This is a genomic window from Sporosarcina sp. ACRSL, from assembly GCF_022346605.1.
GTDB lineage: Bacteria > Bacillota > Bacilli > Bacillales_A > Planococcaceae > Sporosarcina.
In genome coordinates, this window is record NZ_JAKRNT010000003.1 from 1 (window position 1) to 115,343 (window position 115,343).

A 115,343-nucleotide genomic window follows, 5' to 3' on the forward strand; every position below is an offset into this window, starting at 1 on the left:
ATTAGAAAACAGATTATCGATTATACTAGACATAGATAGTGCATCCTCCTTGGTTTTTGTAGTGATTAACCTTGAGGATGCCCTATCTTTTTTGTGCTTACACAGACTATTGTACGTCACCCACTTTGAGCGCGGATGGCTTCACTTTGAGCGTGGGCGACTTCACTTTGAGCGCGGAAGGCATCGCTTTGAGCGCGGGTGGCCCAACTTCAGGCGCGGATGGCCTCACTTCAGGCGCGGGATGCCTCACTTCAGGCGCGGATGGCCTCACTTCAGGCGCGGATGGCCTCACTTCAGGCGCGGATGGCCTCACTTCGGGCGCGGGATGGCCTCACTTCAGGCGCGGATGGCCTCGCTTCGAGCGCGGACGACCTCACTTTGAACGCGGGACGAACAGCTTTAGACACACCACCTCCCATGACGCGATTCCCACAAAAAAACCCCCTCGTTTAAAGGGGATTTCATAACTTATGCAACGCCTGAACACGTTTGCAGTTCGGCGATGAAGTCAAATGCGTCTTGCATTTCGTCTTCGGTGAAATTCAGTTTGTTTTTCACGATATGCACCTTCGCAATTTGCTCGTCCTTCGGCAAATGGTCGAAATAGAGCAAAGTGGAGACGAGTTCCAAAAATCGGGAGCTTTTCCCATTTAGCCTCTCAATGCAGTCTGCCAGTTTTTCATGTGGCGCATTCGCCGTTTCGAGGAACTGGTCTCCCTCTTCCGTCACATTGTAACTATATTGAACGTACGATCCTTTGTCCATGCAGCTTTCCGATAGGAAGCCCATTTCACAAAGCTCTTCGACCCGGAGTGTCAATTCCTCCGAATACGGTCCGTACATATGCAATTCGTATTTTTCAGCGAAAGGAAACTCCATCTTTTTCGCGATATAGATCATCTTCTGCAATTTCTTCCGCCCGCTCACTTCCCCCGCCAAGGCAATGAATTGCACAATTCTTGCATGTTCTTGCAGCAAGTTATTCACCTCTCAACATTCGTAAAATCGTTTTAGATAACGGATCATCTTTTGACTTCAAAAGATCTTCCGGAAAATAAATTTTATGGTCTGTCCGTCGCTTGCCTGAAATGGCGTCGACGATTTCCGATGAACGGGACAGTTCACGCAGCTCGCCGTTCGGCATTTGCAAATAGATCGGCACGCGTTCGTTCTCTTCACCAGGTCGGTAGAAATCATACGGCAAGTCGGAGGAGGAATCCGTAACAAGATAGTATTCCGGATCGATACCCACTTCCCTGAACAACCTTTCCAACTCACCGATTTTCCGGTATTCCGTCGCCGGTTCGAACTCGGCATATTGGAACAGTCTTCGGTTTAAGAAACGGTCGCAAAGGTCCGCCAAAATGGCATCGTCTTCTTTCCGCCACCATTGGAAATACGTCATGAGCACGCCTTCATCCAACGATATGTACTCTTCAAGCCCGAATGTCCGATCGAAGAACGATTTGAAATGGACTGGTTCGTGCTTGAACGGGTAGCCACTTGTATGTAGATGTCTAGCACGATGCAAAATTTTCATGAGAATGACTTCCGCGCTCCGCGAAACGGGGTGGAAGTAGACCTGCCAATACATTTGATAGCGGCTCATTATATAATCTTCCACTGCGTGCATTCCGCTAAACTTGATAACTACTTGCTCCTCCGCCGGCCGCATGACTCGCAAAATACGCTCCATATCGAAATGCCCGTACGAAACGCCAGTGTAATAGGCGTCACGCTGCAAATAATCCATTCGGTCCGCATCGATCTGGCTCGAGATAAGACTGACGACAAGCTTGTCCGGATACGTCTTCCCGATGACGTCCGCCACCTGTTGCGGGAATTCAGGCGATACGCGGCGAAGCACTTCATTCACTTCTGTATCCCCAGTCAGGATCTCCTGCGTGAACTTTTCGTGGTCGAGTGCAAACACCTTTTCAAATGCATGCGAAAACGGTCCGTGGCCGAGGTCATGCAGCAAAGCGGCACACAGCGTCAACAATCGTTCTTCGTCATTCCATTCCGCCCGTCCGCTGAAGCCGTCGTCAATGATCCGCCTCACAATTTCATAGACGCCGAGTGAATGCTGGAAACGGCTATGTTCCGCGCCATGGAAAACGAGATACGTTGTTCCGAGCTGCCGGATTCTACGAAGTCGCTGGAATTCCCGTGTCCCGATGACGTCCCAAATGACTTTGTCGCGCACATGGATATACCGGTGGACCGGATCCTTGAATACTTTCTCTTCAAAAAGCTTTTCATATTTATAGTCCACTTACTCATCCACCTCCGTCGACGCATTTTCTTAAGTATATCAAAAACCAAGCAAGTGAAAAGTACGGTTTTCATTGAAATAAAATAAAGTTTTTCGTTTGCCTTACAGTTTGGATGAATAAAAGGCTTGAACACTGTACACACTGACCGTAAGAAAGAGACTATGAACATGGCAGGAGGCAAGGAGATGGTGAAAGTTAGACAGGATGCTTGGCTTGAGGAAAATGATATTTTATTAGCCGAGACGGTGCTACGGCACGTCCGGGAAGGCAGTACACAGCTAAGCGCTTTTGAAGAGGTAGGGGATAAACTCAACAGGACCGCGGCTGCGTGTGGATTTAGGTGGAACGCAGTCGTTCGCCGCGATTACGAAAAAGAACTCGCAGAGGCGAAAAAAGAACGAAAACAGGCAATGCGCGTCTTAGGAGCAGACTTCAAACGACGCAGCCAACAGTTGTACAGCCCTTCACAAGGGGTAGATCAAGATGAAAAGACGGCTGTCCCTTTATCCGCCTTATCGCTTGATACAGTCATTGCCTATTTAATTCGTTTGCACCATACAGGAGGCGGAGACTCTGAATCACTCAGATGGAAGCATACTGCAAAAATGGCAAACGAAAAAGTCGAGACTCTCCAAAAAGAGATTGACAAATTGCAGCAAGAGAATAAAACTCTACGAAACGACTACGAAGCTTTCGTGCAAATCATGAACCGGGCTCGCCGCCTCGTCACATTAGAGGACGAATCCGAGCGCACAGCTCCCGTCTTTACGATGGAGCGAAACGGAAATCTCGTGTCGAAAGAACCGCCGACCAATCATTGATCGGCGGTTTTTTCTTTTATCCGCGAGCAAGCATCTTTTGATTCCGCTCGACGACCCGGTTCAAATAAAACAAATAATGCTCCATCTCCTCCGGTGTAAAGCCGCCGATTTGGACTTCCTCTGTTGAGAGCGCACGCAATAGCAGCTGGACGCGGATGCCGACGTCACCTACTGTCAGCGGCTCGTTCATTAGTTCCGACAGCGACGCCATCACTTCCGGGCGGATGTCCGGGTAGCTGAACTTCGTCTGCTTTCCTTGTAAACCGATTTCGTATAAATCGCGGATGAGGCGAGCGCGCTCGGAGCCGCTGCCTTCCACGCACAAGTACACTTGGACCGCGACGCCTTGGCGCAGCCGTCTTTGCGAAATCCCCGCGAACTTTCGGCCGCCGATGCTCAAGTCGTACGTCCCCGGACAATAGGAGCCAACGATTTCATATGCTTCGATCTGATCCGCGACTTCCGGGAACAGCATGCGGACGAATTCAACCATCGCCTCATACCCTTCCGGAATATCGATGGACCCTTCCTGTTCGGACAGAACGATGGAAATATTAAGCACACCTTCATCTAATACGACCGCGAGACCGCCCGAATTCCGGACGATCGTCTTAAAGCCTGCTTCTTGCAGGACCGGCAATGCCTCGTCGATATGCGGCAGCCGGTGATCCTGAATGCCGAGGACGATTGTTTCGTCATGCACCCATGTACGGACGGTCGGGATGGACATTTTCTGGCCAACAAGATGGCAGAGCGTGTCGTCCATCGCAAATGATTCCAAGGCGGATCGGTTTTTTGCGGTCATCGACTCGTCGATGAAGCGCCATTTCGGGAGTTGTAAATTGGACATTGCGTATTCTCCTGATGATCTTTTTGCTTTCGTTTTTCTGCTATAAGCATACACTAGTTCCACCCGTGGAGACAGTCAATCATTCTTGTCGATTGTATGACTTCTACACGTAGGCACGGTGTTTTACATTCGTTTATGCTACACTAAGAGTATACGTAATTCACTGAAAAAGGAGTTTGAATTCATATGAACGAAGCAGCGATTACACTCGATGGTTGGTATGTTCTACATGATTTGCGCTCGATGGATTGGGCATCTTGGAAGTTAATTTCAAAAGAGGAGCGTAAAGCGGCGATCGACGAATTCATGGCGTATTTGGACAAGCTTCAACAAGCGGATGATGCGAAGACGGGAAGCCATGCGTTTTATACGGTCATTGGGCAGAAAGCTGATTTCATGCTGATGACATTGCGTCCAACAATTGATGAGTTGCAGGAACTTGAAGCGGAGTTCAATAAATTGACGATTGCGGATTATACGATTCCGGCCTATTCGTATGTGTCCGTCGTCGAACTGTCGAACTATCTTGCAGGCGAGTCGGATGAAGATCCGTACCAAAATCCATATGTACGTGGACGCCTCTATCCGGAGCTGCCTCGCAATCAATACATCTGTTTCTACCCGATGGACAAGAAGCGCGATGGCGAAGACAACTGGTATATGCTCAGCATGGAAAAGCGTAAAGAATTGATGCGCAGCCACGGCATGATTGGTCGCGGATACGCTGGCAAAGTGAAGCAGATCATTTCGGGCTCTGTTGGTTTCGATGATTTCGAATGGGGCGTTACATTGTTCTCGGATGATGTACTCCAGTTCAAAAAGCTCGTCTACGAAATGCGCTTCGATGAAGTGAGCGCACGCTACGGCGTATTCGGCTCGTTCTTCATCGGCACATTGCTTGACGGAGAGAAGAAGTCGGCATTTTTCACAGTTTAATGGAAGGAGCCTCTTTTAAGGGGCTCTTTTTTATGTGCGTTTAGAGCGATTTATGAGCATTCGGCAAGATTTATGCGCGAGTATTCGAATTTATGCGCAGTTATGCGAAGTTATGCTCATCTGGCAGCATTTATGCGTATCTGTAGCTAGTTATGCGTCCTTAAGCAGATTTATGCATGTTAAGCGCGATTTATGCGCGATTCGTGGATTTACGCTCCATTTACGCATTAATGTCGCGAAAAACGCATAACGTGAATTATTTGCGCATAAAACGTTGCAACTACGCATAAAGTCAAATTCCTACGCATAAATCGTTACAATCGCGCATAATCTCCAATTTCCACGCATAAAAAAAAAAAAAAGAGCCATCCAAGACGGCCCCTCCCATTCATTTCCCTAACCACTCAATAATATCCGCCTTTACGTCATTCCCATTCCAAAACGTCAGTGCAGCATCCTCACCTAGCCGCTCGACGAGGTGTTCGACGTAGTCCGTACCGAGAAGATAACCGATCCGGTTATAGCCGAAATAGCTCCCACCAGATAGACGGAACCATTCTTTTTCCTTCGCCATGTCCCATTCCCCTAAAGCGTCTTCTAAAAAACGCCGTTTCACTTCGGCTTTATTCTCCTCAAAGCACTTCACCCACGGCTCACCTTCGTCATCGTATGTAAAATAGACCGGCTCCTCAAGCCCCGGGACCGTCCGTTTGGATAAATACGTTGCCGCGCCTTCCGTGAATAGTGTTGTCAGCCCATGTCCCCAATCGACTTCAGACCAGTCCATCCCGCCTTTGGTCGCCATCGAAAAGTGAGCAACGTGTCCGATTTCATGAGCAGTGATGACCCGCAAATGCTCTGGCTCCGCCGATAGCTTTTCAACAGCAAAATAAATTTCGCGTTTATTGTCCCGCGTGACAAATGCGTTGGAGCCGAACGTGCCGACAATCAGTTTGAACGTGAGCTCAACATCAAAGTCAAATGTCTGCCGATACGTCTCATTCACTTCTTCGATAATGGACGGCAAGTTGGCCGAAATGGAACGAATATCGTCCACCTTTCCCGCATATTTCTGAAGTGCTGCTGACAAGCGCTCTTCCGTCCTCGGGCAATGAATGGGAAAATACTTCTCATAAACGTCATCGTTGTCAGCCAAATACGATTCCAAGTCTAGCAGCGTCGGCTTTTTCACGGATTCCCAAAAGTCTAGGAAAGCCGGGATATAATTTTCAATCTTCATTGGAACTCCCCCTTTCCATCAGTATACATATTTTTCAGTCATTAATAAAAGCCGAAAAGCATATGGTGGAACCGAGGGGGTTATACTGCGGCAGTTATAAATGCCACAATGGAACACCGGAGTGTACAAATCGCATTGCTTCTTTTCCCCTACGGAAGAAAAGATTGTCCGCAAGTTTAAAAATGAAAGGATGGAAAATTTGGTTCAGTATTACTATTATCCAGGTTATCAACATCAGCAAATGCAACAAATGCCTGCAACGCCGCCACAGATTCCCGCTGGCGGAAGACCGCCTTCAGGCCGGGAGCAGTCGTTTATCGAAAATATCCTTCGTCTCAACCGCGGCAAGCCCGGTGTATTCCATTTCTCTTTCGAACATGCCATCGAACCAGGAAAGAATACGCTAGCAATCCCGGGCATGGTCGAAGCGGCCGGTCGTGATCACGTCATCTTGAGCTCTACTGCCGGCAAACGTTATTTGATACCGATGATTTATTTCGACTACGCGGAGTTTAACGAGGAACTGAGTTATTTCGATCAAACACCAATGTGAACCTGGTTGTAAAAAAACGTCTTCCAATGCCTATTTTGGCAAAGGAAGACGTTTTTTTGTTTCAAGCATTTCCCGGAACTCTTTTGGATCATCCACCCGGATAGCCGCCATATGAAACTCCTTTTCGAGCCCGAGGAACAAAGTCGCCTGCAACGGCCGGCTGAAATGGAGAATGCACTGCGGCTTCACCTCTTCAAAGTCGCGGGCAATGAACTCGATCAAGCCTTCGGACTTCAAATTATATTGCTCTGCCCCATTTCCCCATTCGATTTTTCCAATCGCGTCATAAGGAATTTCCATGCGTTTTCCGAGCCCAAGGGAAATTTGCATTCGATCATCGTTCATTGTCAAAGGAGTCAATCGCACGATTTGTATATCCGCAAGCACGTAAATGATGGAATAAACATTCAAAATCAGCAGAACGATGGACAAGATCATCGATTTGCCATGTAGCCACCAATGGATGCCGATTGTCTCAATGACAATCGCATGAATCAGCATGACGTTGAACGCAATCATGCTCGTTTTTTTATGCAAGGTAAACTGATTTTCGCCCACGGGCGGCTTCCGTTTCCACGAAGCAAAGGCGTAGTAAAACATGAGCGATTCAGCGGCGATGATCGAAACAATCGGGTGGGTTGACACCTTTTCTTTCACGAGTGCGGGGAAAGCGAAAAGTGTTCCGATATTCTTTTCTCTTCTCACTTCTCTCAGAATTCCTGGTAGATGCTTTGCAAGCAAAAACAAAAGACTGATTTCCGCGAACAGCAGAATCGCTTCGAACCCGATAGCGACATAAGGTATGAATCGAAAAGGTTCAAAATACTGAGCAGGAATGACAAACCGAGCAGCAACGAGACCGATTACCATGAAGGTGAAAAACCGTTTCAACGTAAAACCTTTTTTACGCGTCATTGCCAAAATGAGAAGTGGCGCAATGATTGCAAAATCCAGCAAAGATCCAATGACAACTCCACGCGAATCAGCGGGCAGCGGAATCGCAGGAAGCCGGTAAGCCAAATAATTACTCACAAGCACAAGGATCAACAATGAAGCAAACAAGCCTTGCTTTGAACGTACGCGAGTCAACACCATGGAAACTCCCCCTTTTTTCCAGTTTATCAAAGAAAGTGGTCAGCATCGAGGGAACATTTTGACGATTTTATGGAAATGTTTGGACGGGCCGAGGATTACTTTGGACGCGGGGAGGCTGGCTTCGAGCGCGGGATCGCTCGATTCGGGCGCGGGATGGCTCGCTTCGGGCGCGGGATGGCTTGCTTCGGGCGCGTGATGGCTTGCTTCGGGCGCGGGACGGCTCACTTCGGGCGCGAGACGGCTTGCTTCGGGCGCGTGATGGCTTGCTTCGGGCGCGAGACGGCTTGTTTCGAGCGTGGGACGGCTCGCTTCGGGCGCGGGATGACTCACTTTGGACGCGGTCCAGCTCCATGACGCGATTCAAAAAAAACGGTCTGAAGAACTTTGGCTCTTCAAACCGTTTTAATCATTTACCGAACTTTGCTGCTGCGATAATGAGCATGATCCATCCTACGATGAATGCGACGCCGCCGATTGGGGTGATGGCGCCCAATATGCCGATACCGGATAGGCTGAGGACGTAGAGGCTGCCGGAGAAAATGATAATGCCGGCGAGCAGCAAGTAGCCTGCCCATGTCAAGGCGGTTGACGGGCCGAGGAGTGATGAGCTCATGAGAATGCCGATTGCAATCAGTCCGACTGCATGGAACATTTGGTATTGGACGGCGGTTTCCCATATGGCGAGGTATCGTTCGGATAAGCGTTCTTTCAGCGCATGCGCGCCAAATGCGCCGAGTGCGACGGCAAGTGCCGCGTTGACTGCACCGGCAATAATGAAAAATGGCATGTGAATTTCCTACTTTCTCTATCTACATTTTTGCGTTACGAAGATTAAAAATCAAAAATAGATCCGCCGTTTGCATCTTCTTCGTCCAATGGCCTTCCTTCCAATGAAGAAATTTGCGGCTTATGGGAAATCGCCATCGTTCTCGGCGTTATGATCGGCTCGTCTTTCATTTCATTCCCCGCGAGCACAACTTGACAGAGCGCCCTGACGGCTGTCAGCGCCTCGCGGATCGCTTGGTCGTCGTCCGTGGCTTTTGCATAATTCAGCTGGCGTTGCATTTCCTCAATAATTCGTTCCTTTGGAATCATTGTCTTGCTACCCCTTTCTTCGGTTCATATTTCATACACTCCATGCCGGATGATCGCCTCACGACGATGGACGGCAGTTCGCGTGTTTTAAAACCGTATGCCTTGCAGCCACGCGGACTTTTCGGATCCCATGTTACGAAAAAGTATTGACATTGAAAACAATTTACAGCCATATGAACACCTATCCCCCCTACAATCCGTCTGTTTTGCACCAGTCGATCGGCATTTGACCCCACTTTATCAAAATTCCATTCGCCTTGGAATAGGGCTGACTGCCGAAAAAGCCACGGCTTGCACTTAGCGGGCTTGGATGGACCGCTTCGATAATCGCATTGTTCATCAAATCGATCAGCTTCTTCTTCTCCTGCGCAGGACGTCCCCACAGGATGAAGACGACCGGCTCATCGCGCTCGGACAAGCGGCGGATTACTTCGTCGGTAAACTGCTCCCATCCTTGTTTTTTATGAGAATGCGCCTCCCCTGCCCTCACCGTCAGGACGGTGTTCAGCATGAGTACTCCTTGCTTCGCCCAGCCCGTGAGCGTTCCGGTTTCCGGAATGGCGCACCCGATATCGGACTGCAATTCCTTGAACATATTCCGCAAGCTCGGTGGAATCTTGACGCCAGGCTTCACCGAAAAGCTGAGGCCATGCGCTTGTCCAGACCCGTGATAAGGATCTTGTCCTAGAATAACCACCTTTACATCCTGAAACGGAGTCAACCGGAAAGCTGTCCACATATCTTCCATAGGCGGATAGACTATTTGGCTTTCATATTCTTTTTTAAGGTAATCGCGAAGCCGCAAGTAGTACGGTTTTTCGAATTCCCCCGCAAGCACGGCGTCCCAGTCGTTGCCAAATCTCTTTTTCTGCAAGCAACTCACTCCTTGAATTCAATCGTGACGTCATACCCCGCAAATGAGAACATTTCCTTCAACGTCTTTTCAGCATTGTATTGCGCTGTCTTCAGGACGCCTTGGCCAGTCGCTTCCTCGAGAATGAGTTTCTTTGCTTCGGCAGCGAGTTCGTAAGCCTCTTCGATGTCTGCCTTTTGACGGAATACACCCTCATAGGAATACACTTCGACTTGGTCAAAATAAATCTCCGCTCCCCCGAGGAAGGTTGCTGGTGGCAATGTAAGCTTCGCTGTCTTTTTCTCTTCATCGATGATGACATCTTTCTCGGTGAGTTTCGATAAATCGACACCCGCCTTCACCGATCCCGGAATGACGACGAGCAGCTGCCGCTTCGTCCCCGGTACGTTCAAACCAATGCTTTGTCCAAATATTTGATTGTCCTGCCGTTCGATGATGACTTTTGTATAGGCTTCCGCGGTAGCCATTTCGTTCAATTCAAGAACCTGTTCGATGAACATCCCTTTCTGCTCCGTGAACGTGCTCCCTTGCTTCAATAAATAAAAGGCGATGAAAGGAAGGGACAAGACGATAAGCAAGAGAAGCACCGCTAAGAGCAGCGTCCACCGTTTCCACTTCGAAATGAACGTGAATCGTAAACGTGGCCTCCATGATTTCCTTTTCCTACCGATCAACTCTTCCACGGTGACGGCACTCTCGGAATCGGAATCCTTCATTTCCTTCAATAGTCTTTCAATCTCCTGTAATTTCTTTTTATCATCCATACCCTTTTTCACCATCCTTCGACACTCGTAATCGTACAATTTTACATATAGTTGTACGTTTAGCCTATCGAAAAGTTCCGATATGGACAACAGATACGCATAGACTCCTTTATTCATATTGTGAAATACGCATAAATTCGCCAAAAGACGCACAAACTCTAGCAAATGCGCATAAAAGCAGAAATGTACGCATAAAACATCGGAAACGCGCATAAATACGAGAATTCACGCATAAATCGCCGCAACAGCGCATAAACTTCCCCGAATATCCAATACTTTTGTATTTTTCCCTCAATTTTATTACTATTGTATATGAATGCAATCCAACACGAAGGAGAATGCAACGATGACTTTGAAAAAGACATTGACGATCGCAGGATCAGATACATCAGGCGGTGCGGGAATCCAAGCCGACTTGAAAACGTTCCAAGAACATGGAACTTACGGCATAACAGCATTGACAGTCGTCGCGACGATGGATCCCGATAACAATTGGAGCCATAGCGTCTACTCCCTTCCGATTGATGTCGTGAAAGCACAACTGAAAACGGCACTTTCGACAGGCATCGACGCCATTAAGACAGGCATGCTTAGCACGGAAGAAGCGATCCAAACCGCGGGCGAGGCAATCGAAGAATCTAGGCTCGACCATGTCGTCATCGACCCGGTAATGGTATGTAAAGGCGAAGATGAAGTCCTCAATCCCGGAACTGTCGATGCCATGGTGAAATACTTACTTCCAAAAGCAGAAATTGTGACACCGAACTTGTTCGAAGCAGGTCAATTGGCGGGAATGAAAACCCCTACGACAATTGAGCAAATGAAATCGGTTGCCGAAAAGCTCCATTCCCTGGGCGCACGCAACGTCGTCATTAAAGGCGGAAAGCAGCTCCAACATGACAAAGCAGCAGACCTATTCTACGATGGCAAGACGTTCACGTTACTCGAGGCGGAAAAAACGGACACGCACTACAACCATGGAGCAGGCTGTACGTTCGCCGCTGCGATGACAGCAAACCTTGCGAACGGGCTTAGCGTGAAAGAAGCAGTCCTTGAAGCGAAAAAATTCGTTTCCGCTGCTATCGCGAACGGCTGGAAGTTGAATGAATACGTCGGTCCCGTCCTGCACGGTGCTAAAAACAAAGTAGGCGCACCTGACGTAACGGCTACGGAGATTTAATAGGATAAAGGCGAGAAGAGAACCGCCTCTTCCCGCCTTTTTATTTTTATCGATCATTTCCCAAGAGTTATCGGTCATTTCCCAAAGGTTATCGATCAATTCAACTGAGTTATCGTTCATTTCCCGGAACTTATCGATCATTTCCTATAGTTTATTGTCATTTTGTGACCTTTAGCCTACACGAATCGAATGCTTCAGGCATGCTAATCGCTTTCATTTACACTTTTCTATATACTTGTTTTATCTGCAGTTTGTAAGAAGGAGGATTTTTCATGGAGATCGTGAAACCGGACCGGTTGCAGGAATTGCTTGATTCCTATGCGAATAAAGACGTTTACATCCATCTTGAAACGACGAACGGTGCGTATGCCGCCCACTTTAAGGAAGGGTTTTTCAATGCCGGGGCATTCATCCGGAATGTCGTCGTCAAATATGAACTCGGCAAAGTGGCGGGCGAATCGCCGCATCGAGTCGGACTGAAGCTTCCGTCAGGTTGGATTTACGCACAAGGAATTACCCACTACACTGTCGACGAACATGACCGGCTGCTCATGGCAGGACTTGATCCTGACGGTAAACTCGCAGTCGCGCTCGAAATAAGCGAAACACCATTTACATATTAAGCTGTTGGATTGTGAAGGAGGCTTTTCGATGATAAAAAAAGAACGCCACGTACTCGTCATTTTTCCACACCCGGACGATGAAGCTTTCGGCGTGTCGGGTACGATTTCCACATATATTGAAATGGGGGTTCCCGTTACATATGCTTGTCTAACGCTCGGCGAAATGGGACGGAACCTCGGCAATCCCCCATTTGCGAACCGTGAAACGTTGCCCCAAATCCGTAAACAGGAATTGCTAAACGCCGCAGCAGCGATGGGACTTACGGACCTCCGAATGATGGGCTTACGCGATAAGACAATCGAATTTGAGGATGACGAAAAAATGATCAAACTCGTAACCGATTTGATTGAAGATACGAATCCGTCCCTCATTATTACGTTCTACCCGGGACTCTCCGTACATCCCGACCACGACGCAACAGGGCGCGCCGTCGTCCGTGCCGTCAGAAGGATGAAAGAATCCGAACGCCCGACACTGTATACGATAGCATTCGCGAACAATACATCCGAAACGATCGGTGCACCTGACATCTTCCATAATGTTGAAGGAGCTGCTCAAAAAAAGCTCAATACGTTAAACGCGCACGCTTCCCAAACGGTTTGGATGATGCGCGATATGGAAAAAAGATTGGCAGAGAAAGACCCCGATGCATTAAAATGGCTACACGAAGAAAAGTTTTACACATACCGATGGGATAGAGATTTTGAATAACTTAAAGAAATAGCCATACCCCGTTTGCCTTGCAAACGGGGTTTCTTTATTAGTAAAATAAAAGACTGAAAACTAAAACATTCTTCCATTGTATTTACAATAGGAGGAAAACACTATAGTATGTATAAATATGCAATACCTATGATAAATTATACATGAAGGAGAAAATAGAGATGAAACAACAACATACATTATCTACATGGTTTTTCTTTCTCGTTCCCTCTATACTCGGCATAATCCTTTTCATGATCCCTCTGAAGTTCGGAGAAGAATGGAAAGTTCCTATCGCAAAATTTGCGGATATTTTGTCAGGCTGGCTGGAACCTATCATGCCAATGACAGCAATGATCTTTATTGTAATCGCGGCGCTTGGATCGTTACTATTTTCTTTCATCCCGCGTTCAAGTTCAAAACCTTCTCTTCTGGAAAGTTTGTTCAAAGTGACGCCTTTCTGGGTCGTTACTCGAATTGTCGGGGCGATTTTCGCCATCATGGTTACATTCAAAATCGGGCCTGAGTTCATTTGGAGTGAAAATACAGGTGGCTTGTTGCTCTCGCCTGATGGTCTCGTTTCATTTTTATTCACGATTTTCTTATTTGCCGGCTTACTATTGCCGCTTCTATTGAACTTTGGTCTATTGGAATTCTTCGGTACGATGATGGTGAAAGTGATGCGTCCATTGTTCCATCTGCCTGGACGCTCTTCCATCGATGCACTGACGTCATGGATCGGTGACGGTACGATTGGCGTACTGTTAACGAGCAGACAATATGAAGATGGCTTTTATACACAAAAGGAAGCGGCAAACATCGCGACAACGTTTTCAGTTGTGTCCATTACGTTTTCACTCGTCATTATCGACACAGTCGGCATGTCCAACTATTTCCTTCCGTATTACGGAACTGTCGTTTTGACAGGCTTAATATTGGCGTTCATCATGCCACGCATTTATCCACTGAGGGGCAAGAAGTCTGAGTATATCGACGGACGTAAGTTCACCGGGGATGAGGAAAAGCTGCCTGAAGGCTATAATGTTATCAGTCATGGCTTGGAAAATGCATTGGAGACTGCTTCCAAAAACCGATCTATCATCAGAAATATTGCCGATGGCATGCGCAATGTACTCGATATGTGGGTTGGCGTTACGCCAGTCGTCATGGCATTCGGTACAATCGCTCTTATTTTGGCGGAATACACAGGCGTTTTCACATTCCTTGGGAAGCCGTTCGAGCCAATCCTCACTGTGCTAGGCATTCCAGAAGCTGCAGAAGCCGCGCAAATGATGGTCGTCGGTTTCGCGGACATGTTCCTGCCAGTTATTTTGGCAGATGGTGTCATCACTTCTCAAATTACGTTGTTTACGATTGCTACGATTTCGGTCGTTCAACTCATTTACATGTCTGAAGTCGGCGGATTGATTCTCGGAACGAAGATTCCTATCAACTTCCTTGATTTGATCGTAATTTTCCTACTGCGTACACTTATCGCGCTTCCGATCGTTGCGGGCGTTGCACATTTATTGTTTTAATTGATGTTATACGTCATTTTTGAGATTTATGCGCGTTTCTGGCGATTTATGCGTTTTTCCAACCGTTTATGCACATATAAATCGATTTATGCGTGACTCGCCAATTTTATGCGTATTTCAACAGTTTTATGCGTGTTTAGCAATCAAACTAAAAGGCCGCTAATCCATCTTCAGGATTAGCGGCCTTTTTTTCATGCTTTCAATTTAATTCTTAATTTCTCCAACATATCTGCTGTCATCGCATCCAAGTCATAGGTCGTCCGGAAACCCCATTCCTCCACAGCTGCGGAAGGGTCGATATAATCGGGCCAGCTGTCGGCAATCGCTTGTCGGACCGGATCGACGTTATACGACATTTCAAAATCTGGGATATGCTTGCGAATGGATGCTGCAATCTCCTCCGGTTCGAAGCTCATCGCAGTCACGTTGAAGGCATTACGATGGATCAATTTTGCTGGATCTGCTTCCATCAAGTCGACGATCGCCTGCAAAGCATCAGGCATATACATCATATCCATATACGTACCCGTTGCGATGAACGACTCATATTTTCCTTCTGTAATCGCTTTATAATAAATATCCACTGCATAATCGGTCGTACCACCGCCTGGTTGCGCCACATACGATATTAATCCCGGGAAGCGCACGCCGCGGGTGTCAACGCCGAATCGGTGGTAATAATAGTCGCATAGCAACTCGCCCGAAACTTTATTGACGCCATACATCGTCGTCGGTCGTTGCAGTGTATCTTGTGGCGTGTTCATCTTCGGAGTCGAAGGGCCGAATGCCCCGATTGAGCTAGGAGTGAAAAAATGCATGTTCAGTTCACGCGCCACTTCAAGCGCATTCATGAGGCCCCCCATGTTGAGGTTCCACGCAAATAACGGGTTTTCTTCGGCTTTGGCAGATAAAAGCGCCGCCATATGCATGATCGTGTCTGCACCAAAATCCTTCGCTACATCATGCATCTTCTTGCCATCCGTCACATCGAGGACAGCAAATGGCCCCGCAACTGGTTCTTGCGGTTGACGGATATCTGTCGATAATACATTCTCTTCGCCGTATTCCTGTTGCAGTTTGCCAATCAATTCAGAACCGATCTGGCCAAGTGCACCAGTCACCATGATTTTTTTCAATCCTGACTCCTCCTAAAGGTCATATGTATTTATGGGAAGGACAATATTTTTAACAAAATAAACAAACTCGTTTATATCAATACAAAACGATTATATTATGTCTTTCTGTAAAACACAACAGCTATTATTCCCTTATCATAATTTTCTCCTTATTTTTCTGTTATACTATAGAAAAAACGTTGAGGTGTATGATGTTCAGTAAATATACTAATTTTATTTTTATCGTTTTGCTAAGTGCCTTGCTGGCGACCGTTTTATTCAGGGCCGGTGTGTCGACTTGGCTCGTTTTTACGATTATTTTGGCATTTACTTTCATTTTGACGATGGGCTACCCATTTTATATCATTTACAAATCGAAAAGTTTGAAACTGATTGACCGATATTTGGCCAATCATAAAAAGAAACCGATTTTCAGCTATGCTTATGCACTCGCTCATGGAACGGATCAAGAAATTATTGATTCATTGAAAAAAATATTGAGGTCCTACCCTCACGCGGAAGTACAAGATACATATAATGCCAATCTGCTAGTGTTCCAAAAGGATTGGAGAAAGTTAATTGAAGCATCTCAAACGATGACGACCACTATCTACCGTGATTATTATGCGGGAATCGGGTATACAATGAATAACAATAAAGAGAAAGCTTCCGAGTATTTATCAAAATTGCGGACGCCGTGGATGGTTCATTCAATGAAAGCGATCATGGCCTTGAAGCAAGGACAGGAAGACGTATTCCAAACTGAATCCGCATTGGCGACAAAGAATGCGGTCGGTATGCAGCGCTATGTCTTGTATCATATGTTGAAGAGAATGGCGAAAGGAGTTTTTTGAAGAAGGAGGTGTGGAAATTGGACTTTATGGAAGAGGCTTTCGTTGAATTGAAGGATGGAAGACGCGGTTTAATCGTCGAAATACGGCCGAATGAACGGACACAATACGACATTGAACTTCCGAACGGAGAACTGACGACCGTCTTCCACGATGAAGTTGCCAAACAAATACACTTGCCGACGAAATAAAATAAAAACTAGATCGCACGAAGAAAACCCATCTCAAAAAGAAGATGGGTTTTCGATTTCAAACTGGTCAGCTTGCAACCTTTACGAATAATTGGCCGTTGTGCATCGGGCATTCCAACTGGCCTCTCGCTTCAAGATCCGTCACAATTGCTTCCATATACCACGAGTTATTCCCATCGAACGGCGTCAATCTTCTCAATGTCCTGTTCGACAGTTCCTCGAATGAAATGATGCCTGCTTCACGAATGATCATAAGCATCACTTTTTTGATTTTTTCATATCTGAACTTTACAATCGTTGCTCCGGCTTTCCCGTTCGATTGTAAAAGTTGGACGCTATCGTTATATCGCATACGCTCCACCTTTTCATCGTGTATTACCATTTATCTATTACCCTTTGTAACTCGTTTTAATCCTCTTATACTAAAAAAACTGCCGCACCGGCGATTTTTCTCGCTGGTTCGACAGTTTTCCTTTACTTTTATCCCGCATTAACTGGCTGTAGGACCCCCACTTCAAGAATTACCGTAGATTCAATAATCATTTGTGGGGGATCAACAGCCAGTAAATGCCCGATTGGTTCGGGCCTGCAGGATGCAGGTCACGAAGGCGTTGCAACAGGACGTTGCGAACTTAGCCTTTGTTCAGCTAATCAGTGGAAAACCCTACTGATTGAAGCTTCACCTTATGAAATAACGCCAAGCTCTTTTCCAACTTTTTCATAGATTGCGAGCGCTTCGTCGAGCATTTCCTTCGTATGGGAAGCGATCGGCATATTCCGTACGCGCCCTTTGCCCTTCGGAACTGTCGGGAAGACGATTGATTTGGCATAGACGCCTTCTTCGATCAGCCGTTTCGAGAATTGCTGCGTCAACTTCTCGTCACCGATAATGCATGGCGTAATCGGCGTTTCGGACACACCTATGTTAAAGCCCAATTGTTTCAAGCCTTTTTTCAAGTAGTTTCCATTCTCCCATAACTTATCATACAGCTCGGTGGACTCCATGATTTTGTCGAGCGCGCCCATGATTGCAGCGACATCCCCTGCAGGCAATGCTGTTGAGAATAAAAACGGACGGGATCGCACTTTTAACCAGTCGATCAATTCCTGCTTCCCTGCAACATAACCGCCGACGACACCAATCGCTTTCGATAGCGTTCCGATTTGGAAGTCGATCTCTTTTTCAAGGCCGAAATGCTTCACAGTCCCTTTCCCTTTTCCGGTTACGCCGGATCCGTGCGCATCATCGACATAGGTAATCAAGTCGAATTCTTTGGCAATCTCCACAATTTCAGGGAGCTTCGCAATATTGCCATCCATTGAAAAGACGCCATCCGTAATATACATAAGTTTGCCATATTGTCCGGATTCTTTCGCCTCTTTCGCTTTCGCACGCAAATCGTCCATGTCCTGGTGCTTCACTCGGATGATTTTCGCACCAGAGAGACGGCAGCCGTCGATGATCGAAGCGTGGTTCAATTCATCCGAAAGTATAGCGTCCTGTTTATTCATGACCGCAGAAATCGCCGCCATATTGCAGTTAAAGCCGGATTGGTAAGAAATTGCCGCTTCCGTCCCTTTGAACTCAGCAAGTTTCTTCTCCAGCTCAATATGGATGTCGAGCGTTCCGTTGATTGTCCGGACAGCTCCTGCTCCGACACCGTATTTTTCCGTCGCTGCAATCGCGAGTTTTTTCAAATCTTCGTCCGTTGCAAGACCTAAATAGTTATTTGAGGATAGATTGATCAATTCTTTTCCGTTGATTTTAATTTTTGGACCGTTCGGACCTTCTACAGGCTCAATTACATTGTAGAGGCCTTGGTCGCGCAGTTCCTGTAAATTTTCTTGTAAAAAAGCGTCGAGAACTTTTGACAAATCGATCTTCCTTTCAAACAGGTGATGCCCCCATTTTAGCATATAGGGCGCGGAAGTTCCCTATCACAGGTCGATCCATTTCGAAAGTTGTCGCGTCTTTTCCTCAAATGTCTTCCTAACAATTGCTTGATCCATGACTTCACGAAGCCAGTTCTCACTCTGCGCATATGCATGCATATATCCTGTTGCATCCATGATTTTTTCTTTGTACATACTACTGATTTCGCCAATCTTCTCTTCCGCCTCCGCGTCTTCCATACAGAGCGAAACGAGATCGAGAATTTCATCCAACGGGCTTTCCGGATCGTATTCATGCGGCTGTGTCGCATCGAACAGGCATACCGACAATTCAGGCAATAACAAAAGATCGACGCTCGTCGGATCGAGGCCGCACCACCCGTACAGCACATCAATCCCCCGTCGTTCCGCTTCTTTACCAAGCTTTTTTAACATCGTCGATTTCCCTGTTCCGGATAATCCTTTCATGAGGATTCTCCTTTTCATACGGCTCGTAATCGAAGGAAGGAAATCGCGGGATCCGCCTGGACTTAACGACCCCGCGATCCGATGCGATACGGTTGATTTCTTATGCAAGTTCATACTGCCGAAAAGTTCCTTCTTCAATGATTCGATGAGCTGCTCATGTTCCATCCACATCATTCTGGCAATGTTCACTTGCTCCCAATCATCATGAATGCGCAAGGCATCCGACATGGCGTTCATCATTTTTAATAGCACTTTGTTTGATTCTTCCACAAAAGCTGTCATTTCGGTCGAACGGGCTTGCAGTTTTCCTTCGTCAAACGCATCATAGAAGCTGATGACGTGATGGCGGCCGCCAAGTTCGGCCGGCTCGAGCGAAACAGGGTGGGACGCTTGGAGGATGAATAAATCGAGGTCCCTTACAAAGATAGCGTCCGTATTGTCAGGATCGACAGGATTGTTGAAGCGATCCACATCGAATCCCCTTTTGATAAAGTGAGCTGCCGCATCATTCAATACATCGGATAATGCATTTGAAGGCGGCGCTTTTAGAAAAACTGTCTTTTGAGCGGTGGCAATCAAAGTATCGTATTTGTGCGCAATTCCTCGCCCCGTATAGGCTGTCCCCATGTATTCCGTTATTGTCCCGTATATGATGACCATCCTTTCCTTTTTAGACTACTTGCTTATTTACCATATGCCCAGCCCATAAAAAAAAGCACGGCTTGTCTGCCTGTGCTTTCAATTTTTTAAATATTAATTGTGCGATAATAGATATTATTATTTTGATGAATAGGTCGGAAGGAGTTGTAAAATGAAACAAAATAAATATGATGATCTCAATTTCTTTTCAGCGTATGAAAAGATGCCACGTTCAATTAACGGACTTGATAGTGCGGGAGAATGGCATATTTTAAGAGAAATGATACCTAACCTGCAACATAAAGATGTACTCGATTTAGGCTGTGGCTTCGGCTGGCATTGCCGTTATGCTCGTGAACAGCAAGCCAGTTCTGTCATCGGGGTAGATCTTTCAAAGAAAATGCTTCAAAAAGCTCGTGAAATGGCGGATGACTCTGCAATTACGTACATTAACATGGCAATTGAAGACATATCTTTTTCAGAATCGCAATTTGATGTTGTCATTAGTTCGTTAGCTTTTCACTATATAGAGTCCTTTGAAGCAATCTGTAAAAAAGTTTATCATTGTTTAAAACCTGGGGGATCTTTCGTATTTTCAGTTGAACATCCAATTTTCACTTCCCGGAACGAACAAGATTGGCATTACGATGATGAAGGGAACCGCCTACATTGGGCAGTTGATCATTACCAGTCAGAAGGTTTGCGGGAAACAACATTCCTAACGGAGAATGTTGTTAAATATCATAAGACATTTTCGACCTATATGAATGACCTTATTAATGCAGGGTTTATTATTAAGGAAGTCAAGGAACCGATCCCTTCTGAAGAAATGTTAAAGGGTATCCCCAATATGAAAGATGAACTCCGAAGACCAATGTTCTTACTCATTTCTTCTGAAAAATAAACAACAAAGGGAAACCCTGATAATTGGAGTTTCCCTACTTTACGTAGTCATTTATTTAAGATATAAAACCTGGTCGTCTTCCTCACCGATAATTCTCAATAGTAGTTTACGACATTGCGGCAATGCATAGTGGACGAATTGGCCGATGAGCAACGCGATGATGACTGTGCCGATTCCGACGGGACCGCCTAATAACCATCCTGTAAAGGCAACAATCACCTCAATCGTCGTCCGCACGACTTTCACACTGATGCCGAATTTTTCAACGAAGATAAGCATGAGGCTATCGCGGGGACCTGCACCGATATTCGGTGCGACGTAAATACCGACGCCGTAAGCCATGACAGCGACACCAAGCGTGAAGATGATCACTTGTCCCGTCATCGAACTGAATTCAGGCAGCAACCAGTTGAACAAATCGATAAAGAGACCGGTCAGGATCATGTTCAACCAAGTGCCTACCTTTGGCCATTGCTTCAGCACGACGGCAGTCGCTGTGATGATAATAAAACCGGTGATGATGCCCCATGTCCCGATCGTCAGCCCGAAGTTCCGGTACAGTCCGATATGTAGGACGTCCCACGGCCCGACGCCGAGGCGTTGGCCTTTAATCGTCATTGAAATTCCGAGCGATAAAATCATGACGCCAACAAGGAAGAAAATCCATCTCCATACTACAATCTTTTTCATTTATACTCTTCTCTCCATACTACTCCAGTGAATAGCTAGTTCTATGATTGTCCTATTGTAGCAGGTAGCCTTGAAATAAGCGATTAGTCTTTGATGATGTCGATGAAAGACGCTTCGGCGACACGGGCAAGATCAACCGGAGACAACTTCATTTGCAAACCAGGCTTTCCTGCACTGACGATAATGCGCTCCAGCTGTTCGGCTGAAGCGTCTATGACTGTCGGATATTTCTTCTTCATGCCAATTGCAGAGCAGCCGCCACGGACGTACCCTGTCATTGCTGTCAGATCTTTTAACGGCAGCATATCTATTTTTTTCACACCCGCTGCCTTCGCAGCTTTCTTCAGATCGAGCTCCTGTGCGACCGGGATAATGAAGACAAATAACTCCCGCGGTCCCGCAATCGTCACGAGCGTCTTATATACGGATTCCGCCGCCTGCCCCGTCTTTTCAGCGACCGATACGCCGTCCAATTGTCCATCCTGGATATCATATTCCATCAACTCATATGGCACTTGCTCATTTTCCAATAGCCGCACTGCGTTTGTCTTTACCGATTTCCTCTTCGCCAAATCTACTCACATCCACTTCCCAAAGATTACTCTTATTACATATAAATTAAACTTGCTTTGCAAAACCTGTACTTTTCTCCCGATATCCCATCGCCTTATAGAAAGCATGCGCCGCCATACGTTCTGGACGATTTCCGCTATTCACCACAATCCCAACTGCCCCTTTACTCCTTGCCCACTCTTCAGATGCCGCCAATAAAAGCTTGCCAATACCTTTATTGCGATACGTATCATCTACCACAAAGGCAACAATTCGAACATATATCCCATCTGACTCGTAAAAAATGCCTGTACATAAACCAGACATGCCTACCACATTTCCTTCATCTTCAATGACCAATGTATGATAAGAGGGTTCCGCACTTATTTTTTCAAATCGGGTTGTCATCTGTTCAATTGAAGTTGGATAGCCCAGTTGGCTCATTAATATGGCCATTTGAGGGATGTCGCTCGAGCATGCACTTCTTACTTTCATAGTCCTCTACCCCTTTTATGAATTAAAAAGGCCGCCATCAACTGGCGACCTCCCAAAACAATTACCCTCCGCATAATTACGCCCATTTAAAATGGACGACATTCACCGGATACTTGTAAAGCATATTAAGCAGTTTTATTATAATTCGGCCATTCTGCAATAAACCCAATCCGTTTTGCTTCTATTTGGATCGAATATGCGGAAATTGCTTTTGCAAATCGTTTCTGTTCTAACAATATTTCCCGTTCTACATCGTTTGGGAGATCCATGGATGCCACTTTGAACGCTTCCATCGTTTCACGATTCGCTGCAGCTTCCAATTGGGATTGCTCACGCTTTTGGAGGGCGAGCCTCGCTTCCGTTTCCATAATTTTGGCAGAAGCGGTTGCCGCTAGCTGATGATCCGCGGTCGTCGGCTCCGGTTCCGAGATCGCTTCCCTTCGGACATCCCGCCACGCGTCAATCGTTTCTTCCAGCGTCTTCCCGAGAGGAAGGGCGATCTGCTTCACTTGACCGGCGTCCAGTTTCTTGAACTCCCGGGTTTCCTGTCCCGCGTCCGGCTCCTTTTTCCCGGTCAGCAACGCTTCCAGATCTTCGAGCATTTTTTGATTCCGCCCATTATAATCTGCCTGGCGATGATAAGCTTGTTCTGCATTTCGGCGTCTCACTGCGTCATACCGTTGCATTTGGTCGGCAGCGGATGCGACCGTCATGATGGCATTCATGTCACTCACCTCCCGATACATGTCCACTTTCAATTATGTGTATTATATCCAGTATTTGCTTACGGAAACATCCTGCGAAAGGTTCAAAGTCTGATTATTCAAAAGGTATTTTTGACTGGGTATTTTTACCCATTTCCGTACACCGATCACTTATCGAACAGTTTTTTCAACGCATCCGCCATTGCCGTGTTCACCGGCTCTTCCTGCTTCTTCATATACTTCTGAACGTCACGTTTGTCCGCCTTTTTACCGCCGGATTGCGCGCGTCGCTTTTCAAAGGCAGATAGCTTTTCGCGGTGGCCACATTTACAGACGAAGATTCTTCCGTCCCCTTCTCCGCGCAATTCAAGCTTCTTCTTACAGTTCGGGCATCGCGCATTCGTCAATTGGGAGACGTTGCGACGATGACCGCATTCCCGGTCTTGGCAGACGAGCATTTTACCGCGCTTTCCATTCACTTCAAGCAATGGCTTTCCGCAATCCGGGCACATTTTTCCTGTCACATTATCGTGTTTGAACTTCTTCTCGTCAGTCTTAATTTCCTTAACGGTCTTCTTCGAGAAGTCGATCATCTCTTTCATGAAAGCCTCTTTTTTCATTTTGCCGTTGGCGATTTTCGTCAAGCTTTGCTCCCATTCAGCGGTTAAAGCAGGAGATTTCAAATCTTCCGGTACAAGTTCAAGCAGCTGCCTGCCTTTTGAAGTCGTGAAGATGTCATTCCCTCTCTTCTCGATGACGAATGAACTAAACAACTTTTCGATGATGTCAGCGCGTGTCGCAACAGTTCCAAGGCCGCCTGTATCGCCAAGCGTTTTAATCAGGTCTTTTGATTCCCCCGCCATGAACTGTGCAGGGTTTTCCATTGCCGCAAGCAATGTTCCTTCATTGAAACGCGCCGGCGGTTTTGTTTGCCCTTCCGTCATGACGATGGCGCGGATTTTCACTTCAGCACCTTTCGTGAAAGCCGGCAACCTGTCCGTATCTTCCTCTTCCTCCTCTGTGGAATAAACAGCCTTCCACCCTTCGTCGGTGACCGTTCTTCCTTTCGCCTTGAACATCTCCCCGCCAACGTCAAGTTCTGCAGTCACTTGCTCATAGCGGAACGGTCCGAAGAAGACAGCAAGGAAACGTTTGACAATCAAATCATATAAACGTTGCTCCTTGTCGGAAAGGTTTTGATAGATCGGTGTCTCCTCCGTCGGGATGATTGCGTGGTGATCGGATACGCGCTTATCATCAATGACGCCCTTCTGCGGCTTGACTGAATTCGAGCGCAATAATACATTGACCGACTTCCGATATGGTCCGATATCGACCGCTTTGATACGCTCTTTCAAAGTACCCGCCATATCAGACGTCAAATGCTTCGAATCAGTCCGCGGATACGTCACCGCTTTATGTCGTTCATATAGATTTTGCAGTGTCGACAATGTCTCTTTCGCAGACCACGACCAACGTCGATGCGCTTCCTTCTGCAGTTCCGTCAAATCGAATAGATGGGGAGCCGGCTGTTGCTTCGGTGTCGTTTTCACATCGATTACCTTTCCGGAATGAACCCCGTCAAGCTTCGTCAACAGTTTTTCGATCGCATCTTTATTGAATGACTGTGTCTGGCCCGCCTTATCGGACCATGTGAACCTTGCCGTTTCCGTCAACGCCTGCAATCCGTAATACGATTTCGGCTTGAATTCACGGATTTGCCGTTCGCGCTCTGCAATCATCGCAAGTGTCGGGGTCTGGACACGCCCCGTCGATAATTGGGCGTTATATTTCACCGTCAGCGCACGTGTCGCGTTAATGCCGACTACCCAGTCCGCTTCCGCACGGGCAACCGCTGCCTCGTACAAGTTTTCATATTGGCGGCCGTCCTTTAAGTTGTTGAATCCATCTTTGATCGCTTTATCGGTAACTGATGAAATCCAAAGCCTTTTTACGGGCTTACGGTTCTTCGCCATTTCTAAGATCCAGCGGGCGACGAGTTCACCTTCACGTCCAGCATCCGTCGCGATGATGACATCTTTCACATCATTCCGTCGAAGCTGTGCCTTCACCGCGTTGTATTGTTTCGTCGTCTGACGGATCGGCGTCAATTTGAACGGATCCGGAATGATCGGCAAATGTTCCAGTTTCCATTCCTTATATTCATTGCCGTACCCTTCCGGATCGGCGTGTGTCACAAGATGGCCGAGCGCCCACGTGACGATATATTTTTGGCCTTCCAAAAAGCCATTACCTTTTTTATTACAGCCGAGCACCCGCGCAATATCTCTTGCAACGGAAGGCTTTTCGGCCAACACTACTGATTTGGACATAACAAAATCCCCTTTCTACCTACTTTGATTATAAAGGAGAACGACCTCCGATGCATTCTTGGTGAAAATTACTAATGGGAGGGATGGCTTTGGACTTGGAAGGTCTTGCTTTGAGCGCAGGGCGGCTCGCTTTGAGCGCGGAATGGCTGACTTTGAGCGCGGGGCAGCTCGCTTTGAGCGCGGAGCGACTTGCTTTGAGCGTGAGACGGCTCACTTTGAGCGCAGGGCGACTTGCTTTGAGCGCGAGACGGCTCACTTTGAGCGCGGGGCAGCTTGCTTCGGGCGCGGGGCGGATCGCTTCGGGCGCGGGATGGCTTGCTTCGGGCGCGGGGCGGCTGGCTTCAGGCGCGAAGCGGATCGCTTCGGGCGCGGGACAGCTTGCTTCAGGCGTGGGGCGGCTTACTTCGGGCGCGGGGCGGATCGCTTCGGGCGCGGGATGGCTTGCTTCAGGCGTGGGGCGGCTTACTTCGGGCGCGGGGCGGATCGCTTCGGGCGCGGGATGGCTTGCTTCAGGCGTGGGGTGGCTTACTTCGGGCGCGGAGCGGCTGGCTTCGGGCGTGGGACCCCTTACTTTGGACGCGCGACCCCTCGCTTTGGACGCGGCACCCCTCACTTTGGACGCGGCACCTCTCACTTTGGACGCCCGCCCCCTCACTTTGGACGCGATACATCATCCACAAAAAAAAGCTGCCACAGAAAGTCATTTTCGACTTTCTGGACAGCCCCTACTATCTATCAATGCGAGTCTAATGCATCCTTGCAGAGATCTTTGCTCATTTCTGTATATTTCGTAAACACTCTCGCCAATTCACGTAACCGGTTATGTACATCTTCATCGATGATGCGGTTATCTTGGTCGAAATGGCCTGAATGGGTATAAACGAAATTCGGTGTAACAAGACAGCGGAAATAATCCAAAATCGGCTTCAGCTGAAATTCGGCGACGAGATGATGCTGATATGTGCCCCCATTTGCTACCATTGAAACCGGTTTGTAACGCATCGCATGGGGATGCAGCATATCAAATGCATTTTTCAGCACACCTGGAATGGAGCCTTGAAAGATAGGCGTTGCAATGATGTAGGCATCTGCCGCTTCAAATTTCCGCACCATTTCCTGCATGTCTGCGTTATATTGTTCTGACGGACGTCCGTCCACAAATTGGTGATCATAGTCCGCTAAATTCATTCGTGCAATTTGGAAATCCGCACTTGCCTCTTTTAAGTATTCCTCTACCGTATCAAGTACGGCGCCCGTTTTGCTGCCGATAATGGTCCCGTCCACAAACAAAACTTTCACTGGTCATCCTCCTCAAAAGCTGTTTCTACAAAGACCATCGTACCATAACAGATGTCCCCATTACCTTAAAACGAGCTTATCCGGAAGTAGAGTCCCCGTTAGACATCGGAGCAGATCCTGGAATGTTCCGCTTGCCTTGGGAGGAATCTTCTGTGAACATCTCTTCCAGTTTTTCATAAGGAATTTCCGTATCCCCATTTTCCTCTTCCAAACGTTCCTTGACTCGCTCAATCGTCTTTGCTGGAGATGTCAGCGTAACGATTGTATCCCCTGCACTCGCCTGTAATTCAACAGTCGGTGTGAAAAACTCAATACTCCCATCAGCACGCAGAATATAAAGCAAAATGGATTTATCATCACGCTCACGCAAATATTGTGTGTAGCTATATTGCTTCGTAATAAGCGTCTTACGGATGACGTGGCCGGCAAGCATCCGTTCCTCCAAGCTATAAATCGAAATGGAAGGTGAGAATAGCGTCTTCCCGCCTGTAAAAGTCAATACTTCCACATCTTTTCCGACGTGGTAAGCGGTTTGGAATAAATGATCCCGTCCAAGATCCGGCGTAAAATCCGCGCAAACATGCGCATTGTACATATCCATCTTTGTCATCGCCAGCATATACCGATATGGCGTCAAATCGATATGGTAATCGACCTGCTCCGATAAAATATCCCCTACATAGGTATCCAGCCCGCGTCTTCTTGCATCCGCTAGCGCTGCCCATGACTGATCGATCAATAGAACTGCATTTCCTGTAGCCTTGATCGATTGCGCCAATTCTGCAGCAAAGCGGGTTCCCCCGATAATGGCGACACCCGATTCATCGGCGGTCGTTAAATTCAGCTTTCTCGCAATGAAACCGATTGAAAATCCATGGAGCACAACCGTCGCAAGGACGAGTGCAAACGTTAAAGCGGTGAGCAGTTCCGCATCTTTATAGCCGTTTTCGAGCAAGATCGTGGCAAAATAACCCGATACCGTAAGCGCCACAATCCCTCTCGGTGCAATCCAGCCAATCAACAGTTTCTCTCGTATATTCAAATCTGTCCCGATCGTAGCTATCCAAATGGACAATGGCCTGACGCCAAAGAGCATAGCTGCTACATACGCCATGATTGTAGGGTTGAAGATTTCTAGTAGAATTTTCGGATCGAGCGACGCTGTGAGCATGACGAAAATGCCCGAGATGAGCAGCACGGAAATGTTCTCCTTGAAATGGCGCACATCATTCAACGTCGTCAATCGCATATTCGCCATTTTCATCCCCATCGCAGTGACGGCCAATAAACCCGTCTCATGCATAATTTCATCCGCCAAAACAAAGGCGAACAGGACAACGACAAATAGAATCGGCGCCTTCAAAAACTCAGGGATGCTCCCTCGCTCGAATGCGTTCCCAATGATAACTGCAGCAGCCCATCCGAGAAGGACAGCAAAGGCGGATGCAGCAAAGAAGAGCAATAGCGCCTTTAACGTGGCTTCACTATTGATGAATTTAATAAATTCAAATGCAAATACGGCGAGCAGCGCACCGAATGGGTCGACGACAATCCCTTCCCATTTCAAAATGGCGGCAGTACGCGGTTTCAGTCTCGCCTGTCGCAATAACGGCAAAATCACTGTCGGGCCGGTGACTATGAACAGCCCTCCGATAATAAATGCGACCTCCCATGACAAGCCCGCCAGATAATGCGCTGCAAGAGACCCGGCAATCCAGGCAATGAATGCTCCTATCGTAACAATCCTTCCGACCGGCTTGCCAAACCCTTTGATTTCCCTGACGTCCAAGTTCAAGCTTCCTTCAAAAAGGATGATGGCGACTGCAAACGATATGATCGGCCCGAACAGGTCCCCCAAGCTTTCCTGTGGGTTGATCAAGCCGAATACCGGTCCTACGAGCAATCCCGCCAACGCCATGACGACGATGGCAGGCATTCGATATTTCCATGCAATCCATTGTGAAAGCATTCCGATGACAATGACAAGCATTAAGTCGAACAATAAAGAATCGAACAATGGAAGCACCCCGTTTCCTTAAGAATAAGTGCTAGTTTATCACATTTCTTTTTTCAATCCACCCATTTATACATAACTTAATTTTTCCAATCATAGGGTGAAAAGGAGAGTCGTTATATACAGGAATAGAAAGGGTGATTCCAATAGAAAAATCAAAGAAGAAAACTGTTGCATTCTACATTGCGAGGTCTGATGGAAAAGGGTCCTATCCTGCTCGGAGGGCCGCCGTGCTCGCACGGGACATCGCGAAAGAAGTGAACGTCCTATTCATCGTCGGTGAAAACTCCCCTTCACCTCCGGAAGGCTTTAAATCAATCACGATCGGCAAAAAGGCCAATCTGATACAAACACTTACACTCATCCGTCCCGATCTCCTCATCCGCGATACAGGCTCGACGATTTCTGAGGAAGTAGAGAAAATCAGCGATATCGTCCCGTCTCTATTGCATTTTGACGATTTCGGGGATGGTAGAAAACAGGCGGATTTCGTCTTCCAGACACTCCAAGAGGAAGCGATTGACGAGCAGGAAGAGCATGTGATCGTAGATCGCCAGCTGTTCATTACAGATCCATCCATGCGGCCGTTTGAAAAATACGGTTTACGAAAAAAAGCCCCCGGGCCCCTTCCCCATCTTGTGATTTCGTTCGGAGAAGAGGACGAAGGAAACTTGACGTACCGTGCTTTACGGCATGTATCCCAACTTCAAATTCCGCTGAAGGTAACTGTCCTTGTCGGGGAGTGTTACCCGCATGATGTCAGCACGCTTCGAATGATGGCACTTGGCAGGCGCAACACACTTGTCCAACAGCCGCCTTACAATGTGCCGGAAATTTACGCAACGGCGGATGTCATTTTATGCGCATCGGGCTATATGCCTTATGAAGTCGCTGTCATGGGGATTCCATGCGTCGTCCTCTCCCAAAATGATTTCGAGCTCGGACTTGCATTTCCGAAAGAACAGCACGGCTTCGTTCATCTTGGACTTGGACGGAAAGTGAAACAGTCGAACTTGCTAAATGCGATCATGGAACCGTTGTTGCATGAATCATTGCGGAAACGTTCGATTGATCGCCAACTTTCACTCGACCTCGGGGACGGGAAGGACAAAGTCGTCGAGACCATCTATTATTTATTGGAACACCCGAAACGCGGAGCGGGCGGAAAAGCGATGTCGGATATGCTACACTAAAGGAAAACGATTGGGGTTTTCCACATGAACAAACGACAAATCGAATCAGCAATCGCTGAACTGAAAATGGATTACATCAGCTTACAAGGCGATGTAGAGAAGCTGGAGTCAACCGGACATGCAGATTCCGTACAGAAAGCCGAGCAACGGCTCGCTGCTATGGAAGAAAAGCTAGCCGAGTTGAACAAACAGCTTGCAGAGCTGAATGAATGAACGAATGAAAGGCTGCCGACGAACAGTGAATCTGTTCATGGACAGCCTTTTTAGCCGGAGGCATTAACTTGCTTCAGCAAGTTAATACGTTGTCAATTTCAATAATTCCTGGAGACGGTAAATGCCGCGCTGGAAGAATGTGAAGCCGTCCTGGTACTCCTCGAAATCGAGTGTATAGAGAGCGTCTTCGTTATTCCATAAACGATTGAAATAACGGTCGATCTCTTGAGACAGCTCGCTATCATTCGGTGCGATGACTCTCAAGTTCGCTTCGAGATTGTAATTGTTCAATGTACGGCCGGTCAGATTCGCGGACCCGTTTGTAATATACGTTTCATGCTCCGTTTGAACGACAACCAGCTTTGTATGATATTGGCCGACGACTGTATGATTCCAGCGGACATCCAGTTTACCTTCTGTTTCATCCATCATCTTCTGGACGACGGGACGATTCGGTATACCCGTCTTCTCATTGCCGAACGAGTTTTCATTCGGATCCAAAATCATTTGGACATGGACACCCCGATTCGATGCATCGACGATCGCTTGCACGACTTCGGGCATTGCAATGAAAAACATACCAATTCGAATTCTATCCCCTTCTTGAGCCGCTGCGATGTCCCCAAGAAGCGCATCAAGGATTTTCTTTTCCGTCAAATATTGGACTGCGTACTCCCCATCCCCTTGCGCATCAACTTCCACTCGCGGCAAGGAACCACCATTCGTATAGCGGACGACAGCCTCTTCCGCCTCTAAAATGTCATTCAATATCGTTCCTTTCACTTCCAAGGCGACGTTTCCATGAAGGCCACTCGCATTATGCGGATTTGCCGATGACACTATCGCCGATTTGTCCGTCACGATTGTCTTTCGGTGATTGGCTTTTATGTTTAAAAGGATTAAATAGGATCTCAATGTCATTTTCGGCGCATTGCTCGCCATTGCATTTTCAATCCATCCCTCCTTTTCGAAATTCACCCAACGAAAAATAGTCCGGTAGAGACCAGAATAGATAGGTGTCGAATCCCTCAATTTATCGAGGTCTGTATAGACAACTTCAATACCCGCTTCTTCCAACTGATTGAACCATTTTGATTCATATGATCCATACCCTTTGTTGAGGGGATCGGTAATAAAAATGATATCCATTTTCGGATTCTCTTTTTTCTTTTCAATCAATTTTCCTGTCAACGTTTCCGCAATTTTTGGAAAGTCGATATTTTCATCCGTATAATGGTCCATGAGGAAGAAATCGAGGACGATGAACTGTTCCGCTTCGTCTATCATCTTGTAAATCTCCTCAAAGATCTCTAGCTCATGCACCATACCATCCCCTTCTTTGGTTTGGGCATAGGTCAGATCACTGAGCATTTCAACATCGTCCGTCCAGTGGATATCGCCTTCGTAATTAAGACCTGCAGGGAGCGGTTTATATGTATGCCAAGTGATTACTCCGACGTACAGGAATAAAAATAGCAGGATGGCCATGAGAATGATCCATTTTGGCCTCACCCATCTTTTCATTTTCTCCATCATATCAACCCCGAATTCAACTTCCTCTACTAATTCCCCTAACTGAATACATGCAAACAAAAAAACAGATGAAGAAAAACTCTTCATCTGTTTTCTTTACTTATTGGAATACCGGTGCAACGTATGGCATTGTTTTCGCTAAAATCCATACTAAGAATAGGACAGCTGGCACGTGGAAGATCAATTGCAAAATGGAATAGCCTGCAAGATCTTTCGCCTTGATTCCTAAGACTCCCAACAAAGGAAGCATGAAGAAAGGGTTGACCATATTCGGAAGTGCTTCAGACGCATTGTATACTTGTACAATCCAAGCCATGCTTACATTCAATTCTTTCGCAGCTTCCAGCAAATACGGTGCTTCAACGATCCATTTTCCACCACCCGATGGTAGAAATAGGCCTAAAACTGCCGAGTAGATTCCGGCAATAAGCGGGAACGTGTTTTCAGTCGATATGGACAGGAAGAATTCCACTAATACATCGTTCAATCCCGAGTTCATTAAGATACCAAAGATACCCGCGTAAAGAGGAAATTGAATAAGTACACCAGCGATTGCAGGCACTGAATTCGAAACCGAATTCAAGAAGTTTCTAGGTGTCCAGTGCAATAGTAACCCGATCGTCAGCAACATGAAGTTATAGTTGTTCAGATTCAGGGCAGCGATTGCTCCGTTTGCCGCAATGGCTTTGACGATATATAGAATCATGATTGCTACAAGCAGAAGCGTTAGAATCGGGCTATATTCTAGCCACTCTCCCGGTCTTCCAGCTTTTTTCTTAACAGTAGATTCTTTATTACTCCAGTCAATTCCAGCCATTTTAGCTGTCTTCGCCTTGTCTTTATTCGGTGCAGACACGAATGCAAGCCAAACGGACAATGCAATAAGAACGACAATCATCACAAGGTTTTGCCACGTGAAAATCGTTTCAGACATTGAAATCGTTCCACTGATTTCATATAACTCAGCAGGGATTGAAGCTTTCGTCGCCATCAATAATGCTGCAGAAGAGGAAAGACCCAGTGCCCAGACGGAGCCCAAGCCAAGGAACCCAGCCGCTCCCATTGCGCGATAATCGACACCCTCCATACGATTGCTGATCTCCTTGATCAGTATTCCACTGAATACCAAGCTAAATCCCCAGCTAATAAGGGAAGTAACCATCGCAAAGAATGCTATAAACGCGACTGCCCCCTTCGGTGATTTAGGAATTCCAGCAAGCTTTGAAATGAGTCTATGTACAGGCTTTGCTGAAGCCACTACGTATCCAGTAATAATGATAAATGCCATTTGCATCGTGAACGGTATCAAATCCCAATAATGCGTTCCGAAGTCTACACCGATTTCGACTGGGGTCCGTCCCATGAATAAAGCGATAATTGCAATGATAATAACTGCGACTGCAGCAAAGATATACGCATCCGGGAACCATCTTTCACTCCAATTCGCAAGCGAAATTCCGAGCCGTTCCAACCGTCCTTCTTGTTCTTCATTTACCTTTTTTTGTTCCAACATTTCCACACCCTTTATAGAAACTTATTGTAAACAGGGGGTGGCTCTTGAACCCACCCCTGTTTAAAGTGAACACCAATCCAGTTATCCAATTTACGGTTTACTTCGTCGTAGTGAGATCCGGCGCTACGGTGAAGCTCGCTTCCGTCTTTTCTTTCACTTCGTCCACCGTAACACCTTCCATCGTTTCAATTAAGACCATTCCGTTTTCTGTAAAGTCGAACACTGCCAAATCTGTAATGAGCCGATGGACAACCCCTTGTCCTGTCAGTGGCAATGTACATTCTTTCTTCACTTTTGATTCACCGTGTTTATTGACATGCTCCATCACGACAATGACCCGTTTCGCCCCATTTACAAGATCCATTGCGCCGCCCATGCCTTTGACCATTTTCCCCGGAATCATCCAATTGGCCAAGTCTCCATTTTCTGAAACTTCCATACCTCCAAGTATCGCGAGGTCAATATGGCCCCCACGAATCATCGCGAAGGATTCGGCACTGTCAAAAAATGAGGATCCAGGTTTTGTTGTAATCGTCTCTTTCCCGGCATTAATCAAATCCGGATCTTCTTGACCTTCCACGGGATACGGTCCGATGCCTAGCAACCCATTTTCCGATTGCAATAAAACGTTGAACTCAGCTGGAATTTCATTGGCGACCAAAGTCGGCATACCGATCCCTAAGTTGACGTTCATGCCATCTTCAATTTCCTGAACCGCGCGTTTAATAATTGTCACACGTACATCTTTCATCCTTTTCAACCCCTTTTCAAGTCTGTTTGCAAAGAGAAGTACTTTCACTCTCTTACTTAAGCCTTAATAACCGTCCGACGTTCGATTCGTTTTTCATAATTCGTTCCAAGTAACAACCGTTGTACATAGATGCCCGGTGTATGAATTTCATCTGGATCCAATTCGCCTGGCTCCACGATTTCCTCCACTTCCGCAATTGTGATTTTGCCTGCCATTGCTGCAAGCGGATTAAAATTGCGGGCTGTTTTCCGGTAAACAAGATTACCGAGTGTATCGGCCTTCCACGCTTTTACAAGAGCAAAATCACCGACGATTCCTTCCTCTAGCAAATACGTTTTTCCGTTGAATTCCTTTGTTTCTTTCCCTTCAGCGATCGGAGTGCCTACGCCAGTTGCGGTATAGAAACCAGGAATCCCCGCTCCTCCCGCTCTCATTCGCTCAGCTAGCGTACCTTGTGGCGTCAACTCCACTTCCAGTTCACCACTTAAAAATTGCTGTTCGAAAATCTTATTTTCACCTACATAAGAAGCTACCATTTTTTTAATCTGCTTATTCGCCAATAGAAGGCCAAGACCCCAATCATCGACACCGCAGTTGTTGCTGTAAACTGTCAAATCCTTCGTCCCTTGATCACGGAGTGCCTCAATCGCTTTCTCGGGAATGCCAGATAGTCCAAATCCGCCTACAATAATTGATGCACCATCTTGAATATCTGAAACCGCTTCCAAAAACGAATCCATTACTTTGCTCATCGTGACTCCTCCTTTTTCTCCACTTTCCTTGTAGTTTACAATTCAATTTCTTATAAGTAAAATACATAAATAGAATGACATTTATTCCTATTTAGAATAATCAGGAGGGGTCTCGTGGAATTTCGTGATATTAGAGCTTTCGTGGAAGTTGCAAATCACCAAGGTTTCACAAAAGCCGCAGAGCACTCGCATCAATCACAACCGTCTTTGAGTAAAGCAGTTAAAAAGCTGGAAGACGAATTAGGCGTCACACTTTTCGACCGCTCTACGCGGCATCTCTTATTGACCGATGCCGGTAAAATCGTCTATACACAAGGACAGCAAGCACTTGCAGCCTTGCAAGCTTTGCCGAACCTTTTGGAGGAATTGAGTGAAGGGGCTACAGGGGAGATTAAAATCGGGATTCCGCCACTCATCGGGACACTTTTCTTCCCGGAAATTGCCCGTACTTTCCATATGCATTATCCGAATGTGAAACTCGAACTTTATGAACATGGAGCCATGATAATTGAGCAGCTCTTGGAAGAAGACAAGATTGACGTTGGCATTACTGTTCTACCGACCGATAATACGATCTTCCATACATATCCGTTTATCAATGATGAATTTATACTCTATCTTCATCATGATCATCAGCTTGCCGAACGGGAATCTGTTGAACTGATCGAATTAAAAGGAGAACAATTCATTCTGTTTTCGAAAGGCTTCGCTTTACATGAACATATTATTAATGCATGCAAAGATGCTGGATTTATCCCTTCCATTTCCTATGAAAGCTCACAATGGGATTTGATATTGGAATTGGTCGCTTCTAAACTAGGCATTACGCTGTTGCCCAAGTCAATTTTTGAAAAACAAAACAACCCCCTGATCAAGACGATCCCGCTTCAATCGTCTTCCCTTCGTTGGAAATTAGGGGTGATCACGAAGAAAAATGCCTATCATTCGTTTGCGCTAAAAAAATTCATTCAACTGTTTACGGAGAAGCAACTTATTTCTTTCGAATAAAAATAGGTGAAGAAAAAATTGTATCCTGCCATAAATACCATTGATTTACGTTCCGATTGGACGCTTTCCGCGGGCACGGCTTCAGCCAATCGAACAGCGAAGGGTTCGATTTGCCTTAATTTCTGCGTCTTTTGCAGAAATTAAGGCATCCTGCTTCAAACATGTTCGTACTAAGATGTGCTCGTAACGCTGCGCTTTTACTCGCAAACGCCGTTCTTCGTAACAGGCAAGTGCTAGGATGTGCTCGCAACGCTATGCTTTTGCTCGCAAACGCCGTTCTTCGTAACAGGCAAGTGCTAGGATGTGCTCGCAACGCTATGCTTTTGCTCGCAAACGCCGTTCTTCGTAACGGCGTTCGCTGGAGTCGCCAATCTCCACTCCAATCAATTGGAAGATTTTTAGATATTGCTGCAAGCACTCATAAGTTCTTCCAAATACATAAAAAAATGCCCCTATCTAACTAGGGGCATTCCATTTATATAGCTGATGATTACGCAGTGACGTATTCTCTTACTGTCGTGTCGTCCATCATTAATTCTTTCAAATATTTTTTTGCACGGAACAGACGGGATTTCACTGTGCCGATCGACACTTTCATCAATTCCGCGATTTCAATCAATGAATACTGATAGACGTAGAAGTATTCGATTGTCGTCCGGTAAATGGCATCTAATTCGCCGATTTTTTGCTGTACCATGACTTGGATATCGTTCTGTTCAATCATTTCGACAGGTGTCGGGTGATCGCTTGGAACCAAATCCAATATCGGAACGTCCAATGTATCAGGTTGGTGCATTACGTGTTTACTTCTTCTAACATCCTTACGGTAACGATCGCGGAATGTGTTCATGCAAATCGTCGTCAGCCAAGCCTTCATCCGGTCAACGCTGTCCATTTTCCCGCTATAGCGGACAACCTTCACCCATACGTCTTGCATAAGGTCTTCGGCTTCCTCTTTATTGCGTGTTAATTTCAAGCATAGATGGTATATGTATCTGCCGTATTCGTCATATAGCTCAGTCAAATCGATTTTCATAGATAATTCCTCCGTTTTGTAACTGTTACCTTTATTATCAATGAATCTCCCATTACAAACTATCGACTTGTCTTTCACTAAACTTACAAAGTTGTAAGCTTCAAAAGTAAAAAAAGTGAAATTTAAAAACCATACCACATACTGAAAATGAGTACATGGCATGGTTTATGAATTCCATTAGTCTATTTCATAGTAACTGCAAACCACTTGTCCCACGGCTTTTGCGGCTACTAGGAGTGCGTCTTCATCAATGTCAAATTTTGGATGGTGGTTGAAGTATGGTTTCTCCACCCCTTTTGGTGTACAGGCAATGTAGAAAAAGCATGCCGGGAATTTTTCTGCATAATACGCAAAGTCTTCAGATGGAGACATCGCAGGGAATTCCTTCACTTCTTTAATGTCCTCATCATCCATGCTCCGTAAGCTTTCCGCTACTTTTGCAGTAAGCTCGGGATCGTTGTATAAAGGCGGATAATCCGGCGTATATGTAAGCTCACATGTCAGGTCGAATTCTTCTTCAATTCCTCTTACAATCCGTTTAACTTCTCTTTCAATCGTTTCTTTTGTTTCGACGGTCATATAACGAATATCGCCTTCCAGTTCTACACTGTCTTTGATTACGTTAAATGTACCTTTTCCATCGAAAGAGCCGATTGTGATGACGCCAATATCGAAGGGGCTTAATCTGCGGCTAATAATGGTTTGTGCAGCTGTAACAAAATGGGCAGCCGCGACAATGGCATCGTTTGCAAGATGCGGCGAGGAACCATGTCCGCCTCTCCCTTGAACTTTTAATTTCATATAGGCCCGGCCATTGAAAGAGTATCCTGCATGATACCCTACAGTACCTGCAGGTCCCATCGGCAACAAGTGAATTCCATAGACTGCGTCCAAGTCATCCAATAAACCAGATTCCACTATGCTCTTCGCTCCGCCCGGCGGCACTTCTTCAGCATGTTGGTGAATGATTTTAATGGTCCCTGGAATGGAGTCTTTTAATTGAATTAAGCAATCCGCTAACACTAATAGATAAGCGGTATGTCCATCATGTCCACACGCATGCATGGCGCCTTCATTCTTCGATTTAAACGGGACGTCTGTCTCTTCTACAATTGGAAGTGCATCGAAATCTGCTCGAAGACCAATCGTTTTTCCAGGCTTCCCACCTTTTATTGTTACGATGATGCCATATCCATTTCCAACATTCGTATGAATTTCAACGTCTTTTCCCTTATAGAAATCCGCAATAAATTGAGCTGTATTCTTCTCTTGAAATGAGATTTCAGGATGTTCATGTAAGTACCGGCGTATGTTAATGATTTCTTCTTTGCGTGATTCAAGCATGCTCATTAATTCACTTTTCATCATGCCGTCTCCTTTTTAACAGTACAGAATGAAGACCTCCTCCATTCTGTACCGATTTATCATAGCTTCCGATCTGGATCGTATTTTTTAATTAGCTGCCTTTTTTAGTGTTTGTACTGTTTTAGGCGCTGGAACTTCTGTTGTTTTACCTGCAGTCTTAGGAACCATAATGACAATCGAAAGAATTGCGAGTACACCGAAGATGACATTTACCAAGATCCCTACTGATGCTGCTGTCTCAACACTTCCAGCGGCTGCAACTGAGCTATAAACCGTTGCTGAAATCGCAACCCCGATTGCACTACCAAGGGAGCTTGCCATTTTGTAAACCCCTGCAGCCTCCCCTACTTTCTCTGACGGGGCATTTGAAACAGATGTATCTGTAGAAGGTGTTGCATAGATTCCAAGTCCAAGACCAAATAATACAAACCCAATAAATACGACGACTGTATAAGCAAAGTCAGGTAAGAAAGTTAGACCCATGATCGCTACACCGATTGTACTGATGATCGCACCTGAAACCATCGGTAACTTCGCTCCAACTTTTTGAAGAATTTTTTCACCAACCCGAATCATCGCAAGAACAACGATTAAATATCCGATCGATAGCATCCCTGCCTGAAATGCAGTGAATCCCCGACCTACTTGGACATACGTATTGGCAACAACGAGTGTCCCAGCAATCGCATTTAATAAGAAGTTTGAATACGTTGCGCCTGCATATGGTTTATTTTTAAATAACGAGAAGTCGATAAGTGCAATTGCTTTCTTTTTCTCTACTTTATAGAAGACAATAGCTCCAACAATTGTAACGACTGCAAGAAGTATCGTAATTGCACTTGTCCAGCCTAAGTCCGCTCCGAATGTAATGAATACGTTCAATGCAATCATCGTTACGGCAAAGATGGCCAAACCACTGTAATCGAATGTAAATTTACCAGTACCTTCTGCCTTGCTTTCAGGTGTATCTTTAATCAACCACATTGCTAGTAGCGCAAAGACAATGGAGAAGATGAAGATCCATTTCCATCCCATATAGGTTGCAATGGCGCCGCCTGCAAATGAACAGACACCTGAACCGCCCCATGATCCGATTGACCAGTAACTAAGGGCACGTTGTCTCTCTTTTCCATCAAAATATGCCTTCATTAACGCAATCGTTGCTGGCATAATACATGCTGCAGAAATACCTTGGATGATCCGTCCGATAATGAGTAGGACAGCTCCTTGGGCAAATACAAGACATAAAGAACCAATGACACTTAACACTAACCCGATATACGTGATTTTTTTACGTCCAATTTTATCTGCGAGCCCGCCAGCCGCTACGATAAACATTCCTGAGAATAATGCTGTTAAACTGATCGCTATATTTAACGTTCCATACGAAACTCCTAAATCTGATTGAACGGCAGGTACCACGTTGACCATTGCCTGTGCAAAAAGCCAAAATGTGATAACCCCGAACACAATCCCAGTGATTAACTTATCTGTACCTTTGTAACTTGCCTCCATCGTTAACCCTCCTGTATTTTCACTAAACTAGTAATACGTTTATCAAGAAACGATATTGGATCAAATAAGGCCTTACGTTATTGTTTCGTTTCTATACTTCGATTATAGAAATTCGTGGTGTAAGAAGAGAGTCGTTTTTTGTCCGAAATACGTGGTGAAATGGCAAAAAAATTCCCTGTTCTTTTCAGAGGAAAAAATATGGGGTTGTTTTTTGTCATTGTCATTAAAAAGAAAAAGCCCTCCGCTGTTGGAGAGCCTTGGACAAATATCAATAAGCTTTTCGAATATCAAAAAAGTGAATCGCATTGCTCGTTAATGAGGAATAAAACGACCATTCATCTTCGATGGATTCATCGAAAATTTCTAGAGAAGGACGACTGGAATGGATAATATAATCAATGATCTCCGCATCCATGCCATACTTACTGTTCAAATTACGCCACTTTGTATAAAGTGCACCATTATTTTTATCAAACACATGCTTCCGGATTTGATAATCTCCTTTAGGGATTCCAGAAATCATGACGTGGACTTCCTTATTCAGCCTTTGAAGGAATGTCTCTTCGATGGATAAGTAAGGGTTGATAATGGTCGTATTCATAATGATTAATTGAAAGCCCCGGTCAGTTCTCGTCATTACATAATTCTCATCCTGCGCCACAATCTCGCCGTGTAGACGTTTTAAAAACTTGAGAGCAAAATAAGCAGGACGTTTTCCCTTCAGATAATGGAATAATTCAACACCATCCATCCGATACCGTAGATCCCTTCCATTCTGCTCATGTGCAAATGTATTGATCCATAGGGCTACTGTCGTCACGTCATTGGATATATCCAAAATATTTTTCAACACCAATGCTCCCCTAAAGAAAGTTCCGTTCGTATACCGTGTATTGCCTGACAAAGTGTTCCATGCAACGAGATGAAGTGGTTTTTCAAGATGATTCCTTTTTAAATAGAGCTTCAGTTTATTCGTTTTCTCCTTGATGTAATCCTTTGCCAAATCAAATTTCTTTTCCGCCATTTCTTCAAAATCAATTACTTCATTTTGATTAGCGTTAAAGCCGATGAAATCGATGAGCTCACCATGTTCTAACTGCCATTCATGATGGGTGCTCGTTTTTTCTTGACGGAAAGAAAAAGGCATATAGACGCCTACCCGAATCGAAGGAACGATCGTTTTTAAGACTTGATGTAATTTTATATACGTCTTCTTTAGTTCTTTTGCATCCACCGCGGTGAAATAAGGCTCGTAAAACATGACATGCCACTGCTTTACAAACGACTCTCCGTATCGCTGTAAACAATGTCTTATGAATTGAATCAGATTGGTGAAGTATTGTTCTCCATCTCTCGATATATCTATATAATCAACCCGTATAAAAAGAGATAAATCATGCTTCCTCATAAATTCCAAAGCGTTATCAATATTAAAATAAGGTGAGGTTGTTGGAATCTCCTCATCAGTCTCTACTTCCGGCGGGATCGTCGTGCTGCTAGAAGGGTGACGGACTCCTATATACTTTAACTGCAAATCCTTTTTAACTTCTAAAATTTGAGAGCGGACATCTTCTTTTAACAGCTCAGAGATTTCGCCAACAATTAAAATATGATCAGGATAATGCAAATTCACTTGCGCATGACTAGATAAAGTGATTGGCAACTTTTCATACCTCATTTCAGTGAGGTTATAAGGTTTCTGATCATCTATATTGAATTGACTTAATCTTTCTATTATCTCTGAAGACTGGATTAGATGTGAAACGTCTTCCTTGCTATAGGTTTGAACTGAATCCTCTTTTTGAACTTCGTGGGTGTCTCGGTAGACATGTGGGGTCATTCCATGCACTTCTTTAAAGAGGGTTGAAAATGCTTTTGTGTTTGGGAATCCATTATTCATCGCAATTTGCGAAATGGAGTCATTTGTGTAAAGCAGCTCCTTCATACTATGCTTAAGCCTAATATTCATTAAATAACGACTGAATCCGATCCCCATATTCTGTTTAAAATAGCGGGATAGATAGCTTGTCGACAGAAAGTATTTCGTCGCAATTTCTTCTAATGTAATTGGCTGATCATAATTTCTTTCCATATAGTCAATGATTTGCAAAAGGCGCCGATCACCTGTATCTATTTTCTGTATGACACTGCCTTCCTCTTTAAAGCTTCGGATTAAAATGAGCAGCATTTGACAGATATAGCTTGTCAGCTCAATGAGATAGCTTTCGTCTTGTCTATAATAACTAATCATCACATTGGCCAATAATTTTCGTATGGTAAGAATCTTTTCTTCTCTTCCAAGATCAATTTCTCTTGAAAAGCACTCAAAGCGGTGATTACGATAGTTGGCATAATGGCGCTCCATGAATCGATCGGATATCGATAAAACCATTACTCTATTTTCTTCATAACCTTGTGCCTGGTAGAGCTGATTACGATTAATGACAAGCAAATCGTTTTCTTCCATATGATAAAACCGGTCGGATGTCTCAATTTTCAACTTCCCGCTAAGTACCAAGATAACTTGAATCCCTTTTTTGATTCGTGGCACCATGACATCAATATGTTGAAATGATATTTGAAAATCTGACATTGGATCGTTCAAGCGAATCACTCCTATTTCTATAAAGAGCATGTGATAATTGATAGGTTTCCATACTTCTGCAGGATTATCATCTTATGTTATCTATATAGCTAGTCCAAAGTAAATACAAACTTACGATGGAATAGACAAAAAAAAAACACCCTCAGCTCTAACAAGCTAAAAGGGTGATTGACCAAGCGGTGAAATTATTCTTCTTCCGCTTCCGTATCAAATCGTTTCGTAATCTTCATCTTGACGATCCGGCTACGGTCCATTTCTTCAATTTCGAAGTATAGGTTTTCGTATGTAAAACGTTCTCCTTGCTCTGGCACATGACCAAGCTCTTGCATGACAAATCCGCCAATTGTTTCATGATCGGTCGGCAATTCGACGCCAAGCATATCAATCGCATCGATAATTTCAAGGCGGCCGTGACAAATAAGCAGATTTTCTTGATTTTCATAGACAAGTACTTCTTCATCAAAATCAGTTTCATCCTCGATATCCTGCCCGATCATTTCCTCAATGATATCCTCATGAGTGACAATCCCAAGCGTACCGCCGTATTCATCGAGCACGATGGCCATATGCTTTTTATTTGCAAGCATCAGTTTGAACACCTTTTCGACGCTTGCCGTCTGGACGACGAATAAAGGCTCATCATCCATCACCTCGGCAAGTGTCTTTTCAGGATGCAAGGACCATTCGATCAGCATCTTCGAATAAAACACCCCGACGACGCGGTCGATGCTTTCCTCGTAAATCGGATAGCGGGTGTAGAAATATTCCAGAATCGTATCGCGTACTTCTTCGTACGTCGAATCAACCGGCAATGCAATAACATCCGTACGGTGGGTTTCCATGACATCGGATACGTCCTTTTCAGGAAAATCGAGCACCCCTTTTAACCGGAGCGACTCCTCCTGTTCAAATGTACCTTCCGTAGAAGCAATGTCTACCATGGATCGGAGCTCCTCTTTCGTCAACGTCGCCTCCTTCACGGCACCTTTGGAAATGATGCGTATGAAGACGTTTGTGAATAAAGAAAGGAGCATCGTCAACGGCGTCATCAGCTTGACGTAAATCGAAATCGTCGGCGCAACAACATACGCCATTCGATCTGCAAACGTGGCAGCGATCGACTTCGGAAGCACTTCTCCAAAAACGATGATGACGACTGTCAAAATAGCTGTCATGACGCCCACTTTCAAGCCTTTATCAATTGCAATCAACGTGACAATCGTCGGCATCATAATATTCGCAACATTGTTTCCAATGAGGATTGCCGTAATCATCTTATCAGGCTTGGAGATGAGCTCTCGCAGTCTAATCGATTTTATATCGCCTTGTTCAGCACGAAGCTGGACTTTCATGCGGCTGACCGCTGTAAGCGCTGTCTCGCTCCCTGAAAGGAAGAAAGACATCAATAAAAAGAACCCTAGTGCTATAAACAACAGTGATTCCTCCCGGAGTTTCTGTACTTCAACAGATCGTTCAATTAGCAACTTTTTCATATCATAACATACTACTAGTAAATCCGTCCTTTTAAATACATTCCGAAAGAATTCTCCCTCTTCAAGCGTGTGAAGGGTGAAGCCCAACAGTAAGTGGGAGATGAATTTCGGTTGGCGATAGCCAACACCTCTTTTGATTGATATAATAGGAACAGGTATTCCTATTATTCTAAAATGAGGTGATTTGGGTGGCACATAAAGCATACAAATTTCGAATCTATCCGACAAAGGAACAGAAGCCTTTTTGGTCAAGACTTTTGGATGTATTCGATTTGTCTACAATAAAATGTTGGCGGAACGCAAGGAAACCTATGAGAAACACAAAGATAACATGACATTGCTGAAGAAACAGAAGCTTCCGACGCCCGCCAAATACAAGAAGGAATTTGAGTGGCTCAAGGAGGTTGATAGCCTGGCACTCGCTAACGCCCAGTTGAATCTGCAAACGGCGTTTTCCAATTTCTTCTCAGGCAAGACGAAGTATCCGAAATTCAAGAATCGCAAGTCGAAACAATCCTACACGACAAACATGGTCAACGGAAACATCAAGATTCTGGATTCCCACATCAAACTTCCAAAGCTAACACCCCTTAGAATGAAACAGCATCGCGAAATCCCATCCCATCATGTCATCAAGTCATGCACCATTTCCCGTTCGGCCACTGGAAAGTACCATATTTCCATTCTCACAGAATACGAACACAATCCGGGTAAAAAAGAAATCAACCAAGTAGTCGGATTGGATTTTGCCATGAATGGACTTTTTGTCGAGAGCGAACAGGGTAAGAAAGCCAATTACCCGCAATTCTATCGACAGGTAGAAGAAAAACTGGCAAAGGAACAGAGAAAATTGTCCAAAATGATGAATGGCTCCTCCCGCTGGAAAAAGCAACGGGCCAAAGTTGCCAAACTCCATGAAAAAGTGGCAAATCAACGAAAAAACTTCCTTCATCAAGAGTCAAGAAAATTGGTAAATAGATACGATTGTGTCGTCATAGAAGATCTTGATATGAAGGGGATGTCGAAAGCCTTCCGTTTCGGCAAAAGCGTTGCCGACAACGGGTGGGGGATGTTCACGACATTCTTACGTTATAAATTGGATGAAGAAGGTAAGCAACTCATCAAGATTGACAAATAGTTTCCTTCATCGAAGACGTGTTCGGCCTGTGGGTATGTCAATGCTGCCTTACACCTCTCCGAACGAATTTTTGATTGCGATTGCGGATTCGTTATCGACCGGGATTGGAATGCCGCTATCAACATCAAGAATGAGGGACAGTTGATGCTGGACTTGCCCTGAAAAAACGGAACTCTTGGAACAAGAGGGATAGCTCGGTCTGTTTTCGCCGGCTACTAGAAGCGGCGATAAGTCGAGAAGCCCCCACTTCAAACGCAAAGCGTTAAGTGGTGAGTAGTTCACATAACTTGATTTCCATCATCGTGTTATACTATTTTTAATTACTTATATTTTGTTGAAAAGAGGGGTTCACAGTGAGTCATTTAGAAAAACTTGACGCATACTTCACGTCCAAACGGGAAGACCATTTGGAGCAATTGAAAGATTTCCTTCGCATCCCGAGCATTAGCGCTCTTTCCGAGCATCAGCCGGATATGCAGAAAGCTGCGGAATGGTTGAAAGATTCATTAACCAAGGTGGGACTCGAAAACGTATCCATCGACGAGACGGATGGGCATCCAGTCGTTTATGGTGATTGGCTTCATGCGGAAGGAAAGCCAACAATCCTGTTTTACGGCCATTACGACGTCCAACCTGTCGATCCGCTAAACCTTTGGGAAAGCGGTCCATTTGAACCCGAAGTGCGCGATAATAAATTGTATGCGCGCGGGGCGAGCGATGACAAAGGCCAAGTGTTCATGCATATCAAAGCGGTTGAAGCTCTCATGAACGAAGACGGCAGCTTGCCAGTGAACGTCAAATTCATTATTGAAGGCGAAGAGGAAGTTGGCAGTCCGAACCTTGAGAAATATATTGAGGCAAATAAAGAGAAGTTGGCGGCAGATATTATCGTCATTTCCGACACAGGGATGTACGGGCCAGGAAAGCCAGCCATCTGTTATGGATTACGGGGACTTGCAGGCGTCCAGATTGACGTCAAAGGCGCGAAAGGTGATTTACATTCAGGCATTTACGGAGGCGGAGTGCAAAATCCGATCCATGCCATTTCTGAGATCCTTGCATCGTTCCATGATCAGGAAGGGACAATTGCGGTCGACGGATTTTACGAAGATGTACGCCCGTTATCAGACGAGGAGCGCGCAGCGTATAAAGCACTCAACTTCGACGAAGATGCATTGAAGCAGGAAATCGGCGTCAACGAGCTGTTCGGCGAAAAAGGCTACTCTTACTTGGAGCGGACATGGACAAGACCTACTTTGGAAGTGAACGGCGTCTTCGGAGGATTCTCCGGAGAAGGAATCAAAACTGTTTTGCCGTCTGAAGCAGGCGCGAAAATTACTTGCCGTCTGGTACCCGATCAAGATCCGGAAGACATCGTGAAGAAATTGAAAGCTCATATCGAAAAGCATAAACCTGCGGGTGTTACGGTGACGGTAAGTGAATTCGATAAAGGAAAGCCATTCATCACACCTTTCGACCACCCAGCCATCCAAGCGGCAGGAAAGTCATATGAAAAAGTATATGACGTCCCGACTGCTTTTACGCGTATGGGCGGTTCGATTCCGATCGTCGCGGCGTTCGATGAAATTTTGAATTTGCCGGTTGTGCTGATGGGCTTCGGTCTTTCCAGCGAAAATTTCCACGCCCCTAACGAACATTTCCATTTGGAGAACTTCGACAAAGGGCTCCGCGTCATCGGTGATTATTATTACGAGCTCGCTCAATTTTCAAAAGACGAATTGAAAAAATAATAGAAGGGCATCCCGGGTTCCATTTCCGCTCGGGATGGCCCTTTTCATTTCCTTACTCCTCCCTCCCCTTCCCCCATTTTCTACTAATTATTCAAATTTGTATTTGAAGAGATTACTTTCTGTAGTATAGTAATGAAAGAAGCGAATGTTTAGAAAAGGATGAATGATCTTATGACGAAAAAACCGCTAGCATGGATAACAGACAGCACCGCCTATATTCCAGATGAATTAAAAAACCACCCCGATTTCTTCTCGATTCCACTCAATATACATTTCGGGGAAAAGCAATTTATTGACGGCGTCGACCTGACACCGCCCCAGTTATATGAAAATATAAAGAATGCGACCGAGTTTCCGAAAACATCCCAACCTTCTGCAGGAGAATTCGCAGAGCAATTCAAGATAATTGCAGAAGACTATGAACAGGCAATCGCCATTCACGTTTCGGGGGAGTTGAGCGGTACTCTCGCTTCTTCCATGGCAGGTGCGCAAATGGTGGACTTCCCTATCACCTTCATCGACTCCCACTCCCTGTCGTCTGGAATCACGGGGATGATTGAAAAAGGGATGGAGCTCCAACATACGGGAGCATCCGTCGAGGAAATCATACAAGAGCTTAAAAAAATGGTAGGAACATTGAAGAATTTCATTTACATCGGCCAATTGGAGCAGTTGTACAAAGGCGGCCGCATGAATGGCGTCCAGTTCTTCCTCGGCAGCTTGTTGAAAGTGAAGCCGATCATCCAAATCACACCTGACGGCAAGTTGGAAGCGATCGATAAAGTACGCTCCGAAAAGAAAGCGCTTCAATATTTGGTCAATAAAGTCGCAGAGAGACATAAAGGAAAAGGTAAAATCTATTTAATGCAAGGAAATGTTATGGATACAGCCGAGGAATTAAAAGCGATGATCCTCAACCAAGTACCGGGACTCACTGTCGAAATCGGCGACATCAGCTCCACCCTCGCCGTCCATGCCGGCGAAGGGACAATTGCTGTGCTATGGTATGACTGAGCGTAAGGTGCTTGTCTCATACCGCAATACTTAAAGCGTTAACTTTTGCTGTTAATAAACGTACACAGCCTCTTCCCCGGTTTGCGGGAAGGGGTATTTTGTTTGAGATTTGACATAGAATCTGAACACTGTATGGTTGTCTCAACAACTTTTTTAGAGGAGTGATTTTTTGGTCAGCACAATGATTTTAGACGACAGAGCAATTCAATTGTCCAGTTATGAAGAAGAAAAATTGGATGGACTCTATAAAGTTTCAGTCGTCTTTAACGTGACAAGTGAAGAATATCATGACATTTCCACTTTACTGTACCGCGGAACATTTGAAGTTCAGATTCCTGTGAAAGACTTACGATTTAGAGGAACCATTTATAACTATTCTACTTCAATTACAAACTTGTATAAAAAAGATCAAGTAGGAGAGTATAAATTGACTTTATTGGAAGAAAAGGACTGAGGTGTAATGAGGTTAAGCATAGTAGATCAATCCCCTATCTCTTCAATTCAAACCCCATATGAGGCATTGATGGGGTCGATGAAATTAGCACAAGCTGGAGATGCACTCGGATATACAAGATACTGGATTGCTGAACACCATGATTTACCTGGACTCGCCTGTTCTGCGCCTGAAGTGATGTTAAGCTACATCGGCGCTAACACGAATCGAATTCGTATTGGCTCTGGCGCTGTTTTATTGCCTCATTACAAGCCCTTTAAAGTGGCAGAAGTCTTTAATATGCTTGCAACATTATTTCCAAATCGAATAGATATAGGGATAGGACGAGCGCCAGGTGGATCGGCTGAAGCGACGAATGCTTTAACTGATAACTTTTTACAAAATGTCAGGAACTTCCCTACCTTAGTAAGAGAATTACTTCATTTTTTAGACGATGATTATCCAGCTGACACTGAATACTCGAAGATATCTGCGTCGCCGATACCTGGAAATCCACCAGTACCTTGGCTTCTTGGCACAAGTAAAAAAAGTGCTGTACTAGCAGCGGAACATGGTATCCCATATACTTTCGGCCATTTTATGAGCGACAATGATGGAGTTTCTATAATCAGAGAATATATTGAAACCTTTAAACCGAGAAAAGAAGGACAAACCCCACAAGTGATCGTAACGGTTTCAGTGTTTTGTGGAGAAACAACGGAAAAAGCAGAAGAGATTGCCATAAGTTCACTCATTTGGTCTTTACAAAGAGATAAAGGGGAAGGCCATCAAGGAGTTCCAACAATAAAAGAAGCTAAGGAATATAAACTCACTGAAAAAGAGATGGAATCGTTAGATAAAATGAGACAGAACATGATTATCGGGAATCCTTATGAAGTGAAACAGAAACTATATGAGTTGAAAACGAAATATCAAGCGGACGAAATCATGATCAATACAATCACATACGAACCAGCAGATCGAATCCGATCCTATGAACTAATTGCAAAAGAAGTATTTCAAAAGGAATAGAAATTGCTTAAGGACAGGACCTTACAATATTAAAAAGGATGAGTAAAATTCGCCAGATTATAGTTGTGAATAATAAAAAACTAGAAATACAACAAAAAGGAAGTTGCGGTATACCGATCTTGATTTTAACCGGTATGGGTAATTCCTTAGATGAATGGCACGAAATCACTGAAGAACTAAGTAAAAGAAATAAAGTCATTATGTTTCACAGACCAGGTCTAGGTATAAGTGAGATCGGAGATGAGAGCAGAACTACACTAGCAACGGCTAACGAATTAAAAGGATTGCTCTTTCAATTGAATATTGTTGAGCCAATTATTTTAGTGGGGCATTCTTATGGTGGATTATGCGCGCAGCATTTTGCTAAATTATATCCGAGTCACCTAAGAGGGATGGTATTAGTTGATTCTACTTCTATTGATTTTAAAATTCTAGAAGAATTAAAGTTGCCTGCACTAAATGAGGATTCTACAGACGAAGCGTGGTTAGAAAAATGCTACTTATATTCTTCAATGAATAAGGATGAGCTAAGTAAAATAATACCCCCCTCTCTAACGAAGAGACAAAAACAATTTCCGCTGAACGTACAGGAAAGGTTAATGGACTTTCAAGTGAACCCGACACTGTACAAGGCTATGTATTCAGAAATAAAAAACTGGATATCAGATGCCGAGATTATAAAGGGATTGGGGGATTTTCCCGATGTTCCATTAGTTGTTATTGGTAGAGATAAAGAATATTGTATTAAACTTGGGACAGATGAAGGCTTTCCAGAATGGGAATTACGGATATATGAAGAGAAATGGCAAGAGCTCATTAAAGATCAAGCAAATTTATCCAGTAACAGCAAATTAATTTTTGCCGAACAATCTGGACACTTAATTTATCTGGATAGACCCGATGTTTTGATACAGGCTATCACTGAAATAAGCTTGGAAGCTGACTAACTACAAAACGCATGAGAAGGAGCACAATCCCCTAAAAACTTCATGATTGTAGAAAATTAGATGATGTTTTTTAAAAGCAAAAAGACGGACGCCCGACGGCTCCGTCTTTTTCATTTCAGGAGAAATGATCGTTAATCTTAAAGAAAATATACTTCGCACCTTCTCGCCATGCGTATGAATCCTTATAATCCCATGTCCGATGGTACGCGTCATACGTATGGGCATTCACGAGCGGCATTTCTCCGTCCTTCGCTGTAACGATAGTCGTATGGTCGAACCGTCCGTCCCCTTGAAAGTCATAGCAAATAACATCACCGAGATCGAGCTCCTCAGCCGAACCGACTTGTCGTGCAGTCAATCCCTTCTTAGAACTCCCTAAATACCAACGCATCGCATGCGCAACCGACCAGCTGAAGCTCCACGTCCCCCCTTGCTGCCACCATCCCCGTCCTCGGTTTGGATACCCATGCATCGGAGCACCACCAGCATGCAGACATTGCGAGATAAAACTCGTGCAGTCGACATCGAATGATGGATAGGCAGGATTCCTTTTGTTCCACCATTCATCCGCATATCTGACTGCCGCTTCGCGATTATACAATTTTTCTGAACACCCCCGTAACCTATCGTATGATGACGTAAGGGTTAGCATGAAGAAAGACCGACTAATTGGATAACGATATTACTGATGCTGAAGATATCAATTCGGCTATTACGACGGGGGCTTCAGACATTTTTTCAGCCAATGAATTGTGTCAATATCCGGTTAAATTTATTACGCTCTTCCCAAAAAGCACCATGACCACTATATTTAAACGGGACTAGTTGCGAGTTTGGGATTAGTCGATTTATTTCTTCAGCCTGTGAAAATGGAATAACTTTGTCATGAATACCGTGAATAATTAACGTCGGGTCAACTATTTTTGGAAGGTCTTCATACAAATTTACTTCTTTTAAAAGTTTTATAATCGCAGCGGTTGACCAACCTGCTGCCTGCATGCCCATTTGAAAAAACCATTCCGAGAATTGGCGAGTTATATATTGAAAGAAAAAACCATCTATGACTTCCTGCATCATTTTAGGGCGGTTATTTAACGTTTGTTCAAGGTATCGATCAGCTGTCTCTGCTGTAAAGCCTGTGGGAGCTGCCGCGTCGACAAGGACTAGCTGGGATACTCCGTAACCGCCATATCTAGTCATATATCGAATCGCAATGGATCCACCTGTCGAATGACCTACGAGCGCAAAATTTTTCAGTCGAAGCGCCCCAACAACAGCACGGATATCATCAGCTAGTCTATCTAACGTGTAGCCATTGAATGGTTTAGCCGAATTTCCGAAGCCCCTCCAGTCTATGCCAATACAGCGATATCCCATTGATGGGAGCACATCAAACTGGTACTCGAACTGTTTATGACTCAGCGGCCAGCCATGTATAAACACTATCGTCTTATCGCCTTCCGGGTTAAGATCCTCAACATATAGATTTACGCCTGGTTCTACGTTAACAAGATATCCGATAACAATTCCTCCGTAGGTATAATGACTTCGCCTATAAGATATTCATCTTTGAATGTATATGTGCCCTACCCAATAATTAATCAAATCAAAAAGAACCCCCTCAAATGTTGATTTGAAGAGGTTTCTTCCAATTTCTAGTTAGTATCCAATGAAGACATCCTTTTGAATACTCTTCTTCGAAATAGCATTACTTTGTAAATGAGCTGAAATCGATTCCACCATCGACTTAGGCCCTGCAATATAGTATTTGCCATTGTTCCCATGTAAGCTGGATAACTTATTTATTTCCTTCTGTAAATCATCCCTTGCATCCAGGTAAGTGACATCTATTGAAGTATTGTTTAAAATTTCATCCAGTTCATCTTTATAGACAAACGAATTTTTTCCATCCATATAAAGTAGATGGATTTCCTTCCCAACTCCATTTCCTTCCGCCTCTAACTGCTTTAGCATAGACCGAAATGGTGTAATTCCAATACCCCCTGCAATTAGCACGGAAGGACTGTCATCTTTTAAATAAAACGACCCTACTGGCCCACTCATTCTAATTTTCATGCCCTGTTTTAATTCCAACATCGCCTTTTTAAAATCACTTGGGTCATTACTAATTCGAAGTGTTAATTGAATAACATTTTCAGCGGGAGCAGACGCCAGAGTAATTGGACGTATGCCATTCTTTATTTTCTTATGAGTAATCGTAAACAGCCCATGTTGTCCTGCTTTCCACGTTACATCTTTGTCTTTTTCAAATCGAAACGTATAGACCTCTTCTGATTCCTTGTAGCTGTCTATGAATGTTACGTCCCTCTTTTTGAAAATCGCTATTGCATCTTGAAGAAAACCCATTTACATTTCCCCTACCAGTTTTTCCAACTCGCCTACCATGCTTGTCCAACCGTATTTCGCACCATTGAAAGCTGCTTGGTTTTCTTCTTCAAATCCGGTGTGTTCAAGATGTAAATGGGTTGTTTCACCCTCTTGCTTCAGTGTCCATGTGACGATAGTATTGATCGGCCCGCCAACCCATGTGTAAGATAATTTATTGGGCTCGTCCACTACTAACACTTCACTTTCTACAACTAAACCAATTGCCTCATTTCGAAACTGACATTTGTAACCGACGATCGGTTTGAAATTATTTTCCATGACCCATTTCGCAAGGGTTTCTGAATTCGTTAAGGCATCCCATACTTTATTGATAGGACTCTTGAATTGAAAATCCAATGATAAATCCGCCATAATTTAATCCTCCAATATATTCTTTAGTTTTGCCGCACTTTCCGTCCAAAAATCTTCATAAAAGGCTAACCAATCTTTCACTTCCTGTAAGGGAGCTGCGTTTAATCGATACCTAGTTTCTCTGCCAATTTTATGGTTCCTCACTAAGTCCGCCTCTTTAAGAACAGCCAAATGTTTAGAAACAGCTGTACGCCCCATCTCAAAATGAGCAGTTAATTCGTAAAGCGCCAACTCATCTGAACCTGCTAATAAACGTATTAACTTTCGCCTCGTAGGATCTGCAATGGCTACAAAAACATCGCGCTCTTGATCAGTCGTAATCAAAATCCTCCCCTCCTTATATATGTATTGGACACTGTTTGGTGTCCTAATAATACGACACTAAATGGTGTCATGTCAACTACAAATAAAAGAACGGAGAAGATATCGCAAGTTAACTGATACCATCCCCGTTCGTAAACTTATTATTCATTACTGTGCCCCTTGTTATTGCTATACCAATGGGCATTTTCTTTTACTAAATCCTTCCATCCCCACAAAGCTAATACTACCTTTTCTTTTTTCATGAATCTAATATCTTGATACCCCAAAGTTTCGGCCCGCTTTAAGATTTCCAGGAGGATTGGTTTTTCTCGTGAGTATACAATCATATATGCTGAATCACTTAATGAAAGCCCGAGTTTGCAAGAGCTTTTCATGAAATCCGTTTCATTTTCAATACTTACAACGCTTTCTAATGTAGGAAAAGCTTTTATGTCTGCGAAAATTAAATAATAATCTTCTTTAGAAATATGCTTCATAAATGTTTGGCCGTCCATAATTTCATCTGATACAAAAGAATGGCCGATCTAAGTTTCCCGAACCTGTAAAATATGCTTCTTCCGGTGCTAAAGACCAATACCAAGAGGAATCTATAATACCGGCCGGCCAAAATCTCATACAATTATTTACCGTATTCGTTTCTTATCATAATGTGAAGACCTTCCATTTTTTCATCTCCTAGCATTAAATTTACTTACGATTTAAAGAACAGTTACTAGTAGATATACTACACATATACCAGGTAATGCCACCGTTAGCTTGTATGAAAAATAGATTTATAACGACCTAAGATACATGATTGCCGTCTCAGCATATATCTCAGCAGATTGTACTAAGCTCTCTACTGAAACTTGCTCGTCGTAGCCATGGATAGTACTTTGCAGCCCTGGCCCATAAAATACGGTATCAATTCCATTACGCCGGAAGTGACAGGCATCACTTGAACCAAGCGAGAGCACGCTGAAGACAGGTTGCCCCATTCCGAGGACACGCTGGATCCCTAATTCTAAAGACCGGACGATTGGACGATTCTCTAAGGTCCAGTTCGGGTTATTAGTGGGTAGCATTTGCTCTACAACAGCGTCTGGTGTTACAGCTTTGACAAGATTATTGGCAGCAGCCTGCAAAAACTCGGACTTCATGCCGAATGGGACCCGAGTATCTACTTCAATGATGCACTCATCTGCTATCATATTTACCTTTGAACCGCCCTGGATAATACCTGGATTGTAAGAGGGCCGATAAAGTAATTGGGACATGAAAGGATTTCCTAATCTATGAGATATAAACCACTCCGTGTTGTACACTAACTGCTTAAGCTCTTCCGGAGGTGTTGCTTTGAGCATCCATAGTTTGCTTAGTGCTTCGATCACGTCCGCCCCCTTTCGTACAGCGGAAATTCCAGAAAGCGGTTGTTGGCTGCCATGTCCTGGCTGACCTGGTACGGTCACCCGCATCCATGCCATAGCCTTTTCACCAACATTCGGATGGCAGGGGTGCGTCGGTTCGCCAATAAGACAAGCATCACCTTTAATCAGTCCTCGATCTAGGAGAGAGGACACCTCAATACCTCCAGTCTCTTCGTCCGGAGAAGCAATAACACCTAGGGTACCTTTCAAATTGAGAGTGGAGGCAAACTGCTGAAGCAATCCAGCTACAAAAACCTGTGATGCCAAACCACCTTTCATGTCAGAGGAACCCCGCCCCAATAGCATTCCGGTTCTGACTTCTCCCGAGTAAGGCTCAAAGGTCCACTTTGAACGATCACCTGCAGGTACAACATCTGTATGGCCACAAAATAGGAGGCGCGGACCTGAAACCTTAGTTAGGGGAGCATCACAGACTACTGTAACTAGACCACTTTTACTATTTGGGTACTCGGTAATAAAAAAACCTCTCGCTGCTAAGTACCGACTAATAGACTGTCCCATTTCTGCCGAATGTTTCTTAAACTCGGTCGATGGATTTTCAGATGGAATCCGAATAAATGAAGCAGCAAGTTCGACTAATTCCTGTCGCCTAGACCTAATCACCTGCCGAATCATTCTGATATCCATATATTCATTCCCTTCATATCCCGTAAGTATTGTTGTACTAGTCTATGTCCTTCCCTAAGAGTTAGAATATACAAGGGTAATTGTGGCGTTTTCAATTTGTTTATTTATTTAACAATACTAAAAAAGGAGACTCCAATTCCCTTGTGAATTGTGTCTCCAAAATAAATTGCAACTTAACATTCTTCTCAAGTACCGAACCAATTCATTTGCTTAACGGGTTTGGTTCACATCATCTCAATCTAAAAAATCCTTAAAAAGGAAAATAACCCTTATTATAACAAGGGTTATTTTCCTTTTTAAGGATGGAGCATACCGGGTTCGAACCGGTGACCTTCACACTGCCAGCGTGACACTCTCCCAGCTGAGCTAATGCCCCGTATATCTGATACAATATAGATTATAACATGTCGTTCGAAAAAGACAATAGATTGGGGGGTATCTCCTTGCAACATGCTGAAAGAGAGTTAAAGGACACGGTTTTTCTGTGCGATCCGAAAGGGATGTTGAATCCTGAAGCGATCGGATTTGCCCGTCGTCCGTTTATTATAAGCAATTTAAAAGGCCATTTCATGCGAAAGAAGAAATGGAATTATTGGTGTGTGTTCGGCGAGGATCTTCTGTTTTCTGCGACAATCAGTCATTTGGATTATGCCGCTGTCTGCTCCGTCTATTTGCTTGATTATGAGACGCAGCGCTTCTACGAGAAGCAAGTTGTGCTGCCGGTCGGACGGAAGGTGAAGATGCCAGAGGACGTGCTTGGAAACGTGAAATTCGTCAATGATCAAATGTCCATCCAGCTTGTCCATATGCAAGGAGAAACCCATCTATCTGTGACAATTCCTGATTTTGATAATGAAGTGCTTCATGCCGACCTACATATTACGCATCCCGATGAGGACGATTCGTTGAATGTCGTCATTCCACGGAACCGGGACCGGTTCCAATTTACAGCGAAGCATCATTCATTGCCGACAGCGGGGTTCGTAAAAATTGGAGAGAAACGATATAATTTCAATTCGGATTATAGCTTTGCAGTACTCGATTTCGGACGCGGTGTTTGGCCGCGAGAGGCAGAATGGAATTGGGCGATGGCTTCCCAACGTTCAGGCGGACGGCGAATCGGGTTGAATTTCGGTGGAAAATGGACGGACGGCACAGGTATGACGGAAAATGCAGTATTCGTAGATGGTATGATGACGAAGGTGCATGAAGATGTCATTTTCACGTTTGACAAGAACAATTACATGCAACCTTGGCAAATCAAGACGAAGTTTTCCGATCAAGTCGACTTAACGTTCTCCCCTTTCTTTGAGCGGGTCGCTAAGACGAAAGCGCAACTCGTTCAAACAAACGTCAACCAACTCGTCGGCTATTTCAACGGCCGCGTGAAACTGCATGACGGTTCGACTCTACGAATCAGGCAAATGCTTGGCTGCGTGGAAGATCATCGTGCGAAATGGTAGGATACAACCGGCGAAAAACGCCGGTTGTTTTTTTGTATCGGCCAATTACCACCGACTCGGGAAAATCAAAAGGGTATCGCCGTTCAACAGAAGTTTATCACCACTTAAACACTCGTTATCACCACTTAGACAGAGTTTATCACCACTCAAGACACGGTTATCACCACTCAGACAGAGTTTATCACCACTCGCCCCCGATTTACTGGCTTTAAAAATGCTTGCGGACAGCTCCCTTCCATTCCTTCCTCCTGACGCGATTCCTCCAAAAAGGTTGTGTTTAACTTCTTGCAATGAAGGAAATTAATGAAGAGATACTACAACAGGAGGTTACCTAACATGAAAATTAATGTGAAGGTCGGCATGCTCTTTCTTTTTGCTGCCCTAATTTTAGGCGCGTGCGGGAATGCGAGCGAGAATGCGGATGATCCGAAGCGGGAAGACGCAGATATCATTTATAAAGACGAGAAGGAAGGCGGCACGTTAGAAACGGGAGACGGGTACGGCTTCAATAAATTCGATTTGGAGATAGAGGTCGATGGACGGGATACGATCGACGCGGAATATGAAGTGGACAGGAATCATAAGGCCAAGTATGTGAATGAGTTAGCAGGCATCAATTTGGAAGGTGCTGAAGCTTTCAATAAATTGGACGAGATGTTCACGAAAATTATGTTGGAGTCGAAAACGTCGCAGCAAGATGTCATTGATGGCATCATGGAATGGTTCGGACTTGATACGTATACGAAATTCGAATTGGAAATCAATTATGACGACGGAACGAAAGTGGATATTGAAGATCGAAAGTGATAATAAAAGCACAAAAGACAGGCAAGGAAGACTTCCCCGCCTGTCTTTTTTCTGCTTAAATCTTTGAATCCTTCAACATCGTATAATAAACGCCTTGTTTCTCAATCAATTCTTCTTGACTGCCGTACTCGATGAGCTTCCCTTGCCCCATGACGTAGACCATGTCTGCTTTTCGCACCGTATTCAGTCTGTGAGCAATGACGAAACTCGTCCTTCCTTCCATTAAGCGGTCAAGCGCTTCTTGGATTTCAAGCTCGGTGACGGTGTCGATGCTGCTTGTCGCCTCATCGAGCAACAGCAATACCGGGTCTGCGACGAGCGCCCTTGCGATGGAAAGCAATTGCTTCTGCCCTTGTGAAATTTCACCGCCATCTGCTGTCAGGACAGTGTTGTAGCCGTCTTCGAGCCGCATGATGAAACTATGGGCATTCGCCTTTTTGGCAGCCTCGATCACTTCTTCGTCCGTAGCGTCAAGCTTGCCGTAACGAATGTTTTCCATGACAGTTGCCTCGAACAGGAACGGATCTTGGAGAACGAAAGCTGTTTGACTGCGCAATGTTTGGCGCGGCAGTTCCTTGATCGGAATTCCGTCAATAAGGATTTGACCTTCATTCGTCTCATAGAAACGGGCGAGAAGTTGCATGATCGTCGTCTTCCCTGCTCCGGTCGCTCCAACGAAAGCGGCAGTCTCGCCAGGCTTCACGTGGAAGGAAATATCCTCGACCGTATAACCGTCCGTTTCAACTGAATAACCGAATGATACATTTCTAAACTCGACGTCCCCAGCTAGCACGGTATCTTTATGCTCGGTCGCATCGTCCTGCTCGATCGGCTCATTCATAATTTTGAATACGCGCTCTGCCCCCGCAATCGCGGAGAGCACCGTATTGAATTGGTTGGATAGATCATTGAGCGGCCGCGTAAATTGACGAGCATACTCGGAGAAGATGACGATCGTACCGATTGTGACGATGCCATCCCCTTTTAGTGCAAGCAATCCACCGACACCCGCCACGATGGCGAAAGCAGCGTTGTTCAACATGTTCATCACTTTTGGAATGAATCCCGAATACGTCAACGCCCAAAATCCCGTCCGGCGCAACCGATCGCTTTTTTCCGCGAATTCCTCCATGACACGTTCTTCTTGTGAAAATGCCTTAATGATCCGCTGGCCAGAAATCGTTTCTTCAATCATCCCGTTCAATTGTCCGACCGCCTGCTGCTGCTCCTTGAACAGCAGACCCGTCCGGCGGGTGATCCACCGAATCGCGATGAACATGACAGGAACGATGATCATCGTCAACAATGTCAAAATTGGGCTCAAATAGAGCATGACCGCAAGCGTTCCCGACAATGTCAAAATACTTGAGAACACTTGAATGAATGACGAATTGAGCGTCTGGCTGACGTTCTCGATATCATTCGTTAAACGGCTCATCAATTCGCCATGCTGTCTTCTGTCAAAAAACGTGACGGGCAGCTTTTGGAGATGTGAGAACAGACCCGTACGCAGCTTGAAAATCGTCTGTTGGGCAATGCCGACCATCCAAAAGCTTTGGAAATAAAGGGCAATGGACAACCCCGCGTAAATCGCGATCAACAGGCCAATCTTGCTCCCCAAACCATCAAACTCCATCGGAATGATATGCGTATCGATGATTTTACCGATCATGAAAGGCCCGAGTAATGCAAGCGCAGAGCTGACGAGTACGAGAGAGAGCACCAGAATGAGCAGTCCCCGTTGTTCATCGACGAGCTTCCAAATTCTGAGCAAAACCGATTTCCAATCATTCGCCCGTTCCACTTTTTTTCTGCCGGGACCTTTAATATCTTCTTTTTTGATGATCGGTTCATATCCGAACGGTTTACGAATTGTTCGCAACACTTGCGACCACCTCCTCTTCCGATTGGGATTCGGCTATTTTCCTATACAATGCCGATTGCTTCATAAGGTCCGCATGTTTGCCATATCCGACGACTTTCCCTTCATCCAATAGAAGGATTTTGTCTGCACCTTTAGCCGTCTGCACTTTTTGCGTAACGACGAGCATTGTCGCCGCTTCCCCTTTCAGCGCTTCCCATAACGCATTTTCCGTTTTGACGTCCAACGCGCTCGTACTGTCATCGAGAATGAGGATGGAAGGCTTCCGAACGAGTGCCCGCGCGATAGATAATCGCTGCTTTTGCCCACCTGACAAATTGACCCCTTTTTGGCCGACCCGCGTTCCATACTTCTGCGGGAATAAATCAATTGATTCATGGATTTGCGCCTTCATGGCTGCTTCAATTAATTCATCAGGCTCCGCATCACTATCCCCCCATGAGAGGTTTTCGAGAATCGAACCCGTGAAAAGAATCGATTGCTGCGGGACGAGCCCGATTGTGTCACGCAAGTCCTTTAACGCCCATTCCTTCACTTCGATTCCGCCAACGAAGATTTTTCCTTCGGTCGATTCGAACATACGCGGTATGAGATTCAGAAGGGTTGATTTACCCGAACCAGTAGCCCCCATAATGGCAAGCTTCTCTCCTGGCGCTACATGGAAGGAGACATTATCTAAAATCGGCTCCGGCTTCCCTTGATAATGGAAAGAGACGTTTTCGAAACGAAGATCCCCTTCCAAGCTGCTGATACCCGAACTTTCCGTATTATGATCTTCCAGATCCTCGTCAGCTAGCAGCACTTCCTCCATCCGTTCGGAAGATGCTTTCGCCCTTGACAATGCGCTGATGATAAATGCAAACATCGAAAATGCACCCGTCATCCGCATCGCATAGTTGACGATTGCAACAAGTTCCCCGACTTGCGCATCGCCGCTGCGAATTTCAACAGCACCGAACCAAAGGACTGCCATCAAACTTACGTTCATGATGAATAGAAGAATAGGCAGGATGAGCTCCATCATGCGCATCGCTTTGACCGTGTCCTTCCGGAGTGCACTAGCGACTTTCGAGAACCTGCTTGCCTCATACATGCCGCGCAAATACGCTTTGATCAGCCGTACCGCTTGCAAGTTTTCTTGAATGACACGATTCACCCGGTCGAGTCTACGCTGCACAGTAGAAAAGTAGCCAACCCCTTTGCGGGCCATTATAAAAAGGAAAATTAATAAAACAGGTGCTCCGATTACTAAATATAACGCCAGCTTCACATTGACGAGAAATGCCATGACTAAGCTACCGATGACGAGCAACGGAGCCCGCATCATGATGCGCAGCGACATAAACAGGACGTTTTGCGCCATCGTCACGTCACTCGTCAACCGGGTGATCAGCCCCGCTGTCGGAAATCGTAAAAAGGTTGCCATGGAGAAGGATTGCACTTGACGGAATAGCGCCTGGCGCAAGTCAAACGCAAAACTTTGCGCTGCATGCGCTGCGAAAAAGGAGTTGATCGCACCTGAAAGGAACGCGATCATCGCCAGCGCCATCATGACGCCTCCCCACGTCCAAACGACGCTCACATCTTCTGCCAATATGCCGTCATCGATAATTTTAGCTATCAATAATGGCTGAATCAGCTCGACCGCCAGTTCCGTCAACATGAGGAACAAAGCGATGAGGATCGGCCATTTGTATGGCTTTGCGTACGAAAAAACTGTTTTCATCTTAGAGGACCCCCAAAAACTCTTTCGTATTACGAATTATTTTTATTGTCACCATTATGACACATCTAGTGCTTTCTGTATAGAGCGGATATTTGAGTAATCCGGAATTTCAGACATTAAAGAATAAAAAAACGGAAACCTCTTAAGGATTCCGGTAATGTGTAGACAAAGTCAATTTTAGGGGAAAACACGATAAATAGAATATCCTCAGCCTGATTGAAAACGCTTGTCAGCCTAGGCGCGAAGTGGAGCGAAGACGCGAATAGAACTAAAGTTCATGAGCGGACGAGCGACACGAGCAACAACGGATGCGAGCGTTTGTCAACAAGCTGACGGGATCCACTTTAGGATTCCGGTAGTACACCTTCTTCTTTTTTCACCTTGCTTCCCGCAATGGAAAGGCCAGTGACGCCGATGAGCATGATTGCACCTCCGACCAATTGCCAGGAGCCTAATACGCTGCCGAACCAAATGACAGAGATGATCAAAGCCGTTAGCGGTTCGAAGCTTGAGAGGATGCTCGTTTCGACAGGTGTTATATATTTCATGCTGCCGAGGAAGAGGACGAAAGCGACGGTTCCGACGACAATGATGAGGAGGAGCATGAGAGACACGTTCACATCGGCAAGTGTGCCGATTTCATTGCTGAATTTCAGTATGTTGACGGCAAGGAGTGCGAGTCCCCCGATGAGCATCCCCCACCCGACGACGAGGAGAACCCCCCATTCATTCATAAGCCGGACAGGGTAAAGCGTATAAAACGAGAACGTGAACCCAACGGCGAGTCCGAAAAGCAGCGCCTCCTTCGTTAACGCGAAGCCGGAAAGCGTGCCATTCGTCAGAAGTAGAAAGAGGCCTACCATCGTGACGGCCATTCCTAGTACTTGAGCTATCGGCGGATACGCTTTTTGGCGTAGGGAAACGAAAATAATAATGTAAATCGGCGCCAGGAATTGGAACAGTGTTGCAATAACCGCATTGCTCGTCTGAATGGCACCGACGAACGTATATTGGACGCCAAGCATCCCGATGACGCCGAAAATGCACATTTGACGCAGCCATGTTTTGTTACGAAGCGGGCGCGAGATGTGCACGCCTTTCATTTTCAAGACAGAGAGGATCGCCATCCCTGCGAGCAATAGACGGATGATGAGCATGAAGGAGATCGACATGCCACTCGTATCCAACGTCCACTCCATCATCGGACCTGACGCGCCCCACAACATCGCACCTGCTATGATCATTACAATTCCTTTTACTCTTTCCATCTCACTCCACCCTCCTCTATCTATCTAGCTAAATCACAAATGTAAGTATTCAGTCAAAAAGTATGTACTGTATATTTATTAAACTTCCTATATAATAAAATACATATGACATCCGAAAGGGGACAACAAAATGAAATCGGCAAACCAATTAAATAGAACCGAACTGCCAACTGTAATGGACAGTCTCGTTGAGTTCTTAATGGTGACCCGTACGGATGGTGAAGGCTTGATCACTTACACGAATCATAACTTCTTAGCTTCAAGCAATTGGACACCAAAACGTATTCTCGGAAAATCGTTCTGGCAAATGTTTTCTGAGGATGAACATAACCAAGCGCAAGCCCACGCCATATGGAATCGTGTTTCGAACGGGAAATCCTGGTTCGGCAAAGTCGAAAAAATGACTCGGCACGGCGAGCCCTACTTCGTCCAAATGATGGCCATTCCGACGATGGATGCGAACGGCACGCTTGAATCGAGCACTTTTTTAGAACTTGACGTTACCGAAGAGGTCAAATTGAAGGAGAAGCTCCAGCAAATTGCCTTCATCGACTTTGAAACCGGACTGATGAGTCGTCACAAATTGGAGACCCTCGTCAATGACTATATCGAAGAAGGAAGACATTTTTCATTCGTCTACATAGCAATTGATCACTATTATACATTGAAAGATCTGCAATCGTATGATTCGGAATCGGTTTTGATTCAGGAATTTACGAACAGGCTGAAACGGTATTTTCAAGGGGATGCAATCGCAAGGGTCGGCGTGAGTCAATTCGTCGTGCTGACGTCTTTCGGGGATTGGTTCGTCCAAGGGTTCCTTCAATTTTTGAAAGAGCAGCCAATCTATGTCGAAAACCATTCGTTGCCGCTTTCGGTCAGCGGTGGCATCGTCCGCTTCCCAGAGGATCAGCAGACCTATTCGCATTTGTATAAAGCCGCATTGACCGCGACGAAATCTATTATCGAGTTAGGCGGAGGACGTATTTCATCATTGTCCGCCGAGTCCCATAAAGACTTGAACCGCCGTTCCTTAATTGACAAAAAGATGCTGACAGCGCTGGATCATCGTAATTTGCAAGTCGTCTACCAACCGCAATTGGATATCGCGACGGGAAAAGTACTTGTATATGAAGCGCTTGTCCGTTGGGAGGACGAGGAAATCGGTCCAATCCAGCCCGATGAGCTGATACCCATTGCAGAGGAAAACGGTTTGATTCATGCAATCGGTGCCTTTGTGATCGAGGAAGCTGCTACACTTGCGATGAAGCTGATGACCGATAAACCGGACGTGCGCATTTCCGTCAATACATCGGTGCGGGAGTTCGGTGACTCTTCACAAATGAAGGAGAAACTGACAAGCATTCTGGAAAGGACGAAATGTCCGCCACACAAGATCGAATTTGAAATTACGGAGAAATTCGCATTCCAAGCTGAACAGGAGCAGGCAATCGTCAATCAAATGAAAGTACTTGAGGATGAAGGCATCCAATTCATCCTGGATGATTTTGGAACGGGCTATGCCTCCTTCCGGTACATGCAGCAATTGCCGATCTCCAAAGTGAAAATCGACAAAGTGTTCATCAATTCCTTGCTCACGATGCCTAAAACGAGACAACTCGTTGAAGGGATGATTCTCTTCGGCAAGTCGATGGGCCAGTACATCATTGCAGAAGGTGTCGAAACAGAGGAGCAATTCGAGGCATTGAAAGAGATGGGCATCGATGCCGTCCAAGGCTATTATATCGGAGGTCCTGTAAACGGGGATGAGATTACATAAGGAACGGAGCCATGAAAGCGTGGCTCCGTTTTTTGATGGAACAAAAATAGAGGGAGCACTCACGCTCCCTCATCTCCCCCATCATTTCATCTTCAACGTGCTGATTTTTTCAAATGAGTCAAGGTCATAGCTGTTAATTTCCTTCATGGATAAGGTGAACACACTTTCGCCGCTGTACAAGAGCCGCTGGATCTGTTTCTCCCAGTCTTCGTACTGTTCCCCAGATGCTTTCTTCTGTACCAAATCGCCTTTCAGTACGATTCCGCGGTCCGGTGTGATTTCGTAGACAAGTGCTCCAGTTCCTTTAAAGTCCACTTCGAAATCTTTGCCCGCTTCATCATAAATGCTGACCGGAAAGCCGAAGAGATTTCTCTGTTTATGCTGGAACAGCGCTTTGTGATCGTATTGGAGAGCCGAATACGTTCCTTGCCCGCCAATAATTTCAGTGAATTTCTCCTTCGGGTTATGAAAATCAGACACGTCGAACAGAGAGAGTTTCATCCCTTTTGTTATGATGAACGGCTCGCCGCCATACGGATTTTTCCTCGCCACGGTTTCATAACCGAATCCGATGAGATGATGTTCATCCAATGGGTGCAAATAATTCGAGAAGCCCGGTATTTTTAACTCGCCTAACACTTTCGGCTTCGTCGGATCCGCAACATCGATGACGAAAAGCGGATCGGTCTCTCTAAACGTCACCATATACGCTTTATCCCCCATGAAACGAGCCGAATAGATGCGCTCGCCTTTCGCAAGGTCTTTAACCGAACCGGTAATGTCCATGTTTTCATCCAAAACGTAAAGATGGTTTTTAGAAGGGTTTCTGTCGTCCCATCGATTCCCTTCCGTCATGGCAACCCGGAAGTTACCTTTATATTCATCCATCGAAAACTGATTCAAAATTGTCCCGTTCAACTCTGCAGAACGATGAAATTCGATAGCCGTGCCGTCCAACTTGAATTTGAAGATCTCGGTATTCGCTGTGCCAGGATTCCAAATCATGATTTCAGCGCCACGTGAATTCGTGCTCGTCTTGTATTTCATTGCTGTCAAATACAAATGGTCTTTCGTCATGTACATGTGATCGCTGCTACCGAGAAACCCTTTCGTTTCGAATTTCGCTGTTTTCGGAGCCGTCAAGTCGATGGCTGCAATGACAGAATACGAAGGATCCGTGGCACCAGGCAAAATGGAGATATCCTCGAATTCCATGAATTTCTTTTCCTCTTCATTTGAATCAAAGATGCGCGGACGCAGGACATCTCCGTCGATTTCGTCCATCGCCCAAAAATACGGGAACACATTTGTCACGAGATAAAGCATGCCGTCTGTCTTCCTTGCACTCTTCAAATAGCCTTCCACACCAATTTCGCGGAGGAGCACCGGTTTTTCCGGCTTCTCGATATTGTACATCCGGACAGTCATCAGGCCGTTCATCGGCATTATTTTCGCCTTTGTATCCGAATCATCCGGATAGTGCTCCATTTTATTCCCAAGAACAATTAACAACTCGTCATGTAAGAACAGCTGTAACGGATAATAGTCGTCTTCAGGTTTAATTTCAGCAGCGACTTTCATCTTTTGAGGATTCCGGATATCGATGATTTTTACGGTAGTCCCGGCGAAAACGGAGTATACATAATCGCCGTCAGTTTTCACCATATCCGACTCATCGACCCCTTCGACCTGAATATTAGTCGATGAGTGGTTGCCTCCGCCGGTTCCACCCGAGGATGCCGAACTATCCATGGACGCCTTTTCCGTAGATTCTTCTTCAACCTCACTCACCGCTGCGCTCTGCATATCTTTTGCTCTTTGAAAATACACTTTCAAATCATCTGCTGAGCTGATCGATTCGATGGAATCATAGATAATGAAATTGACTTGTTTCCGCTTGAGCGACTTGAATTGGCTATTCACCGCTTTTTGATCCATCCGTAATGTGTAATCACCCGGTTGAAGCCCTTCCACTTGTAATGTATGCCCCTCATCCGTCAACTCCAGTTTTGCCTCTACCTTATCGCCATTCTGATTGGTCACATACACATAACCTGCCGAAATGGCTTCCTTCGTCAAAGGCTCCGAGAAATGCGCCTTCCATCCAGTTTCACTAAGCGCTGTCCCTGCCGCGATAACATTCACCTTCTCCATGAACATTGCGATGCCCGTAATGACTACGACCATGATCATAGCCATGCCAATCCATATGATCGGTTTTCTCAATTTCATCACCTTTCCTCTTCAACCTATTTACTTAGTAGACTTCTCGTATACAATTACGTTTCACTTTTCGGAAATATATTTTTGTCCTGCATACTATATAAAAGAAAACGCTTAATAGGGGGTTTTATTAGTGGAGAGAGTCGATGGATTGGAAAGGATTATGAAAATCTTTAATTTGACAACAACAGACATATTAAATAAGTCGTGGGAATTAATGTACGCTCCAAAATCAGTTGACCCGGAAACACTCCTATCGTTTGCTGATGACCTAATAAATGAAATTACTCGACTATTGGACTCGGGATATTTCACGGGAGAAAGAGAAAAAGAATTGATTGAAGCAAGAAGAGTCGCCATCATGGCAAAAAGATCATTGAAACAACGAGTTTAGTTAGCCCATTGTCAGCCTGTTGCCAAACGCTCGTATCCGTTTGCTTCTCATCAAAATGGGTATCTATTCCATAAATATATTGGAAGGGATTGAATCGGTATGGACCCTGCAACTACAGTCGATACACCAAAGCCGAAACGTAACTTAAAGCCGATTTGGATTGCCCTAGCCTTTGCCGTCATGATTGTAATTGTCTTGCTCCCCACCCCCGACGACTTGCCTGTCATGGGACAGCGAGCATTGGCCATTTTGGCATTTGCGGTCATCCTCTGGGTGACGGAAGCGGTATCCTACCCCGTCAGTGCCGCCATGATCATTGGACTTGTCGCTTTGCTGATTGGATTTGCGCCCGACATGGCCAACCCCGATACGTTGGTCGGCACAAAAGGCGCACTTAAAATGGCGCTTGGGGGCTTTTCGAACTCCGCCGTGGCGCTTGTTGCGGCAGCTTTGTTCCTGGCGGCCGCGATGCAAGCGACCAATTTGCATAAACGGGTCGCGCTTTATATTTTGTCAAAAGTCGGTGTGAAGACGGGGGCTATCGTATTTGGTGCCATTCTTGTCTCTATCATTCTCGCCTTTTTCGTCCCAAGTGCAACTGCCCGCGCAGGTGCAGTCGTCCCAATTCTGTTAGGCATGGTAGCGGCATTCGGTCTCCAGCCAAATAGCCGGCTCGGCGCATTACTGGTCATCACCGCCGTGCAGTCCGTCTCCATCTGGAATGTCGGAATCAAAACCGGAGCCGCGCAGAATATGGTGGCATTAGGATTTATGGAAGAAGAATTCGGGGTTTCCGTCGCATGGAGTTCATGGTTCCTGTATGCAGCACCATGGTCCATCATCATGTCGTTCGTCCTGTATTTCGTTATGATCAAATTAATTAAACCGGAAACGCATGTCGTTGAAGGCGGAAAGGAATTAATCGAAGGCCAGTTAAAAGAACTCGGTCCGATGAAACCATCGGAGATCCGTCTCATCGTCGTTTCACTCGCGCTTCTATTTCTGTGGGCGACAGAAGAGAAGCTGCATCCGCTAGACACGACTACAGTGACGCTTGTCGCCATTGCCATCCTGTTATTACCGAAGATTGGTGTATTCGATTGGAAAACGGTGGAACGCCTCATCCCTTGGGGCACAATTATCGTTTTTGCAGTAGGTATTGCGCTCGGCACGATCCTGCTGGATACGAACGGTGCCCAGTGGCTATCCAACAAAGTGTTTGGGGCGATGGGACTCGAAAATATGCCGTTACTTGCGACGATCGCTTTGCTGTCAGCTTTCAACATTCTCATTCATCTCGGGTTTGCAAGCGCGACCAGCTTGTCGTCAGCGCTCATCCCGATTTTCATCGCCTTGACGACAACGATCGCTATTGATGCAAACAGCGTCGGCTTCGTGCTGATCCAGCAATTCGTCATCAGCTTCGGCTTCCTTCTCCCGGTCAGCGCACCGCAAAACATGCTCGCTTACGGGACGGGTGCATTTACAGTAAAGGACTTCCTGAAGTCAGGCATTCCACTTACTGTTATCGGATATTTGCTGATTCTCTTGTTCAGTGTGACGTATTGGAAGTGGATTGGATTGTTGTGAGGTGTGTGAATGGACTAAACGTTTGAACGCCCGTGATGTTCTCGTTCTTCAAAGTTCTCGTTAAAAATGCCGGGAGATTAGACTCTCCCGGTTTTTTTATTCTCCTAACACTTCAATACATGTCACGATTGCCCGTTTTAATTCCTCATGTGACCAGCTAGGCACACGACCGTGCTCGACGGCAAGCTCATGGGAAGCCGGGATGTGAATAAATCCTGCAGGCATGTCGGGACGCTGTTCATTCACGAAATGAAGAACGCGGTACATGACATGGTTGCACAAATAAGCGCCTGCCGTATTGGAAATTTCGGCAGGCATTCCAGCTTGTTTCAACGCATCGACCATTTTTCGGATCGGCATATTCGTAAAATAGCCGTCTGCACCTCTCTCGATAATCCGTTCATCTACAGGGGCATGACCACTATTGTCCTTAGCACCGTCGTTCACATTGATGGCAATCCGTTCAGGAGTTATCTTGAAGCGACCGCCTGACAAACCGAGCGACAGCACAGCATCCGGTTTGACTTGTTCTATATGCTCAATGATATGGTCTCCTGAGACGCTGAAATCGACCGGAAGCACTTCACTATGTATCCGATAACCACCTATTTCCATTCCGTGCAATTCATCGACAATTTTCTGCGTTGGATTGACTGGATAATTTAAAAATGGCTCAAAGCCGGTTAACAGCAATGTTTTCATACTTTTCTCCCCTTTCACTCTCCATATTATAACGGATTGCATTCGATTACACGGTTTTATTCACTAACGTTTATCCCCCTCCATTCAGGGAATACCCGAAATACATATGTTTTCGAAGGAGGAATTCATAAATGACTAAAGATAAATATGAAAAAGTAGACGAACAAGTGACACCCCAGACGCAGGATCAGCAGCCTGGAGTGGAAAAAGAGATGAATCCACTCCCGATCTACGACGACGAAAACTATAAAGGCTCCGGCAAATTGAAAGGGAAAAATGCATTGATTACCGGTGGAGACAGTGGAATCGGGCGGGCTGTCGCAGTCGCTTATGCGAAGGAGGGCGCCAATGTGGCAATCGCCTATCTAGACGAGGCGGAAGACGTTGATGCGAATAAAACAATAGAACTTATCGAACACTACGGCGGGAAAGCGAAGAAATTTCGCGTCGATATTAGCGAAGAGGAAAATTGCGAGAAGTTGGTCGAAGATGTCATCCAAGAATTCGGCAGCTTGAATATCCTCGTTAACAATGCCGGAAAGCAGTTTCCGCAAGACGATATATCCAAAATCTCAAGCGACCAGCTTCGTGAAACGTTCGACACTAACTTCTTCGGCTTGTTTTATTTATCGAAGGCGGCACTTGCACATATGAAGGAAGGCGATTGTATTATCAACACTTCCTCCGTCACAGCATATAACGGGTCACCTGGACTGATCGACTATTCGGCAACGAAAGGCGCCATTACGAGCTTCACCCGCTCTATCGCCTTGAACTTGGCTGAAAAAGGAATCCGCGTCAACGCAGTCGCACCTGGACCGATATGGACGCCGTTGATTCCTGCGACATTCGACGCGCAAAAAGTCGAACAGCACGGATCGGACACGCCAGTGAAACGTCGAGGGCAGCCGGCAGAAAATGCGCCCGCCTTCGTTTTCCTTGCTTCCACCGATTCGAGCTATATGACCGGGCAGACGATACATGTCGATGGCGGCGGGTATGTAGGATCTTGACTTCGAACCATCTACTTTGAGCACGAAGCCGCCGACTTTGAACGCGACACTCAACCCAGCTCAATATGAAAAAGCGATTTGCAGAAAACCTTCTGCAAATCGCTTTTTATTATAGTTTCACGATGACTTCCGTTCCATCTTTCGCCTTGACGTTCACTAGTCCAAGTCCTTTATGATTCTTCAACTCAGCTACAATGCCCCTAAGCTCTTTCTTATCTATTGGCGGCATTAAAAATGCTTTTTCCTTATCTTCGGATTGCTCCGTTATCCATTTGTTAATGAGTCTTTGAATGCGTTCAGAAGACATAACTATAATTCCAATCGTTAGTATTACGTACGGGACTGGGATGAATAATCTGACCTTATCCGCCTTTACCTTGACCTTCAACATTATTCGATAAACACGGAGACTGTATCGCCGTCTGCTGATTTAATGTCGACGATTTGTCCGTCCAATTCATTTTCGATCGCTTCGATAAGTATGTCAATATCAAGATCTTTCACGTATTTCTCAGATTGAGGAATGTTCCCCGCAATGTTATAACCCGCCTTCAGCATGACTTTGATGAGCTTAATTGGCAAATTAACGGAAACATTATCGTTATCGGCCGACACGACTCGGATTTTTAATGTCTTATCCGCATATGCAGTAGGCTTAGCTGTTGGACGACTCTCGGAATCCCTGTTATTCAATACAGCGATAAGTTCTGATGCTTTCTCAGCATCAACTTTCCCTTCTTGCACCATCGTTAACACCTTTTCAATTTCTGTTTTCAACATGAACTCCCCCTATTCAATCTTTTAGAAGCTTAATGGCTTCCTCTGCCGTGATTTCCCCTTTTTCCAGCATTGCGACTACTTTCCTCTCATCCACCTCGTTCTTCTTTTTTATTTCTAATCCGAGTGAACTGACAACTTCGTTCAACTTGCCTCGGACAGTCGGATACGATATGCCAAGCTCCTTCTCAACCTCTTTAATATTCCCCCTGCACGCCAAAAACACTTCGACAAAATGGAGTTGCTCTCCTGACAGCGATGCCAATTTGGACAGTTCAAATTCATTCTCGATAGATGTATGGCATCGGTTGCAATGTAGCTTCGTGACTTTCAACGTTTCGTCGCAGACAGGGCAATGACTGATAACAGGATATGCCATAATTATCTGAATTCCCCTTTCATTTGAATTCATCATATCCCATCATTTTCAAAATAGCAAGCATAAACTTAATTATATTAACTGCATAATTAATAATCTTAATCCGCAGCTAAAATATATTCATTATTTTTAATTCGCTCATAAAAAACAGGTGAAGGGCTGATTTCGTATCCCTTCACCTGTTGTAAGTAAACATTTTATTTGTCATTCATTTTCAATCAACCATTGCTCGTAATAGGCATCCAATTCTTTCTGCAACGAACTCATTTTCTCTTTCACTGATTCGTAGTCGATCCATTCAGTTTCATTGGATAACTTCTTTTCCAAGTGCTCAATTTCGAGTTCTAACTTGGCGATTTCTTCTTCCACATTTGTTTCCTTCGTCTGCTTTTGCCTTTTGTCGACCGTCTTTTTCTTAGGCGGTTCTACAACTTGTGTATGCTGTTGCAGTTCGTTCCATTTCTGCCTCGCCCAGTCGAAAGGCCCTTCAAACATCGTCATACTCCCATTTTCCAGCCATGCTGTGCGGGTAAATAACTTATTCAAGAAATACCGGTCATGCGAAACGGCGAGGAGCGTTCCGGGGAAGTCTTCCAAGGCGTCTTCTAGCACTTCGCGTGATTCAATGTCCAGATGGTTTGTCGGTTCGTCCAGTACGAGGAAGTTCACGTCCTGATGCATCAATTGCGCAAGCCGCAACCGTGTTCGTTCCCCCCCGCTCAAATCACCGATCCGCTTGAATACATCCGGACCGTAAAACATGAACTTCGCTAAAATATGCCTCGCTTCGCCTTCCTCTACACCAACTTCTTTTCGGAACACATCTATAAGACGGGCTTTCGGATCTACAATCGTAAAATGCTGCGAGAGGAAGCCGATTTTTACGTTGCTCCCCAATTTGCAGACTCCATCGTCAATAGTAAATTCCCCGAGGAGCATTTTCAGAATGGTCGATTTTCCACTTCCATTCCTTCCGACAATCGCTGCTCGGTCTTTCCAATAGACTTGCAGATTCGCGCCCTGCAATAATTTATTTGAACCAAAGGATTTTACTGCGTCTTTCATAATAACGACTTCCTTACCGCTTCTCGGCGCCGCCTCAAAAGACAATGCCATTTTCCGAGGATCGATCAACGGCCTCCGCAGCTTCTCCATCCGTTCCAACGCCCGCTCCATATTCCTCGCTTGCCGATGCAATCCCGCATTCGGCGGATTCGCTTCATTCGCCCATATCCTAAGCCGCTTGATCGCTTCTTTCATTTTCTTGATTTTCTTTTGCTGTTCCTCATAGTCCTGGAATTCCCGCAGGAGACGCTCTTCTTTTTCCTTCACAAAATAACTGTAATTGCCGTGGTACAGATTCAGCTCTCCATCTTCCAGATCCGCAATCTTTGTCACGACATTATCAAGGAAATAGCGGTCATGTGAAATGATGACGACTGTTCCCGTGTAGTCCGCCAAATATGCCTCAAGCCATTCCACTGCGAATAAATCCAAATGGTTCGTCGGTTCATCCAATAGCAGCAAGTCCGGGCGTGTGAGCAGGAGCTTTCCTAACATGATTTTTGTCTGTTCTCCGCCGCTCATCTGCCCAAATTCCTGCTCGACGAACGGCCTCAGTTGAAGTCCGTTGATGATTTTTTCAATTTCCGAATCCATGGCGTATCCGTCACGCCGGACAAATTCATCCTGCAATTGGCCGTATTTATGAAGTAGACGATCCATGTCCACCGTGTTCGGATTCGACAATTCCATTTCCAGTTCGGACAATTGTCGTTGAATGGCTTTAAGTTGCTCAAACGCACTATAGAGTACATCGTAACCTGTCATTGGCTGTTCGAATGAAGGGATTTGCGATAAATAACCGATTTTAGTTCCCTTTTTGAAATGGATGCGTCCAACATCCGGTTGTTCAACCGCCGCAATGAGTTTGAATAACGTCGTCTTCCCGCTACCGTTCCGTCCGACGACGCCTAGCTTATCCCCTGTTTTGATTTCTAATGAAAGATCTTCAAAAATGGTGTTGCCACCTAACATTTTGCTTACTTGTTGTATTGTACAAATCATAATTTTCCGCTTCCTCTCACTCTGTTTTTCACAGCCGAGAGCGCACAAAAAAAGACTGCGTTTAAGCAGTCTTCCCCCAAAAAAAGTGTAAGGAATGATGTGCTAAACAGCTGTGTGATTACTGAAATTGGCTAAAAAAGGGCATACGTATCCCGTTGAGCGCAATATCATGAGTAATCGCACATGAAGTGGCTAAATATTCCAATAGACTTTCACGTGCATACACAGTGTCCAACATCATTCCTCACCTCCGTCCGATTAATAGTAAGAATAGTGTAGCATAGATTGTTACGACAAACAATCTCATTTCTCTATGATTGGATTCTTGATGGAGCCTATAAATACGATGGCTCCTGTTTCCTCATCCGTTATCGCAATGAAAAACGGGCGGTTCACTTCCATGATGAATGGGTCATCTGCAGGCGCGGACGTCGCTTCCATCTGAACGCCCGTTACTGCGGCCGCTTCTGTCCCTTCTTCATTGACTTCGATATATGTTTTTTGCTTCACTTTACTAATTCGTAACGGTGTAACCTCTTCCACCATTTTGCTGAAGTCAGCCATCTCAGTGAAGGCATTTGTCATCCCTAGGGCCTTTAACGCGTCTTCCAGCTCGGTTTCGTATGATAGTTTGAATTTCGGAAGTAAAATTGTTCCGCGCGTGCTCGTCATACTCGCCCGAATTTCTTCCCACCTTTCAATAGACAGCGTACTTGTAAACTCACTCAAGTCGTTCGGCATAATCACCGTCATGCTCATTTCTCCGTCTGCATACGGAAGTTGAATCGCCTGAAATTCGCTGTTTGCCGTATACGCTAACTTTTCCTGCAGTTTCATAAACGGCACTTTGATTTCATTACCATCCGCCAAATGAAAAGTTCGATGTTCAGTCGCTTTCTTATCAAACGGATACATCCAGTCTCCTTTGAAATAAATCGCATTCAGCAGCATAGTCACAAGTTTTTCATCCAATGGACCGTCAACCATTTTATCGATCTTGCCATTTGTCGCATCCTTCACCCAGTCGTTGATGCGCTTAGGAGTATCCTTACTCGAGATGTTGATCTCCTCGATTTCGGCATTGAAATAATCTTTTGCATATCCAGCAAAGGTGTCTTGGAAATGATATTTCTCATTCAGCCAAATTGAATTGGCGACTTGCAGCTGAATGCTATCGGATTGCTTATTCAAGATCGTCATAAGAGAAGCATTTGCTTTATTCAGCTCCATCGGTTCTAGCCCATTCAGTTGTAAGGCATTTGCGATTTCTTCCTTTGTTACGCCGTCCGCTCCGTTATAAGCAAGTGCCAGAGCCATGAATAGGCTTGTCGGGGAAAGAAACAGATTTCCGTCCTCATCCGCTTCACTTTCATTTATTAATTCAAATCCCAATTCATTATTAGGAACAACGATTTTTTTATAATCATCTTCGCCGAATTCGACGCCTTCCGCAATCCGGAGATTTCCTTCATTCGAAGTTCCACATCCCGTCATAGGCAGCAAGAGGCTCATGCCAACAAGTGAAGCCGTAATTTTCTTTTTCAAAAGTATCACCATCCTTATTCATGTAGACTTTTCAGAGGTGGAAAAAGTTACAAGTTTCCAGCGTATTTGAAGGACTTTTTCATTCACGAATTAATTTCACGTTCTAATTTCTCTGTATATGCGCTAATTTCTTCTTTACTTGTGTTTTCCACAATGAATGGTTCTCCAATTGTAATGGTTGCTTTTCGGCATTTCCAAATATCTTTCAGATTTGCCGGTCCTTCATATGTAACCGGAACGATCGGCACTCTCGCTAAACTAGCAATCGTGACGGCTCCTCGTTTGACAGGAGCATTCTCTGCAGCTCTTGTTCCGCTTGGGAATATCCCAACAACCTCTCCAGATTTCAGAAGTTTTACAGGCGTTTTAATACTGCTCGGCGAAGGGTTATTCCGGTCGATCGGAAAAGCGTTAATACTTGTTAAGAAAGAGGCAACTAGCTTATTTTTAAAAAGCTCCTTCTTCGCCATGAAGTGAATCGGGCGAGGCAAGGAAATGCCAAGCGCTATAATTTCCAACCAACCACGGTGTGCACAAGTGACCACATATCCCCCACCGGCAGGTAGTTTTTCTGTATTTTTTAATTTGATTTTGGCGATGAAGAAAAAGATGATCTTCGCCAACGTTGCTGTCACTTTATACATGGCATCCTCCGATTATTATCAACATGTTGTACCTACTTTTATGCGTAGACTGACATCTCTATAGTCATCCGTGCTATAATTATAATAATTCAATTAATGCGAGGTGGCCATATGGTTTTGCCAGGAGGAAAAAAAACATACTCCTACGCAGATTACTTGGAATGGGATACTGATCTCAATTCAGAAGCGATCGATGGGGAAATCATTAGTATGTCGCCCTCTCCAACGCCAAAGCATCAGGATATCGTCGGGGAATTGACGGCCGAGTTCAAAATGTTTTTACGCGGAAAGGACTGTTCTGCTTTTATAGCTCCGATGGACGTTTGTTTATTCGCTAGTAAGGATTCAGCGCCAGACACAATTTTGGATTGGGTACAACCTGATATTCTTGTCGTTTGCGCTTCTGACAAAATTGGCGATAAGAATATTTTTGGGGCACCCGACTTAATTGTTGAAGTTTTATCACCATCCACTGCTAGAAACGATCGTTTAATCAAATATAACAGTTATGAGAAAGCCGGGGTCAAAGAGTATTGGATTGTCGACCCCTATAATATGACGGTTGAGATTTATTCACTTGTTGGAGATTCCTTTAGGCTGTCAGGAATTTACGGGAAAGAAGATTTATTAACTGTCGGAATCTTCCCCGAGCTGGAGATAGACTTGAGAAATATATTCAAAGAATAAAAATGCCAAGAGGTGCAATAGCTCTTGGCATTTTGCATTCCTCCCGACATGAAATTCGGCTATGTTTTGCGCGCGAGTTCGAGCTAGTTTTGCGCGAGTTCGGGTCGGTTTTGCGCAAGTTGGAGTGAGTTATGCGCGACTTCTCCCTAGTTATGCTCATTTCGTGAGCAATGACCCATGTCATTCAATTTTTCGATCACAAGTACGACTATAAAATCCGGTAAGTATCATAAACCACGGTTTTCCCCTTTCAAAAAAACCAAGAGCGCTGGCGCTCTTGGCTTTCTCAATCCACATATTTAATCAAACGGCCATTCCGGCAGCATATGACTTAGCTTTTTATCTTCACGATACCCTAATACATATTCCGCCTGCATGATCGTATGAATTTCGCGGGTTCCTTCATAGATAACAGGCGCTTTTGAATTACGCAGGAAGCGTGCGACCGGGTATTCATCCGAATAGCCGTAAGCGCCGTGGATTTGGAAGGCGTCGTCCGCTGCTTTGTTTGCAAAATCGCATGCTTGCCATTTCGCAAGGGACGTTTCGCGTGTGTTGCGCAATCCTTTATTTTTCAATTCGCCAGCGCGATAAACGAGGAGGCGGCTCATTTGGTAGCCGGCTTCCATGTTGGCAATCATTTGCTGGACGAGCTGATGCTTGCCGATCGGCTTGCCGAATGTTTCGCGCTCATGGCAATACTTGACACTTTCCTCAAGGCAGCCCATGATCAAGCCGACCGCGCCTGCCGCCACTGTGAAACGGCCGTTATCGAGGGCGGACATCGCAATTTTGAACCCTTCCCCTTCCTGCCCCAACAGGTTTTCAGCAGGGATGCGCATGTCTTCGAAGAAAAGCTCACCCGTATTGCCCGCACGGATTCCGTACTTGCCTTTAATCGCTTTCGATGAAAAGCCTGGCGTTGTGCGTTCGACAATAAATGCACTAATGCCGTGGTGTTTCTTCGACTTGTCCGTATAAGCGAAAACGAGGAAGTGGTCCGCAATGTCACAGAGCGAAATCCATGTTTTCTGGCCGTTAATGACATATTCATCACCGTCACGAACGGCAGTTGTCGCCATCGCAGCAACATCCGAGCCGGCACCTGGTTCCGTCAGTCCGAATGCCCCAATTTTTTCGCCCTTCGCTTGCGGAACTAAATATTTTTGTTTCTGCTCTTCCGTCCCCCATTGCATGAGGGTCATGGAATTTAACCCGATATGGACCGAAACCGCTGTCCGGAATGCCGTATCGCCGCGTTCCAACTCTTCACAAAGGATGGCGAGCGAGTTGTAGTCCATCCCGCTGCCCCCGTATTGTTCAGGTACGCAAACGCCCATGAATCCCATGTCCGCGAGCTTTTTCCACATTGCCGGATCGAATCCGCCCTCCGCATCCCAACGCTGAATATGCGGCATAATTTCTTCATCGACAAATTGCCGAGCTGTTTTGCGCAGCATTTGCTGCTCTTCCGTAAAACTGAAATCCAATCTTCTCGTCCCCTTTCCGAGCTTCTCTTTTACACATGCGCCTCTTCCGTTTTTACCGTTTCCTCAATGACAACTCCACGTTTTTTCATCTCTTCAATGTATTTCGCACCCGGAACGATATTTTCCGGCGGGTGAACACCGCGTTTTGAAATTGTCCCATTGCCTATCATTTGCGCAACGATCGAGATCGTGTTTGCAGTCGCACGAGCCATCGCTGTTTCGTTCACCGTCAAATCCTTTTTCGTCACTAAATTATATTCATACGTCGCCGGTATTCCGTGCGATTCACCGCTGACAATGACGCGAAGAAGGACAGCATCGGATTTGTTTCCTAGCTGCAGTTGCGGGGAGAGATGTTCACGCATGACATCTCGGACCTTCACTTTCGTATCACCAATTTTTACTTCATTATCACGAGATAATAATCCAAGGTCGACGAGCAATTGGAATTTTTCGGCATGCCCTTTATAACGTATTGTTTTATATTCAAGCGTTTGCACGTCCGGGAACGTTTTCGTCAATGTCGATGTGCCCCCAGAAGTGTGAAATGCCTCAAGTTCACCAAATTCATCAAAATGGATTGATTCCACTTCAGATAACGAAGGAACTTCCAGCAACTGGCCGTTCCGAATGACATGAGACGGATCTGTATAATGGTCGAAAACACCTTCGAGCGAAAATACGACATTGTAGTTTAGCGGGGGCTCGGGCTTTACAGGTATTCCACCAACGTAAAGCTTGATGCTTTCCACTTTGTCGAGTTTGCTTGCGCCGTAACCTGTCAGGATATTGATCATACCAGGAGCCACCCCCAGATCCGGAATGATCGTTACCCCTTTCGCCGCCGCTTCTTCCGCCAATCCCAAAACAGCATCAGTTGCACCGCCAATATGTCCGCCAAGGTCGATGGAATGAACCCCGATATCAACTGCGATTCTTGCAACCTTTTCATTGAACGTATAGAACAGCGCGTTAATGACGACATCTCCAAGCGCCATCACTTCCTGCAATTGAAGGTCATTCGTTGCATCCAATACCAATATATCTAACTTGTCGGACATGAGTTGCTCTGCAAAATTCTCTGCAGCCCTTACATTCAAATCCGCCAAATACACTTTTGTCACATCATCACTTTTCACAAGGTCACGCACTGCCTCTTTCCCCATCAAGCCCGCGCCTAATACGACCACTTTCATGTGAACATCCCCTTTTTTCTAAATCATCCCGCATTAACTGGCTGTAGGACCCTCAGTGAGGGATCAACAGCCAGTAAATGCCCGATCGGTTCAACTAACAATTAGTGGAAAACACCCACTAATTGAAGTTTCACCTTATTCCGTGTCGATCTGCGCCCGTTGCAATTTCCCACTGAAATCTACGTAAATGCTCTTCCACTCCGTAAACACATCGAGTGCCGCGACTCCGGAATCTCGATGACCGTTGCCAGTCCCTTTCGTTCCTCCGAACGGAAGATGGATTTCTGCTCCTGTCGTACCCGCATTTACATAGACGATTCCTGTGTCAAGATCACGTTGTGCGCGGAATACTTTATTCACATCTTTCGAGAAGATGGAACTGGACAAGCCATAGACTACGCTGTTGTTCACCTCGATCGCTTCCTCGAGGCTGCTGACCTCAATGAGTGACACGACAGGGCCGAAGATTTCTTCCTGGGCAAGTCTGCTATCCCATTTAACATCTGTAAATAATGTCGGTTCGAAGTAATGGCCTTTTGCAAAGTCGCCATCCGTCAGGACATTCCCCCCTGCCAACAACTTCGCGCCTTCCTCTTTTCCGATTTCTACGTAGCTTTGGATTTTCTCTAATGCCTTTCCGTTAATGACCGGCCCAATTTTCACAGACTCGTCCAATCCGTCTCCGATCGTCAAATGCTTCATCGAAGCTAATAATTTCGTCTCCAATTCTTCCTTAACATCTTTATGCACGATGACCCGGCTGCATGCTGTGCAACGTTGGCCCGCCGTTCCAAATGCACTCCAAAGAATCCCTTCCACTGCCAAGTCTATGTCTGCATCATCCATGACGATGACCGCATTTTTACCGCCCATTTCAAGCGATACTTTTTTCAAATGGCGGCCTCCCGTTTCCGCAACATGCCGGCCTGTTTCCGTCGATCCTGTGAATGAAATGACACGGACATCTGGGTGCTCGATCATCGCGGTGCCCACTTCAGAACCAGAGCCGAAAACGATATTTGCAACACCCGTAGGGAGCCCGACCTCTTCAAAAATCTTTGCCATTTCGTATGCCATCATCGGTGTTTCCGTTGCCGGCTTCCAAACGAACGTATTTCCAGCTACGATAGCAGGGAACGACTTCCACGTCGCAATCGCCACCGGGAAGTTCCACGGCGTAATCAAACCGACAACCCCGATCGGCGCACGTACGCTCATTGCAAATTTATCTTGCAACTCAGACGGAACCGTTTCCCCAAACAGCCTTCGTCCTTCCCCGGCCATGTAGAAAGCCATATCGATTCCCTCTTGCACTTCACCGCGACCCTCTTCGATGACTTTCCCCATTTCACGAGTTAACACTTGTGCCAGATGCTCTTTTCGTTCCTTCATGAGATTGCCGATAGCATATAAGTAATCCGCCCGCTTCGGTGCCGGAACGAGCGCCCATTTCTTCTGCGCTTCTTTCGCAGCCTTCACAGCCAGATCCACATCTTCACTCGTCGATAAACGCACTTGCGCCAGTTCTTCCCCATTTGCTGGGTTCGTGACTGCTGTATAGTTCGCTCCCCCGCTATCCTGCCAAGAACCTCCGATAAAGTTATTCAATTGCATGTCTGCATTTCCCCTTTCCCACGAACATTTTGAAACCGTTTACAAATTATCTATTTCGACATTATCCTGTCGAACTCCTTCTTCTTTGAAAATTAAATCTAGTAAAAATCCTCAGATTCCTACTCGTAAAAAGGGGTTTTGACAAAAAAAATTCGCCTTTTGCTTCATTTTAGTTTGTAAGCCGATATTAGTGGATATTAGTAAAGAGAGTAGTTCTATTGGAGAGGTAGTTAAAATAATTTGGAGATTGTATCCAAAGAAATGTTATAATTTCAAAAAGCAGATTAGATACCGAAGCGGCCACTATACGAAATATATTGTGAATAAACAATATTTCTCTGCATATTCTTATTAAAACTATTGAATTGCTATTGAAATCTTGTTAAAATCGTTGACAACCTACTAGAATAACAGTATAGTATTAGTAGGTCGAAACATGCATTGACATGACTCATGCATTAAGTTATAATAGCCTGTAATTGCGAAAAAAAGAGACGGGTCGTCAGACGACAAACCGTCAAATAAAAGTAAAAGAGTACGAGACAAGGGACACAGATAGAGAGTTGATCTACGCGACGTATTTGATGATAAACGTTGCGAACACTATTAAAAACGTACCGATTTTAAGTAGTGTGTCCAGATCAACAGAGCCGTTCTTGTTTCCTCCATTGGAATCGTTGCCGCGACCCATGTTGGAATGTCCCATAATTACCCCCCTTCCTATTCAGTTGATGATAGTATAGTAGCCGGCAAAAAAGCCAGTTTGTCCATACTATTAAACTGTATAATAGCAGGGATTTTTTGCTTTGTCAAGTTTTCCGCCTATAAAAAGATTCATTTGAGTGAAACTTCGCTCAAATGAATCTTTTTTTATTTCCTAAAGCATCGATTTGAACACTTTATTCCTGCACCGTCTTCGTATCTATTACGATATCCGTTTCCGGTAATTTCATTTCTCCACGTTGCGGAGGTCGGACCCTTTTAATAAACAGCGCGAGAATGAAGGCGATAAACGCAATGATTGCTGAAATAAGGAAGGAGTAATTTATGCCGTCTAGCATCGCCTGTGCCCCTATCGCATTCTCCAGCGCAGCCAATCCACCTCTATCCGTCGGTACATTTCCACTTGTTACCGCATCCTGCATAAGTTTTTCACCGGAAGCCTCCATCCTGTTCGTCATGATTGTGAGGAGAACAGCCGATCCGATCGCCCCGGAAACTTGCTGCAACGTATTATTCATTGCCGTCCCGTGAGGATTTGATTTCATCGGAAGCTGGTTCAAACCGTTCGTCATGATCGGCATCATGACCATCGACATCCCGAACATCCGAACCGTATACAACGCCATCAAATAATAATAGCCCGAATGCAATTCAAGCCTGCTCAAATAATAAGTTGTCACGATCGTAATGATCAGCCCAACAGTGGACAATACTTTAGGACCGTATTTATCGAACAACCGACCTGTAATCGGAGACATGATCCCCATCACAATTGCACCCGGCAGCATAAGAATCCCCGCGTGAAACGGCGAAATTCCCCGAACTTCTTGAACGTAGAGCGGCGTCAAGATCATACCCGAAAACATCGCAACCGAAAGGACAATCGAAATGACGGAGGCAAGGGCAAACATCGGGTACTTGTAGATTCTAAAGTCGAGCATCGGATCTTCCATCCTCAATTGCCGGATGACGAATACAAGGAGGGAAACAGCTCCGATGAAAATGGTTCCGTAAACGATCGGCGATGTCCATCCTTTATCCCCAGCTGAACTGAATCCGTAAAGCAAACCGCCGAAGCCGACGCTCGATAAAATTAAAGAAAACACGTCCAGCTTCACTGACGTATTCGGCGTAATATTTTTCAATTTAAAAAGGGCGAAAATAATTGTGAGGATCGAGAAAGGTAAAATGATCTCAAATAGTGTCCGCCATGAATAATGCTCGACAATCCATCCCGATAATGTCGGCCCGATTGCTGGCGCCGTGAACATAACAAGGCCGAACATTCCCATCGCCGTTCCCCTTCTCTCAATCGGAAACGCAACAAGCATGACGTTCATCAACAGCGGCATCATCAAAGCCGAACCCGAAGCCTGTATCATACGTGCCACGACAAGCAAGCCGAAAGTCGGCGCAAAGATGGCTAGAGCCGTTCCGATTGTGAATAACGTCATAGCCGTCAAAAACAGCCTGCGGTTCGTAAACTTTTGTACAAAGAAAGCACTTGCAGGAATCATAATGCCGTTCACAAGCATAAAACCGGTCGTCAACCATTGGACGGATGACGGCTTCACTGCAAACTCATTCATGATGACAGGTAAGGCGATATTCAATAATGTATTGTTCAAGAAGGCGACGAAAGCTCCGAAGAATAAAATTGCAATCATTCCGTAAGGAGGATTTTCGTGCATTTTCTTTATATCCATTTCCAATAGACTTCCCCCATTCAATCTCATTAACACATTTTCATATTTTATACCCGGAGTACAAAATAAGCAACTACAGAATCAACTCTCCTCTCTAATTGCTGTCATCACCCCCTTCTATCTGATAAAATACTTTATACTCATAGTTCAAAAATAAATGATTCAGGGTGATTTGATGAACGATCGCAAACGTCAAGTGATGCTTGTTGCCAAAAAGCTTTTTATCGATAAAGGATTTACAACCACATCCGTACAAGACATTCTCGAAGAAGCGAAAATCTCCAAAGGGACATTTTATAATTATTTCACTTCCAAAAACGAATGCCTGATCGCGATTTTAGAAGACGCACAAAACGAATCGATCATTCGAAGACGCGAGCTGCTTGTGGGACGTGATAAAAGAGATAAAAATATTTTAGCTGAGCAAATTCTCGTCCGGATGATCGTAAATCAGGAAATGAACTTGCTTCCGATTTACGAGGCGGTTTTTTACTCGAACGATGAAGAACTTCGAAATTTCGTCAAAATGTCGCATCTTGGAGAATTGAAATGGCTTGCCTCCCGACTGGTCGATGTCTATGGATCGGAAGCAAAGCCCTATTCATTCGATTGTTCGGTCATGACGTTTGGAATGATTCAGCAATTGTACCGTTTTTGGAAGGCAGGTTCCTCCAAAGAGCTGGACATCGAAAAGCTAGTTCACTTCACGTTTAGGAGGATGGATGCCCTCATTTCCGATATGATGGCACAGAAAGACGTCCTGTTAGAAAAACATCCAATAATCCCTTTGGAAATGTCTGAAGAGGAATTAAAAGAAAAAGTATCCAACGAACTTCTTGCATTGCAAAAGAAGTTTAAACAGGAACAGAATGAGACTTGTTTAGAATACACAAACTTTTTACTGACGGAATTAATAGCCGAAAGCCCAAGGGCGGCCCTTATGGAAGCCGTTGGTCGTTCATTCCGCGAAGCTAGCGACGGCACGAAACTTGCCGATGCTGTAAATGAGGCGTTATTTCTACTATGGAAATATATTGATTTGATTCAAACAAAATCTTGAAACTTTCGAGGAGTTCACGCCGTACTAGTAGGCAGTAACTATATTTTAAAGAGGCAGGAGGCATATTATGAACAATCATGAAATTGACTACAAATTGTACGGGGACGATATGCAATTTGTTGAAGTGGAGCTCGATCCGGGGGAAACGGTCGTTGCAGAAGCGGGTTCATTGATGATGATGGAAGACGGTATTGAAATGGAGACGATCTTCGGAGACGGATCGGGGAATTCCGGCGGAGGGCTCATGGGTAAATTGATGGGTGCTGGAAAACGTCTAATCACCGGGGAAAGTCTTTTCATGACGACGTTTACAAACACGAAATCCGGAAAAAAACATGTCTCTTTTGCATCACCTTACCCAGGGAAAATCATCCCGATGGACTTAAGCGAACTGAACGGCAAGATTATCTGCCAGAAGGATGCATTTTTAGCAGCAGCAAAAGGAGTTTCCGTCGGCGTTGAGTTCCAAAGGAAGGTTGGCGTCGGCTTCTTCGGCGGAGAAGGATTCATCATGCAAAAACTTGAAGGGGACGGCATGGCTTTCGTCCACGCAGGTGGAACGATCATCGAGAAAACCCTTTCCCCTGGCGAAACGTTACGTGTCGACACAGGTTGCCTCGTCGCTATGACACAAGACGTCAACTATAATATCGAAATGGTCAAAGGCGTCAAAACGGCATTATTCGGCGGTGAAGGATTGTTCTTCGCGACGCTCAGAGGACCCGGTAGAGTTTGGATCCAATCATTGCCATTCTCGAGGCTCGCAAGCCGCGTCTTCGCGGCAGCTCCGCAAACTCCAGGCGGCGGCTCACGCGATGAAGGCAGCATCGCGGGCGGAATCTTCAATATGCTTGGCGGAAAATAAAAAGGAAACCGGAACGCCGCGGCGTTCCGGTTTTTTTCATGCGCAAATACGCATAAACTTGTATATATACGCATAAATCCGAGAAACGAAGCATAAAGCGCGAATTCGACGCATAAATGTTCCCACATACGCACAAATACTTAAATTAACGCATAAACCGACAAATTTGCTCATAAACGTCAAAATTCACGCATAAACTGACGCATTACAGATCGAAGGTCAACCAAATTGACATACATTTCCCTGTTTCGTATAGTAAATGGCGAAGAATAGGATCGGGGTGAGATCATTTGGATTCAAACTTCGCATTACAAAACTTAGATTTAATTGATTTATTAAGCGAGCGTCATAGTTTACTTCGAAAAATTTCAGAGGAAGCGTGGAACAGTCAAAGTGAGATTTACATTTCCAATTCGGAATGGTACATCATGGCCCGAATTTATAAAAAACGCCCAACCATCTCGTATGTTACGAAGCATGTAGATATTTCCCGTCAGGCCATCCATAAGTTCATGAAACAGCTTGCAGCGAAAGGATTAATCGAAATCCAAAACGTAGAAAATAACAAAAAAGAGAAATGTGTTCAGTTGACAGCTTTAGGTGAAGATTGTTACGAAAAAAACGAGGGGCTTAAAGCTCAATTAGAACAAAAAATCGCGGAAAAAATCGGCACGGAGCAAGTTGCCATCCTTAAAGAGCTTTTACAGCTTGAATGGGGAATCGAATAATCATCAAAAAATCCCCCCTTTTTGATTACTACATCAAATGAGGGCGGATTTTTTTCTTACACTCTTTTAATCATTTTCATAATTTCGGTATTTATCTCATCGAAAGTAGTCTTTAAAGACATTGCCAATTCTTTAAATAGAATACTTTTTACATCATTTAATAATTTATAATCTCGTGGATCAAGTTTTTTTCCGCGAAACTCAGTTTCATTTTTCATCCGTATCAAAGTATTTACGACTTTAGCGATTTCATTCCGATCGCCTTTGTTTACAATGTCGGAATACGTGCGAAGACGTAAGTTTGGATTATCAATCCACTCGACTCCCGGTCGCTTAAACGTTTCCAATATTGCATTCGCGTCTTGTTCATCAAGCAGTTCAAGCATGACTACTTTTTCATTATCAACAGGAATACTAATTTTCAATTGGGCATGGTTTTCAACCGGTTGCAGTTCATAGTACATTTTAGTTTCACCCAAAAAACTTCTTTCCCGAATATCATTAATTCTGCAAAGACCATGGCCTGAATAGATGATTAAATCTCCAATTGCAAACATTCGCTCACTTCCGTATCTAGTTATCATCTACTCTTATTATAACGTTTTTAAATAACATCGTCAACTAAGTTGACATTTCATATCTCCCCATACAAAAACACCCGGATCCCTCCAGGTGTTTTCAAGTTCCCTATAGAAATAAATAAGCAATTGGCGTGACAATGATGATTGTCAAAATAGCACGTTGTGCCCAAATGACGACAAGCTGTGGAATGGAAATAGGGATATCCGTTGAAACGATACAAGGAACAACTGCCGAGAAGAAAATAACTGAAGAAACCGATACGACCGCAATAACGAACTTGACGATCAATGTAGATTCTACAACTAACAATGCAGGCAGGAACATTTCCGCGATTCCGAGTGCACTCGCTTTTGCGACTAACATCGGCTCAGGAAGCTGCAATGCCCATGTAAACGGATAGAATATGTACCCGAGCCAGTCAAAAACAGGCGTAAATTCAGCCAAAACGAGCCCCAATAAACCGATCGACAAAATGGAAGGCAAAATCGCCATCACCATCTTGAAGCCGTCCTTGACCGTAATCAAGATATTTTGTACGAGTGTTGGTGCTTTGGAGACAGTCTCCATCGCTTCACTCCAAGCTGCCGCAATCCGTTTCCCTTCTGGCTTTACTTCCGGCTGTGGCGTCGAACCTTCGTAATACTCGTCCTTTATCGACCGCAGCGGCCATAAGTGGGCAGTGATCGCTGTAACGGTAAACGTGACGACAAGTGTCGTCCAGAAATACAGGTTCCACATGCTCATCAAGTCAAGCGTCTTGGCGACAACGACCATGAATGTTACGGAAACTGTCGAGAACCCTGTTGCGATAATGGCGGCTTCTTTTGCCGTATACTTCCCTTCCTTGTACACACGATTTGTTATTAATAATCCTAACGAATACGAACCGACGAATGAAGCAACAGCATCAATTGCCGACCTGCCCGGTGTCCTCCATATTGGGCGCATGATCGGTTGCAAGAAGACACCAACAAACTCCAATAGACCGTATCCTACTAATAACGCAAGGAATACGGCACCAATCGGCACTAATATACCTACAGGAATGACTAACTTATTCAACAGAAACGGCCCCATGTCAGGCTCAAAAAGCCATGCTGGACCCACATTAAAGACAAGCATGATACCGACGAATAATCCAATCACTTTAAAAAACGAAAAAATCATATCAACTTTCGACTTTTTCCAAGTTCCTGAAACAAACGGATAGACCGCCCCTGCGAGAATGACGAGCAAGGCATAGTACGGTAATGCTCCCCCAGCATTTGATTGTATCCAAGTGACGATATGATCGAGCATGATTGACTCAGTCCCACCGATTGAAACCGGGACGAAGAACATGAATCCCCCAATTGCGCTATAGACAAAGAACTTCCACATACCTGGAGTTGAACCTGTTTTCACCTTTTCCCCTACTTGTTCCATAAACCTTTCACCCTTCCCCGACTTTCCGTCAGAATCAATTGAAAGAAAGCCGTGAATGATACGCCAACCTTGTTCATTCACGGCCAAGTCTTACCCTACGACCAATTCTCCCTTTTTCCACACTTTGTCGACATGATTCACGCCGAATAGGTACTGAAGCTCTTGATAGTTCGAGATGTTCCACATAACGACGTCCCCTTGCTTGCCGACTTCTAGCGATCCAACTTTGTCCTCCATCCGGATGGCACAAGCCGCATTCATTGTTGCAGCTACAAGCGCTTCAGCCGGCGTCAGTCGCATCGAGATGCACGCCAAATTCATGACGAGCGGCATTGAAGTCGTCGGTGACGAACCTGGATTGCAGTCCGTCGAGATGGCAACTGCAACTCCCTCATCAACCATTTGACGCCCCTTCGCAGCCTCCTCACGTAGGAACAACGCGGTTGCTGGCAATAAACAAGCAATCACGCCCGCTTCCGCCATCTGCTTGATGCCCTCGTCAGACGCCTTCAACAAATGTTCCGCCGAAATAGCTCCGACTTTCGCCGCAAGCTCCGCCCCGCCATACGATTCAATTTCGTCCGCATGGATTTTCGGAATCAAACCGAGCTTCTTCCCTGCTTCCAAAATGCGTTCGCTCTGTTCCGGCGTGAACACACCTACTTCACAGAACACATCGTTGAAAACTGCAAGCTTCTCTTCCGCCACGACAGGAAGCATGTCGTTAATGATGCTATCAATATATTCATCTTCATTCCCTTTATATTGTTGCGGAACGGCATGCGCCCCCATGAACGTCGACACGAGGTCAATCGGATGAGTTTCATTCAACCGCTTCATCGCCCGCAGTTGCTTCAGTTCCGTCTCAAGATCAAGGCCATAGCCACTCTTCCCCTCAACAGTCGTCACGCCGTGCTTCAGGAAGGAATCAAGCCTGCGAGCAGATTGCTCTACTAATTCATCTTCCGTCGCCTCGCGAGTCATACGCGTTGTAGCATGGATGCCGCCACCCGCATTCATAATCTCCATATACGTGGCGCCTTCAAGACGCATTTCAAATTCGCGCTCGCGGCTGCCTCCATAGACGACATGTGTATGTGGATCGACGAGACCTGGCGTCACTAACCTTCCTGTTGCATCAATTATGTCTGCTTCGGATTCCCGGCCTCTATATAAGCCCTCCAATTCCTCCGTCGTTCCGACCGCTTTAATCAACCCATCTTCAATCCAAATGCTACCGTCCTCGATAATGCCTATTTCCGACATCGCTTCCCGTTTGCGTGGTCCATTTTCACCTGCAATAGTTGCCAGTTGCGCTGCATGTTTAATCCATAGCGGTTTCAATTACTTGTCACCTTCCATCATCGGGATGGTAACCCCTTTTTCCTTCGCCGTCTTGATAGCCAAGTCATAGCCTGCATCGACGTGACGAGCAATCCCCATTCCTGGATCCGTCGTCAAGACGCGTTCAAGCCTCACTTCCGCTTCTTTCGTTCCGTCCGCCACGATGACCATGCCTGCGTGCTGGGAATACCCCATGCCGACGCCGCCACCGTGATGAACAGATACCCAAGTCGCCCCGCCGACAGCGTTGATCATCGCATTTAGAATCGGCCAATCCGAAACGACGTCTGAGCCGTCCTTCATTGCTTCGGTTTCACGGTTTGGCGATGCAACGGAACCTGAATCAAGGTGGTCACGACCAATGACGATCGGCGCACTTAATTCACCACTTGCCACCATGTCGTTAATGATTTTCCCGAAGCGCGCACGCTCTCCGTATCCGAGCCAGCAAATTCGTGAAGGCAAGCCTTGAAACTGGATCTTCTCCTGCGCCATTCTAATCCAATTGCAAAGATGCGTATTATAACTGAATTCCCTCAAGATAACTTCGTCCGTCTTCCGGATATCTTCCGGGTCGCCTGAAAGTGCCACCCAGCGGAAAGGACCTTTCCCTTCGCAGAACTGCGGACGGATGTAAGCTGGAACGAATCCAGGGAAATCGAATGCCCGCTCAACACCCTCGTCCTTCGCCACTTGTCGAATATTGTTTCCGTAGTCGAACGTGATGGCCCCTTTATCCATCATTTCAATCATGGCAGAGACATGTTTCGCCATCGAAGCTTTCGAACGTTTCACATACTCATCCGGATTCGAAGCGCGGAGCTCTGCCGCTTCTTCAAGCGACATGCCGGATGGGATGTAGCCATTCAACGGGTCATGTGCAGATGTCTGGTCTGTCAACACATCCGGATTGAATCCGCGAGCAATCATTTCAGGTAAAATATCGGCTGCATTGCCAAGTAGACCGATCGACAACGCCTTGCCTTCCGCCTTTGCTTCTTCTGCGAGACGAATCGCCTCATCGAGTGAGTCTGTTTTGATATCCGTATAACGCGTTTCAATACGGCGATCGATCCGTGTTTCATCGACTTCGATTCCGATGCAAACGCCGCCTGCCATCGTTACCGCCAATGGCTGTGCACCGCCCATGCCGCCGAGGCCAGCAGTCAACGTGATCGTCCCTTTCAATGAATCTCCGAAATGTTGTTTCGCAAGCTCCGCAAACGTTTCATACGTTCCTTGTACGATCCCTTGCGATCCGATATATATCCAGCTGCCCGCCGTCATTTGTCCGTACATCATTAAGCCCTTCTTGTCGAGCTCATGGAATGTATCCCAATTGGCGTATGCCGGAACGATATTCGAGTTGGCAATCAACACACGAGGCGCATCTGTATGTGATTTAAAAATCGCAACCGGTTTACCTGATTGGATCAATAACGTCTCATCATTCTCCAGCTCTTTCAATGAACGAACGATTGCGTCAAAACTCTCCCAGTTCCGTGCCGCCTTGCCGATCCCCCCATAGACGACAAGCTTGTCAGGATGCTCCGCCACGTCAGGATGCAAGTTATTCATAAGCATCCGAAGCGCCGCCTCCTGTTGCCATCCCTTCGTATTCAATTCCGTGCCCCTATATTGAACGACCTTCTCCAATGTATCCGCTTTCATTTTCAAACAACCTCCCTTTCGTTACTATCATTCTATAAGGAAAGTTCAGACATTTGTTTATGAATTAAGCGTACAATTATATTTTATTGACATCAAAAATAACTCTTTGTGAACTATTTTGACGTTTTTATATGAACAACCGACCTGCTAATCAAAAAGAGCGAGCAATTTCTCGATTCACTCGAGAAACTACTCGCTTCATTCACGATGTTTACAACAACATTCGTAAAAACGATTCAAAATTCACGCCCGCTACAGTTGGTATCTGTTCCTTCGTTGTGTCTTCGATGGCAGCCGTTAGAAACCTCTCTGCCAGCTTCATCGCCTCTCCGATATCTTGACCGCGCATCATGCCACCCATAATGACGGACGCAAATAAATCACCCGTTCCGGAATAACTTTCGCCATTATACTCTTGAAGACTGTGAAACGAACGATCCGCGCCGATATACATATTCCCGACCGATCTTGTTTGTGAAAGGGCCGGCGGGTTCAAGCCGGTAACAATGACGTTTGCATTTGTCGCTAATTGCAACTGACGCCCTGCCTCCTCAATTGCCAATAAATAATCCTCGTTCGCCTCGTAACTTTGCAACTTGTCATACGGTACGCCCGTCAGCAGACAGCACTCCGTAACGTTCGGCGTAATGAGATCCGCACGCTTTGCGAGTTCTTTCATATAATCAATCAGTCCATCTGACAAAGCTTCATACATCTCTCCCCGATCGCCCATGACCGGATCGACAAGCAGTGTTGTCCCTTCCTTGTAAAATGCATCTAAAAACGAAAAGATATTTTCGATTTGCTCTTTTCCTGTCACGAAACCTGTATGAATGCCGTCAAAAGATGCGCCCAACTTGCTCCACTCGTCTATAAAATGATTCATCTTGGACGTCAAATCCTCACAGTAATAGCTCGGATACTCTGTCTGCGATGTCAATATGGCGGTCGGCAGGGGCACTGCCTGCACGCCCATGACGGACAAAACAGGTATCGCCGCTGTGAGCGAGCATTTTCCGAAGGAGGACATGTCTTGGATGACTGCAACTTTTTTCATTAGATTCCCCACCTAACTCATCGGTACTTGCACTTTCTCCATCGTACCACAAGAAGGGAAAAGCAAGAATACAGAGACTGACAATTTCCTCTTCCATTCATCTGACCACTATTACTTTCAACGAACTGGCACTTTCGTAATGGTCAGTCCTCAAGTAAAATGAAAGTAATCAAAAATTCCATAAAGTGAGGAAGAGGATTCGTCTATGCAAAACATACAACGCCAAACGAACACGAAGACGCATACAAAAACATTAGATTTAGTACTTACAGCCATTTTGTCCGCACTTGTTCTTATTGCAACGATGATCAATATAAAACTTCCGATTGGGCAAGGTGGATTGATCCATCTAGGGACAGCGATGCTGTTCATCGTAGCCATTTTATTCGGGCCAAAAAAGGGAGCACTTGCCGGTGCCATTGGAATGGGCTTGTTCGATATCTTTGGCGGCTGGGCCATTTGGGCGCCTACGACCATTGTTGCCCGTGCTTTGCAAGGCTATATCGTCGGAAAGATCGCTTGGTCGAAAGGTCACCAGGGCGATAGCGTTAAACTTAACATCTGGGCAGCCGTTGCTTCCACGCCAGTCATGTTGGCGGCCTACTATATCGGGCAAGGAATTATGTATAACAACTGGGTGGCACCACTGGCATCCATTCCGGGTGACCTCATTCAAAGCGTTGTCGGTTTGCTGATTGCCATACCGCTTTGCATCACTTTGAAAAAGACGCCATTTTTCCGGAAAAAGTTTTAACTAAAAAGCAGTGATGAGAGGATTTACCCTTTCTTCACTGCTTTTTTAATTTACAGCCGTCTCATCCTGAATTGATAAGGTGTCACGCCCGTCTCCTCTTTGAATCGCCGGCTGAAATAAGTGGAATGCGTGAAGCCCGCAGCCTGTGAAACTTCAGCAATAGGCAGGTCGGTCTCTGCCAATAAACGCTTCGCTTCTCCGATCCGCATGTTCAGCAATGCTTTGCTGAACGGTACCCCGACTTCCTTCGCAAACTTGCGGCTTAACGTGCTTTTATGAAGCTTCAATTCATCTGCGCATGCTTCCAAGTTCCAGGATGCATCCCAATAATTTGCGGCAATCCGCTCCTGCACTTTGTCGACCAAGCTGCTTTCCTCATAGGGTTCACCGGCTGAAGTTTGAAGCAGATCTGCAATGAATCCAATGAAGGACTGAATAATATGATACATGACCGGCTCACGGATAACCGTTTCGAAAAGTGAATGATACGCATGCTCCACCGCCTGCACCTTCAATGATTGGGCAATCATATAGCGGCGAATTTGAGCAAGGATGCTCGTCAACCGAACGCGGACCATTTCGGGATCCGGAAACGGGGATTCGAGTGTGAGAAAATCCTGTTCCATCCATTCCCGGATTTCCGCCACTTGCCTTTTTTCGAGCATTTCCACCCATTTCCGCTGTTCGAGCGGAGATAAAAACGGATCCATGTCACGCCATTGCAGGTCTTCCTGCTCGATCGTCAAAATATCATAACCGTCATAGAAGATTCGCTCGTGAAAGCGACGCATTTTTCGATAAAGCATCCGGTACGTAGCATCCCGGCTATCATCGATATGCAAATAAATCGTCAGCAACGCATCCGATTGTCGTTTCCATTGCGCAAAAAAGATCGAATACGCTTCTTGGAGAACGTGCAGCTCATTTAACTTATGGACAACGAGTACAAAATCCGAAAAAGGAAAAATGTCATACGTAGTCGGGAAATCATGCATTTCTAGTTCGCGGACGAGATGGTCGAGCTCTTCTAACCGCGATGGCGCGATTAAACTTAACAGCACGGGGTGTTCCGCCTTTGTCTCTCCGATGAGAAAATCCTCGTATGTAACTGAACCGTCCCGCTGTTGGACAGGTCCATTTTGTTGCGTCATTTCGTTCCGCCAGCGGAAGCGGATTTGCTGGACTTGCTTGATGAGCCGGTCGGGCTGGAATGGCCGGAATAAAACATCTTCCGCTTTCAGGGAGAGCGCTTGATAGACTGTTTGGAATGTCCTTTCGGAGGAGATGCCGAGCCAGACTGCATGTGGCGGCAATTCGAATTCTTCGGTCATGATGTAGTTCATGTCGATGATGTACAAGTATGCATCTGCTGAAGCAACTGCCCGTTCTGCAATTTCTACTTGGACGTCATTCCATTGGGATGTGAGCAGCCATTTCAGTCCTTGCGCTTCAAGCGGATCTTTGATGAGCAGTCGTATTTTCATGCGATCACCTATTTCGGGATTTGATTTTTCTCCATCTAGCTTTATACTGATGCCAAGTAGTCTTTCATTTCAGAAAGGGTGATTTTTTGTGAATAAAGTCAATGAATCTATTTGGACAGGCCGGATTGATCATACAGAGGACCGTGCAAGTTTCCGGTATCATCAAGTCGTTGAACTGGCCGATATCGAGCAAGTTTCGGGCGGTTGTGCCATCATCGGATTCGAATGCGAGGAAGGCGTCCGGCGGAATAAAGGCCGGCTAGGTGCGGCTGAAGCTCCTAATGCATTACGCGGTGGACTGGCGAATCTTCCGTGGCGATTCCCGGAAACCGCCAGTCTATTCGATGTCGGCAATATTGCGTGTGTTGGCGAAGAATTGGAGTCTGCTCAACAGCAACTCGGTGAAGCCGTTACGGCGATCCTTTCGAAGGGCACAAAGCCAATCATTCTTGGCGGTGGCCACGAGACATTGTACGGACATTATCTCGGAGTTCGTGAATCGATTGGAAAGGACGCCACGCTCGGCATCATTAATATCGACGCGCATTTCGATTTGCGGCCGTACGACGAACAGCCTTCCTCCGGCACGATGTTCAGGCAAATTTTAGAGAGTGATCCGAATGCTAAGTATTTTGTTGCCGGTATCCAGCGGTACGGAAACACGCAGGAGCTGTTCGATCGGGCTGATTTGCTTAGTGTTACATACGTGTATGAAGACGAAATGATTCCCGGTCATCTCGATGAGCTGATGGCCGCTTTGGATGAATTCATTAATCAGCACGACATAGTGATGCTTACGTTATGTACGGATGTCTTAAACGCAGCGTTCGCTCCTGGCGTCAGCGCCCCTTCCCCATTTGGGCTTGATCCGTCCACGGTACGAGCCATCATCCGGAAAGTAGCCGGGCATTCGAAGACCCGCTCCTTCGACATTTGCGAAGTGAATCCTGCTTTGGATGAAGGTGGACGGACCGTGAAGCTTGGGGCTTATTTTGTGAATGAAGCGATTGCAGGTTTGGTGAATTGAGTGATATATGATGCCCGCCATTAACGATTGGCGGGCTCTTCATTTCATCTCAGACGACACGGTTTTCGGGCTCTTTTCCTTCTAGTACATTGATGATCGCCTCGACATTCAATCTCATCATCGCGCGGCGTGTTTCGACGCTAGCGCTTCCGATATGAGGAACCGCTGTGACGTTTGGCAACGTAAGTAATGGATGGCGGAGAGGAATCGGTTCTGTTTCAAAAACGTCCAATCCGGCGGCGAAGATTGTTTTATTGTTTAACGCGTCATAAAGGGCGCTTTCATCGACAATGCCTCCACGTGAAACGCTAATGAGAGTGGCCGTTTTCTTCATGAGCGACAGCTCCCGTTCGCCGATCATCCCTTTCGTCTCTTCGGTGAAAGGCACTAGGATCACAACATGGTCCGCTCGTTTGAGCAAGTCGTCCAATTCGGCGAATGTGACGCCGTATGTTTCTTCCGCTTCAGGCTTGCGGTTACGATTATGATAGAGTACTTGCATGTTGAACCCTTTCGCTCTACGCGCAACAGCTTCGCCGATTCGCCCCATGCCGATGATACCAAGCGTTGTCCCGTGCACGTCCATTCCGGTAAAACCCATCGGTGTCCACGACAGCCAACCGCCTTGTCGAAGCTCCTTTTCAGCGGTATTGAAGCGGCGTGCCGTTGCAAGGAGGAGTCCGAATGCGAGATCTGCAGTCGTTTCGGTCAACACATCAGGCGTATTCGTCATGATGATCCCCTTCTCCTTCGCCGCTTCGATATCGATATTGTTAAAGCCGACCGCCATGTTTGAAATGACCCTTAAGTTTGTAGCGCTTTCCAGCATGCCGCGGTCAATCGTATCTGAAATCATCGACCATAGCGCATCGACTTGCGCAATCTCTTCCCGCAATACATAATCAGTGACCGCTACGTCTTCCGAATCCCACATCCGGACAATGAACTTTTCTTTTAACGGTGCAACGATTTCATCCGGCAGCTTTCTCGTAATAAACACAGTCGGTTTCATGCCATCCCTCCCGATTCTCTTATTATCTATTTTAGCATAATTCAGTTTGTTTATTTTTGGGGAATTGATTGAATGTGTGAAGTTATCTATTGAATATGGGGAGTTATCTATTGAATCGTGACGATTATCTATTGAATATAGATCGTTATCTATCGAATCCTAAATGTTATTACCATTTCGTTACTTTTGAACTCTGCTTTGCAGTGTCCTTAGCAAGGGAAATCACCTTTCGAAAAGTTATCGTTCATTTCCAGGCTGATATCGGTCAATTTCACAAAGTTATCGTCATTTCGTGACCTAAGACCTGCCCCAAACACGACAAAAAGTGCTTCGCCCTCCAGCGAAGCACCCCTCAATTATCCACCTATATAACTCATGTTGATTTTCTTCCGATTTTTCACCGTCTGTTCCGTCCGCTCATCGGAATAACGGTCCGCGCGGCGTTCCCAAACGCCGGTGATCGCATCCAGCAACTCTTCGTCGGACATACCGCTGCGAATCAAATCACGCAAATCGAATCCGTTCGAAGCAAACAAACAAGTGTATAACTTTCCATCTGACGACAGCCTCGCTCGCGTGCAAGTGGAGCAGAACGATTCCGAAACCGATGTGATAAAGCCGACTTCCGCCCCGTTGTCTAGGTAGCGATATCGCTTCGCCACTTCGCCGTAGTACTCCTCTTCCGCAGGCTCCATATCGTATTCCGTACGTAACATTTCGTAAATTTCCTTCTTCGTCACGACTTTCTCGAAACTCCAGCCATTGTCATTGCCGACATCCATGAACTCGATGAACCGCAATGTAATGCCACGTTCTTTGAAATACGCCGCCATCGGTAGGATCTCGCTTTCATTTACACCTTTTTGCACGACCATATTCATTTTGATCGTGAAGCCGATGTCCTTCGCACGGTCGATATTTTGTAAGATAAGCTCGGGCTTGATACCGCGCCCGTTCATTTTCCCGAACAGCTCCGGATCCATCGCATCCAGGCTCATATTCAGGCGACGAAGACCCGCGTCGTATAAGGCTTGCGCATATTGTCCGAGCAGCACGCCGTTTGTCGTTAAGCCGATGTCCTCGATCCCTTGAATCTTCGTCAGCTTCGCAATCAACTTTGGAAGGTCACGACGCATCAAGGGCTCGCCGCCCGTCAGCCGGAGTTTCTTCACACCGAGAGATGCAAATAGCCGGGCAAATCGCTCCATCTCTTCAAACGACAATAGCTCGCTTTTCGGCAAAAACACATAATCGTCCCCGAAAATCTCCTTCGGCATGCAATACGTGCATCGGAAATTACAACGGTCTGTCACCGAAATCCTCAAATCCCGGATTGGACGGCCTAATTTATCTACAATTGGATTCATCTTCGTCAGCTCCTTTCTAAGATGTCCGGAGTGTTTGCATTCATGAAAATCCGGCGAGCATCGTCTTCCGTCATCAATTCGCCTTCGATCCATCGGACGCCATGTTTCTCCTGAACCTCCATAACCCGACGCTTCCCGTTTTCAAGCGCCTCACGTAAATCCTTCGCTACGGTACGATCCCATACCGAAACGAGCGGATGATATTTTCCATCCAAAACGACAGCCGTCACGCCGGTACTATGACATTCGAGCAATCGCCCGATTACGTCAGCCGTCATGAAAGGCATATCACAAGGCAGAACGACATAGCGCTCGGCTTTCACAGCTTCCATCCCAGACAAGATTCCCGCAATCGGACCTTGTCCTCCAAACCGCTCTACATCGGTCGTCACAAGCGAACCTTCAGGAAAACGTTCCACCAATTCAGGGCGCGTCACGATGACGCACTCTTCGCAAAACGGCGACAATGCTGCTAGCGACCATTCATAGAAACGGCGCCCTTGCCATTCCGCAAAAGCCTTCGGAGAACCAAACCGTCTTGACAACCCTCCAGCAAGAACAATGCCTGCCGTTTTCATTAGCCACCGCTCACAGGAGGAATGAAAGCACAAACATCACCCGATTTGATGATGTCATCTTTCAATGCGTATTCTTCATTTACAGCTACTTGGACATTGTCCGCACCAAAACCCGGATACGCTTCTTCCGCCCAATTCAACAATTCAGCGACTGTCATCGAATCGCGGTCAAGCGTCTCTTCCCCTTTTCCCGTCAATTCACGCAGCCTCGCGAAATAATTCACTTTGATCATGCTTGTTCAACCCCCTTTGCAGGATACTTCTTCTGTGCGCCAATCCACTCTTCCCCATCTTCCCAAATTTCCTTTTTCCAGATGGGCACCACTTCTTTAATACGGTCGATTGCGTATTCATTCGCTTCGTATGCCGCTTTTCGGTGAGGCGACGAGACTGCGATTACGACAGCGATATCTGAAATTTGCAGCTCCCCGATCCGGTGGGCCATTGCGACGCGAACTCCCGGCCATTTCGCTTCCATCTCTGCTCCGATTTCCGCCATCTTCTTCTCGGCCATCGGGACGTACGCTTCATATGAAAGGTAAAGTGTTTTCACGCCATGCGTCCATTCCCTCACATTTCCTGTGAAGACCGTGACAGCGCCGGCGGAAGGATGAAGCACATAGTCCATATATTTTTGAACATCTATCGGAGTTTCCACAATCTCATATTGTTTCATCGCCATCTCCCTTTCCAATCCACTTCAAAAACCAATCGTCTATTTCAGCCGCGTTCTCTCGGGAATGAATATGGTGACAGTCCATCGTCATTTCCGGACACCCTATGACTAGCTGACGTCCTGGCAGATGCTGTAGTGCATCCCAATCTTCCCGATTTCGCAACAAAATCACTTTGTCCCCGATCTCGCCTTTATACCCTTCAATCAATAAAACGTCCGGGTTGCCGGTGGAAGCCATTTCTTTCAGTCTATCGAACTCAGGCTCTTCATTCCAAATGAATTGAACCGCCCCGCCACCCGCTACGAGAGTTGCATCCGCTCCATTCGCGAAAAACTGCATCGTATCTGTCCCGGCATCAGGCATTTCCGGTTGTCCGCCATGCCCATGATGCTTCAACACAGCGACCGACAGACCGTTTTCTTTCAATAAACGTACCCATCTCGCGACGAGCGTCGTCTTGCCACTATTTTTATAGCCGACGACGTGCAACGTCTTCATAGCGTCCACTCACTGACGCCTTGTTCGCTGCCGACCAACAAGATATCGACTTCATCGCCCTCGGTAAAGCCTCTCGTCCCGCTTGGCAGTACAATTAAACAATTGCCACGCGCAATCGATGAGACTGCATTCGATTTATTGAATCCTGCAGGGACTGCTTTAATCCCGTCGGACGTCAAATTCCACGTCGCGCGTATGAACCGCGTGAACGGATTCGGCTTCGTGAAATCTTCACCCAGTTTCGCTTTCATAAGCGGCATATAAGGCGCTGTACCACCCATCATCGCTAATATCGCCGGCCTTGTAAACAGTTCGAAACCTGTAAAGCAAGCAGACGGATTGCCGGATAGGCCGAATAATAATTTATTCCCAAGAACCGCGACAGTCGTCACACTGCCGGGGCGCATCGCCACTTTGTTGAATAAAACCTTAGCACCTAGCCGCTCATAAATGGCCGGCAAATAATCATAATCGCCGACGGAAACGCCGCCCGTCGTAATGAGAATATCTGTTTCAGCGATCGCCTGCTCGACAACAGTTGTACAAGCGTCCAAGTCGTCCGCCATCATTCCGAAAGATTTATAATCGATGCCCATCCGCTTCAATTGCGCACGGATCATCGGGCCATTCGAATTCCGGATTTTACCTGGTACGAGCTCATCCGCCACATCGAGCAATTCCGTCCCCGTCGATAAGATACCAGCAACCGGTTTCTTCGCTACTTTCACTTCCGCGTAGCCAAACGTCGCAAGCAATGCGACTGTGCCGGGATGGATGAGTGAGTCCGCTTCGATGAGCAGCTCCCCTTCTTTTGCGTCCTCGCCTTTGTATGAAATATTTTCGCCAGCTTCAAATGGTTTCCGCAACGTGAATCCACTAGCTGTTTCAACCGTTTGCTCCAACATGACGACCGCGTCCGCGTTTTCCGGAATTTGCGCGCCTGTCATGATCCGATATGCTTCCTTTTCACCGATCGGCTTGTCTCCAACGAATCCAGCACCGATTTCTCCGATGACCGAAAAAGATATACGGTTATCGCCTGATGCACCAGCTGAATCGAGCGAGCGTATCGCGAATCCGTCATAAGGCGATCGATCAAAAGGTGGTACATCGTGTTTTGCAATGATCGGTTCAGCCAACACTCTTCCGTAAGCGTCCTCAAGGCTGACAACCTCCGTCCCGATTGGCGCTGCATGTTCCATTACGAACCGGATCGCTTCAGCGACGGGGATCGGTTTTCTCATTTCCACCATTGCGCTTCCTCTCCTGTCTTCTGATATACTTAGGATACTAATAGAGTACTATGTTTGAAGGGAATGAATCCAATGTCTGAATTGACACATTTCAACGATCAGGGACGCGCCAAGATGGTCGACGTTTCCGACAAGTCGGTAACGACGAGAACCGCAATCGCCGCTTCATCGATCGTCGTGAATAAAGACATCCACTCGCAAATTACAGAAGGAACGAACAAAAAGGGAGATGTGTTCGCCGTTGCACAAGTTGCTGCTATCATGGCAGCAAAAAACACGTCTTCCATCATCCCGATGTGCCACCCAATCGCCCTCACCGGTGTCGATGTCAGCTTCGAATGGCAAATCGATGAATCGAAAGACCATTTTGAAGTGCTCATCCAAGCCGAAGTGAAGACAAAAGGCGTCACCGGCGTCGAAATGGAAGCTTTAACAGCTGCATCCGCTGCTGCCCTCACAATTTATGATATGTGCAAAGCGGCCGGCAAAGAGATGGTTATCGGCCCAACGATGCTTCTGAAAAAGACAGGTGGTAAAAACGGCGACTTTGAAAGATCCGTATAAAAGACTTCGAGTCACTTCCGATGCTTCGTCAATTCATGCACGATATGATGAAGCTCTGGAAGGATCAGTTTTTCCATCGCTAACTTCACCGCTTTTGACGAGCCCGGCAATGCAAATAAAACCTTTTCGTCAATCGACCCTGCAGTCGCCCGGCTTAACAATGCCTTCGACCCTACATCTTCCGTATAGCTCAAGTACCTGAACAATTCTCCGAACCCATCGATTGCTTTCGTGAAATACGGCGTCACGGTTTCAATCGTCACATCACGGAATCCGATTCCCGAACCGCCCGTTATTATGATAGCCTCGATACCCTCGTTGCCGATCCATTCTTCCACATTGCTTGAAATCTCGGCCGGTTCATCCGTACGGATCCGGTAATCGACGATATGATGGCCAGCACTTTCTGCCATCTGAATGATCGTCCCTCCGCTTTTATCCGTTTCCTTATCTCGCGTATCGCTCACCGTCAAGACGGCGATTGCGATTGATTTCTTCTTTTCCGCGCCCGAAATATGCGACAACCTATTCACTCCCTATCATCCAAAAAATTGATGGTACAACTTCCGTCCTTCCTTCATATCTTTCAACCCATGAATGAGCAGCCTTCCATTTTGGAATAACACACAGCGATACCCTTCCGCATGGAATTCCACAAAGAACGGGGTCGTCCGATAGTTCGTGCCTAAACGTTCTGCCACTTGCACTCCGTCCTGGACGGTCAACGTTCGTCCACGATCCGGTACGATTTGGACGGTCTCCCTTCCGCAAAGAACGGCGTAGTGAGTTCCTTCCGGTTGATGCAATGAAGGATATGTAGGCGTTCCACCACAAGTTTCGCATTGTGCGTTCTGGACCCTGGAAATACCCGCTTCCACTTGTGTATTATTCCAAACGTCGAAATGAAGCAGCTTCGTTATCATCGCTTCCTTGTTCCCCGTCAGCCATTTCAGTGCTTCCGCAGTCTGCCTGGCTGCTACGATTTGAACAGCTGGCGCAATAATGCCTGCCGTATCGCATGTTTCATTCACCGAAGGGAGGACCGGAAGCAAGCAACGAAAACAAGTTGACCGTCCGGGAATGAATGGAAACACTGTACCTGAACTGCCGACACAGGCCCCGTATATCCAAGGGATCCCCTTCTTCCACGCGACATCGTTCATGAGGAGTCTCGTTTCAAAATTGTCCGTCGCATCCATGATCAGATCGGCATCTTCCACAAGACTTTCAAGCAAAGGACCGTCCACATGGTCGAGCACCGTCCTTATTTCACAATCTTGCCGGATTTCTTTCAGTCTCCGCTCAGCAGCGACGACTTTCGGCACACCGTTCAATGCGTCCTGTTCGGTGAATAATTGCTGCCTTTGCAAATTGGACATTTCGACGTAATCCCGGTCCGCAATCGTCAGCTTACCGACTCCCGCTCTCACCAACGTTTCTGAAATGGGGGATCCGAGCGCCCCGCAGCCGATGACGACAACATGCGCTTTCTTCAATAATTCCTGCCCATTCTCGCCGATCGGCTTAAAGAGCGTTTGACGCGAATATCTGTTTCCCAAATCCCTTCACTCCCTTACTTTTACCTACGTTAGCGGCCGCCTCCATTACTACTTCCTCTTCAGTATAACCTGTCAGACTAGTAAATGCAGAATTTACTGATAGAGAAGTATCCAGCATTCCAATGCAGGCAATGCTGTCGGCAAACTTCGCACCTCTCTTAGAAGTGGAGGAACTTCTTCCGTAACGCATATTCCACAAGCTCTGGCCGACTTTTCAAATTCAGTTTTTCCATGATCTTCGATTTATGCGCCTCCACCGTTTTGACGGAAATATAAAGCATTTCAGCAATTTCTTTATTTCCATATCCTTTCGCTACGAGTGGAAGTACTTCAAGTTCCCTTCGTGACAGAATCTTATATGGATCCGTCTCTACTTCATCGGCATCTTTTTTCACGAACTGCCGTACGAGAGAGGTCGCCATAGAAGGATGGATATATGTGCCCCCGTCATAGACCGTCCGGATGGCAGTAAGCAATTCCTCGTCAGGGGAGTTTTTCAAGACATACCCTGACGCACCGTTCTTCAATACGTGGAAAAGATATTCCTCGTCATCGTACATCGTTAGGATGACAACTTTCGTGTCAGGAAAATCCTCTTTGATTTTCCCCGTCGCAATCAAACCGCTCTCCCCGGGAGGCATGCTCAAATCCATGAGCAAAATGTCGGGACGATGCTTCGCCACTTGGTCGTACGCTTCCAATCCGTCCGCTGCGGTCGCTACGACTTCCATATCGTCCTGATAGTTCAAAATGTGCATGAATCCGCTGCGGACGACCGCATGATCATCTGCTATGATGATTTTCAATCGTCATTCCCTCCTTTGGCTACCGGGACATCCAACTGAATGACAGTCCCTTTCCCGATTCCAGAACGGATAAGAAGGCGTCCGTCAACGAGTTCCGCCCGTTCTTTCATGCCATAGATGCCAAGGCCTGTTCCTTGTGGATCCGTATTTTTCAATTCGAACCCTTTTCCTTCATCCACTATCAATAAATGAAGGGAACCTTCCGTTTCATATAACCGGACAATCATTTCATCGACTTCCGCGTATTTCAACGCGTTGAACACCGCTTCCTGGCAAATTCGGTAGACGACCGTCTCAATTTCACCTTCATACCGTTTGGATTCAAGCTCTGGATGGAAATGGATGACGAGGCCATAATTCTTTTCCACCCATTTGAAATGTGTGCGGAAAGCCGCCTCCAATCCGAGATCATCGAGAGTAGCAGGTCGCAATTCGACGGATAGGTGGCGAATATCATCTAACAATCGCATAAGCGAGCCTTCCGTCTGCCGTACTTTTTTCAAAACATCCTCTTCGATATTCATATATTTCAAGACACGTAAATCGACCAATGAGCTAAGCATTTCCTGTGCGACACTGTCATGGAGCTCGCGAGATATGCGTTTCCGCTCATCCTCTTGAGCTTTGATAACTCGTTTCATCATCAGCTTCTGATTCAATTCCTCTTGCGTCTTGAATTGATCAGTCAAATCTCTCAACATGAAGACTCTCGTTCCTGTCTCTTCATCGATTGTCTGGATGCTTCCGGAATAAGGGATGACCCCCCTCCCTTTCGTATCGAAATACACTTGGAAGGAGCTGATGTCTTCATCCGGATTAGACATATAACAGGAAACGCACGTGAGTGGTTCATCAGAGCTCGTATAGCCTTTGCATGCTTTACAAATGGCTCCAGTTCTGCCAGCCGTCATCTGCTGGTAAACATCTTTTTCCAAGATTTCTTCCGCGGCAGAATTCATTGCTAGCACTTTCCCTTGCCGGTCAAAAAAGAAAATGGCTTCATCGGAATTTCCATATAGTTTCATTAACAAATCCGAAAGATAGGCATTATGACTCATCACTCACCATCTCCTTATTATAATATGGTCCGAACTCCGCCCCGATTTCCTGCTTGAATTGCTCAAACTGGTCACTTGTCAGTTTGCCAACCGTGCGGTAACCGACAAGTATGACACCTTTTACACGATTGTATTTATAGAGAGGGATCGCTCCGAAGCTTTTTAGCCCTTCCGACGCGATAATCGGATAATTGAATAGATTGTCTCCGCTCCAATCTTCATCCGGATTCCCGACAAACATCGGCTTCCCCGTCTTAAAGACGAGCCCTGCTAGCCCTTTGCCCGATTGCAATTTGATGCGTCGATAACGTTCGTTCCGATGACCCGTCACATACGTCCATCTCAATTCATATTGGCGTTCCGGTGTTTGGACAAGCGCAATACCGACAAAATCGAATCCGAATAACTCTTTCAATCGCTCAATCTCCTGCTGAAAATTAAATACCACCCGATTTTTCATAACCATTGCTCCCAACGGATAATCCTTATCTTAACAAAACTCTAGCTAACCTCCATTATAACAACATGGTTTATATTAAATAACTGGTATACTACTTATATTAAATAGACTTTTATTGTAAATGAGGGATACTGGATGTCACTTCAATTTATTAACGCGGAAAAGAGGATACATGATTCGGTTGTCTTCCCTGCTTTTGATTTGTCGATTGAATCGGGGAAAATCGTCGCTGTCTACTCAAGTGTCAATGTCCGCGAGCAGCTGATTGATCTGTTGCTAGAAAGATCTAAACTGTCGCATGGCCAAATCCTAATCGAGGAAAGCAGCATTTCGGAAAACAAATCAAAAATCGGCTTCTTCTTTCTTCATGAGAGCTTATATGAGCGATTGTCCATTGAAGAAATGGTCCAATTCACGAAGGGCCTTTATATTTCGAGCACCACCATTGAAGAAGCGATTCAAACCGTTCAACTCGATGCAAAGCGCCGTGTAAAAATAAAGAACTTGTCATATTCAGAACGAAAGCGTGTACAGCTCGCCTGTTTGCTTATACAGAACCCAACTATCTGTATTTTTGAAGAACCTGACCAAAATCTTGATTTGGAATCAAAACGAATTTTTCTTACCGTCCTTCAAAAGCTAAAACAAAACGGTCGAAGTGCATTCATTTTAACGGGAAATATGGAAAGCGCAGTCATAGCTGCCGATGAGATTTACCGTTTAGATGAAAATGGCCTGCATTCTGTTCATACCGAGGGAGACGAAAATGATGAAATTGAAAATTCTTCTACTTCCGCTGAATCTATTCTGCCTGTCCGTTTCGAAAAAATCCCGACGAAGGTCAATGAAAAAATCGTCTTATTCGAACCAACCGAAATAGATTATATTGAAAGCAATGATGGTCAATCATTTTTACATATTAAGGGAGAATCCTTCCCCTCCGTTTCGACATTAAATGATTTGGAAGCACGTTTACTCCCATTCGGTTTTTTCCGTTGCCACCGTTCGTATATCGTGAATTTGCAAAAAGTCCGGGAAGTCATCACTTGGACGAGGAACAGCTATAGTCTCGTTTTGGACGACGCTGAAAAATCGACAATTCCTTTATCGAAAACGAAGATGGTTGAGCTGAAAGAGTTGCTCGGCCTCTGAATTTGTAGAAAGTTGCTATATTTCCTCGGAAATAATTTGACAAAACAAGTCGATTCAACCCGGGAAATGCTCCGTTCAACTTGGTAACAGGAAATCTTCTATCCATATACGGTCCATTCATTCGTCATTTTGCTCTACTCACCTTTAAATAGACTCTTTTCATCCGGAATATGATGTCACCTATTTCATTTTCACTTAATCTAAAGATGCGAACGAGAAATAGTGAAGATTCGAACAGGAGGATGAAAATGGAAAATATTATTGAGGTGAGCAGTTTAGCAAAAGCTTTTGCGAATCAAACCGCAATTGAAAGCGTCGACTTCCATGTGAAGAAAGGTGAAATCTTTGGTTTCTTAGGACCTAGTGGTTCCGGAAAGACAACAACAATTAAAATTTTGACCGGACAATTGAACCCTACGAGCGGGATTGCTAAGGTTTTTGGAGAATCTGTTTCACAACTGAAGAAATCGGAGTACCGTAGACGGTTTGGGGTGCTTACTGATAATAGCGGATTATATGGAAGACTATCGATCTACGATAATTTGAAACTGTATTGTGATTTATATGATGTTTCCCACTCGAAGATTGATGAAGTGCTCGATGCTGTTAATTTGAAACAAGAGAAATCGAAAAAAGTTTCTACCTTATCAAAAGGGATGACACAGCGCGTAATGCTGGCAAGGACTTTACTTCACGAACCGGAATTACTTTTTCTGGATGAGCCGACATCTGCGCTCGATCCGACAAATTCACTTCATATCCATGAAGGGTTGCGGGCTCTCAACGCAAAAGGAACGACGATTTTCTTGACAACGCATGACATGCACGAAGCTGAGACTTTATGCGACAGGGTCGCTTTTCTAAACAAAGGGAAAATCCAGCTATTAGATACTCCGGATCGATTGAAAAAAAGCTATTCGGATTTAACAATTACAGTGGAGTTGACGACCGGAGAAAAAGTGGTTTTGCCAGCAGGTTCAGAAGGTGCAGATCAATTATATCAGTATATGAATACAAACCAAGTCGTCACAATCCATTCGAACGAGCCGACTTTAGGAGATATATTCGTACAAGTGACAGGGAGGAAATTGGCATGATGATTTCATTGAAACGTGTGAATGCGATATTTCAGAAAGACTTTAAGGATTTTTCACGGAACTATGCTGTTTCTACAGTTATCTTTATCCCGATTCTTTTAGGAGCTTTTTATGGACGAATGGGCGTTGTTTCGATTGAATCACATTATATGCTTATCAATATGTCATTCAGCATGGTTGCGGCATTTGTCCAATGTTGTTTGATCGCTGAGGAGAAAGAGAAAAACACGTTGCGCGGGTTAATGCTTTCCCCTGCCACTACAGCCGACATTCTTGGCGGAAAAAGCTTGCTAACGTTTATTATGACGATGGTTGTTGTCTTTTTCACTGCCTTCTTAGCTGAATATAAACCTGCAAATATCGCAGTCATTGCTGTGGCAGTTGTTTTATCATCCGTTTTCTATATTGCATTAGGAACATTGCTCGGTCTTTATTCCAAGTCCGTCTTGGAAGCATCCGTTATCGTTATGCCCGTTATTATCGTCTTTTCACTTGGGGGATTTGTTACATTGGTCGTCGAGAAATATCCTATTTTACAAGCCGCAACTTATTTGCCAAACCTTCAATTAATTGAATTGGCGACAATGGTGGAGGCCGGTGCTGGTTTTGCGGATGTGTTTGTCGAATTAGCTATTATTTTAGGATGGGTTATTGCAGCTATTATGTTGACGGTTGTCATCTACCGGAAACGGATGGTGGATTAATATGAAACTAGCGCTTAGGTTTGTTGGTGGAATTGTCATCGGAGCAATCGTCATCTTCGTTTACAAAATGTTTTTCACTTAATTTGAGGTGTCATTCATGAAAGAAATCGGATCGTTAGTATTAGGAGCGTTCATCGGACTTACCGGAGTCTTTTATTTCATTCAATATCCGGAATCATGGTCGATACGCTCCGGACTACTCATTGTGTTATGCATCGTCGTCAGCCTTCCGTTGAGTATACTACTGCATGAATTCGGGCACTTCCTTGCAGGCCGCCTTCAAGGGATGCGATTACTGAATTTAAGTGTCGGGCCCTTCGTCATTGAAAGGCATGAAGGCAAACTCCACTTTCACTTCACCCCTTCCTTCCTGAACTATCTCGGAAGGGCGATGATGACGTTTCCCGAACATATGAATAAGGAAGATATGCGAAAGAAACTGATCCGTTATTTATTTGGTGGTCCCATGATCAATATTATCGGCAGTTTTCTGCTGGTCGGAATCGCTTTCGGAATATGGCATCACCCGTTCTTCCTCTTTTTTGGAATTATAAACGTGTTGCTCGGTTTCACAAATTTGAAACCCGTCATGGCAGAAAATGCGCTGGCAGATGGATTTGCCATCAAAAAACTCCGGACAGTTCCAGTCGAAGATTCCGTCATTATAAGTGCTTATTCAGTATTGGTGGAAGGAACGAAAACCTTCGATATGAAACAGTGGGATGCTAGTTTAATCGAACAGTTGGAAGGATTGATAGCCACCGATGACCCGATTGCAAAAAGCTTCTTCCCTACACTCGGCTATTATTATTTGCCTGAAGATCCGGAGAAAGTGCTGGCCATCGGACGGACTTCCGCTTTCACGCGGGAAGCTGCCTCATCTGATTATTATTCGGATTGTGCAGATATCACCTTTGCCACAGCCCTTTTCTTTAATGACGAATTGAAGGATTATCCTTCTATTGAAGAAGAGCTTCGGAAAATCGGCAAATCAGATATCATTATCGATTTGAAGCGCAGTGCTTTGCTTTCATACATAGAGGGAGATTTTAAAGGAGCCATCGAGCATTTGAAAATAGCCAATGATTCATTGAAGAAATGGCATCCTATTTACTTGCGCGGAGAGATGGAACGAGAATTGCTTACAGCGATGATTGATAAGATTATCTAAATTATTCTAATTTAACCATCCACTCCTTATTTATATCGTTTATACTGACAATAACGTGAAAATGCAGGAGGGAATCAAATGCAGAAAATCGAAATCCGTTCATTGAATGTCGGCAAGCCGCGTGACTTGCAGTTCGGAAAAAAAGAGATAACGACAGGCATTAATAAAAAACCCGTTTCGGAACCCGTTTTTTTATCAACATTGAATTTCACCGGTGACGGGCAAGGTGATCTTGTGAATCACGGCGGCAGAGATAAAGCCGTTTGCGTCTATCCGTACGAGCATTATCCTTATTGGGAAAAGGAGTTAGGAAAGCCGTTAGACTACAGCGCATTCGGCGAAAATCTGACGCTTTTTGGGTTGACAGAGCATGAGTTATGCATCGGGGATTCTTTTCAAATCGGCGAAGCCGTCGTACAAGTGAGCCAGCCTCGACAGCCATGCTTCAAGTTATCGCTTATTCATGACCGTAAAGACATGCCGTTGCTTATACAAAACACGGGATATACCGGCTATTATTTACGAGTGCTGAAAGAGGGAATGGTCTCCCCTTCTGATCAATTGGAGCATATTTCACGGCCGGCTTTGGCCATATCCGTGACCGAGGCAAACCGGCTTATGCACCATGATAAAGATGATGTGGAAGGAATCCGTGAGGTGCTCAAAGTAGAGGAGTTGTCGGAGAGCTGGAGGAAGACATTTCTGAAGAGGCTCGAAGGCATTGAAGAGGATACGAGTGAACGATTAACTGGTAGATAATCGATTGATCGAGAAGTCCCGCGGCTTGCTTGGGTCGCGGGGCTTCTTGCTTTGGACGCTGGACGGCTCGCTTTGTACGCGAGACGGCTCGCTTTGGACGCGAGATGACTCACTTTGGACGCGAGACGGCTCGCTTTGGTCGCGGGATGACTCGCATTGGACGCGAGCTATTTATTACAAACAGAAAAAAGGGCTGCCACAGAATTTCTGGGCAGCCCTTTCATTATGACAGTACCTCACGCCGATTCGTACAGAAAATATATATAGTAAGAAGAATGCAGATTGCCAAGGTCACATGAAAAAAAGTATGCAATGTATTTGGCACGATTCCATTCATGACAGGCAAGAAAGAGTGCGTATCCCCAAACATTCTCACGTAGGAATCCACTTTTTCCTCAGCGCCGACCCCAAACAAATACGGGATCCACCAAGCAAACAAGACGCCTGCGAAAAGGCAGGCAGGGTGGATGAGCAACCAGAGCTTCGCCCACAGCGGATACCGTTTTCCTATGAAAAGGAGTACGAGGCCCATTAATAAAGCAATTTGGATGACACCACTCAATGTCACAAACAGTAATTCACTCGTGGACTTTTCTGCTGCAATTGCCTGTATATCGTTCAGTTTGCCGAGAGGCACCCAATCCTGAACGATCATGAAGAATAAAATCAAGCCGTACCCAACGACCAATAACCTTTCAGAAATACGAATTTTCCTAGTCACCTATGTACCTCCTCTATGATCATTACTACCTTTATCATAGGGGAAATTTTAAATTGGATGAACGGACCTCGACTGTATCTTCATGTACTGCTATAGTCGTAATTTACAAATCATCAAACCCATTCAAATCACTCGTCTTCACGTATTGCCTTGATGTCTGCTCGAAGAAATCCGTTTTCGTGTCGTCGAAATTGTCAACGTAAGCTCGGATCCACTTCATTGGGTTATCCGTGAACTCAGGATAAATTTCGCTGAGCCCGAGCATGCGAAGCATTTTATTCGCCCGGTATTTGACATAGCCCGCCATTTCATCCAGATCGATTCCGTCAATCTCCCCTAACACATAGCGGCTCCATATGATTTCCTGCTCGACCGAGTGGCGGAATTGGTCATAAATCCATTCTGTAAAAGCTTCCGTATTGTATTCGGGGTTTTCCGCAAGCGCTGCGCGAAATATGTCGCTAATTGCTTTTCCGTGTTGCAATTCATCCCGATTAATATAGGAAATCATTGTCGACGTGCCGACCATTTTCTGATGGCGTGCGAGATTATAGAAGAATGCAAAACCGCTGTAGAAGAACAATCCTTCCAGTAATGTCGTATACACCATCGCTTTCAACACCGTTTCAATCGTCGGGTTTTCAGCAAATTCATTGTAAATATCAACGATCCGTTCATTCCGCTTCAGAAGCACTACGTCGGTACGTCCCATTTCGAATGAAGCCAGTTGCTTGTCCAGCGTCGTTACAGATGAGAGGACATACGCGTAGCTATGGTTATGCTCGCTTTCCTGATCAGCGATGGTCGCCATAATTGATTTCACCGAAGGATCGGTTGCAAAATCCGCGATTTTCATGGCGATGACAGTTTGAGGGCCGTCTAATGTCGCTAACAGTCCGATGATTTTTAGGAAAGCGTCCTGTTCGGCTTTCGACAAATTCGGAAATTGTTTCACGTCCTGCGTCATATCGACTTCATTCGCTGTCCAAAAAAGGGAACGAATTTTTTGACGCAATGTGTAGAAATGAGGGTGTGCAAGATCATTCCAGTTCAGAATACCGCTCGCTTTCCCTCCGAAAATTGCGGTTGATTTGTTTGGATTTGCTGGATTCAGCACTTTAACGCGTGTAAGTGTTGCCAATGTTGAACTACTCCTTTCGACCATTCAATTACTTTTTGTTCCTGTGCGCCGCGAGGGCTTTGCTCGATAGTAAGAGGTTCGTAGGTTGATTCATAAAATTGAGCGAGTTTTACGGCTGCTCCGCAAAACAGCTCATCCCCTCCAAACTGCGTGTCGCCAGTTCCGAAGACGTAGACGTTTTCGGGTTTGTAGCCGATGTCTGCGACGAAATCTTTCACCTCGTCAGGCGTAGAGCCCTTGTCCCATGTGAATGAACCGATGATCATCGCATCGAATCGGCGCGGATCCGGTATCGAACCGATTCCAATCCGATGCACAGTTACGTCTATTCCTCCCGCTAGCAGTGTCTCCTCCACGATTTCCGCCACTTCCTGCGTATTGCCGCTCCACGACGCATAAGCGATCAGGAATGACACCATTCGCACTCCTCGATGTCTGATGCCGTCGATCTCATGTAATACGTCGTCTTCATGCCCGATTTCCACGCTTGGACATGCAAATCGAGAAGGACGGATGCACGGATATTGTTTGGCACATAGATATTAAACGAAATCGCTTGGTCGATATGGCGCTGTCTTGCCGCATTTTGCTTGATAGACCAGCGCTGATCGACAATATATGCGGAGCGGCGGTACACATCATATGTGTTATGATCGAGATCTGGTGCAATGACAGGCAGCTTGTAATCTTTCTTTTCCTCGTGATAGAACGGTTTGAAAATCGGATCGATAGAAGCCGTAGATCCTGCGATAACCGACGTCGAACTATTCGGCGCTACAGCCATCAAATACCCATTTCGTATACCGTTTGTCGCTACGTCGACCCGTAATTCACGCCATTCCTTCGAGTCGTATTGACGTTGTTCGAAATAATCTCCAGTCTGCCAATCCGACCCTTCGAATAAAGGATAAGCCCCTTTCTCATTTGCCAATTCCATTGAAGCTTTGATCGTCAAATAGGCGATTTTCTCATAAAGTTCATCCGCAAATTCGACCGCTTCATCTGATTCCCATTGGATGTTCTTCAACGCGAGCAGATGATGCCAACCGAACGTTCCGAGTCCGATGCCGCGGTATCGGGCATTTGTCCGTTGGGCCTGAACGACCGGGATTTTATTTAAATCGATGACGTTGTCGAGCATGCGAACTTGGATTTTAATGAGTCTCTCCAAAACATCCGCCGGAACTGCGCGCCCGAGATTGATGGACGATAGGTTACAGACGACAAAATCTCCGGGTTTTGAACGTGTGACGACAATATCATCTTCGAGTGTGACAGACTCGAACTCGGTCGGACTCTGATTTTGGGTTATTTCTGTGCAAAGATTGCTCGAATACACGATGCCTTCATGTTTATTCGAATTCGCGCGGTTCACTTCATCCCGGTAAAACATAAACGGTGTCCCCGTTTCAAGCTGGCTGCGCATGATGCGTTTCATGATTTCAATCGCCGGGACGGTTTCCTTCGACAATTCAGGGTGGTTGACACATTCCTCGTACTTCTCACGGAATGAACCGCTCCCCTTCGTTTCATCGTAATGATCCTCAAGCGAATACCCCATCACCGTCCGTACTTCATGCGGGTCGAATAAATGCCAGTCACCGCGAGCTTCAACTTGCTCCATGAAAATATCCGGCAGGCAGACGCCTGTGAAAATATCATGGGCACGCAACCGCTCATCTCCGTTGTTCAGCTTCAGATCGAGGAAAGTGAAAATGTCTTTATGCCATACGTCGAGATATACTGCAATCGCCCCTTGACGTTGACCGAGCTGATCGACGCTGACAGCTGTATTGTTCAGTTGTTTGATCCATGGCAGGACGCCGCTCGAAGCCCCTTTGAATCCACGAATCGACGAGCCGCGAGAACGGACTTTACCCATATAAACACCGATGCCGCCACCATATTTCGACAGATTGGCAATATCCGTGTTGCTGTTATATATGCCGTGGAGCGAATCATCGACGGTATCGATGAAACAGCTGGACAGTTGACCATGTGGCTTGCCTGCATTTGATAACGTCGGTGTCGCAACGGTCATATAGAGATTGCTCATCGCCCAATATGCTTCCGCCACTTTGCCAAGACGGTTCTCGGTCTCATTTTGCATAAGTGTCATCGCAATCACGAGCCAACGCTCCTGCGGCAATTCGACAGGATTTTTATTGAAATCAACAGCAGCGTATCGATCCATCAACGTTTTCAACCCGATATAAGTGAACAGCTTGTCCCGCTCAGGCTCTAGAATTCCACCTAGCTCTCCTAATTCTTCACGTGAATACTTTTCAAGTAAATCCGACGTATACAAGCCTTTCTGAACAAGCCGCTCGACGTTCTCCGCAAAATCCGAGTACACAGTTGCGCCACGAAGTTTTTCCTGACGAGCATAGACCTCCTGCAAATAGATCCGCGCTGCGACAAATGTCCAGTAGGAGGACGCTTCGTCAATATTGCTGAGTGCCTCCAAAACCATCGCTTTCGACCATTCCGACTCGGTCCCTTGAGGATTCCGCTCCTTCCAGCGTGCACTCGCCGTCACAAGCTGCTTCAGTTTGTCCGCTCCGAATTCGTCTTGCAGCTTGTCCATAATGCCTGTTGATTCAATAATGATTGTCATCAAACCCATCTCCTTTTTTGATAGCTTCGCAATGAAAAAAGCGATGATTCCACCTCTTCGGTAGAGTCATCGCTCATGGATTTTGATGTTGGAAACAGATCGGGTCCTTGTACAAGAATGAAAGCAAAAAACCCGCTCGCTTCCACCTCTCAACCCCCGAAGAAAGTGTCGCTTGACGATGGACGGCAGGTCTACTGGCTAACGCTTCCTCCTTCCGCCTCCCTTCCCGCAACCTAAGCTGCAGTGGTTTTTGAGACGGTCGTCTGCGTTTACAGTTGCGGGGACAGCTCCGATTTGCGGATTCCCTTTTAAACCGATAACGGTACCATTCCATCGTTCGATACTATATGTTGTGCCTTATGTACATGTACTACCCTAACATGTAGTGTTTTAATCGTAAATAGGTAGAAAGATAGTTTGTGAGATTCTGAAGCTTTAACTTTTATCAAAGTTAAATAACTTATAATTCACTCTATACTTCCATAGAGTATGTAATGATACTTATAAAAAGGAGGTATTGATGATGGCGGATCTAACTGCAATGATGGCCTGGACATTCACGGAAGAAGTTCCTGTCCCAGAGGATATTAAGGATTTGCTCATTGATGGAGAAGTGGCTGAGGTTGCTTATAAAACAATTCGAGATGTGGCTGTAGTAACCAACAAACGTTTCATCATCGCAGACAAGCAAGGCCTTACCGGAAAAAAGGTTGAAATCTACACAATCCCATTCAAGTCGATCAATATGTACTCAACAGAGAATGGAGGACGAATGGACTTGAATGCTGAGATTGAATTCTGGACGAAGGCAGGAAAATTCAAATTAAATCTAAATAAAAAAGTCGATATACGTAAACTCGATAAAATTATAGCGAGTGCCATACTTTAAAGGAAAGAGCCGTGCTATCGGATGCACGGCTCAGTCCAACGGTTTAAGCGCAGTCGTTTGATTCACAAAAACAAAAGCATCATATCGGTTTCCGACGCGTGACGTTACGTAGTTTCCATACGCTTCGAATTCTGGATTATAGACGACCCCAATGGCGCGATGGCCGATCCAATCATTGAATAAATGACGGTTTTCCTCTATGAATAGAATGACTTGATCCCCAGCATTTGCCGCATGCAATTGCCCTTCCCAGGAATCGAATTTGGCGGGTGGGACAGTCATCCGCTTCGTAGGATCTCCCCAGCTATCGGCTGCAATGACAGTCCCTTCATACGTTCCGAAGCCGATGGCAAACGTGTTTCCCTTGCCATATTTCTCCCGCATGAGTTGGCCGACGTTGATCATATCGTGTTTGGCCATCGATGTCTCAGAGGCATCCCCAATATGCGTATTATGCTCCC

At 45.6% G+C, this 115,343-nt stretch carries 118 protein-coding genes, 1 tRNA gene, 2 pseudogenes and 1 riboswitch (1 of these 122 running past the window's edge); of the genes and pseudogenes, 41 read left to right on the forward strand and 80 right to left on the reverse strand.

The features are described from left to right. Positions 1-106 precede the first annotated feature (106 nt). Genes MHZ92_RS05160 through MHZ92_RS05170 form a run of 4 tightly spaced genes read right to left on the reverse strand, consistent with a single transcriptional unit; the run spans position 107 to position 2,275 of the window. The gene (locus MHZ92_RS05160) at positions 107-313 is read right to left on the reverse strand and encodes a hypothetical protein (protein WP_239430517.1); all 207 of its coding nucleotides are present in this window, start codon (positions 311-313) and stop codon (positions 107-109) included. Beyond that, a complete protein-coding gene (locus tag MHZ92_RS21355; protein WP_255723376.1) occupies positions 294-419 on the reverse strand; it encodes a hypothetical protein in 126 nt (41 codons plus the stop codon). Before MHZ92_RS21355 ends, MHZ92_RS05160 begins: the two co-directional genes overlap by 20 nt. Positions 420-468: 49 nt before the next feature. After that, positions 469-978 carry a YwgA family protein gene (locus MHZ92_RS05165; protein ID WP_239430518.1) on the reverse strand — a complete coding sequence of 170 codons (510 nt, stop codon included), beginning with the start codon at positions 976-978 and terminating at the stop codon, positions 469-471. A 1-nt stretch (position 979) separates the two neighbouring features. Further along, positions 980-2,275: an HD domain-containing protein gene (locus tag MHZ92_RS05170; RefSeq protein ID WP_239430519.1), complete on the reverse strand. Its 1,296-nt coding sequence runs from the start codon at positions 2,273-2,275 to the stop codon at positions 980-982. 186 nt (positions 2,276-2,461) lie between these two features. Here MHZ92_RS05170 and MHZ92_RS05175 point away from each other — a divergent pair, with 186 nt between their 5' ends. Then, the gene (locus tag MHZ92_RS05175) at positions 2,462-3,097 is read left to right on the forward strand and encodes an RsfA family transcriptional regulator (protein WP_239430520.1); all 636 of its coding nucleotides are present in this window, start codon (positions 2,462-2,464) and stop codon (positions 3,095-3,097) included. Between the two features lie 16 nt (positions 3,098-3,113). On the opposite strand, the gene MHZ92_RS05180 is transcribed toward MHZ92_RS05175, so the two are convergent. Next, positions 3,114-3,947 (reverse strand): lipoate--protein ligase family protein, encoded by an 834-nt coding sequence (locus MHZ92_RS05180; protein ID WP_239430521.1) that lies wholly within the window; start codon positions 3,945-3,947, stop codon positions 3,114-3,116. A 186-nt stretch (positions 3,948-4,133) separates the two neighbouring features. Between MHZ92_RS05180 and hemQ the strand changes: the two genes are divergently transcribed. Continuing rightward, entirely contained in the window at positions 4,134-4,883 is a 750-nt protein-coding gene (hemQ, locus tag MHZ92_RS05185) for a hydrogen peroxide-dependent heme synthase (protein WP_239430522.1), read from the forward strand. Between the two features lie 388 nt (positions 4,884-5,271). Here the strand turns inward: hemQ and MHZ92_RS05190 are convergent, their stop codons facing one another. Next, positions 5,272-6,123, reverse strand: coding sequence for an aminopeptidase (locus MHZ92_RS05190; protein ID WP_239430523.1), 852 nt, complete (start codon positions 6,121-6,123; stop codon positions 5,272-5,274). A gap of 100 nt (positions 6,124-6,223) precedes the next feature. On the opposite strand from MHZ92_RS05190, the gene MHZ92_RS05195 reads away from it, so the two are divergent. Then, positions 6,224-6,676 (forward strand): spore coat protein GerQ, encoded by a 453-nt coding sequence (locus MHZ92_RS05195; RefSeq protein WP_239430524.1) that lies wholly within the window; start codon positions 6,224-6,226, stop codon positions 6,674-6,676. A 30-nt stretch (positions 6,677-6,706) separates the two neighbouring features. Here the strand turns inward: MHZ92_RS05195 and MHZ92_RS05200 are convergent, their stop codons facing one another. Next, the gene (locus tag MHZ92_RS05200; protein WP_239430525.1) at positions 6,707-7,771 is read right to left on the reverse strand and encodes a beta-carotene 15,15'-monooxygenase; all 1,065 of its coding nucleotides are present in this window, start codon (positions 7,769-7,771) and stop codon (positions 6,707-6,709) included. Positions 7,772-7,970: 199 nt separating this feature from the next. On the opposite strand from MHZ92_RS05200, the pseudogene MHZ92_RS21565 reads away from it, so the two are divergent. Then, positions 7,971-8,030, forward strand: a pseudogene (locus MHZ92_RS21565) (hypothetical protein); the annotation flags it as partial. 147 nt (positions 8,031-8,177) lie between these two features. Here the strand turns inward: MHZ92_RS21565 and MHZ92_RS05205 are convergent. Genes MHZ92_RS05205 through MHZ92_RS05225 form a run of 5 tightly spaced genes read right to left on the reverse strand, consistent with a single transcriptional unit; the run spans position 8,178 to position 10,621 of the window. Then, positions 8,178-8,558, reverse strand: a complete 381-nt coding sequence (locus tag MHZ92_RS05205; RefSeq protein ID WP_239430526.1) for a DUF423 domain-containing protein — start codon at positions 8,556-8,558, stop codon at positions 8,178-8,180. A gap of 44 nt (positions 8,559-8,602) precedes the next feature. Continuing rightward, positions 8,603-8,866, reverse strand: a complete 264-nt coding sequence (locus MHZ92_RS05210) for a YwdI family protein (protein WP_239430527.1) — start codon at positions 8,864-8,866, stop codon at positions 8,603-8,605. Beyond that, positions 8,863-9,039, reverse strand: a complete 177-nt coding sequence (locus MHZ92_RS05215; protein WP_239430528.1) for a uracil-DNA glycosylase — start codon at positions 9,037-9,039, stop codon at positions 8,863-8,865. Before MHZ92_RS05215 ends, MHZ92_RS05210 begins: the two co-directional genes overlap by 4 nt. Before the next feature lie 17 nt (positions 9,040-9,056). Next, positions 9,057-9,740, reverse strand: a complete 684-nt coding sequence (locus MHZ92_RS05220; protein ID WP_239430529.1) for a uracil-DNA glycosylase — start codon at positions 9,738-9,740, stop codon at positions 9,057-9,059. 5 nt (positions 9,741-9,745) lie between these two features. Continuing rightward, positions 9,746-10,621 (reverse strand): DUF4230 domain-containing protein, encoded by an 876-nt coding sequence (locus MHZ92_RS05225; protein WP_370644623.1) that lies wholly within the window; start codon positions 10,619-10,621, stop codon positions 9,746-9,748. Positions 10,622-10,850: 229 nt separating this feature from the next. Between MHZ92_RS05225 and thiD the strand changes: the two genes are divergently transcribed. The 4 genes from thiD to MHZ92_RS05245 all read left to right on the forward strand — a co-directional run bounded on the left by thiD (position 10,851) and on the right by MHZ92_RS05245 (position 14,548). Continuing rightward, complete coding sequence (gene thiD, locus MHZ92_RS05230; RefSeq protein WP_239430530.1) at positions 10,851-11,684, forward strand: bifunctional hydroxymethylpyrimidine kinase/phosphomethylpyrimidine kinase; 834 nt, start codon at positions 10,851-10,853, stop codon at positions 11,682-11,684. A 272-nt stretch (positions 11,685-11,956) separates the two neighbouring features. Next, positions 11,957-12,307 (forward strand): YojF family protein, encoded by a 351-nt coding sequence (locus tag MHZ92_RS05235; protein WP_239430531.1) that lies wholly within the window; start codon positions 11,957-11,959, stop codon positions 12,305-12,307. Between the two features lie 28 nt (positions 12,308-12,335). Further along, positions 12,336-13,019, forward strand: coding sequence for a bacillithiol biosynthesis deacetylase BshB2 (bshB2, locus tag MHZ92_RS05240; RefSeq protein WP_239430532.1), 684 nt, complete (start codon positions 12,336-12,338; stop codon positions 13,017-13,019). A gap of 173 nt (positions 13,020-13,192) precedes the next feature. Next, complete coding sequence (locus MHZ92_RS05245; protein WP_239430533.1) at positions 13,193-14,548, forward strand: YjiH family protein; 1,356 nt, start codon at positions 13,193-13,195, stop codon at positions 14,546-14,548. A gap of 191 nt (positions 14,549-14,739) precedes the next feature. Here MHZ92_RS05245 and MHZ92_RS05250 read toward each other — a convergent pair whose 3' ends face one another. Then, positions 14,740-15,684: an L-threonine 3-dehydrogenase gene (locus MHZ92_RS05250; protein ID WP_239430534.1), complete on the reverse strand. Its 945-nt coding sequence runs from the start codon at positions 15,682-15,684 to the stop codon at positions 14,740-14,742. Positions 15,685-15,875: 191 nt separating this feature from the next. Here MHZ92_RS05250 and MHZ92_RS05255 point away from each other — a divergent pair, with 191 nt between their 5' ends. Then, positions 15,876-16,517, forward strand: a complete 642-nt coding sequence (locus tag MHZ92_RS05255) for a hypothetical protein (protein ID WP_239430535.1) — start codon at positions 15,876-15,878, stop codon at positions 16,515-16,517. Between the two features lie 17 nt (positions 16,518-16,534). Then, positions 16,535-16,705, forward strand: a complete 171-nt coding sequence (locus MHZ92_RS05260) for a hypothetical protein (RefSeq protein ID WP_239430536.1) — start codon at positions 16,535-16,537, stop codon at positions 16,703-16,705. A 67-nt stretch (positions 16,706-16,772) separates the two neighbouring features. Here MHZ92_RS05260 and MHZ92_RS05265 read toward each other — a convergent pair whose 3' ends face one another. The 3 genes from MHZ92_RS05265 to MHZ92_RS05275 all read right to left on the reverse strand — a co-directional run bounded on the left by MHZ92_RS05265 (position 16,773) and on the right by MHZ92_RS05275 (position 19,693). Continuing rightward, positions 16,773-17,087, reverse strand: a complete 315-nt coding sequence (locus MHZ92_RS05265; protein WP_239430537.1) for a DUF6958 family protein — start codon at positions 17,085-17,087, stop codon at positions 16,773-16,775. 302 nt (positions 17,088-17,389) lie between these two features. Next, positions 17,390-18,580 (reverse strand): glycine C-acetyltransferase, encoded by a 1,191-nt coding sequence (locus MHZ92_RS05270; protein ID WP_239430538.1) that lies wholly within the window; start codon positions 18,578-18,580, stop codon positions 17,390-17,392. 63 nt (positions 18,581-18,643) lie between these two features. Beyond that, complete coding sequence (locus tag MHZ92_RS05275) at positions 18,644-19,693, reverse strand: nucleotide kinase (protein ID WP_239430539.1); 1,050 nt, start codon at positions 19,691-19,693, stop codon at positions 18,644-18,646. Between the two features lie 184 nt (positions 19,694-19,877). Here MHZ92_RS05275 and MHZ92_RS05280 point away from each other — a divergent pair, with 184 nt between their 5' ends. Beyond that, positions 19,878-20,609: a class I SAM-dependent methyltransferase gene (locus tag MHZ92_RS05280; RefSeq protein WP_239430540.1), complete on the forward strand. Its 732-nt coding sequence runs from the start codon at positions 19,878-19,880 to the stop codon at positions 20,607-20,609. Between the two features lie 51 nt (positions 20,610-20,660). Here MHZ92_RS05280 and MHZ92_RS05285 read toward each other — a convergent pair whose 3' ends face one another. From MHZ92_RS05285 to MHZ92_RS05305, 5 genes are all read right to left on the reverse strand, one after another. After that, on the reverse strand, positions 20,661-21,299 hold the full coding sequence (locus MHZ92_RS05285; protein WP_239430541.1) for a YczE/YyaS/YitT family protein: 639 nt from the start codon (positions 21,297-21,299) through the stop codon (positions 20,661-20,663). 83 nt (positions 21,300-21,382) lie between these two features. Next, positions 21,383-21,871 (reverse strand): Cys-tRNA(Pro) deacylase, encoded by a 489-nt coding sequence (gene ybaK / locus MHZ92_RS05290; protein WP_239430542.1) that lies wholly within the window; start codon positions 21,869-21,871, stop codon positions 21,383-21,385. Positions 21,872-21,917: 46 nt separating this feature from the next. Then, positions 21,918-22,346, reverse strand: a complete 429-nt coding sequence (locus MHZ92_RS05295; protein ID WP_239430543.1) for a GNAT family N-acetyltransferase — start codon at positions 22,344-22,346, stop codon at positions 21,918-21,920. Between the two features lie 125 nt (positions 22,347-22,471). Continuing rightward, entirely contained in the window at positions 22,472-23,071 is a 600-nt protein-coding gene (locus MHZ92_RS05300; protein ID WP_239430544.1) for a hypothetical protein, read from the reverse strand. 146 nt (positions 23,072-23,217) lie between these two features. After that, entirely contained in the window at positions 23,218-25,383 is a 2,166-nt protein-coding gene (locus MHZ92_RS05305; protein WP_239430545.1) for a DNA topoisomerase III, read from the reverse strand. 83 nt (positions 25,384-25,466) lie between these two features. Here MHZ92_RS05305 and MHZ92_RS21570 point away from each other — a divergent pair, with 83 nt between their 5' ends. Continuing rightward, positions 25,467-26,177 carry a hypothetical protein gene (locus MHZ92_RS21570; RefSeq protein ID WP_370644625.1) on the forward strand — a complete coding sequence of 237 codons (711 nt, stop codon included), beginning with the start codon at positions 25,467-25,469 and terminating at the stop codon, positions 26,175-26,177. Here the strand turns inward: MHZ92_RS21570 and MHZ92_RS05310 are convergent. Both MHZ92_RS05310 and MHZ92_RS05315 read right to left on the reverse strand, forming a co-directional pair. Then, positions 26,119-26,682, reverse strand: coding sequence for an NADPH-dependent FMN reductase (locus tag MHZ92_RS05310; protein ID WP_239430546.1), 564 nt, complete (start codon positions 26,680-26,682; stop codon positions 26,119-26,121). The two genes, MHZ92_RS21570 and MHZ92_RS05310, sit on opposite strands and share 59 nt — an antisense overlap. Positions 26,683-26,758: 76 nt before the next feature. After that, entirely contained in the window at positions 26,759-28,699 is a 1,941-nt protein-coding gene (locus MHZ92_RS05315) for a cation:proton antiporter (RefSeq protein WP_239430547.1), read from the reverse strand. Positions 28,700-28,833: 134 nt separating this feature from the next. Here MHZ92_RS05315 and MHZ92_RS05320 point away from each other — a divergent pair, with 134 nt between their 5' ends. Together MHZ92_RS05320 and MHZ92_RS05325 are read left to right on the forward strand one after the other, a co-directional pair. Beyond that, on the forward strand, positions 28,834-29,889 hold the full coding sequence (locus MHZ92_RS05320) for a PseG/SpsG family protein (RefSeq protein WP_239430548.1): 1,056 nt from the start codon (positions 28,834-28,836) through the stop codon (positions 29,887-29,889). 24 nt (positions 29,890-29,913) lie between these two features. Next, a complete protein-coding gene (locus MHZ92_RS05325) occupies positions 29,914-30,102 on the forward strand; it encodes an SE1832 family protein (protein WP_239430549.1) in 189 nt (62 codons plus the stop codon). Positions 30,103-30,183: 81 nt separating this feature from the next. Here MHZ92_RS05325 and MHZ92_RS05330 read toward each other — a convergent pair whose 3' ends face one another. From MHZ92_RS05330 to MHZ92_RS05345, 4 genes are all read right to left on the reverse strand, one after another. After that, positions 30,184-31,695: a phospholipase D-like domain-containing protein gene (locus MHZ92_RS05330; protein WP_370644626.1), complete on the reverse strand. Its 1,512-nt coding sequence runs from the start codon at positions 31,693-31,695 to the stop codon at positions 30,184-30,186. Positions 31,696-31,735: 40 nt separating this feature from the next. Beyond that, a complete protein-coding gene (locus MHZ92_RS05335) occupies positions 31,736-33,145 on the reverse strand; it encodes a short-chain fatty acid transporter (RefSeq protein ID WP_239430550.1) in 1,410 nt (469 codons plus the stop codon). Positions 33,146-33,245: 100 nt separating this feature from the next. After that, positions 33,246-33,899 (reverse strand): 3-oxoacid CoA-transferase subunit B, encoded by a 654-nt coding sequence (locus tag MHZ92_RS05340; RefSeq protein ID WP_239430551.1) that lies wholly within the window; start codon positions 33,897-33,899, stop codon positions 33,246-33,248. Positions 33,900-33,955: 56 nt separating this feature from the next. Further along, a complete protein-coding gene (locus MHZ92_RS05345) occupies positions 33,956-34,651 on the reverse strand; it encodes a CoA transferase subunit A (protein WP_239430552.1) in 696 nt (231 codons plus the stop codon). A gap of 114 nt (positions 34,652-34,765) precedes the next feature. Between MHZ92_RS05345 and MHZ92_RS05350 the strand changes: the two genes are divergently transcribed. Continuing rightward, positions 34,766-35,659 carry a LysR family transcriptional regulator gene (locus MHZ92_RS05350; protein ID WP_239430553.1) on the forward strand — a complete coding sequence of 298 codons (894 nt, stop codon included), beginning with the start codon at positions 34,766-34,768 and terminating at the stop codon, positions 35,657-35,659. Positions 35,660-36,149: 490 nt separating this feature from the next. On the opposite strand, the gene MHZ92_RS05355 is transcribed toward MHZ92_RS05350, so the two are convergent. The 5 genes from MHZ92_RS05355 to MHZ92_RS05375 form a co-directional block, all read right to left on the reverse strand. Then, positions 36,150-36,695, reverse strand: coding sequence for an RNA polymerase sigma factor (locus MHZ92_RS05355; protein WP_239430554.1), 546 nt, complete (start codon positions 36,693-36,695; stop codon positions 36,150-36,152). A gap of 177 nt (positions 36,696-36,872) precedes the next feature. Next, the gene (locus tag MHZ92_RS05360) at positions 36,873-38,060 is read right to left on the reverse strand and encodes an amidohydrolase (RefSeq protein WP_239430555.1); all 1,188 of its coding nucleotides are present in this window, start codon (positions 38,058-38,060) and stop codon (positions 36,873-36,875) included. An 87-nt stretch (positions 38,061-38,147) separates the two neighbouring features. After that, positions 38,148-39,575, reverse strand: coding sequence for an MFS transporter (locus MHZ92_RS05365; RefSeq protein WP_239430556.1), 1,428 nt, complete (start codon positions 39,573-39,575; stop codon positions 38,148-38,150). Positions 39,576-39,843: 268 nt separating this feature from the next. Next, a complete protein-coding gene (locus MHZ92_RS05370) occupies positions 39,844-42,180 on the reverse strand; it encodes a helix-turn-helix domain-containing protein (protein ID WP_239430557.1) in 2,337 nt (778 codons plus the stop codon). Positions 42,181-42,365: 185 nt separating this feature from the next. Next, positions 42,366-43,673 carry a hemolysin family protein gene (locus tag MHZ92_RS05375; RefSeq protein WP_239430558.1) on the reverse strand — a complete coding sequence of 436 codons (1,308 nt, stop codon included), beginning with the start codon at positions 43,671-43,673 and terminating at the stop codon, positions 42,366-42,368. Between the two features lie 188 nt (positions 43,674-43,861). Between MHZ92_RS05375 and MHZ92_RS05380 the strand changes: the two are divergent. From MHZ92_RS05380 to MHZ92_RS05405, 6 genes and pseudogenes are all read left to right on the forward strand, one after another. Next, positions 43,862-44,973: pseudogene (locus MHZ92_RS05380) on the forward strand (RNA-guided endonuclease TnpB family protein). Between the two features lie 191 nt (positions 44,974-45,164). Next, positions 45,165-46,562: a dipeptidase gene (locus MHZ92_RS05385; protein WP_239430559.1), complete on the forward strand. Its 1,398-nt coding sequence runs from the start codon at positions 45,165-45,167 to the stop codon at positions 46,560-46,562. 171 nt (positions 46,563-46,733) lie between these two features. Further along, positions 46,734-47,576, forward strand: coding sequence for a DegV family protein (locus tag MHZ92_RS05390; protein ID WP_239430560.1), 843 nt, complete (start codon positions 46,734-46,736; stop codon positions 47,574-47,576). A gap of 169 nt (positions 47,577-47,745) precedes the next feature. Beyond that, entirely contained in the window at positions 47,746-48,030 is a 285-nt protein-coding gene (locus MHZ92_RS05395) for a DUF3219 family protein (protein WP_239430561.1), read from the forward strand. 6 nt (positions 48,031-48,036) lie between these two features. After that, positions 48,037-49,041 carry an LLM class flavin-dependent oxidoreductase gene (locus MHZ92_RS05400; protein ID WP_239430562.1) on the forward strand — a complete coding sequence of 335 codons (1,005 nt, stop codon included), beginning with the start codon at positions 48,037-48,039 and terminating at the stop codon, positions 49,039-49,041. Positions 49,042-49,079: 38 nt separating this feature from the next. Further along, positions 49,080-49,988, forward strand: a complete 909-nt coding sequence (locus MHZ92_RS05405) for an alpha/beta fold hydrolase (RefSeq protein ID WP_239430563.1) — start codon at positions 49,080-49,082, stop codon at positions 49,986-49,988. A gap of 115 nt (positions 49,989-50,103) precedes the next feature. Here the strand turns inward: MHZ92_RS05405 and MHZ92_RS05410 are convergent, their stop codons facing one another. The 8 genes from MHZ92_RS05410 to MHZ92_RS05445 form a co-directional block, all read right to left on the reverse strand. Further along, complete coding sequence (locus MHZ92_RS05410) at positions 50,104-50,589, reverse strand: amidase domain-containing protein (RefSeq protein WP_239430564.1); 486 nt, start codon at positions 50,587-50,589, stop codon at positions 50,104-50,106. Between the two features lie 137 nt (positions 50,590-50,726). Beyond that, a complete protein-coding gene (locus MHZ92_RS05415) occupies positions 50,727-51,509 on the reverse strand; it encodes an alpha/beta fold hydrolase (RefSeq protein ID WP_239430853.1) in 783 nt (260 codons plus the stop codon). A gap of 138 nt (positions 51,510-51,647) precedes the next feature. Then, entirely contained in the window at positions 51,648-52,355 is a 708-nt protein-coding gene (locus MHZ92_RS05420) for an FAD-dependent oxidoreductase (protein ID WP_239430565.1), read from the reverse strand. Further along, positions 52,356-52,748: an SRPBCC family protein gene (locus MHZ92_RS05425; protein WP_239430566.1), complete on the reverse strand. Its 393-nt coding sequence runs from the start codon at positions 52,746-52,748 to the stop codon at positions 52,356-52,358. 3 nt (positions 52,749-52,751) lie between these two features. Next, the gene (locus tag MHZ92_RS05430) at positions 52,752-53,072 is read right to left on the reverse strand and encodes an ArsR/SmtB family transcription factor (RefSeq protein ID WP_239430567.1); all 321 of its coding nucleotides are present in this window, start codon (positions 53,070-53,072) and stop codon (positions 52,752-52,754) included. Between the two features lie 140 nt (positions 53,073-53,212). Beyond that, on the reverse strand, positions 53,213-53,566 hold the full coding sequence (locus tag MHZ92_RS05435) for a DUF2691 family protein (RefSeq protein ID WP_239430568.1): 354 nt from the start codon (positions 53,564-53,566) through the stop codon (positions 53,213-53,215). A gap of 279 nt (positions 53,567-53,845) precedes the next feature. Next, a complete protein-coding gene (locus MHZ92_RS05440) occupies positions 53,846-55,126 on the reverse strand; it encodes a M20 family metallopeptidase (protein WP_239430569.1) in 1,281 nt (426 codons plus the stop codon). A gap of 303 nt (positions 55,127-55,429) precedes the next feature. After that, positions 55,430-55,502, reverse strand: a tRNA-Ala gene (locus tag MHZ92_RS05445). Between the two features lie 28 nt (positions 55,503-55,530). Between MHZ92_RS05445 and MHZ92_RS05450 the strand changes: the two genes are divergently transcribed. Together MHZ92_RS05450 and MHZ92_RS05455 are read left to right on the forward strand one after the other, a co-directional pair. Continuing rightward, positions 55,531-56,589: a DUF2804 domain-containing protein gene (locus tag MHZ92_RS05450; protein ID WP_239430570.1), complete on the forward strand. Its 1,059-nt coding sequence runs from the start codon at positions 55,531-55,533 to the stop codon at positions 56,587-56,589. 336 nt (positions 56,590-56,925) lie between these two features. Further along, positions 56,926-57,396, forward strand: a complete 471-nt coding sequence (locus MHZ92_RS05455) for a YusW family protein (protein WP_239430571.1) — start codon at positions 56,926-56,928, stop codon at positions 57,394-57,396. Between the two features lie 55 nt (positions 57,397-57,451). On the opposite strand, the gene MHZ92_RS05460 is transcribed toward MHZ92_RS05455, so the two are convergent. The 3 genes from MHZ92_RS05460 to MHZ92_RS05470 form a co-directional block, all read right to left on the reverse strand. After that, entirely contained in the window at positions 57,452-59,281 is a 1,830-nt protein-coding gene (locus MHZ92_RS05460) for an ABC transporter ATP-binding protein (RefSeq protein ID WP_441347709.1), read from the reverse strand. Further along, positions 59,262-61,004, reverse strand: a complete 1,743-nt coding sequence (locus MHZ92_RS05465; protein ID WP_239430572.1) for an ABC transporter ATP-binding protein — start codon at positions 61,002-61,004, stop codon at positions 59,262-59,264. Before MHZ92_RS05465 ends, MHZ92_RS05460 begins: the two co-directional genes overlap by 20 nt. A 344-nt stretch (positions 61,005-61,348) precedes the next feature. Next, a complete protein-coding gene (locus tag MHZ92_RS05470; protein ID WP_239430573.1) occupies positions 61,349-62,272 on the reverse strand; it encodes a DMT family transporter in 924 nt (307 codons plus the stop codon). Between the two features lie 130 nt (positions 62,273-62,402). Between MHZ92_RS05470 and MHZ92_RS05475 the strand changes: the two genes are divergently transcribed. Beyond that, positions 62,403-64,052, forward strand: a complete 1,650-nt coding sequence (locus MHZ92_RS05475) for a sensor domain-containing protein (RefSeq protein ID WP_239430574.1) — start codon at positions 62,403-62,405, stop codon at positions 64,050-64,052. A gap of 81 nt (positions 64,053-64,133) precedes the next feature. On the opposite strand, the gene MHZ92_RS05480 is transcribed toward MHZ92_RS05475, so the two are convergent. Continuing rightward, positions 64,134-66,284 carry a beta-propeller domain-containing protein gene (locus MHZ92_RS05480; protein ID WP_239430575.1) on the reverse strand — a complete coding sequence of 717 codons (2,151 nt, stop codon included), beginning with the start codon at positions 66,282-66,284 and terminating at the stop codon, positions 64,134-64,136. A 124-nt stretch (positions 66,285-66,408) separates the two neighbouring features. Here MHZ92_RS05480 and MHZ92_RS05485 point away from each other — a divergent pair, with 124 nt between their 5' ends. Next, complete coding sequence (locus MHZ92_RS05485) at positions 66,409-66,669, forward strand: hypothetical protein (RefSeq protein WP_239430576.1); 261 nt, start codon at positions 66,409-66,411, stop codon at positions 66,667-66,669. 99 nt (positions 66,670-66,768) lie between these two features. Further along, entirely contained in the window at positions 66,769-68,259 is a 1,491-nt protein-coding gene (locus MHZ92_RS05490) for a DASS family sodium-coupled anion symporter (RefSeq protein WP_239430577.1), read from the forward strand. A gap of 96 nt (positions 68,260-68,355) precedes the next feature. On the opposite strand, the gene MHZ92_RS05495 is transcribed toward MHZ92_RS05490, so the two are convergent. Next, positions 68,356-68,961 carry a pyroglutamyl-peptidase I gene (locus MHZ92_RS05495; protein ID WP_239430578.1) on the reverse strand — a complete coding sequence of 202 codons (606 nt, stop codon included), beginning with the start codon at positions 68,959-68,961 and terminating at the stop codon, positions 68,356-68,358. Between the two features lie 131 nt (positions 68,962-69,092). Here MHZ92_RS05495 and MHZ92_RS05500 point away from each other — a divergent pair, with 131 nt between their 5' ends. Beyond that, complete coding sequence (locus MHZ92_RS05500; protein ID WP_239430579.1) at positions 69,093-69,974, forward strand: SDR family oxidoreductase; 882 nt, start codon at positions 69,093-69,095, stop codon at positions 69,972-69,974. A gap of 109 nt (positions 69,975-70,083) precedes the next feature. On the opposite strand, the gene MHZ92_RS05505 is transcribed toward MHZ92_RS05500, so the two are convergent. From MHZ92_RS05505 to MHZ92_RS05530, 7 genes are all read right to left on the reverse strand, one after another. Then, a complete protein-coding gene (locus tag MHZ92_RS05505; protein WP_239430580.1) occupies positions 70,084-70,365 on the reverse strand; it encodes a hypothetical protein in 282 nt (93 codons plus the stop codon). After that, on the reverse strand, positions 70,365-70,751 hold the full coding sequence (locus MHZ92_RS05510; protein WP_239430581.1) for an SHOCT-like domain-containing protein: 387 nt from the start codon (positions 70,749-70,751) through the stop codon (positions 70,365-70,367). Before MHZ92_RS05510 ends, MHZ92_RS05505 begins: the two co-directional genes overlap by 1 nt. 16 nt (positions 70,752-70,767) lie before the next feature. Further along, a complete protein-coding gene (locus MHZ92_RS05515; RefSeq protein ID WP_239430582.1) occupies positions 70,768-71,130 on the reverse strand; it encodes a DUF2089 domain-containing protein in 363 nt (120 codons plus the stop codon). A gap of 204 nt (positions 71,131-71,334) precedes the next feature. Continuing rightward, the gene (abc-f, locus tag MHZ92_RS05520) at positions 71,335-73,197 is read right to left on the reverse strand and encodes a ribosomal protection-like ABC-F family protein (protein WP_239430583.1); all 1,863 of its coding nucleotides are present in this window, start codon (positions 73,195-73,197) and stop codon (positions 71,335-71,337) included. 118 nt (positions 73,198-73,315) lie between these two features. Continuing rightward, entirely contained in the window at positions 73,316-73,438 is a 123-nt protein-coding gene (locus tag MHZ92_RS21490) for an RAxF-45 family protein (RefSeq protein ID WP_370644629.1), read from the reverse strand. 62 nt (positions 73,439-73,500) lie between these two features. After that, positions 73,501-74,742, reverse strand: a complete 1,242-nt coding sequence (locus MHZ92_RS05525) for a serpin family protein (RefSeq protein WP_239430584.1) — start codon at positions 74,740-74,742, stop codon at positions 73,501-73,503. A gap of 83 nt (positions 74,743-74,825) precedes the next feature. After that, positions 74,826-75,386: a lysophospholipid acyltransferase family protein gene (locus MHZ92_RS05530; RefSeq protein WP_239430585.1), complete on the reverse strand. Its 561-nt coding sequence runs from the start codon at positions 75,384-75,386 to the stop codon at positions 74,826-74,828. Positions 75,387-75,497: 111 nt separating this feature from the next. Between MHZ92_RS05530 and MHZ92_RS05535 the strand changes: the two genes are divergently transcribed. After that, the gene (locus MHZ92_RS05535) at positions 75,498-76,073 is read left to right on the forward strand and encodes a Uma2 family endonuclease (RefSeq protein ID WP_239430586.1); all 576 of its coding nucleotides are present in this window, start codon (positions 75,498-75,500) and stop codon (positions 76,071-76,073) included. A gap of 299 nt (positions 76,074-76,372) precedes the next feature. Here MHZ92_RS05535 and MHZ92_RS05540 read toward each other — a convergent pair whose 3' ends face one another. From MHZ92_RS05540 to MHZ92_RS05560, 5 genes are all read right to left on the reverse strand, one after another. Next, positions 76,373-77,563: an acyl-CoA dehydrogenase family protein gene (locus MHZ92_RS05540; RefSeq protein WP_239430587.1), complete on the reverse strand. Its 1,191-nt coding sequence runs from the start codon at positions 77,561-77,563 to the stop codon at positions 76,373-76,375. A 29-nt stretch (positions 77,564-77,592) separates the two neighbouring features. Then, positions 77,593-78,759, reverse strand: a complete 1,167-nt coding sequence (locus MHZ92_RS05545) for a saccharopine dehydrogenase family protein (RefSeq protein WP_239430588.1) — start codon at positions 78,757-78,759, stop codon at positions 77,593-77,595. Positions 78,760-78,894: 135 nt separating this feature from the next. Next, positions 78,895-80,373 (reverse strand): aldehyde dehydrogenase family protein, encoded by a 1,479-nt coding sequence (locus MHZ92_RS05550; protein WP_239430589.1) that lies wholly within the window; start codon positions 80,371-80,373, stop codon positions 78,895-78,897. Between the two features lie 568 nt (positions 80,374-80,941). Next, positions 80,942-81,079, reverse strand: a complete 138-nt coding sequence (locus MHZ92_RS05555) for a hypothetical protein (protein ID WP_239430590.1) — start codon at positions 81,077-81,079, stop codon at positions 80,942-80,944. A 193-nt stretch (positions 81,080-81,272) separates the two neighbouring features. Continuing rightward, entirely contained in the window at positions 81,273-82,802 is a 1,530-nt protein-coding gene (locus MHZ92_RS05560; protein WP_239430855.1) for a DHA2 family efflux MFS transporter permease subunit, read from the reverse strand. A gap of 175 nt (positions 82,803-82,977) precedes the next feature. Here MHZ92_RS05560 and MHZ92_RS05565 point away from each other — a divergent pair, with 175 nt between their 5' ends. From MHZ92_RS05565 to MHZ92_RS05575, 3 genes are all read left to right on the forward strand, one after another. Beyond that, positions 82,978-83,862 (forward strand): TetR/AcrR family transcriptional regulator, encoded by an 885-nt coding sequence (locus tag MHZ92_RS05565; protein WP_239430591.1) that lies wholly within the window; start codon positions 82,978-82,980, stop codon positions 83,860-83,862. A 67-nt stretch (positions 83,863-83,929) separates the two neighbouring features. After that, a complete protein-coding gene (locus MHZ92_RS05570; protein WP_239430592.1) occupies positions 83,930-84,727 on the forward strand; it encodes a TIGR00266 family protein in 798 nt (265 codons plus the stop codon). Between the two features lie 290 nt (positions 84,728-85,017). Further along, positions 85,018-85,455: a MarR family winged helix-turn-helix transcriptional regulator gene (locus tag MHZ92_RS05575; RefSeq protein WP_239430593.1), complete on the forward strand. Its 438-nt coding sequence runs from the start codon at positions 85,018-85,020 to the stop codon at positions 85,453-85,455. 56 nt (positions 85,456-85,511) lie between these two features. Here MHZ92_RS05575 and MHZ92_RS05580 read toward each other — a convergent pair whose 3' ends face one another. From MHZ92_RS05580 to MHZ92_RS05600, 5 genes are all read right to left on the reverse strand, one after another. Continuing rightward, entirely contained in the window at positions 85,512-86,012 is a 501-nt protein-coding gene (locus MHZ92_RS05580; RefSeq protein ID WP_239430594.1) for a CarD family transcriptional regulator, read from the reverse strand. A gap of 130 nt (positions 86,013-86,142) precedes the next feature. Next, the gene (locus MHZ92_RS05585) at positions 86,143-87,462 is read right to left on the reverse strand and encodes a YjiH family protein (RefSeq protein ID WP_239430595.1); all 1,320 of its coding nucleotides are present in this window, start codon (positions 87,460-87,462) and stop codon (positions 86,143-86,145) included. A 90-nt stretch (positions 87,463-87,552) separates the two neighbouring features. Next, on the reverse strand, positions 87,553-88,806 hold the full coding sequence (gene hutI / locus MHZ92_RS05590) for an imidazolonepropionase (protein WP_239430596.1): 1,254 nt from the start codon (positions 88,804-88,806) through the stop codon (positions 87,553-87,555). Then, positions 88,807-90,477, reverse strand: a complete 1,671-nt coding sequence (gene hutU, locus MHZ92_RS05595; protein WP_239430597.1) for a urocanate hydratase — start codon at positions 90,475-90,477, stop codon at positions 88,807-88,809. A 211-nt stretch (positions 90,478-90,688) separates the two neighbouring features. Further along, positions 90,689-91,534 (reverse strand): pyridoxamine kinase, encoded by an 846-nt coding sequence (locus tag MHZ92_RS05600; RefSeq protein ID WP_239430598.1) that lies wholly within the window; start codon positions 91,532-91,534, stop codon positions 90,689-90,691. Positions 91,535-91,739: 205 nt separating this feature from the next. On the opposite strand from MHZ92_RS05600, the gene MHZ92_RS05605 reads away from it, so the two are divergent. Beyond that, positions 91,740-92,288: an ECF transporter S component gene (locus MHZ92_RS05605; protein WP_239430599.1), complete on the forward strand. Its 549-nt coding sequence runs from the start codon at positions 91,740-91,742 to the stop codon at positions 92,286-92,288. A 50-nt stretch (positions 92,289-92,338) separates the two neighbouring features. Here MHZ92_RS05605 and MHZ92_RS05610 read toward each other — a convergent pair whose 3' ends face one another. Continuing rightward, positions 92,339-93,772: a helix-turn-helix transcriptional regulator gene (locus tag MHZ92_RS05610; protein WP_239430600.1), complete on the reverse strand. Its 1,434-nt coding sequence runs from the start codon at positions 93,770-93,772 to the stop codon at positions 92,339-92,341. Between the two features lie 88 nt (positions 93,773-93,860). On the opposite strand from MHZ92_RS05610, the gene hutG reads away from it, so the two are divergent. Then, positions 93,861-94,799: a formimidoylglutamase gene (gene hutG / locus MHZ92_RS05615; protein ID WP_239430601.1), complete on the forward strand. Its 939-nt coding sequence runs from the start codon at positions 93,861-93,863 to the stop codon at positions 94,797-94,799. 49 nt (positions 94,800-94,848) lie between these two features. Here the strand turns inward: hutG and MHZ92_RS05620 are convergent, their stop codons facing one another. Continuing rightward, complete coding sequence (locus MHZ92_RS05620; protein ID WP_239430602.1) at positions 94,849-95,811, reverse strand: 2-hydroxyacid dehydrogenase; 963 nt, start codon at positions 95,809-95,811, stop codon at positions 94,849-94,851. Between the two features lie 110 nt (positions 95,812-95,921). On the opposite strand from MHZ92_RS05620, the gene MHZ92_RS05625 reads away from it, so the two are divergent. After that, entirely contained in the window at positions 95,922-96,107 is a 186-nt protein-coding gene (locus MHZ92_RS05625) for a hypothetical protein (protein WP_239430603.1), read from the forward strand. Positions 96,108-96,167: 60 nt separating this feature from the next. Here the strand turns inward: MHZ92_RS05625 and moaA are convergent, their stop codons facing one another. From moaA to MHZ92_RS05655, 6 genes are read right to left on the reverse strand one after another with little or no spacing between them, the layout of a single operon-like run. Continuing rightward, a complete protein-coding gene (moaA, locus tag MHZ92_RS05630; protein ID WP_239430604.1) occupies positions 96,168-97,178 on the reverse strand; it encodes a GTP 3',8-cyclase MoaA in 1,011 nt (336 codons plus the stop codon). Positions 97,179-97,183: 5 nt separating this feature from the next. Continuing rightward, positions 97,184-97,756, reverse strand: a complete 573-nt coding sequence (gene mobA / locus MHZ92_RS05635; protein ID WP_239430605.1) for a molybdenum cofactor guanylyltransferase — start codon at positions 97,754-97,756, stop codon at positions 97,184-97,186. Next, the gene (gene moaD, locus MHZ92_RS05640; RefSeq protein ID WP_239430606.1) at positions 97,756-97,989 is read right to left on the reverse strand and encodes a molybdopterin converting factor subunit 1; all 234 of its coding nucleotides are present in this window, start codon (positions 97,987-97,989) and stop codon (positions 97,756-97,758) included. Before moaD ends, mobA begins: the two co-directional genes overlap by 1 nt. Beyond that, a complete protein-coding gene (locus tag MHZ92_RS05645) occupies positions 97,986-98,432 on the reverse strand; it encodes a molybdenum cofactor biosynthesis protein MoaE (RefSeq protein ID WP_239430607.1) in 447 nt (148 codons plus the stop codon). The genes moaD and MHZ92_RS05645 overlap by 4 nt, the downstream gene beginning before the upstream one ends. Continuing rightward, complete coding sequence (gene mobB, locus MHZ92_RS05650) at positions 98,419-98,931, reverse strand: molybdopterin-guanine dinucleotide biosynthesis protein B (RefSeq protein ID WP_239430608.1); 513 nt, start codon at positions 98,929-98,931, stop codon at positions 98,419-98,421. Before mobB ends, MHZ92_RS05645 begins: the two co-directional genes overlap by 14 nt. Then, positions 98,928-100,184, reverse strand: coding sequence for a molybdopterin molybdotransferase MoeA (locus MHZ92_RS05655; RefSeq protein ID WP_239430609.1), 1,257 nt, complete (start codon positions 100,182-100,184; stop codon positions 98,928-98,930). The genes mobB and MHZ92_RS05655 overlap by 4 nt, the downstream gene beginning before the upstream one ends. 72 nt (positions 100,185-100,256) lie before the next feature. On the opposite strand from MHZ92_RS05655, the gene moaC reads away from it, so the two are divergent. Next, positions 100,257-100,748 carry a cyclic pyranopterin monophosphate synthase MoaC gene (gene moaC, locus MHZ92_RS05660; RefSeq protein ID WP_239430610.1) on the forward strand — a complete coding sequence of 164 codons (492 nt, stop codon included), beginning with the start codon at positions 100,257-100,259 and terminating at the stop codon, positions 100,746-100,748. 11 nt (positions 100,749-100,759) lie between these two features. Here moaC and MHZ92_RS05665 read toward each other — a convergent pair whose 3' ends face one another. The 5 genes from MHZ92_RS05665 to MHZ92_RS05685 all read right to left on the reverse strand — a co-directional run bounded on the left by MHZ92_RS05665 (position 100,760) and on the right by MHZ92_RS05685 (position 104,631). Continuing rightward, positions 100,760-101,272 carry a MogA/MoaB family molybdenum cofactor biosynthesis protein gene (locus tag MHZ92_RS05665; protein ID WP_255723412.1) on the reverse strand — a complete coding sequence of 171 codons (513 nt, stop codon included), beginning with the start codon at positions 101,270-101,272 and terminating at the stop codon, positions 100,760-100,762. Between the two features lie 15 nt (positions 101,273-101,287). Beyond that, the gene (locus MHZ92_RS05670) at positions 101,288-102,307 is read right to left on the reverse strand and encodes a ThiF family adenylyltransferase (RefSeq protein WP_239430612.1); all 1,020 of its coding nucleotides are present in this window, start codon (positions 102,305-102,307) and stop codon (positions 101,288-101,290) included. 158 nt (positions 102,308-102,465) lie between these two features. Further along, on the reverse strand, positions 102,466-103,113 hold the full coding sequence (locus tag MHZ92_RS05675; RefSeq protein WP_239430613.1) for a response regulator: 648 nt from the start codon (positions 103,111-103,113) through the stop codon (positions 102,466-102,468). Further along, a complete protein-coding gene (locus tag MHZ92_RS05680) occupies positions 103,110-104,171 on the reverse strand; it encodes a sensor histidine kinase (RefSeq protein WP_239430856.1) in 1,062 nt (353 codons plus the stop codon). Before MHZ92_RS05680 ends, MHZ92_RS05675 begins: the two co-directional genes overlap by 4 nt. Continuing rightward, the gene (locus tag MHZ92_RS05685; protein ID WP_239430614.1) at positions 104,161-104,631 is read right to left on the reverse strand and encodes a GAF domain-containing protein; all 471 of its coding nucleotides are present in this window, start codon (positions 104,629-104,631) and stop codon (positions 104,161-104,163) included. Before MHZ92_RS05685 ends, MHZ92_RS05680 begins: the two co-directional genes overlap by 11 nt. Positions 104,632-104,766: 135 nt before the next feature. Here MHZ92_RS05685 and MHZ92_RS05690 point away from each other — a divergent pair, with 135 nt between their 5' ends. The 5 genes from MHZ92_RS05690 to MHZ92_RS05710 all read left to right on the forward strand — a co-directional run bounded on the left by MHZ92_RS05690 (position 104,767) and on the right by MHZ92_RS05710 (position 109,514). Next, a complete protein-coding gene (locus tag MHZ92_RS05690; protein ID WP_239430615.1) occupies positions 104,767-105,783 on the forward strand; it encodes a LytTR family transcriptional regulator DNA-binding domain-containing protein in 1,017 nt (338 codons plus the stop codon). Between the two features lie 248 nt (positions 105,784-106,031). Continuing rightward, positions 106,032-106,880, forward strand: coding sequence for an ABC transporter ATP-binding protein (locus MHZ92_RS05695; RefSeq protein ID WP_239430616.1), 849 nt, complete (start codon positions 106,032-106,034; stop codon positions 106,878-106,880). Continuing rightward, positions 106,877-107,584 carry an ABC transporter permease gene (locus MHZ92_RS05700; protein ID WP_239430617.1) on the forward strand — a complete coding sequence of 236 codons (708 nt, stop codon included), beginning with the start codon at positions 106,877-106,879 and terminating at the stop codon, positions 107,582-107,584. The genes MHZ92_RS05695 and MHZ92_RS05700 overlap by 4 nt, the downstream gene beginning before the upstream one ends. A 97-nt stretch (positions 107,585-107,681) precedes the next feature. Then, the gene (locus MHZ92_RS05705) at positions 107,682-108,755 is read left to right on the forward strand and encodes a M50 family metallopeptidase (RefSeq protein ID WP_239430618.1); all 1,074 of its coding nucleotides are present in this window, start codon (positions 107,682-107,684) and stop codon (positions 108,753-108,755) included. A 78-nt stretch (positions 108,756-108,833) separates the two neighbouring features. Further along, on the forward strand, positions 108,834-109,514 hold the full coding sequence (locus tag MHZ92_RS05710; protein ID WP_239430619.1) for an MOSC domain-containing protein: 681 nt from the start codon (positions 108,834-108,836) through the stop codon (positions 109,512-109,514). Between the two features lie 223 nt (positions 109,515-109,737). Here the strand turns inward: MHZ92_RS05710 and MHZ92_RS05715 are convergent, their stop codons facing one another. The 4 genes from MHZ92_RS05715 to MHZ92_RS05730 all read right to left on the reverse strand — a co-directional run bounded on the left by MHZ92_RS05715 (position 109,738) and on the right by MHZ92_RS05730 (position 113,993). After that, positions 109,738-110,235: a hypothetical protein gene (locus MHZ92_RS05715; protein WP_239430620.1), complete on the reverse strand. Its 498-nt coding sequence runs from the start codon at positions 110,233-110,235 to the stop codon at positions 109,738-109,740. A 103-nt stretch (positions 110,236-110,338) separates the two neighbouring features. Continuing rightward, positions 110,339-111,400 carry a ribonucleotide-diphosphate reductase subunit beta gene (locus tag MHZ92_RS05720; protein ID WP_239430621.1) on the reverse strand — a complete coding sequence of 354 codons (1,062 nt, stop codon included), beginning with the start codon at positions 111,398-111,400 and terminating at the stop codon, positions 110,339-110,341. Next, on the reverse strand, positions 111,346-111,795 hold the full coding sequence (locus tag MHZ92_RS05725) for a flavodoxin (protein ID WP_239430622.1): 450 nt from the start codon (positions 111,793-111,795) through the stop codon (positions 111,346-111,348). Before MHZ92_RS05725 ends, MHZ92_RS05720 begins: the two co-directional genes overlap by 55 nt. Further along, positions 111,780-113,993: a ribonucleoside-diphosphate reductase subunit alpha gene (locus MHZ92_RS05730; RefSeq protein WP_239430623.1), complete on the reverse strand. Its 2,214-nt coding sequence runs from the start codon at positions 113,991-113,993 to the stop codon at positions 111,780-111,782. Before MHZ92_RS05730 ends, MHZ92_RS05725 begins: the two co-directional genes overlap by 16 nt. Before the next feature lie 167 nt (positions 113,994-114,160). Beyond that, a riboswitch (cobalamin riboswitch) is annotated at positions 114,161-114,339 on the reverse strand. Positions 114,340-114,516: 177 nt separating this feature from the next. Between MHZ92_RS05730 and MHZ92_RS05735 the strand changes: the two genes are divergently transcribed. Continuing rightward, positions 114,517-114,882: a PH domain-containing protein gene (locus tag MHZ92_RS05735; protein WP_239430624.1), complete on the forward strand. Its 366-nt coding sequence runs from the start codon at positions 114,517-114,519 to the stop codon at positions 114,880-114,882. 30 nt (positions 114,883-114,912) lie between these two features. On the opposite strand, the gene MHZ92_RS05740 is transcribed toward MHZ92_RS05735, so the two are convergent. Continuing rightward, positions 114,913-115,343, reverse strand: the 3' end of a protein-coding gene (locus tag MHZ92_RS05740; protein WP_239430625.1) for an erythromycin esterase family protein. It continues 823 nt past the right edge of the window; 431 of the gene's 1,254 nt are visible here — the last part of the coding sequence; the start codon falls outside the window, past its right edge — the gene reads right to left on this strand; its stop codon occupies positions 114,913-114,915.

Excerpts from the sequence above, each read along its gene's own strand:
- MHZ92_RS21355 (WP_255723376.1), bottom strand. The coding sequence starts at position 419 with ATGGGAGGTGGTGTGTCTAAAGCTGTTCGTCCCGCGTTCAAAGTGAGG.
- MHZ92_RS05175 (WP_239430520.1), top strand. The coding sequence starts at position 2,462 with ATGGTGAAAGTTAGACAGGATGCTTGGCTTGAGGAAAATGATATTTTA.
- MHZ92_RS05180 (WP_239430521.1), bottom strand. The coding sequence starts at position 3,947 with ATGTCCAATTTACAACTCCCGAAATGGCGCTTCATCGACGAGTCGATG.
- hemQ (WP_239430522.1), top strand. The coding sequence starts at position 4,134 with ATGAACGAAGCAGCGATTACACTCGATGGTTGGTATGTTCTACATGAT.
- MHZ92_RS05190 (WP_239430523.1), bottom strand. The coding sequence starts at position 6,123 with ATGAAGATTGAAAATTATATCCCGGCTTTCCTAGACTTTTGGGAATCC.
- MHZ92_RS05195 (WP_239430524.1), top strand. The coding sequence starts at position 6,224 with ATGCCACAATGGAACACCGGAGTGTACAAATCGCATTGCTTCTTTTCC.
- MHZ92_RS05200 (WP_239430525.1), bottom strand. The coding sequence starts at position 7,771 with ATGGTGTTGACTCGCGTACGTTCAAAGCAAGGCTTGTTTGCTTCATTG.
- MHZ92_RS05205 (WP_239430526.1), bottom strand. The coding sequence starts at position 8,558 with ATGCCATTTTTCATTATTGCCGGTGCAGTCAACGCGGCACTTGCCGTC.
- MHZ92_RS05210 (WP_239430527.1), bottom strand. The coding sequence starts at position 8,866 with ATGATTCCAAAGGAACGAATTATTGAGGAAATGCAACGCCAGCTGAAT.
- MHZ92_RS05215 (WP_239430528.1), bottom strand. The coding sequence starts at position 9,039 with ATGGCTGTAAATTGTTTTCAATGTCAATACTTTTTCGTAACATGGGAT.
- MHZ92_RS05225 (WP_370644623.1), bottom strand. The coding sequence starts at position 10,621 with ATGAATAAAGGAGTCTATGCGTATCTGTTGTCCATATCGGAACTTTTC.
- thiD (WP_239430530.1), top strand. The coding sequence starts at position 10,851 with ATGACTTTGAAAAAGACATTGACGATCGCAGGATCAGATACATCAGGC.
- MHZ92_RS05235 (WP_239430531.1), top strand. The coding sequence starts at position 11,957 with ATGGAGATCGTGAAACCGGACCGGTTGCAGGAATTGCTTGATTCCTAT.
- bshB2 (WP_239430532.1), top strand. The coding sequence starts at position 12,336 with ATGATAAAAAAAGAACGCCACGTACTCGTCATTTTTCCACACCCGGAC.
- MHZ92_RS05245 (WP_239430533.1), top strand. The coding sequence starts at position 13,193 with ATGAAACAACAACATACATTATCTACATGGTTTTTCTTTCTCGTTCCC.
- MHZ92_RS05255 (WP_239430535.1), top strand. The coding sequence starts at position 15,876 with ATGTTCAGTAAATATACTAATTTTATTTTTATCGTTTTGCTAAGTGCC.
- MHZ92_RS05265 (WP_239430537.1), bottom strand. The coding sequence starts at position 17,087 with ATGGTAATACACGATGAAAAGGTGGAGCGTATGCGATATAACGATAGC.
- MHZ92_RS05275 (WP_239430539.1), bottom strand. The coding sequence starts at position 19,693 with ATGGGGACAGCCTATACGGGGCGAGGAATTGCGCACAAATACGATACT.
- MHZ92_RS05280 (WP_239430540.1), top strand. The coding sequence starts at position 19,878 with ATGAAACAAAATAAATATGATGATCTCAATTTCTTTTCAGCGTATGAA.
- MHZ92_RS05285 (WP_239430541.1), bottom strand. The coding sequence starts at position 21,299 with ATGAAAAAGATTGTAGTATGGAGATGGATTTTCTTCCTTGTTGGCGTC.
- MHZ92_RS05295 (WP_239430543.1), bottom strand. The coding sequence starts at position 22,346 with ATGAAAGTAAGAAGTGCATGCTCGAGCGACATCCCTCAAATGGCCATA.
- MHZ92_RS05300 (WP_239430544.1), bottom strand. The coding sequence starts at position 23,071 with ATGAATGCCATCATGACGGTCGCATCCGCTGCCGACCAAATGCAACGG.
- MHZ92_RS05305 (WP_239430545.1), bottom strand. The coding sequence starts at position 25,383 with ATGTCCAAATCAGTAGTGTTGGCCGAAAAGCCTTCCGTTGCAAGAGAT.
- MHZ92_RS21570 (WP_370644625.1), top strand. The coding sequence starts at position 25,467 with ATGGCTTTGGACTTGGAAGGTCTTGCTTTGAGCGCAGGGCGGCTCGCT.
- MHZ92_RS05325 (WP_239430549.1), top strand. The coding sequence starts at position 29,914 with ATGAACAAACGACAAATCGAATCAGCAATCGCTGAACTGAAAATGGAT.
- MHZ92_RS05340 (WP_239430551.1), bottom strand. The coding sequence starts at position 33,899 with ATGAAAGATGTACGTGTGACAATTATTAAACGCGCGGTTCAGGAAATT.
- MHZ92_RS05345 (WP_239430552.1), bottom strand. The coding sequence starts at position 34,651 with ATGAGCAAAGTAATGGATTCGTTTTTGGAAGCGGTTTCAGATATTCAA.
- MHZ92_RS05355 (WP_239430554.1), bottom strand. The coding sequence starts at position 36,695 with ATGAAAATCGATTTGACTGAGCTATATGACGAATACGGCAGATACATA.
- MHZ92_RS05360 (WP_239430555.1), bottom strand. The coding sequence starts at position 38,060 with ATGAAAAGTGAATTAATGAGCATGCTTGAATCACGCAAAGAAGAAATC.
- MHZ92_RS05365 (WP_239430556.1), bottom strand. The coding sequence starts at position 39,575 with ATGGAGGCAAGTTACAAAGGTACAGATAAGTTAATCACTGGGATTGTG.
- MHZ92_RS05375 (WP_239430558.1), bottom strand. The coding sequence starts at position 43,673 with ATGAAAAAGTTGCTAATTGAACGATCTGTTGAAGTACAGAAACTCCGG.
- MHZ92_RS05390 (WP_239430560.1), top strand. The coding sequence starts at position 46,734 with ATGACGAAAAAACCGCTAGCATGGATAACAGACAGCACCGCCTATATT.
- MHZ92_RS05400 (WP_239430562.1), top strand. The coding sequence starts at position 48,037 with ATGAGGTTAAGCATAGTAGATCAATCCCCTATCTCTTCAATTCAAACC.
- MHZ92_RS05405 (WP_239430563.1), top strand. The coding sequence starts at position 49,080 with ATGAGTAAAATTCGCCAGATTATAGTTGTGAATAATAAAAAACTAGAA.
- MHZ92_RS05420 (WP_239430565.1), bottom strand. The coding sequence starts at position 52,355 with ATGGGTTTTCTTCAAGATGCAATAGCGATTTTCAAAAAGAGGGACGTA.
- MHZ92_RS05425 (WP_239430566.1), bottom strand. The coding sequence starts at position 52,748 with ATGGCGGATTTATCATTGGATTTTCAATTCAAGAGTCCTATCAATAAA.
- MHZ92_RS05435 (WP_239430568.1), bottom strand. The coding sequence starts at position 53,566 with ATGGACGGCCAAACATTTATGAAGCATATTTCTAAAGAAGATTATTAT.
- MHZ92_RS05440 (WP_239430569.1), bottom strand. The coding sequence starts at position 55,126 with ATGGATATCAGAATGATTCGGCAGGTGATTAGGTCTAGGCGACAGGAA.
- MHZ92_RS05450 (WP_239430570.1), top strand. The coding sequence starts at position 55,531 with ATGTCGTTCGAAAAAGACAATAGATTGGGGGGTATCTCCTTGCAACAT.
- MHZ92_RS05455 (WP_239430571.1), top strand. The coding sequence starts at position 56,926 with ATGAAAATTAATGTGAAGGTCGGCATGCTCTTTCTTTTTGCTGCCCTA.
- MHZ92_RS05465 (WP_239430572.1), bottom strand. The coding sequence starts at position 61,004 with ATGAAAACAGTTTTTTCGTACGCAAAGCCATACAAATGGCCGATCCTC.
- MHZ92_RS05470 (WP_239430573.1), bottom strand. The coding sequence starts at position 62,272 with ATGGAAAGAGTAAAAGGAATTGTAATGATCATAGCAGGTGCGATGTTG.
- MHZ92_RS05475 (WP_239430574.1), top strand. The coding sequence starts at position 62,403 with ATGAAATCGGCAAACCAATTAAATAGAACCGAACTGCCAACTGTAATG.
- MHZ92_RS05480 (WP_239430575.1), bottom strand. The coding sequence starts at position 66,284 with ATGAAATTGAGAAAACCGATCATATGGATTGGCATGGCTATGATCATG.
- MHZ92_RS05490 (WP_239430577.1), top strand. The coding sequence starts at position 66,769 with ATGGACCCTGCAACTACAGTCGATACACCAAAGCCGAAACGTAACTTA.
- MHZ92_RS05495 (WP_239430578.1), bottom strand. The coding sequence starts at position 68,961 with ATGAAAACATTGCTGTTAACCGGCTTTGAGCCATTTTTAAATTATCCA.
- MHZ92_RS05500 (WP_239430579.1), top strand. The coding sequence starts at position 69,093 with ATGACTAAAGATAAATATGAAAAAGTAGACGAACAAGTGACACCCCAG.
- MHZ92_RS05505 (WP_239430580.1), bottom strand. The coding sequence starts at position 70,365 with ATGTTGAAGGTCAAGGTAAAGGCGGATAAGGTCAGATTATTCATCCCA.
- MHZ92_RS05515 (WP_239430582.1), bottom strand. The coding sequence starts at position 71,130 with ATGGCATATCCTGTTATCAGTCATTGCCCTGTCTGCGACGAAACGTTG.
- abc-f (WP_239430583.1), bottom strand. The coding sequence starts at position 73,197 with ATGATTTGTACAATACAACAAGTAAGCAAAATGTTAGGTGGCAACACC.
- MHZ92_RS21490 (WP_370644629.1), bottom strand. The coding sequence starts at position 73,438 with ATGATGTTGGACACTGTGTATGCACGTGAAAGTCTATTGGAATATTTA.
- MHZ92_RS05530 (WP_239430585.1), bottom strand. The coding sequence starts at position 75,386 with ATGTATAAAGTGACAGCAACGTTGGCGAAGATCATCTTTTTCTTCATC.
- MHZ92_RS05535 (WP_239430586.1), top strand. The coding sequence starts at position 75,498 with ATGGTTTTGCCAGGAGGAAAAAAAACATACTCCTACGCAGATTACTTG.
- MHZ92_RS05545 (WP_239430588.1), bottom strand. The coding sequence starts at position 78,759 with ATGAAAGTGGTCGTATTAGGCGCGGGCTTGATGGGGAAAGAGGCAGTG.
- MHZ92_RS05550 (WP_239430589.1), bottom strand. The coding sequence starts at position 80,373 with ATGCAATTGAATAACTTTATCGGAGGTTCTTGGCAGGATAGCGGGGGA.
- MHZ92_RS05555 (WP_239430590.1), bottom strand. The coding sequence starts at position 81,079 with ATGGGACATTCCAACATGGGTCGCGGCAACGATTCCAATGGAGGAAAC.
- MHZ92_RS05560 (WP_239430855.1), bottom strand. The coding sequence starts at position 82,802 with ATGGATATAAAGAAAATGCACGAAAATCCTCCTTACGGAATGATTGCA.
- MHZ92_RS05565 (WP_239430591.1), top strand. The coding sequence starts at position 82,978 with ATGAACGATCGCAAACGTCAAGTGATGCTTGTTGCCAAAAAGCTTTTT.
- MHZ92_RS05570 (WP_239430592.1), top strand. The coding sequence starts at position 83,930 with ATGAACAATCATGAAATTGACTACAAATTGTACGGGGACGATATGCAA.
- MHZ92_RS05580 (WP_239430594.1), bottom strand. The coding sequence starts at position 86,012 with ATGTTTGCAATTGGAGATTTAATCATCTATTCAGGCCATGGTCTTTGC.
- MHZ92_RS05585 (WP_239430595.1), bottom strand. The coding sequence starts at position 87,462 with ATGGAACAAGTAGGGGAAAAGGTGAAAACAGGTTCAACTCCAGGTATG.
- hutU (WP_239430597.1), bottom strand. The coding sequence starts at position 90,477 with ATGAAAGCGGATACATTGGAGAAGGTCGTTCAATATAGGGGCACGGAA.
- MHZ92_RS05600 (WP_239430598.1), bottom strand. The coding sequence starts at position 91,534 with ATGAAAAAAGTTGCAGTCATCCAAGACATGTCCTCCTTCGGAAAATGC.
- MHZ92_RS05605 (WP_239430599.1), top strand. The coding sequence starts at position 91,740 with ATGCAAAACATACAACGCCAAACGAACACGAAGACGCATACAAAAACA.
- MHZ92_RS05610 (WP_239430600.1), bottom strand. The coding sequence starts at position 93,772 with ATGAAAATACGACTGCTCATCAAAGATCCGCTTGAAGCGCAAGGACTG.
- MHZ92_RS05620 (WP_239430602.1), bottom strand. The coding sequence starts at position 95,811 with ATGAAACCGACTGTGTTTATTACGAGAAAGCTGCCGGATGAAATCGTT.
- moaA (WP_239430604.1), bottom strand. The coding sequence starts at position 97,178 with ATGAATCCAATTGTAGATAAATTAGGCCGTCCAATCCGGGATTTGAGG.
- mobA (WP_239430605.1), bottom strand. The coding sequence starts at position 97,756 with ATGAAAACGGCAGGCATTGTTCTTGCTGGAGGGTTGTCAAGACGGTTT.
- moaD (WP_239430606.1), bottom strand. The coding sequence starts at position 97,989 with ATGATCAAAGTGAATTATTTCGCGAGGCTGCGTGAATTGACGGGAAAA.
- MHZ92_RS05645 (WP_239430607.1), bottom strand. The coding sequence starts at position 98,432 with ATGAAACAATATGAGATTGTGGAAACTCCGATAGATGTTCAAAAATAT.
- mobB (WP_239430608.1), bottom strand. The coding sequence starts at position 98,931 with ATGAAGACGTTGCACGTCGTCGGCTATAAAAATAGTGGCAAGACGACG.
- MHZ92_RS05655 (WP_239430609.1), bottom strand. The coding sequence starts at position 100,184 with ATGGTGGAAATGAGAAAACCGATCCCCGTCGCTGAAGCGATCCGGTTC.
- moaC (WP_239430610.1), top strand. The coding sequence starts at position 100,257 with ATGTCTGAATTGACACATTTCAACGATCAGGGACGCGCCAAGATGGTC.
- MHZ92_RS05680 (WP_239430856.1), bottom strand. The coding sequence starts at position 104,171 with ATGAGTCATAATGCCTATCTTTCGGATTTGTTAATGAAACTATATGGA.
- MHZ92_RS05685 (WP_239430614.1), bottom strand. The coding sequence starts at position 104,631 with ATGAAAAATCGGGTGGTATTTAATTTTCAGCAGGAGATTGAGCGATTG.
- MHZ92_RS05690 (WP_239430615.1), top strand. The coding sequence starts at position 104,767 with ATGTCACTTCAATTTATTAACGCGGAAAAGAGGATACATGATTCGGTT.
- MHZ92_RS05695 (WP_239430616.1), top strand. The coding sequence starts at position 106,032 with ATGGAAAATATTATTGAGGTGAGCAGTTTAGCAAAAGCTTTTGCGAAT.
- MHZ92_RS05700 (WP_239430617.1), top strand. The coding sequence starts at position 106,877 with ATGATGATTTCATTGAAACGTGTGAATGCGATATTTCAGAAAGACTTT.
- MHZ92_RS05705 (WP_239430618.1), top strand. The coding sequence starts at position 107,682 with ATGAAAGAAATCGGATCGTTAGTATTAGGAGCGTTCATCGGACTTACC.
- MHZ92_RS05710 (WP_239430619.1), top strand. The coding sequence starts at position 108,834 with ATGCAGAAAATCGAAATCCGTTCATTGAATGTCGGCAAGCCGCGTGAC.
- MHZ92_RS05720 (WP_239430621.1), bottom strand. The coding sequence starts at position 111,400 with ATGGTCGAAAGGAGTAGTTCAACATTGGCAACACTTACACGCGTTAAA.
- MHZ92_RS05725 (WP_239430622.1), bottom strand. The coding sequence starts at position 111,795 with ATGGTGTCATTCCTGATCGCTTATGCGTCGTGGAGCGGCAATACGCAG.
- MHZ92_RS05730 (WP_239430623.1), bottom strand. The coding sequence starts at position 113,993 with ATGACAATCATTATTGAATCAACAGGCATTATGGACAAGCTGCAAGAC.
- MHZ92_RS05735 (WP_239430624.1), top strand. The coding sequence starts at position 114,517 with ATGGCGGATCTAACTGCAATGATGGCCTGGACATTCACGGAAGAAGTT.